Source organism: Actinomadura sp. 3N508 (assembly GCF_044326375.1).
Taxonomy (GTDB): domain Bacteria; phylum Actinomycetota; class Actinomycetes; order Streptosporangiales; family Streptosporangiaceae; genus Spirillospora.
On sequence record NZ_JBIRAX010000011.1, the window covers coordinates 1 to 115,343 of the forward strand.

The window sequence follows — 115,343 nt, forward strand, 5'->3', positions numbered from 1 at the left end:
TCTGCCTACGCCGACCCTGCCGGCGCCTTCGGTTCCCGAACCTGAGGGCTTAAGCTCACCCACCAGGGGTCACCCCCCTTGGGTTCGCGCCAGATGACCCTTCAGAATTCGTGAACCCACGGGGATCCGTGGTGAAACGTTCCCGAGGGCCGCGCACGGTCCTGGAGACCGTGATGTTGACGCCTGGCAGCAGCGACGGCGCGTGTCCGGTGACCCGCACGGTGATGGTGATGGTGCCGGAGATGGTGACGGCGGGCGTCTCCAGGACGGGCTCGGCGCGGGCGAAGGATGCTGCGGCGGTGCTTCCTTCCGCGAAGGTGCCGTGGCGGGCGCGGGCGACACGGAGTCCCTCTTCAGCGGCCGACTGCGCCACGTCACGGGCCACTGACACCATCACCGCCTGCACGAGCGCCAGGAAGAGTAGTCCCACGACGGGGAAGGTGATGGCCGTCGCGACGGTCGCCGATCCCTGGTCCCTTCGCTCCCGCGCTCGTTCGAGCGTGTTCACCGGCTGGTGGCGCCGGGGATCTCGTTGATCCAGCCGTGCACCTTGCTGGACACGGCCAGGTAGACGGCGAACGCCAGCCCGGCGAAGCCCGCCACGAGGATGATGGTCTCGACCACCCCGGAGCCGCGGTCACCACGGTCTCGCACGTCGGCGGCGAGTCGTCGGCCTCGGTGCTGGACGGCGAGTGCGACGCGGAGCGCCACAGCGTTGAGCAGGTTCATGGTCCCCCGATGTGTTGGTGTGGAAGTCCGGGCGTTCAGCCGGATGCCAGGAGTTTGGAGAAGAACGGGAAGCCGACCAGGATCACGAAGCCGAGCATGAGCAGGCTGGTGGGCACCCACATGGCGGTGGTCCGGGAGTTGGCCTCGGCGCGCGCGGCGGCGGACGCCTCGTGCCGCATTGAGGTGATCTTGGCGACCAGGACGTCATGCATCTTGGCGCCCTCGCTCCCGGCGATCTCGGCGGTGTGCGCCAGGTCGATCAGGTCACGGACGTCGATCTCCTCGCCGAGCTGGGCGAGGGCGCGCCAGGGTTGCTGCTGGGCATGCCGGGCGCGTGTCAGCGCCTGGTGAACGCGCCGGAACGGCCACCCTTCGGTGATCTTCGCGGGGTTCTCCAGCGCGGCGTTCAACGCGGCACCGGCTTCGCGCTCCAGGACAACGAGCTGGAGGTAGGCGGTGAAGGCGTACCGGAAGTCGCGGCGGCGCTGACGAGCCTGTGACCGCACGTTCCAATCCGGGACCAGCCACAGGACCGCCGCCAGGGCGAGCCCGGCAATAACCGGGAACGACCAAGCCGGTGAGCCGCCCGCCAACATCATCAGGCCGCTGAAGATGGGTGGCACGACGAGCCCGGTGATGAACAGGACCAGCTTGTCGAGCATGAATCGCTCGATGGGACGTCCGAGCAATGCCAGGTCTGCCCGGGGCAGGGCGAGCAGCCCGGCAGGACGTGCGATGCGATCTGCCAGCCAGCGTCCGATGCCTTCGCGGGTGCTCAGGCCGTTGACGGGCAGCGGGTTGTTCGGGACGGGCTGGATGCGCGCCAGCGCGGCGTCCAGGCGAGGAGGTGCAGGCCATAGCTCGCGGATGAGCAGGATGAGGCCGACGGCGCCCAGGCACCCGGCAAGAGCAGCGGCAACGGTCACAGCTCTGCTCCCTGCTCGACGGCCCGGTGACGGTTGGTCTGCAGAAAACGAGCGCCGGTCGACAGGACAGCCAGCCGCCGCATCCACCAAAGACCGCACCCGTAGATCGCCGCGACGACGGCCAGCACCGTCTGCCCTAGCGCGGTGCCGTAGGGAGCGGCGAACGTCTGAGACGAGGCGAACAGCACGCTCAACACGACGACGGACGCCACGATGACGATCAGCGTCGTACGCAACCCAGCACGCTCAGCCTCGACATCCCGGCGGACGAGGACCTCTTGTTCCACTGCGTCCGCAAGTAGCCTCAGCGCTTCTCGCGTCCCAGGGCCACGCCGACGGGAGGCCAGCACCAACGCGCAGGCGATCAGATCGGCGATCGGGTCGTCCAGCTCGTCGGCGAATCGCCGGAGTGCCTGCTCAGTGTTGGCGTGATTATTCAGCCGCTCCGCCAGCACAGACACCTCGGCGCGGATGGCCTCGGGTGCGATGCGGGCACTGTCGGCCAGGGCCTGTTCCAGGCCGCGGCTCGCGCCCATCATCTCGGCCAGCCGCCGGGACCATTGCGCCAGCGCCTCCAGCCGCGCGATCCGGCGCTGCGGTGCCCGTCCCGACAACATCGGCGGAACCGCGTACGCCCCGGCCGCCATCGCAAGGGCAGCAACCGGCCATCCCGACAACAGGAACACCACAAGAGCCACCACGGCACCGGCAAACAACCGGTTACGGCGTCCAGGCCAGGCCGTCGAACGCAGGAGCGCCTGCAACCGTGATGGCGGACGCACTCGCCGTTCAGCGGGTTCGGTACCCCGCAAGCCAGCCACAATCGCGAAGACGGCCCCGGCGGCGCACAGGCCCGCCAGGGCGGCAAGCACGCTCATCGCAACCAGCCTCCCGCGTCCGAGCTGGGCTTCAGCAGCTCGGGATCGAGGCCCTGGGCCGCGAGTTCGTCGAGGAGGGCGGCACTGATGTGCCCGCCAGCAGGGGTGGCTCGCCGGTCAGGTCCGGGGCTGAAGACCAGGTTGCGGGTCGGTTCCACCGAGTCGGCCGGTGGCCCGATCTCCATCACCTGCGACACGAACCGTTCATTGCTCGCCTGGTCCCGTTCCAGGTAGACGATCAGGGGCTCGGCCAGCCCGAACATCAAATGCACATCATCGGCTCCGAGGCCGAGATCGGCACGGCGGCCGAGCTGGACGACGCGGCTGAACACGTGCTCAGGCCGGTGGACGTGCAGGGTGCACATCGAGCCACGCGCCCCGGAGTACATCACCTCCAACATCGGAGCCAGCTCCCCGTGCCGCGCCTCACCGACGATCACCCGGTCCGGATTCAGGCGCAGACACGCCGGCACCAGATCCTGCAACCGGATCTCGCCCGCGCCCTCGGCATTGGCTTGCCTGGCCTCCAAGGCGACGACGTCATGGTGCCGATGCGCCAGCCGCGGGTCGTCCAGGAACAGCTCGAAGTCGCTCTCCAGCGTGATGACCCGCTCCTCGGGCGGGATCTCGTTGGCCAACGCACGCACCAGCGTCGTCTTACCGGTGTTGACCTCCCCGCACACGATGATGTTGCGGCGAGCCCGGATCGCCGCCTTCAGGAACGCCTCCAGCGGCCTGGTCAGAGTTCCGAGCTCGGTGAGCTGCCCCAGGGTGACATCGACCAGCCGATGTATCCGGATCGCCAGATGCGGGCGCCTGGACACCCAGCCCACCACGGCCAGCCGCACTCCGTCGGCGAGCGCGACATCCAGCAGCGGCGAAGCATGGGAGAACTCCCGGCCGGTGTTCCCCCGGCGCGCCAGCAGCTGAACCCACTCGACGAGGTCGTCATCGGTCTCGGCAACCGGCGGCCCCGGTTGCTTGGTGCCGTCGGTGTAGCTGATCCAGGTCTGCCGACACCCATTGACGACGATGTTCTCCACATCGGAGCGGTCCAGGTACGGCTGCAGCGGCCCGAGCCCGAACCGCCGATCGAAAACCAGCCGAGCGACCTTACGCAGCGCCTCCGCCGACATCACCCGACCGGACGCCAGCAGCCCATGTGACCACGCCTGAACCTGCGCATCGATCAACTGCCGCGCCCGTACCCGATCGACGCCATCCCCCAGGACGTCAACGAGCTGCGCAGAAACCTCTCGAACCGCCGCCCACACGCTCGCATCGTCCGTCTCATCGGGTGTTGCCGCTCCGGAGGACGTGGCGCCGGCGTAGCGGACTCCGTCCTGCCTGGCGAACGTCCATCCCGGCGCATTCACCGGTCGCCCCCAGCACTGGCGCCGCACAGAACCGCGTCGCTCTCGCTTCCGATGTCCGTCGGCAACGCCCCGGCGGTCGCGCGGATGCGCCGACCAAGACATTTGAACGACCGCAGCAGCAGCGAAGTCTTGAAGGTCCGTCGAGGCCGAGCACCATCTGAGAGGACTCGGGCGTCGGCGGGCGAGTACGGCAGCTCAGCCATCACCGGCGTCCCGAGAACGCGTTCGACCTCCGCCGCGCTGTACGGCCCTTCCGCGACCAGGCACAGCCCGGCGGTCGCGCCGTCGCTGATCTGTTCTCTGAGAGCGTCGAGTCGTGGTCCGGCGACATCGACCTGTGTCAACGTCGGCTTCAAAACCATGATCACGGTCTGCGCGGCCCGCAGCAAGGCGTCTGGTGTGTCCCGTCCACCAATGCGCCCGAGGTCGGCGATCACATCGCCCTCCCTAGAGGTCAACGCCTCGGCCAGTCGGCCCCACAAGGCCTCCAGGCGCACCCCGTGCCGAGGATCGCGAACACCGTGTAGCAATGTCACCGAGTCCGCGCCCGGAATGGGAGCCACATAGTCCTCCAACGCGAGCTGAGCGTTCGGACCGGTCTCGGCGGCCATCGCCAAGCCGAGCAGCCCCGGGCCAGCCGACTCTCGGAGCCGGTCGGCCAGGAAACCCGGTAGTACACGGCGCCCCATGGGGTCGCACTCGGCCAGCAGCACCTCGCTCGACCAGGTCATGGCCAGCCCCAGCGCGGTGGTGGTGACGCCCGGCGATCCGCCCGGCGAGACCAAGCAATGCAATGCCATGATCAGCCACGCCTTTCCGTCACAACGAGAACGACCATCCCGGCCGCCGCCTGCCGCGCCACCACACTGCTGTCGGCATCGGGCACCATCAAGGACACCGTCATCGCGCCCTCGCCATCCGGGCCGTCCACCTCATCGACCACCGCGACGACATCCCGCAGGGCGGTGGTCTGCACGCGGCCCTGCGAAGCGCCGGCCACGGGCTCCTGGCCCTGAGTGCCGAAGGTGAACACCACCCGGACACCCCAGCCGGGAGCCAGCCCGGGCGGCATCGCGCCAGCCTTCAACGGCACGGCGACCAGCGCCCGTCCCGCCGGAGGGCTCTGCTGCGTCGTCAACTGCGAAGCCGCGAGGAGCGTTCCCTTCCGCAGCCCAACGGCAGCACGCTGCCCGACGACCTGCCCGAGCTGCCGACCCGGGATCACCGTCACACTCGGCGCCACCGCGACACTGGCCCGGTCAAGATCAGCCTGCGTGATCTGGTGGCCCGCTGCGACATCACGCGCCACCCTGACGACCGAGACCCGGTCCCCCGACGAGCGGAACAGATACATATTGGTCGCCACGGCCAGTATCGACAGCAGCACCGCGGCCGCGATCACCCCTGGACGCCGCTGCCGCGCCAGTCGCCTGGACGATGGGGCACCCCCGCCGCTCACGGTCGTGGCAGCGGTAGGTCCTGGCAACACTTGGCCACTCGATTTCATACCGACCCTCATCCGTACAGTGCTTGCGCCTCGGCCACCCGCAACCGGAACGTCGTCGACCGGTCCAACGGCGGAAGCGCACCACCAGACCCGTCAGAACCGCGCCACGTGCCGCCCCACACCACGCTCACTCGCACCCGATGCGCCCCGCCAGGCTCATGCAGCGAAGACCGCGCAAAGGTGTGGGAGCAATCGGTGCGCTGCGACGCGGCCGGCCGCGACTTGTCATAGGCCGTCCCAGGTCCCGAGCACCGGACGACCGGCTCCCCAGCCCCCGGCGCGATCGTCATGCTCCGCGGCCGAGCGGTCACCTCAACCCACACGTTCCGCGCCGTGACACGACCGCTCAGCGGGTGCCAGTTGGTCACCCAGAACCATTCCGGCAGACCCACCAGCCCGCCCCTCCGGCGCGGCGGCGCCGTCCGCACCACCGGAGCCGGAATCGGCATCCGCGCCCACTCGGTCAGCGCAAGCGCGGCCGGCGAGACAGCGTCGCCACCCTCAGGCGCATCCGGGCAGACCACCTGCACGTACTCGCTCATCTCCTGACAAGTGCGGGGTCTTGGTTCCTGAAGCGCGTCCGTGCTGTTGTCTGTCGGCGGGGTGGCTGGGGCTTGCCCGCCGCTGGCTGGCGTCCCGCCGTCCTGGGCGCCGTATTTGTAGCCGTAGGAGTTCAAGCCTGGGGGAAGAGGATCCACCGGTGTCGTCGCGACACCGGAAACGAGGATCCCGGCTCCGAGTATGGGAGCAACGATTTCCATTCGTCAGCACCCTTCACCGAGCGTGGTCGACCTACTGACCCGCCACTGCCCATCAGAGCCCTTCACCAGCAGCGCTTGGGTGCGCTCCTGTTGAATTCCACGGTTTATCTTCTTTCGTGTGACCGAGTTCAGGAGCCCCGAATTGCGGGTGTCCTGGCAGTCGTCGACCGTGGCACCGCTCGCAGTGAGTTGAACGTTCTTCACGTGGACGATGATGTGACCGTAAGTCGCAATGCGCCGGCTCTTCATTTCGTCGATACGTCGCAGCACACGCGAAAGCTGGGGATCCACCATGACCGTAGCAAGTTCATGCTTGCGCGAGTCGGCAGGCAGCGAATCTGCGCGATCAAGCATGGCAACGAACTTCGTGTAGGCCGCCGCCACAGCCTTCTCTTCCGCCCCAGCCGACAACGGCGGTGGAGCACCGGATCCAGTCAACGACGGAAAGGCAACAGCATCAGGCCCTCCGCCACAGCCCGAACAAATCAATACAGCCACCATGACGGCCGGCTGCCAGAGTCGGCCCACCCGGCGACCACCCTTGAACAAGTCCCTACCTCACTTACTTGATCAATTCCGCGCCCTGTCGCAGCGACAATGTTGAGCGATCGTAGGCGCAAGCTGGACACTTTGCCTACGTCTCGCGCCGGAAAGGAGGTAAAGCTCTCTCAAATGGGCGCAGACGATCTGCCGATAAGGGGGACAATGCTCGTTATGTGGACATCATCACCGTGCATGCAGAGCCAAGGTGGAAGCCATGCACCGGTCCTGGGTACGGGCCCAGCAAGAACTCGAGGAGTGGTTCGAGACCGCCCGCAGCGATCCCGCCGCCGGTCAGATCTTCGGCGTCCTCACCCACTACTGCCGGACTCGGGAGGCCTACGAGCGGGAACGCGACTTCATGGTCCGCCAGGGCATTCCCGCATCATTCCTTCCCGATCCCCGGCCCGGTCGTTTCGCCTGCTCCAGTGGTGTCCGTTAGCCACCCGTGGTGGGGCAAGAACTCGTCCTTGGGATCAACCATCGCGGAACCGCAGTATAGGTAGACGGTCGTCTTGGACGTCGGGATTGCTGGTCACGTCCACACCGAACAGCGCGTAGATCCGGCGGAGTGCCTCGAAGGCGTCCCGTTCGGGGTCCCCGATTGCGGTCCAGGCTTGAACCCAGGTGTCCGCGCTGGCCAGCGAGGCATCACTCAGGAAGGAAGTCGGTCCGGTGCTACCAGGTCCGAGAGCACGTGGCTGGTCGCCCTGAAAGCGGCGCGCGACGATTCGGTGACCCCAGGGCCCGGGCGCTCGGGGCGCGACCACCTCGTCAGCGATCCGGAAGTACTCCAGCGTCATCTCCGTCAGCACGTAGGCGTTGATGCGCTGGGCGTATCCGCGCTGGTCCATGGCCCAGCACAGCATGTCGGGGGTAGCGATCGCGCCGGCCGTGGTGAGGCCGTCGGGGCGTACCCACAGGGCGCATCGGGTGCGGCCCAGGAACAGGCCTCCCTCGTGGGTGCGCAGCCGCCCGGTGCTGTCTTGGAAGTTGAAGCCTGTGGGCCGCAGGACGTCCTGGTTGCGTAGCGCCCCTCGGATGCCGTCGTTGCTGTGCAGGTCAGGCAGGATCTGCGCCGGATGGGGTGGGATGCTCTGCCACAGCAGCACCGGTGTGTCGTCCCAGTCCTGCAGGCGCTCCAGCGTGTCCAGGCTCTGTTCGGCTTCTTCTTCCAGGCCCCCAGGCGGCGGGCCGACGAAACTGACGGGAGCATCGCGTCCGCGTAGGCCGTCGTTGATAAGCCGGTAGGCGTCCTCGGACGGCAGATAGACGGTGCGGTCGCCATGCCGCAGGGGGATCGCGAGCCCGTCAGCGAACATCCCCCTGTCGTTCAGCATCCGGCGCACGATGACATAACGGTCTGGTTCCGGCACCGGCTCGACTTCGATCACCAGGTAGTACAGGGCGGCCTCGGTGGTACTCCTGGTCGGGTCGCGGTACCAGAAGTGGCTGATGATGACGCGTGGGCGCAGGTACTCGTTCAGTGTGTCGATGTACCGGTCGACGTCCGCCCTGTCCTGGGGAAAGGGCTGAAGTCTGGTTGCGACCTCCACCGCCCGGTCGCTTTGCTTCTCCGCCGCAACACCGCACACCAACAGCCCGCCCAGGGCATTGGCAAAGGCAGCCACGTCCTTGCACAGCTCGAACTTGAGTCTGTCGGTGTTCAGCGCGTACGGAGCGCCCTTGAAGTCCAGCCATGAACTCTCGGCCGTGCCGAGCAGGTCCTCTGGCTTACCCGAGGCCAATGCCTCTATCAACGCCGAACGGCTGGTGAGGGTCACAAGCGATGACCCTATTTCGGAAATGCCCCGATGCGGGGCCGATAACGCGCCATAGACCGCCAGTTCCTGCGGTCCAACCGATTCAACCAGGTACAGCACAAGGTGTCCGGATCAGCGCGGCCAGCCTCAACGACCGGCTCCGCGCCCCGGTCGACGCCGGGCTCGTGCTCCGGTGCGCCTACCCCTATCCGCCGATGAGCAGTCCCTACGAGGTGACGCCAGCCGAACGTCGGATCGGCGAGCCCCTGATCCGCATGGTGGCCGACACCGGAAGCGTTCGTTAGGGGAACGCGTACCGAGACACGCCGCGCTATGTGTCGGTGCGTGGGTATGGCAGCACGAGAGAGTGGATGGACAGGCCACGGATCAGCGAGCCAGCGAGTTTCTCGGTGAGGGCCGCTGGTGTCAGCAGGTCGGACGTTTCGCAGACGGCGATGCGCTCGTAGTGCGAGCCGTTATAGGGCGGGACTACGTCCTGATCTCCTCGCTTGACGACTTCGTAGGCCCAGGCACCGCCGCTCAATCCGGTCACCCGTAGGCCGACCAGCCAGTCTCCCTGGTAGCTGGCATGCGTGTCGGCCAGAGTTCCGGCGAGCGCGAGCGCTCCGTAGGTCAGGCCGAGGACCAGCCAGGGACTCACCACGCGGTACTGCGGCGCCTCGTTGATCACGTCGGAGACATGCCGCCATCCCGATACCGTCGAGATGCTCCCGGCCCCGCACAGAAGGGTGACCGACCCGTCCTCGTGGACAGAGGTCTCCAGGAAGCGCTCTTCGCGGATCGCGCCGGTCTCTCGGTCGACGCCGTTGACGAGAGCGCAGCCGGTGCTGCGCCGTTCCCACACGCCACGATCCAGATCCGGCGAGAACTCCGCATGGCCGCGGTCACGCACGATACTCCGGATGATCGGGTCGAGTTGGTACTCAGGACGTTGGGTGAACAGGTCGACCAGCGCGTCCTCGGCTCCGGTAGCGGGATGAACGACCAGGTACAGATGGCCGTTCTGCGGGTCGATGAGGGGGTCCTGGGCAGCGAACTGCTCCAGCCTCTGACGGGCGTGAGACTTGAGGATCTGTTCGGGTGTGCCGCCGTTTAGGTGGAGTGCCGCCTTGGCACGCCGGATCTGCGCTCGGGCGTCCGCCAACTGCTCCTGCAGGTCGGCGACGGAGGGTTTGGCGGACCCGCGGTTCTTCACCGCCCGGTCGCGAGCCCGCAGCCACGGCGCCGCGGGCTGCTTGCATGCGGCCACGAACGCCTCCAGCGTCCTGGCCTGAGGAACGCCCGGTCCGTTGATCATCTTCTGGATTGTGGCCGGGCTCAGCCCCGAGGCCTCGGCTAGGCGGTGCATGCTCCAGCCGCCCTCGCCGTACAGCGCGCTCAGCTGCTCGGCCAGGTCTTGGCCGGACTGAATCTGGTCCGGGTCGATCACGGTCAACGAAGCCACCACCGTTCAGTTTTGTTCAGTTTCATGTCGACGGTACTCGCTCCCATCAGGGCGAACACGCGAAAACCCAGAATGCGTCGAAGGTGAACGCAGTGGCCTCGCATCCTGCTGGTCGATGATCCGCATCGACGAAAGGAACACCGTGAGCGGGACCCTGCGCCCCACCGAGCCGAACATGGCTGTCGCCGCTGTCCAGGCGATCGCCACCCTGGTGTCCACCGCGATGACCAGCTGGCCGATCCTGCTGCGCTTCCTGGTCGTCTGCATCGCGATCTCCATGCCCACCGCGAGCCCCCTCGCCCTCTACCTGCTCATCCGGTGACACCCTCGTCGAGCGCGGGCCACGCCCGCCCTCCTTCGCGGCGGAAAGCCAATGGCCAACTGGAAGCCGGGCTGCCGGGGCGTTGTCAGGGCAGCTCGCGTGACTGGAGGGTCGTCGGTCGACTTCCTCAGTCGGCTCTACGACCTCGAGTTCAAGACTGTGGTCACGCTAACGCGACCACCAGCACGGATCAACGCAAACAAACCGATTGAATCCGCATCGCCAAATCACGGCGGCAAACCTCAGGACACCAGCGTCTGTCATCGCCATGTCGTCGCACACGACAACGGACTCGGCCGCCAAGCAGCCCACGAGCTCATCCTCATCCCAGATGACTCAATGCCTGGTTACGTCCTCATCCTGAGTGGCAGGCAACGATCTATTTCGGGAATCCGACGTCGGCGCCGGTATCCACACCACCAGCGTCAACGTGCTCGGCAGGTCCCCAGACCACACAGGGCCATCCTCATCTCCCCAACGAACTCACCCAAGGCAGTCCGGCCCCCTGGGCTGATCCTAGGCGAGGCTCACCTGCTCACCCACGATTAGGCCCGAATCGGGCAACCGCGAAATGGATTCCACCAGCCCGTTCGCCTGCCTACGAAGTCACATTCCTGCTCCAGGCAGGATGTCCTCTGCAGAGACACGGCCGTTCTTGACCGCAGCGGCGAGTTTAGCTTCGGCGGCCTGCCGAGCCGTGTACAGGCGCCACGCTGCCATGTCCCGGGCCTGCGCAAGGTCCTTAACGGTTTGGCCGTTTAGCCGCGTGGCGATGATCAGGTCGGCATCCTCGGATGTGATGACGTCCTGGCGTGCCGCGTTCCGCACCAGGGCGGCTGGGTCGATGTCCCGCGAGTATCTGTGTTCGCCCAACTCGTAGGGGTCGGTCGGCAGTTCACGGGTCGCGCGGCAACGTGCGCGGAAGGCGCCTTTGCGCGCCCACTGCATCAGCCGCGCGGCGATGTGCTGGCCATCGAGGTCAACGCGGGCCAACTGTGCGATGAACTCGGTGAGCAGTTCGGACACGATGTCGTCGATGAGCCCGTGCGGACTCATTCGGATGACCTGGGCGGCCGTGCTTTTCAGACCCGGCATCGCGACCCCGACGCACCCGACCACCCATGCCGGATCGCCCAGTCGAGCGCGGACGATGAGATCGCGCCAGGCGGCGTCCTTTAGGTCGTCGGATGCGGTAGGGGCGAGCAGGTGCATCCGCAGCTCGCCCAAGTTCACGGACCTGGCGGGGAGCCCGTGCCCTATCGCGCGTCCGTCCACAGCCAGTGGCTGTGGGCCCGTGATGAGGAGCTGGAAGGTCCGCTCAGCGACGTTCAGCGCGCGGCCGGGGCGCTCGTCTGTGGTGGTGCCGGACAGACGCTGGTCGTGGTTGTTGCGGTTGGTCATGACGCCCCCGAAGGTCGTGACGATTCGATGGCGTCAGGTCTCCGATGAGGCATGTGCAGTTTGTGAGCACTTCGTGAGCAGCAGGTGCTGCTCACGAAGTGCTCATGAACTGCCTAGAATCGCGCTGACCTGCGGGAACATGGATGGCGGCGCGTGCTTACGCGCAGCGGGTAAAGTCGCGTCCCTGCTCAAAAAGCCGTCTACCAGGGCGTTCGTGGGACAGAGGATCGCTCAGTAAAGGATCGGCGGCGGGCCCTTGCGTGCGCCAGAACCGCGGGACGGCGGAAGCCTCGCCTCAGGCAGGTGGGGGCCTTTCGGGCGGCGGCTCAGGAGCGCGGCGAGGTTGTTGATCGCGGGTTGGGTCCTCGGTCAGCGGCGGACGATGGGCGCCGGGGACCATTCAGGGGCTGCTGGATGCGGTGTGGGAGCGGGCGAGCGGCAGCGCGGTTTCGGGCAGCCGGGACGGAGGCTGCGGCATGTGGTCCTGGGCCCGCGCGTCGGGCCCAGTGGGGGGCCGGCCTGTTGACGGCGTGAACGCCGAGCACGGTCTGTGTCGGTGCCAGGCCTTGCTGCGGCTGATTCACGGTCTCGTCGGCCTGACCGATGTCACTGGACCTGCCACTGTGCCCGCTCGTCCTTGTCGTCAGCGCAGGTTGCCCGGCAGGCGCTTGCCGATCAGATAGAGGAGATCCGCAGCGATGCCGGACTTGGCCGCCAGGGCCCTCGCCGCCGAAGCGAGATGGGATCGGGCAGAGGCCCTTTTCCACTGAAGCTGTCCCCTGGAACCGTGGGGTAGTTGACACTTGACCCGGCGTAAGAGGCGTTCATTAATGGGCGCTGTCAATTGCGTCGTTCGGTTGCGCCACGACACTCGGTGTAATCGAAGAAGGGAACGGGGAAAGTGAACAACGAAGCCTGGGGCTTGGGTTCTCCTGGTGAATGGCTGTGGGGTTCGGCGCCGATGCGGTGGCGTCGGGTCTACCCCGGCCGAGCCGATCAGGTGGGTGTGGCGCGGGTGTTCGCGGCTACGCTGTTCGAGGGGACCGGGCGCGAAGAGGACGTGGCGGTGGTGGTGGCGGAGCTGGCCACCAACGCGGTCCGGCACTCGCGTTCGGGTAAGGAGCGGGGCTGGTTCGGACTGGAGGTGACGCTGGCCGACATCGCCTACATCGCGGTGACGGACCTGGGCGGGGGCTGTGTGCCAACGATCCGGTCGGAGATGCCGGGGTGTGAGCCCCGGGTGGGCGGCTATGGCCTGCTCACGGTGTCCAAGCTGGCCCTGAAGATGGGGATGCACGGCAGCGCAGCGAACGGCTTCACCGTGTGGGCCGACATGGACCTGCGCCGCCCGGCCCATCATCGCCCGGAGCGGCAGGTCACGCTGGCGTCGTAGGGAGGGCCCAGCCTGGGGTCAGCAGGCTGGGACCTCATAGGACAGCGTAGAAGAGCGCTGCCTGCGGCGGGAGGGCCCCGTCCGCGGACCCGCATCAACGGGCCCGTGGACGGGGCCGACACGTTTCTGTGTGCGGTGGGGCCTCGGCGTCCAGAGGCGTCGCCTTTTCGGGGTTCTTATCGGGCTTCTTTTCGGGCTTCTTTTCGGGGTTCTGCCTATGAACAGAAGGTGCCGCTTGCGGCATCCTGGCAGGTCATGGGACTGGTGCGTATTCTGTTCGTGGCCCCGACTCGTCACCAGGACGACCCCTGGTAATAGCTCGCGTGCTGGGAGTGGAACTGTTCTGTCCCCCGTTCTCCGCTGACCGCTCCCTATATCGCCCCGCATTGGCTAATTCCTTGGACAGGCTGACCGCCGGCCCCGCGTGCCCCAAGCGAGGTCGCGTGCCGCTGAGTCGCTTTGCCGCCACCGCTCTATCGCCTGCAGCGAGGCACGAAACGCCTTCTGAGAAGTGTTACCGGGTCCGGAGCCCGCGCCTTCTCCGCAGCGGGTCTCTGAAAAGATGTACGGCCGAACGAGGGTGCGGTTATGAATCAGTGCAATTCTGCTTTGCCGCTGGGTGGGTTTAGTGGCGCGGGATGTAGTTGGTTAGGTGGTTCAGCCGTTGAGGTGAATAAAAAGCGGCCGAAGATGCTTGCCTGGTGGTGCGGCATCGAGAAATGGTCGAGCTCCCGATGAAGGGGAACGGCGCCGGAAATCCTGGTCGCCAGACGCATCGAATGGGAGTCGAAATGGCCGCGAAGAACATCACCACCAATGGCGACACCGGGAACGGCGTCACGGGCACCGAGAACGCCGGAAACGGCACCGCAGCAATCACGGGCGGGGCGCGTCCGTCCGGGGCGGCTGGGGACGTGTGGGACGCGCTGACGGCCAAGCCCGGCGCCAGTGTGACCGCGATCGCGGAGGCGTCGGGCGTCAGCCGCGCGACGGTGGCGCGGACACTGACCGCCCTGGAACAGGACGGGCGCGCCACCCGCACGCGCGGTGGACACGACGGCGGCAAGCGCCAGCCCGACACCTGGCACCCGGTCACGGCCGCCACCGGAGCCGCTGACACCGCGACCGCCGACACCGCACTGGAGACGTCCGGCGCAGACGCGCCGACGGCTGACGTCCCCGCTACCGGCACGCCGACCGGTGCGGACACCGCCACCACGACCCAGGACGCCAACGCCGGTGATGCCGACGCCGGGGACGCAGAAGCGGGCGCGGGGATGGATGCGGCGGCGGTGGCCGAGGCACGTGACGCGCTGACGGCGCTGCGGGAGGCGGTCGGGGCGGCGCTGTCCGGTCTGGACGCCGGTGATGGTTCGGCGGCGCTGACGGCGGTGGAGGCCGCCTACGGCGGGTCGGGGAAGGCGCGGCGGCTGGTGCGTGCCGCTGCGAACGGGCGTCCGCGTACGGCGTCGGGTGCGCCGCGTTCGGGGCCGGGTGAGATGCGCGCGAAGGTGGCCGGGCACCTGACCGCCCACCCTGGGGCGGAGTTCACCCCGCACGAGATCGCCAAGGTGATCGGGCACTCGGCGGGCGCGGTGTCCAACGCCCTGGACCGCCTCACCGAGGCCGGTGAGGCCGAGTTGGTGTGTGACCGGCCGCGCCGCTTCACCGCCCCCGCCGCGAACTGACCTCACGCCCACGGGGCGGGCGCGCCACCCGCCCGCCCCTGCCGTCCCGAAAACCACGACATCTCAAGGAGCCGTGTCATGACCACCGTGCCGACCGCCTCGACCACCGCCCCGACGAGCGCCTCGACGAGCGCCTCGACGAGTGCCACTGCGCCACCCGCCGCACCCGCGTCTGCTGGTGCCGGTCGCCTCGGGCAAGGCGAACTGCGCCGCAAGGTCGCCGCCATCCTCGCCGACCACCCCGGGGCCTCGTTCAGCCCAGGGGAGATCGCCCGGATGCTGGACCGGTCCGCCGGGGCGGTCGGGAACGCGCTGACGACGCTGGCAGACCGTAAGCAGGCCAAGCTGGTGTCGACCGGGCCGCGCCGCTACCGCGCCACCTTCACCACCGCCGACGCCGTCAAGGGCGGGTCCAGCAGCCGGACGGCGCGCCGTGCCGCCGCACCCGCCCCGAAGACCCAACCCGCCCCGAAGGCCGAGCCCGCGCCCACCCCGAGCACGTCAGGGAAGGACGGGAACGCCGCCGATGGCCCGGTGGTGCGTCCGAACGGGCAGACCTATCACCCGCGCCGGTTGGCGGACCTGCCGGACGTGGCGGCGCTGCGGCGGCTGCGGGAGGCGTCCATCCCGGCGATGTTGTACGGGCCGCCCGGGACCGGGAAGACGTCCCTGGTCGAGGCCGCGTTCGGTGACCTGATCACGGTGGCGGGGGACGGTGACACCGCCGTGGCCGATTTCGTCGGCGAGTACACCCAGGCCCCGGGCGGCGGGTACGAGTTCGTCTACGGGCCGCTGGTGACGGCGATGACCGAGGGCCGCGCGCTGCTCATCGATGACGCCACCCTCATCTCGCCGAAGGTGCTGGCGGTGGTGTACCCGGCGATGGACGGGCGCAGGCAGATCACCGTCAAGGCCCACAAGGGCGAGACGATCACCGCCAAAGATGGCTTCTACGTGGTGGCCGGGCACAATCCCGGCGTGCACGGTGCCGTGCTCACCGAGGCCCTGGCGTCCCGGTTCGCCGCGCAGATCCAGGTGTCGACCGATTACGAACTGGCCAGCAAGCTCGACATCCACCCGCGCGCGGTGCGCGTCGCGCGGAACCTGGCCCGCCGTCAATCCTCCGGCGAGATCGGCTGGTCTCCGCAACTGCGGGAGCTGATCAACTTCCAGAAGATCGCCGGTGTTCTCGGCCCTGAGGCGGCGGTGGCCAATCTTCTGGGCGTCGCGCCCGAAGAAGACCGCGACGTGGTCGCCGAGGTCGTGTCCGCCGTCTACGGACGCGCCGTCACTCCGCTCGCCCTCGGCCAGCAGATCTGACCCGTACCCGCCCGCCCGCACATCCCCGCGTCTCAGCACGCGCTCAACGCACGGAGGCGCCATGGCAACCCACGTCATCCCGGCACCCACCGCACCGACCACCGAACCGACCGGCACCGGAACGGGCACAGCGCCCGCTGCCTCGGCACCCGCCCACGGGCCCGCGCCGGTGACCGGGCTGAGCGGGGCGTGGTTGCCGCTGTCAGCCGCGTTCACCGACGCGGTGACCGATCTGACCGACCGGGAAGACCTCACCGTGCAGTGTGCGCCCGGGCTGGGGCGCGGCGCGCCCGGTTGCTACGTCCCGTCGCTGGCCACCATCGAACTCGACGGCACCCACCTCGGCCAGCAACCCAGCACCTGTGACCCGACCCGCCCGACCGACCGGGAACGCTATCCAGCCCTGTGGGGCGTGCTGACGCATGAGGCCGCGCACGCCACCCACACCCGCTGGAGCATCCCGGGCGATCCGTCCGCCGCCGCAGCTCAGGCCGCACTCGCGCTGGAAGAGTCACGGATCGAGGTGGCCCAGATTCGCCGCCGCCCGGCCGACCGCCGTTGGATTCGGGCCTGCGTGACGCGCCTGGTATTCGCCGAGTTCATCTCACCCACCACCGCACCTCCGGTCATGCCGCCCGCCGCCTCGTCCGGCACTCCGCCGGTCACGACACCGAACACGGCGATGACGCCATGGAACGCCGGGTACGCCGCCGCGCTGCTGCTGGCCCGCACCGACGCAGGCATCCTCGAACCAGCCGAAACCAAGAAGCTGGCCGCCACGGTCCTCGGCGTGCTCGGACCGACCCGGTTGAGTGCCCTGGCCGCGCTATGGCATCTCGCGCACGCCACCCGAGACGACGACGCCGACACCATGATGGACCTGGGTCGCCGGTGGTGCCGCATCCTGGACGTCAACCCCGACCGCCCCACCCCACCGCCCGAGTCCGGGACGCCCGGCGCGTCCGGTGACCCGTCGCCGCTCGCGGAGGCGGTCGGCGCGACCATGGCCGCCGTCGATGCCGCCCAGCCCGTGCCGCCCGCCGCAGGGCCGGAGCCGAGCGCGTCGCAGAAGCGCCGCCAGGAGAAGGACGCCCGGGACGCCGCCGACCGCGCCGCCCGCCGCGTGTTCAGCGCCAGCACCACAGGCACCGGACGCCGGGGCCAGACCGAGATCACCGGGACCCGCCAGCCCCGGCCCGGCGAGCAAGCCGCCGCGCGCCGCCTGGCCCGGCAGCTGCGCGCAGCATCGCACCGCGACCGCGTCACCACCGCCCACACCTCACCCACCCCGCCCGGACGGCTCAGCATGCGCGGCGCGCTGGCCGCCGACGCCCAGCGTGCCGCCGGGACCATCCCGACCGCCGAGCCCTTCACCCAGACCATCCGCCGCCACGTGCCCGCGCCGCCGCTGCGGCTCGGCATCGCCTGCGATGTGTCCGGGTCCATGAACGCCATGGCCGAGCCAGTCGCGTCCGCCGCCTGGATCATGGCCCGCGCCGCCGGGCACCTGCCCGACGCCGTCTCGGCCACCGTCATCTTCGGCTCCCGCGTCCGTCCGGTCACCCACCCCGGGCGCACCCCGGTCGCCGTGACCGAGTTCGCCGCCCGCGATTCCCGCGAAGACTTCGTCCAGGCCGTCGACGCCCTCACATCGGCCCTGGATCTGACCCGCCCCGGTGCCGCCCGGCTGCTGGTCATCGTGTCCGACGGCCTCTTCAAAGACGACCAGCCCACCGAAGGGCAGCAGCGCATCGACCGGCTGACCGCCGCCGGATGCGCCGTCCTGTGGCTGTCGCTGTCCGCCCGCACCAGGCCCATGAACGGCGCGCACCTGGTCACCCTTACCAATCCCGCCACCGCCGCCGACACGATCGGCGCCGCCGCCGTCCGCGCCCTGCGCACCGCCTGACAAGCCCGCCGCCAGGTACGTCGCTGGAACGGGCGCACCGGGGCGGCCCAACCCTGCACCACCAGCCCGTGCATCTGCGAACCCACCACCCGAACGGAGACCCTGTGGCCGACGAGATGTTCGTCCTGCTCGGCTGGGCATGGAACATCGACACCGCCACCCGCCTAGCCACCCGGCACCGCGCCCGCCGCGTCGACATCCGGCCGCTGGCCTGGGCCCGCGCCGTGATCGGCATCGACCCGGACCACGCCGCCACGGTCGACCTGGCCCGCCCGCTGCTGACCGTCACGATCCCGGGCACCTGCACGCCCCTGGTGATCGACGGGTGGCACCGCGTCCACCGCGCCCTGGCCACCGGTATCCACCAACTCCCGGTCATCCACCTCGACGCAGATGACGAACGTGCCTGCCGCGTCCGGGGCGGCGAACTATGACCGGGCCGCTCCACCGCCCGAGGAACGAGGCAATGACCGGGCGGCGCCTTGACGCCGGTGAAAGGGCGAGCCTGAAACCACGCGCCAGGCCTCAGAACCCGCGCGCTGGACCGTCCCGCGCAGCAGCGCCAGCCAGGCGCTAGGCCCTGTTGACTGCACCGTCCTGAGCCACGCCGACCAATCGCCCAAAGGCCGAGCCCCAGCTCATTGTCGGGGAAGCTAACGCCCTGTGACCACGACACCGCCCACCCGGGCGCACTCACAACCTGCACTGAAAGGGACAAGTTCGTGAATCAGCATCGATCACCCGCCGCCCAGCCGGAGGCGATCGACTCCTGCCTGATCTTTGAGCTGTGTGACCTCATCACCGCCACCGCTCGACTCGATGAGAAACCCCGCAATCGCCACCAGGCCACACAAGAACTGATCGCGGTCGCCTACCGCGTCGCCGCCGCTGCCGGACCGATCCTGGACCGCGAGGCCGCGCTCATCACCGCCCTGCGCGATGCCGCCGCCGCACGCCCGAACATTCCCCGCTCCTGCCCCGACTGCCAGAAGCTGGACGGTGGCCGCTGCGGACGCCACGCCACGAGCACCGCCGTCGCCGAGACCTACCACGATCTCGGCCGCGCGCTCAGCGGCCCCAGCTACACCGCGCTGGACACCGCCCCGGCTCACCCTGCGCCGCTCCCGGCCGATACCCGACACGCAGCCTCGACCAGCCCGGCACAGGGGGCATGACGTCCCGGACCGTTCATATTGTCGACGAGGTCCGCGACTCTCCTGAGGCCCGCAAGAACTCAGACGGGGACCCCTAACCGCATCCTGCGTTCTTGGTCGTGCTCGACTCCGACGCTCAAATGGAGCTGAACCATCGCCTCACGCGTGCCGTGCGTGCCAGTTCCGAACGAGTAGGACTGGCCCAACCGTCGCGGTGTCGACGGCCCGTTGATCACCGACGGCATGCCGAATGGTGCCGCGCTCACAGGGCTGAGCGGTGAACCTTCGCCGCAGGTGGGGAAGGTCTGCAGGCTCTTGACTCAACGCTCGGCCGAGTTCTCGCCAGTGATGATCTGCTTGACCCTGCGGCGGTCGATGCCGTGCTTGTCGGCGAGATAGCGCTGGGAGAGGGGTCGGCCCGGCCCGTTGAGGCTGGCGCGGTACTCGTTCAGCACGGCCTGCTCCGGTGTCTGCTCCATTTCGGTGCATGCTGGCTCGGACCGGTGTGCTCCGGTGCGCTCGCCCGGCGCGGGTGGTGACGGCGAGGGCGCGTTGCGGGTCAGGATCATCAGCAGCTCGAACGAGCCGACCAGGGCCAGGGCGGGCCAGGCGCTGACGAGGGCGCCGATGGGCCCGTGAGCGGCGCCGTGCGCCAGGTTGGCGCCGATGGTGGCGCAGATGCCCGAGGTCAGGCTCCACCGGGCCAGCGCCGGTACGGGGCGGTGGTGGCGGTGGGCATCCAGGATGACCATGGACGCCGCCCAGATCAGGCCGTCCACGGTGAAGGGGACCAGCCGCGCCGTCAGACCGGTCTCGCCGTGGGAGCGCACGAGGTCGAGGGCGTGGGAGTAAGAGATAAGCGCGGCGACGGCGGCGACCGTGACCACCGCGAGCGCCGTGGTCGCTTTGATGAGCCGGTCGGTCACCGTGTGGCTCCTTGTGCGCCTCTTTTCGTGCCTTGGTGCGCGGTGGGGCGGGTGAAGCCAAGCAGGGTTCGGCGGCGGTAGGACTGGACTTGCACCACGGTGCCGGTGTGCGGAGCTGCGATCATCTTTCCTCTGTCGATGACCAGGCCGACGTGTCCGGGGTTGCGGGTGGAGGTGCCGGGGCCGTTGTTGAAGAACACCAGGTCGCCTGGTTGCTCGTGGCCGTTGGGGACGCGGGGGCCGTGTCGCCATTGGTCGCCGGACACGCGCGGGATGCTGATCGCGGCGGCGCGGTAGGCGGCGTAGGTGAGCCCGGAGCAGTCGAAGGCGTGCGGGCCTGTGGCGCCCCATTTGTAGGGTTTGCCGAGCTGGGCGCGTGCGAACGCGATCGCCGTCGCGGCGGCCTTGCCGGGAGGCGCCATGGATGAGAAGGCGTCGGCGCAGCCTGCGCTCTGTGCGCCGAACTTGGCCGGTCCTTGGTGAGCGTAGGCGCGGGCCTGCCGCAGCACCTTGTCCACGTAGTGGCGCGAGTGGTTGTACTGGTACAGCGCGGTGCGGACGCGTTCGGGTGCGCCGTTGTGTTTGAGGTAGCGGGCGGCGGCGGGGATGGCGTCGGCCGGGTCGTAGATGTCGGTGCGGCCGTCGCGGTTGCCGTCGACGCCGAACGCGGCCCAGGTGCCGGGCATGAACTGCATCGGCCCGGCGGCTCCGGCGTGGTTGCGTCCCGTCGAGACTCCCGGGCCGGGTCCGCGTCCGTGGTCGGATTCGACCTTTCCGACTGCGGCCAGTATGTGCCAGCCGATCCCGTAGGCCCGTCCAGCCTGGCGGTAGAGGGCCAGGTAGGAGGTCGGGATACCGGTAGATGACCGTCCTGGGGCGGGCTGGCATGTGGTGGCTTCGGTACCCGAGCCGGGGAGGATCGCGCCGAGCGCGGCGACGATGACCGCGACCAGGCCGAGCGCGGCCACCATGGCCCCGATCACCAGCGGCATCAGGCGGGCTCTGATTCACGCCGCGGGGTGGTGTGCCAGAGCGCGGCGAGGTCGGTGAGTCGGTGCCGTGGGCCGGCGGCCCCGGCTGGTTGCCAGACTCGTCCGGCGGGGCCGTCGGGTGCCGTGGCGGGGGTGTGGACGGCGGTGGCGACCGGGACCTCCGGGACGCCGAGTAGAGCCCGCAGGTTGGTCTCGCGTCTGGCGCTTGGGAGCCAGAAGAGGACGGGGGTGGTGGTGCCGGTGGCTTCGGCGAGGTCGGCGTAGCCGCCGAGTTTGCGGGCGACGCGGGCGAGGGTTTCGGTGCCGGTGTCGTGTTCGAGGAAGAAGTCCAGGGTGCGCGATCGGCCGTCGGGGCCGGGTTGGGTCCAGCGTCCGAAGGCGTCCGGGCGGGCCAGGTCGCCCCACAGGGCGGTGCAGCGGCGTTCCGGCCACCATCGCTCCAGGACGGTTCCGTCGTTCTGGCGGCGGGCGTGGGCGTGGAGCTGGGCGAAGAAATCGTTGACGCCGATCTGGTGGCCCAGCCGCGGGGACACCGAGATGGCGGTGGCGGTGTCGGCCCGGTACCCGAAGGCGCTGGGGGTTTGGCCGTGTTCGATGGCTAGGACGTGCGCGCCGGTGGGGCCGAGTACCCAGTGCCATGGTTTGGAGCCGACCGGCGTCCAGGGCCGGAACCGCAGTAGGGCGTGCAGGCGGTGCAGGTGGTTGAGGCGTTGGCGGGCGCGTTCGGGGCTGGGGAACAGCAGCGCGGTGAGCTGCGCGGTGGTCAGAACGCGGTGCTCCCACACCAGCGCGAGCAGGTCCCGGTCCCGGTGGGTGAGCCGGTAGGCGAGCTCGGCGATGTGCTCGGGCGCCAATCGCGGCGGCCGTACCACAGTGCCGCGCAGCCGATGGGTGGGCTTGGCCGGTTGGGTCACAGCGAGTCCTTCCTAGATGGCGGCTGCTGGGCGGAGTCCGCCGAGTCGTCCGTCGCGGCGGTCCAAGCGGGGGGTGACGGTTCGCCGTCCAGGTCTCGGAGCCCGACGGCGGGGATGGAGCGTTTGCCGCGCCCGGTGACGAACTGTTCGCGGGAGGCTCGGCGGACGGCGGTGGCGCGGCCGGTGGTCTTCTCGGGCAGGGGCCGGGTGCGGAAGGTGAAGGGCGGAGTGGGGGTGTTGCCGTCCATGAGGCGGGCGGCGGCTTGGTAGGCGCCCAGGTGGGACAGGTCGTGCGGGCCGAGTAGGGGTGCGGTGTGGCGGGCGAGGTCGGTGGCGTCTTCGGGTGAGGCGGCGAAGTAGATCTTGTTGCGGGCGTCGGCGGAGACCGCGTCGCGGAGATCTTTGGGGAGTTGGGACAGGTGCTGGTGGGCCAGGGTGAGGCTGAAGCGGTAGGCGCGGGCTTCGGCGAGGATGTCGGAGATGGAGCCGGGCAGGTTGAGGAAGTTGTGGGCTTCGTCGATGTAGGCGGCCGCGTCGCGGCGTTCATCTTCGGCTTGGGTGGCGCGTGGGGTGATGGCCTGCCAGGTGTGAGCGAGGAGCAGCGAGCCGAGCAGCCGGACGGCGTCCTCGCCGAGCACGCCCTTGGGGAGGCGGGCCAGGATGAGGCTGCCGCTGCCGAGCATGCCGCCCAGGTCGATGGTGGACGTGCCGCCGGAGAGGGTGTCGCGAACGAAGGGCCGCAGCAGGACGGCGCGGAGCTTGTTCATCACCGGGCCGATCACCGAGGCGCGGGCTGCGGGGGTGAGTTCGTCGTAGGACGCCCAGAACCCGCGCAGGAGCTCGTCCTCCAGCCGTGCGGTGACGCGGGCGCGATAAGGGGTGTCGACCAGCAGGCGGGGGATGTCGGCCAGGGTGGCGCGGGTGCCGTTGACGCGGGTGAGGGTGAGGCAGGCCGAGCGGAGCAGGTCGTCCAGGCGTGGCCCCCAAGAGGAGGAGAAACAGCGGCGGAAGGTGGTGACGATCGACTCGGCCGCGAACGCAGGGTCCGCTCCGGCCAACACGTTCAGGCAGGGTGGGCGGCCCCGGTCGGCCGGGTCGAATAGCACGGTCCGGTCGATGGCGCGGTCGGGGAGGCGGTCCAGCACGTCGGTGATCAGGTCGCCTTTGGGGTCGATGACCAGTGCGCCGCGTCCCGCAGCGGCGTCGGACAGGATGAGGTTGGCCAGGAAGGTTGATTTGCCGACGCCGGTCTGGCCGAGGACGTGCAGGTGCTGGCGGGCGCCCGCGACGGTCAGCCCAACCGGTCGCGGTGCCCCGGCCTCGGAGTCCCCGAGCACACGGACACCGGGGCCGGAGACCGGGACGGCGGGCGAGGGCGCGACGGGGCGGGCGCCGGCACGGGTGACACCTGGCGCGGCCAGGTCGTAGGGCAAGTGCGCCAGCGCCGCCAACTCGCGCACCGACAGCAGGAAGCCGCGGTGCAGGCGGCGGTCGGCGAGCCGGACGGCGGGGCGGCGGAGGCGTTGGCGGCGGAGGTGTTGGTGGCCGGAGGTGAACAGCGCGAAGGTGGACGCCACTTCGTGCGCGTGCGCGCGCAGCCACCCGGCCTCGGCCTGATCGGGGTGGCGGGTGGCGACGCCGTAGCGGATCGCGGCCTCGAACCGCGGCTGGGCGGCCTTGCCGAGGATCGCGCGGACCTGCTCGGCCCGCTCGGGGAACTGCCGCGCCAGGTCGGCCGGTTCCGGACGGCCGGTCATGCCGGGGGTGAGCAGGTCGAACAGGGCGGCTTGGGGTGCGGTGGAGCGGGCTCCGCGCAGTGCGGCAGCGGCCCGGTGCGCGCGCCGCAACCGGCGCCCGGTCGCGGGGCGGGCCAGGATCTGCACGGCCAGGTGCTCGCCGTCGGCGAGTCCGGACGCCGTGCCCAGCAGCCCTCGCAGTGGGTCGGAGTCGTGGGTGTGGGTGAGCGGGAAGTGCTCGGCACGGCCGAGGACCAGCCGTCCCCCAGCGGCCTGGGCGTCAACGGGGAGCGGTGCCGTTGCGGCGCGGGTGGTGAGGGTGGCGCCGGGCCAGGCCGACCGGATCGTCTTCTCAACCAGCCCGGGCGGGATGGTGCCGGGCACCCAGACCTGGAAACGGACACCGGTGTGGTCGGCCAAGTACTCAAATGCCAGATGCGGCTGCCCGAACAGCACGCGTTTCCACGCGGGCAGGGTGAGACCGATCAGGTGCGCCCACCAGGCGGCGGCGCTGCCGTCCTCGACCTTCGGCGGGACCGCGATCTCGATGATCCGCGCGCCGGGCCCAAGCCGGGTGTTGCGCCACCGCCACACCGTCCACCGAGCGACCGCCACCACCGAAGCACCGGCAAGGACCCCGATCGTGACACCCGGCCCGTAGTGCGGGAGCAGCTCAAGGAGTTGGCCAGGATCCTGCGGCAGTCCTGGGATCAGATCCGTGGTGCCCTGCAGCGGCACGTTCACGGCAGAGTCTCCCTTCGCACGTCGGTGGTGTCATCACGGTCGATGGCGGCGAGTTCGGCGGGATCTGTCGTGGTCAGCCGGTGCTCATGCGGGCTGGCGATGCCGCTGAAGGCGGCCCGGTCGGCACCGGTCGCGGTCCCGCACAGCAGCCCCTGCCCGCGGTCGGCGGTGAGCAGGAACGCCTTCTCCCCGGCGGTGAGGTCGAACGCTGCTCCGATGCGGTCGATGGCCTGGGGTGCTTGGCGGAGCAGGATCTGGGTGGCGGAGTTGGCGATCACCGCCTGGCCCAGATCGGAGCCGAGCAGGTCGGCGGCGTCCTGGGTGACCACCGCGAGCCCGGCCCAGTGCTTGCGGGCGGACTTGGCCAGCCGGTACAGAAACCGGGCGCCCTCGTCCTCGCGCATCAGCGTCCACGCCTCATCGACCACCACCAGCCGCCGGCGCCGATCGGAAGGGTCGGTGACCTGCCGCCAGATCGCGTCCAAGGCGAGGAGCATCCCGGCGGTGCGGGTCTCCTCGGGCAGGTCTCGCAGCGAGAACACGATCAGGTGACCCTCGGGGCGGGTGGTGGTCGGCCCGGCGAACAGGCCGCGATAGGACCCGGTCACGTACGGGGCCAGCCGCCCGGCCAGCTCCGCCGCGCTGCCCTCGCCCATGCGTTCCAACTCGAGGGCCAGATCGGCCAGCACCGGTGCGCGGCGTTTCCAACTGCGCGGGTCGGCGGTGATGCCACACGCCTGGTAAGCGGCGATTATCGCCCGGTCCAGCGCCGCCCGTGCCGCAGGTTTGAGGGGTTCGCCGAGCATCGCGGCGATCAGCGTCTGTACGAACAGCGCCCGCCGGATGAGCGTGTCCTCACCTTGTCCGAGCGGGAGGTCGAAGGGATTGAAGCGCACCTCTGGCGCGCCGAGCGGGATGTGGGTGCCGCCGACCGCGCCAGCCAGGCGCCGGTACTCATCTTCAGGGTCGATGACGGCGACGTGCACGCCCTGGTAGAGCAGCCGCAGGGTTTCGAGTTTGGTGAAGTAGGACTTGCCCGCGCCCGAGCGGGCGAGGGTGACCGAGTTGTAGTTGTCCTGGGCGAACCGGTCCCACACGACCACTCCGGAGGAGTAGGCGTTCAGCCCGTACAGCACCGGAGTATCGCCGAGCCGCGGTTGCAGATCCGGGGAGGTGAACGGGAACGCCGCCGCCAGCGCCGCGGTGTCGAACACCCGCCGCGCCTTCACACTGTCGTGCGCGAGGGGCAGAGTAGTGGTCCAGCCTTGCAGGGCACGGAAGGTGGTGGGCTGGGCGTCCAGCAGGAGCGAGGCCGCTAGTGCCCGCACCCGTTGCACTTCGCCGTCGAGGCTCGCGTCGTCGGCGGCGTGCACGGCCAGGTACAGGCCGACCCGAAACAGCCGGCCGTGCCCGCGCGCGAGTGAGGCGGCGAGTTCGGCTGCGTCGTCGGCGGCGACTTCGGCGGCGAAGTCGGCCAGCCGCCCATGCTGGGCGTTGGTACGGGAGACCGATTCGAGGCGGGCGAGCTGCTTGCGCAGCCGCTGCGCCGCGATCAGCGGCGGCACCGGCTCCACGTGCAGGGACACGTCCAGGCGGCCCGGGTAGGTCAGCAGCGGCTCCAGCCAACCCGCGCCTACCTCCCGCGGATACCCGGCCACCGCGAATGAGGCACACACCCCGTCCGGCAAATCCACTGACCGCGGCCTCACCCGCAGCGCGCCGGGTCCGACCATGCCCGACAAATCACCATCGCCGCCCTCACTGGGGCCAGCGCCAGACCTGAACCGGTGCAGGACTCCGAGACGGCCGCCGGGCCCGTGCATCATGCCGTGCCTTCCTGCTTGACGCTGATCAGCTCATCTGGAGCGGCGTTATCCACAGGACGAGGCCCGCCTGGGGATAGCGACTCGGCCAGCACCGCCACGCACGCATCGGCATCCAGGACCTCGGCCGCCACGCCGAGCGCTGCCAGCGACTGCACGGCCTCGGCGGCGCGTCGCAACACCACCTGCGCCCCCGTTTCCCGGTTGGTTCGCTGCCGCCGGGCCTTCGCCCACGGCATGGAGGCAGAAACAGGCGGGCCGTCGCTGATCACGATGAGGACCTGCCGGACGAGCAGATCGTGTGCGGCACTGATCTCGGCCAGGAACGCCGCATGCTCACCCGCCGCCTGCTCCAGCGCGGGATCCGGCAGCTCCGGCGCCTGAGCGGTGATGTGGTCGGCCAGACCGGACAGGTCGACCGGACGGGCTTGGACCAGCAACTGCACCGGGGAGTCCAGCGAGTTGAGCCACCGCCCGAACCCGGCGACCAGACTCCCTTGCTCACCCGCCGTGCGCAGGCTGAACGCCACCGTGCCTGCCCGCACGATCACCGCGACACCATCACCATCGGCCAGTTCCATCACCCCGTCCTGGCGAACGGCCCGGACCGGGAGCCGCAACGGCGCAGGCAACCGGCCGCGCATCCGGCACCACGACGGCGGCGGCTGCACCGGCTCACCCGCCGTAATCCGCGCCTTCGGGCCCCGCAGGAACGCCAGGGCGGCGACCGCGTAGCGGTCCAGGCCCATCCCGTCGCGGCGGGCGACCGCCAGCACGATCCCGCCCGCCGCGACCGGCGTCGCCACCGCGATCAGGACCGGGAACGGCACCACCGCTTGAAGGGTGAGCCACAGCCACAGCACCACCGCAGCCGTCCCGCCCAAGATCGCCAGCTGCCGGGCAGTGAGCCCGTAAAGGATCTTGTCGGGCTGATCGACGTCAGCCGGAATCTTCACAGCCATCGGCCGCTGATCGTGCTCGTTGCTCACATGCTCCCCCGGCGCTTGGGCTGGTCGATCCACAAGGTCAGCTGCCGGTGCGGCACCGGCCGTCTGGGCATTCCGGGCAACATCAGCTGCCGCGACCGTGCCCGAGGCTGCGCCGGAGCGGTGACTGGCGGCGGTGCAGACGGCTGGCGGACACGGGTGACCGGGATCGGCAACGCCAGCTGCACCGGCCGCTTGGTCCCCGCCTTGGCGGGTGCAGGCGGGTGAGGGATCGGGAGCGCGAGTTGCATCGGTCGTGGGTCTCCTTCAGATCCGGTCGCGGGATCGCATGGCTCATCCGGCGGTGGTGGCGCCGCAGGTCCCGCAGATCCTGCGGGACCTGCGGGAAGGGCAAGCGGAGGACGAGGGCCGGGCAGCTGTGGTCGGCGCGGCGGCACCGGCGGTGGTTGGACAGGCGGCGTGTTCTTCGCCGGCGCGGGTACGGCGGTGCGGCGTCGGCCACCGAGCAAGGCACCCAGGCCCCGGTAGAGGATCAGGCTGCGCAGCAAGCCACCGAGCATCCGCGGTTGCGCGGGACGCCAGACGGTGCGCGCCACCCAGGACGGGATCCGCAGCAGCACCCACAGCAGGCACCCCGCCACCAGCAGATCGGTGAAGTCGTTGTCGGAGGGCATCCCGAGGAGCTGGTCGCTGGTGTCGTCGGTCTCGGTGAACAGCAGCCGGTACGCGGTCGCCAGCGCCAGCGCCTGGCACACCTGGATCGCCAGCAGCCCGCTCATCCCGCGCCACCACAGCCGCGCCAGCCCATCGGTGAGCGGCAGCGCGTGGAACATCAACGCCACCGGCGCCGCCGAGATCAGCACCATCGTCAGCGCCAGCCGGACGGCGTAGATGAACACCACGCCCAACGCCAGCACCACCACGCCCAGCGCGATCAGTGCGCCGAACGGTGAACCCGGGATGAGGCTCGCGGCCACGAATCCCGCGACAATGTCGGCGACCGCACTTGGATCGGTCGACTCCGCGCCCGCGTGGAGGAACGCTCCGGCGAGGCCGTTGGCGAAACTGATCCCGTATCCGATCAGGATCAGGCTGAGGTTGGAGGCCAGGAACGCCCCGACGATCCGGACGGCCAACTGGGCGGGGGTGAGTTCGGCGCCGGGCAGGTTGTGCCCGGCCATCAGCCATACCCCGCCCGCGGTGATCAGCAGCACGAAGCAGGTGTTGGCGATCGTCTGCGACACGCCCCACAAGTCACGCGCCCGCGTCATCTGCGGTGAGTCCATCTCGGGGGTGCCCAGCACGGACTGATGCAGGGTGCCGAAGATCGGCTTGGCCGCAGACGACACCAGATCGGAGAACCAGCCGTTCACCGCCCGCTTGGCCATACAGCTCACATCGGCGAACCCGCACCCTTCTTCCGCACCGCCCTCACCCGGCCCGCCCGGGCCAGGCCCCCCGGTGCCCTGCGGACCGGTGCCGGGGCCGACGGGGTTCGCCGGTGTCGGCGAGGACCCGGTCGATGGCGACGGGCTTGGAGACGAAGCTGGCGGCGGGGGTGGCGGTGATGGGGAGGCTGGAGGTGCGACGGATGGGGTCTGCGCAGGTGCCGCTGGGGCCGGGCTCGGTACGGGGTCGGCACCAGCCTGCAAAGGCTGTGCGAACATCCACATACACGCGCCTGCCACCAGCGCTATGAGGACGGCGACCCTGCAAGCGGCGGTCGGCGGTACCCCGCCCCCGACCGGTTCGGGTGGTGGGTGCGAGGCCTTGGCGGGTGTCACGAGGGCCCGCCAACGATGCTCTGCAACAGCTTGACCAGCACCGGAGCCAGCACCGCCACCGAGTACCCCATCGCGGCGTACCGCAGCGTTCTCTTGCCGGCTTCCACCTCGCCTGGATCGCCGCCGGCCAGCATGAGGCGGATCCCGCCGATCGTGGCGAACAACGTCGCCAACCCCACCAGCAGCCCCACGATCACGTTCCGTAGATTGCGGATCACCTCATCCAGCGACCCGGCCGCCGCCAGACCCGTGCCGGCCTCGGCCACCCCGGGGACCAGCAGCGCACTCAGCCCGCACCCCGCCGTCCACACCAGTGACGCGGCTGCCAGACGCCGTCGGGACGGTCGTGGCCGGCGCGGTACTCGATCGCGTGTGGACCTCTGAGATGCGGTGGAGGCGATCCCGAGTCGGCTGGCGCCGGTGTTGTGGCGGGCCTCACCGCGGTTTCGCTGAGGGCTAGGCCCATTTGCGATGAGCTGACGGGTACTGCGGTGCCTGTACTTGCGGGTGCGCATGGCAGCGTCTCCGGAATCTCGAATGGCGGAAGCGGTTGCCAGCCGTGCGATCACCGGCGAACGGTGCGGCCCTCGGACTGCGGGCGTCCTCCTTGACGGGACACATGGGACGGATGATTGCGGCGGGGACCGGGCTCTGGGCCGTCCGTCCGAGAACCGCACCGTTCGCCGGTGATCTCGACTGGCACCCATGAAGCACCGCCGAACAGGCCCGAATTCACGGTTCAGCCGTCATCCTTGATCAAGTCTTGGGGCGCTCAGCGGAACATCCGCCTGCCCGCCAGCCCCCGCGAGACCTGAGCCGGTAGCCGTTCTCGGCTTCTGCGATATCCGATGCGAGGAGAGCGCCAAGTCATCGGACGGTCGGCCCTTCTTGACCGAATCATGGGACGGCTGGACATGAAAATCGGGCCGCTCGGCGGTGCTTCATCAATGCACGGGGATCGGGTGGCCGTCTCGGGTCACCCAGCAGATGAACCACACACCGTCAAACCCGAACCACTCACCCACCGGACCCGACGCCGCCGGTACCGCCCGGCGCCGGATGGTGCCGCTGACCGTCTGGCTGTGCTCGGACACCACCGACTCGCTGCCGCCTCGCACCCGCCACCACGGCGCCGCCGGCTGCGCGCATGACGCTGACCCGGCGGTCGTTACGCCCAAGCAGATCTGCCTGGCGCACCGCCAAACGGTCGGTCACCAACTGGCCCGGCACCTGATCGGCACCTGCACCCGCGAGGGTGAGTTGGTCGCCGAAGGCTTCACCACCAGCGAAGCCACCCTGACCGCCGCCGCCGGTCTCAACCGGCGCGGCATCGCGCTGGTGCCGTATTTCCCGCTCGCTCAGCACATCGGAACCCGGCTGCGGGCCACCCTCACCCAGGAGCAGTTGGCGAGGGTGCAGATGCGTCCGACCCGCCCGGATCAGATGGCCCGCGGCCTGGCCGACCACCTCGGCGAAGTCGCCCTGTTGATCGCTGCCCCGCCGGCGTATGAAACTGGTGGGCGTACGCCCCGCCGGGGCGGGGACCACGGCTGCCCGGCGTGCCGGGCCGACCTGTGGATGCTCAGCAGCGAACAGTTGGGCCTGTTCCTGGCGGCGGCGTGGAAGGTGCTGCGCCCCGGCGGTGTCCTGGCGATCATCACCACAGCCCGCTACCAGGCCGGACGGCTTATTGACCCCGCACCGCGCATCATCCGCCAAGCCCAGGGGCTGGGGTTCCGCTACGCCCAGCACATCATCGCGTTGCGCGTCCCGATCGACGGCGACGCTCTGGTCGTTCAGGCCGGGCCCGCCGACCTGGCTGAACTGCGCGACACCCGCTCCGGTGCGTTGTCGCCGCCCGTCAGCGTGCACGCCGACGTGTGCCTGTTCACCAAACCGCGAGGTCGGACGGACGGCGGTGCCCGATGAACCAGGACACTCCCAACTCCTCGAGGCTGATGTCGGTCCTGGCCACCGGGCAGCGGCCGTCGCGGCTACAACGCCAGGGCCGCTATACGCCTGAGTCGATGCGGCATCCCGGCAAGATGCTGCCGGCGATCGCCGCCACCGTCATCGAGGCCTTCACCCGCCCTGGCGACCTGGTGGTCGACCCTATGTGCGGCATCGGCACAACCCTGGTCGAGGCGATCCACCTCGGCCGCGACGCTGCCGGGCTGGAGTACGAATCCGACTTCGTGCACCTCACGCTGGGCAACCTGCGTCACGCCCGCGCTTTTGGAGGCACCGGTCGACCGCGGGTGGCGTGTGGCGACGCCCGCAACATCGCCGCCATCTACCGCGAACTGCACGGGAAAGCGGCCTTGGTGCTCACCTCGCCGCCGTACGGGTCTCGTACCCACGGCCATATCCGCTCCGGACGTGACAACGGCGGCGGCAAAGTCGTCAAACGTCACCACCGCTACTCCACCGATCGCGGCAACCTCGCCCACCAGCCGTTGCCCGGTCTGCTGGAGGGCTTTGGCCGCATCCTTGCGGGCAGTGCCATCCTCCTGCGTCCCGGCGGGGTGATCGCCGTGACCGTCCGTCCCATCCGGTTCAACGGTGAGCTGATCGATCTGCCCGGCCAGGTCATCAACATCGCCCGCCGACACGGCTTGGCTCTCACCGGCAGATGTGCCGCACTGCTCGCCGGGCTCCGGGACGGCGGCCTGGTCAACCGGGCGTCGTTCTTCCAGATGCTCGAAACCCGCCGCGCCCGCGACCGTGGCATCCCCGCTTGCGCCACCGCCCACGAAGACCTGCTGCTCTTTCAGCGCGTCGCCGATCTGTCGGAGACCACCCGATGACCCCGCGCATGCGACTCCGAAACGACAGAGCGATCGAACTGCTGGCGGTTCTCCAGCTGGGGCTGTGCGGGCGTTGCGGGCGCGCCCGCTACGCCACCCGCCGCCGTGCTCGGCACGCCGCCCGCATCGGCGCACCGGGGACCCGGCTGCGTGCCTACCGGTGCGACGAGGCCTGGCACCTGACGACGCCGCCGGGGCGGTCCCAGTTCATCGCACCGCCCGTCACGCCTGTCCCGGGACCTGACGGGGCCTGCGGCGGCCTTGACCGGCGGGGACGAGGCGAGCGTCGATACTGCCGCTCCGGCCCGGACGCACCCGCCCACCCAAGCGGTGGCGCGTGGACGTCCGGCCGCCGGAGCCGTCATGACCCGTTGGAGGATGCCCGTGCCACCCCTACCGCCGCCTCCCGCTCTCGGCAGCAGGCCGACGGCCGCCGCCGGGCGGGCCGACCTGCCGGGGGCGCAAAGTGAAGCCCGGGCTGACTCCGGCGGAGCTTCGTTCGCTGCCGGTCACCGTCGACCTGGTCACCGCAGGACGCGTGTTCGGGGTCGGACGCACCAAGGCCTACCAGCTCGCCCGCACTGGAGGGTTCCCCTGCCGGGTGCTGCGGATCGGCCACAACTACCGCGTCTCGACCGCCGACCTGCTCGCCGCCCTCGGCCATGCCACGCCCGAGGACGCCCCGACGAACGCCGACCGGCAGCCTGCCACCAAGGAAGAGAACTGAATGACCGCGCAAGGAAGCACGTTCAAAGTCTGCGGATGCCGTGGCCACGACGGCAAGCTCCTGGGCAGCAAATGCCCGAAGTTGCGCCGCGGCAACGGACGCTGGAGCAGCACTCACGGCACCTGGAAATACCAGCTGGAACTCCCGTCCACCGCGGCGGGAACTCGGCGCAGCCCGCTGCGCCGGACCGGGTTCGCCACCCAGGACGCCGCCGAAGCCGACATGGGCACCGCCAAGGAACTCCTGGCCATCGCCACCGACGAGCCCACGCGAATCCAGATCGCCGACCTGATCGTCACCACCGTCCGGACCACCAAGACCCTTCCCGACCCAGAGGAGGTACGCCGCAAGGTGCGCGGCCAGCATGACCTTTCGCGGGCGATCACCGTGGGCGAGTACCTGGACGACTGGCTGAACGGACGCAAGGGCTTGCGGGAGGGCACCCGCCGGTCCTACGCCGGTCACATCGCTCTCTACTTCAAACCCCACCTCGGCCACATCCTGCTGGAAAAGCTCGGCGTCACCCACGTAGACCGGGTCTTCGATGCCATCGACGAGCTCAACGAAGTCATCACCCAGGCCCGCGAATCCGCCGACCCCAAGCTGCGCGCCAAAGTCAAAGGACGCCGCGTGGTCGGCCCGGCCACCAAGCAACGGATCCGCGCAACGCTGCGGGCGGCGTTGAACAAGGCCATCAAGCAGCGCCTCATCGACATCAACGTCGCCTCCCTGGTCGAGCTGCCCTCCGGCAAGGCGCCCAAGGCACTGGTGTGGACCGACGAACGCATCGCGCAATGGGAGAGCGACTTCGCGACACACATCCAGACGATGAACGCCCGCCGCAAGAGGCAGGCCAAACTCGAACCGCGCAAACGGATCGGAGAGAAGATCAACCGGCTGGACGCCTACATCGGGGCCCCGCGCCCGTCCCGCGTGATGGTCTGGACCCCGGCTCTCACCAAACGGTTCCTGGACCGGGCACGCCGCCACCGGCTGTACGCCCAGTATCACCTGATCGCCTTTCGCGGCCTGCGGCGCGGCGAGTCTTGCGGGCTGCGGTGGGCCGACCTCGACCTGGCCCAGGGGACGGCGGCGATCCGGTGGCAGATCACTCAGATCGGCACCGACACCTTCGAAGGCAAACCCAAAACCGCGGCTGGCGAAGCCACCATCAGTCTGGACTCGGCCACCATCAAGGAACTGCGCGCGCATAAGGCCCGGCAGAACGCCGAACGCCTCGCCGCCGGGGACGCCTGGACCGAGACCGGATACGTGTTCACCACACCTAGCGGCGAACCCGTCGACCCGAACGACGTCACCGAACAATTCGAGCAGTTGTCCATGGAAGCCGGACTACCACCGGTCCGGCTGCACGACCTGCGGCACGGAGCAGCCACCTTCCTCCTCGCCGCCGGGTACGACATGAAAGTCGTGCAGGAGACGCTGCGGCTCTCTTCGATCGCCATCGCCTCCGACATCTACACCAGCGTCCTGCCCCAACTCGCCCGCCAATCCGCCGAAGACGCCGCCGCCATCGTCCTCAACGCCGTCCCTCACCCATCCCGGCAGGCCGCTGGGAACGCCACTGGGCGGCCAAAACGTGACCGCCCTCGCTGCTCAGCCAGTTCAGGCACCAAAGCTGAGGAGCACCGTCGCCACAGTGCAGACGCCGCCGACCCCGGCAATTCGGTCGAGGCGTCGTAATGGACTAGCCAGGCCGAAGGTAGCCGGTCACCAGGAGAGGTAGCCGCGTCGGGACGGCGTGCTGATCGAGCGCGCCGTCCTGCGGTCCCTTGGCCGAATGTGATCGGGAATATTCGTCCAGCACGGTCGGACTGGAAAGACGTGAGTGAGCAGCCACGTGGTCTCCGATGAGCGGCCAGCGTGTGGGTGGGCAGCGGTGTGGTGTCGGAGCGGTGGGGGCTAGACGCCGGCGTAGGAGTGCAGGCCGGAGCCCCAGATGTTGATGCCGATGAGGTTGAACAGGAGGCAGCCGTAGCCGGCGATGGCGATCACTGGGGCTTTGCGGCCGCTCCATCCGCTGGTGCGCTGGGCGTGCAGGTAGGCGGCGTAGACGACCCAGGTGATGAACGCCCAGATCTCCTTGGGGTCCCAGCCCCAGTAGCGGCCCCAGGCGTTGTCGGCCCAGATGGCGCCGGCGATGATCGCGAACGTTCAGACCGGGAAGGCGAACGTGATCGTCTGGCGTGCCAGCCGCTCCAGCGCGATCCCGGACGGCAGGCGGGCGGCGACGGCGCCGAGGGTGGGACTCCGTGGATGCTCTCGGGCGGTGGCGTCGCGGCTGCGGTGGAGGTGGAGTGCGGTGAGGGCGGTCGCGACGGTGAAACCGCCCGTGGCGATGATCGCCGCGAGGACGTGGACGGCCAGCCAGTAGGAGTCCAGGGACGGCTGGAGCGGGCTGATCGCGGTGTAGAGGGTGCCCCGCATCACCGGATCTCTCGATCAGCACCGTGCCGCTACGCGGGAGCGCATCCTCGTCGCGGTCCGGGAGATCATGACTGCCGACGGTGTGGACAAGCTGTCCATGGCCGAGGTCGCCGGACGGTCGGGGGTCAATCGCAGCGTCGTCTACAACTACTTCGCCGACGTCCGCGCACTTCTCATCGCGCACGCCGAGCACGAGACGGTCCGCTTCACCGAAGAGCTGCACCGCGCCCTGGAGAACGCGACCGCGCCGACCGAACGGATCACCGTCTACGTCCGGCGGCAGCTCGCCGACTTCGCCACCCACCCCCAGCCCGCCGGGCCCGAGCTGGCCACCCTGCTCGGCCCGGACGGCTACAAGGAGATGCACGCCCACGTCGGCCCGCTCGGACGCCTCCTCACCGAGATCATTCAAGAGGGCGTGGACGCCGGCGAGTTCGCTCCGTGCGACCCGGCCGGCACCGCCCACCTCGTCCACGCCTGCCTCGGCGCCGAGCGGTATCCGCTCGGCCAGGGCACCCGCGACCTGGACGAGACCATCGACCGCGTGAGCACATTCGTCCTGCGAAGCCTCGGCGCCACCGAACCCGCCACCTGACACCGCTGGTTGGACGGGCCTCGGTCGTCCGCCGATGCGTGCGGGACGACAAGGGTAGCCCGTTGCCCCTCATGGACTGTTGGTTCGGGCACGGTCAGTGGTGGTGCCGTGGGCGAGGGCCGCGGCCTTGCCTGGGGTGCGGGAGCCGGTCTTGGTGGTCAGGTTGCTGACCCGGGTCTTGATGGTGTGCTCGGACAGGAAGGAAGTTCGGAGGCAAAGGTCCGGAATATCAGGCCGGTGCAGGGCTTGGGGCCGAACGAGGTTGATTTGCGCGGAAGAAACTCGCCACCTGCTGCGACGTCGAGGACGTCGGGGACGTTCAGCGGGTTGAGGATGACGGCTGTTCCCGCACGGCGCCGGGCTTGTTCGATCGCGGTGTCGACATCATGGTGGACCATCGCCACGGTGTTCTCCGGACAGTTCCAGATGTGGTCGATTAGCAAGTGATGGAGGACCGAGGTGTCGAGTCGGCGCCACCGTGCTGATCGGCTCGGTGGCATTGCCTGATTGAGCGCGGCGGGATCGGGTCCGGTGAGTATGTGGTAGCGGCCATCGCCTGCGATGAGGAACGCCGGACCGAGTCGACTGGCGGAGGCGAGCTCGTCCAGGGCATCGTCGGCGAGGACCTGCCTGACCTGGAAGATCGGCTTTGCCGCGTTGATCGCGTCGTCTGGGGTGAGGCGTGCGATGACGCGGTGGATCGCGCCCAGTCGGGGTGGGTGCCGCAACGAGTCCACGAGAAGTGCGAGGCCGCGATTCCACGGGGCGCCGACTCCGGACGGCCGGCGAGATCGCAGCATCTGGTAGGCCCTGTACCGGTGGTGGCCGTCAGCGATGAGCATTCGCTGTCCGGCGAGATCGTCGGCGATGGTTGAGAGCCGCGTCCGGTCGGTGAGACGCCATACGCGGTGAGCGACCCGGTGCGCGACCTTGGCGGTGAACAATGGCTCGCTGTTGTCGGCGATATCGTCGACGACCTGTGAAGCGCAGCCATCCCCCTGATAAAGCAGCAGGATGGGTTCCAGATTCGCCTGTATGGCTTCCACGAAGGCCAGCCGGTCATGAACGAGGTCTGGGAAGACGTCTTCATGAGGGCAGATGATTCGAGTGCTGTCCTCTTGGAGGGCAAGCGCGCCGATGAGCCCTCGCTGCAGGACGCCTTGCGCCGTTCGTTGCTCATAGACGTACAAGGCCGGTTCGGTGTCGGTGATCAGCGTCCGGTCGGTCAGCCACTGCCGCAGAGTGAGCGCGGCGTGCTGATATCGGTCTGGCGCGCCCGGTCCGGCGTTGGGGAGAAGTAGTTGCACGGCATTGCGCGGTTCGGCGGCCAGCAGTCGTGCCGAGGCTCCGGCCTCCAGCAGATCCAAGGGCGGGCAGGTCACCGCCCCCAGGTCAGGTACCGCAGTCGGGCAATAGCGCACCCCGCGAAATGGAGCCAGGGCCATGCGCTGATCATCGATTGGGTTGAACATGGGCTTGTCGCCTGCCAGAGGATCGGCACCGGAGGAGCGGCGAAGGTGAGGACCCCGGGGATCTCACCTGCTTTGTCTCGACGCCGATGGCGCGAGGGTCGGGGCTGAAGGAGGCCGGTACGGCGGCACGTCCCGCCGGTTGCATCCCGCCGCCCATCAAGACGACCGGGGCGTCCAGTTCGCCGGCTCGATCGAGGAACCTGATCGCGACGCCTCTCTGCCCGGCGATCACATCCGAGTGATCGTACGGCGGGGCGGGGGACAGACCGCGTTCGACGGCGATCGCGTCGGTGATCGCGAAACCGTCCTCCGTATGTTGATCGAAGGTCACGATCTCAGCCCCATAGGGAGGGCGGCCGCGCGTTGGTGCGCTGGGCGCTCATCGGGGTTGCTGCTCCTTGACTGCTGGGGTGGGCGCTGACGGGTGGACGGCGCGGTTCGCTTCGCCCTGGGGTGCGAGTGTCGGGCCGAGGGCGGCCAGTGCCGCGGCGCAGGCGGCTCCGGTTGCGGCCAGTGCGATCCAGGGGAGCAGGGGCATGCCCCATGCCTCCCCGAGGTCCCAGACCGCGCCGGTGCCCAGGTTGCCCAACGTGATGCCGATGCCGGACAGGGTGCTGTAGAGCCCGTAGTGGGTGGCGACGAGGCGGTCGCGGGCGAGCGTGACGATGGTGTCCATCTCGAAGGGGTAGGTCAGGATGGTGCCGCCGGTCAGCAGGATCGTGGAGACCAGGGTCGGCAGCATCCAGGCGAGCCCGTCGCCGATCCCGGCCGGTCCGGCGGGACGCAGGTGCGCGGTGAGTATCAATGGGACGAAGGCCGCGCTCATCAGTGCCAGGCCGATGACGATGGCCCTGTGCGCGCTCCACCGGTTCTTCGCCCAGGCCGTCAGGCGGACCTGTCCGATGACGGCGACGATCGCGGAGATGGCGAACAGCGCGGTGCTGCCGGCCTGTCCCGCGTCGTCGCCGAGGACGCGTGCGGCCTGCAGGGGCAGCGCCAGATAGACCTGGAACGACAGGACGTAGGAGCCGATCATCGCCACCGAGAACAGCATGAAACTCCGGTTGCCGAACACCTGGCGCCAGTCCGCCGCGATTCCGCTGAACGTTCCGGTCCGATTCCCGGACTCGCTTGCCTGGGCGGGTGGTGCGGATGGCAGCCACAGGGTCTGGATGATCGTCAGCGCCGCGAACACCGTGGCCGCGACGAGGCAGACGGCGCGGAAGTTCACGGACAGCAGCAGCAGGCCGACCAGCGGGCCGGTGAAGATTCCGGCCTGGTAGAAGACGTTGAAGATCGCGAACGCCTCGACGCGCCGTTCGCCCGCCTGGCTGGCGACGTAGGCGCGGACGGCCGGGTTGAAGAACGCCCCGGCCAGCCCGGTCGCCGCGGACGCGACCACCAGGCCCGGCAGGTCGTCCACCAGGCCCAGCATCGCGAAACCCGCGAAGCGCAGCGCGCAGCCGGCGATGATCATCGGCTTGCAGCCGAGCCGGTCGGCCAGGGTGCCGCCGACCAGGAACATTCCCTGCTGGCTGAGGGTGCGCACGCCCAGCACCAGACCGACCGTCCACGCGGCCATGCCCAGCCCGGACGACAGGTGGTTGGCCAGGTACGGCATCAGCATGTAGAAGCCGAGGTTGATGCCGAACTGGTTGATCAGCAGCAGCCGGACACAGCCGTTGAACGAGGTGAACTGCCGGAGGGTGGCCTTCATCGCGTCCCCTCGCCGCGGGCGGCGGATACCTCGATGCGGCGGTGCTGGACGGTGAGGGGGTCCACGACGGTCCGGCAGCGGGTCCAGCGGGTCGCCTGGTCACGGGTGGGGTCTGTGATCAGTTCGGGGTTGGGGGTGGGCGGCCGGTCGAGCAAGTGGTGCTCGTGGCAGTAGGCGTCATCGAAGACGGTGTGCCAGTAACGGTGGGGCCCGTCGGGGAAGACCGTCACGATCCGGGTGCCCCGCGGGTGGGTGCGGGCTAGCCATGAGGAGACCAGGGCGACGGCGCCCACGCTCCAGCCGCCGGTGGCGTAGCGCGCGGCCGCCAGGCGGCGGCAGGTCCACACCGCCTCGTGGGCCGCGACCCAGTGGACCTCGTCGAAGGCCGCGTAGTCGACGTTGCGGGGGTAGATGCTGCTGCCCAGCCCGCGCATCAGCCGGGGCTCGGCGGCCTGGCCGAAGATCGTCGATCCGACGGTGTCGACGCCCACCAGCTGCAGGTCGGGGAACACGGCCCGCAGGACGCGGCTGATCCCGGCGCTGTGGCCGCCGGTTCCGACGCTGCACACCAGGACGTCGATGTGGTCGAGCTGCCCGGCCAGTTCCACGGCCAGGCCCTTGTAGGCCTCGACGTTGTCGGGGTTGTTGTACTGGTCGGGGCACCAGGCTCCGGGCGCGTCGGCCATGAGTTCTTCGACGCGGGCTCGGCGCGCCTCCTGCCAGCCGCCCTCCGGGTGCGGTTCGGGCACCACCTCGACGCGGGCGCCGTAGGCGCGCAGCAGGTTGCCCATCAGCGGTTCCATCCCCGGGTCGGTGACCAGCGTGACCGGGTGCCCGTACACCAGCCCGGCCAGCGCCAGGCCGAGGCCGAGGGTGCCGCTGGTCGACTCGATGATCGGCTTGCCGGGACGGAGCAGCCCGCGCTGCCGGGCCTTGGCGACCATGAACAGGGCCGGCCGGTCTTTGATCCCGCCCGGGTTCGCGCCTTCCAGTTTCGCCCAGAATCCGCGTTCCGATCCGGTGAGCACATCGGGTACCCACAGCAGGGGAGTGTTGCCGACCAGACGCGAGAGTGAATCACGTTCCGTTCCGTTGATCGTCCGCTGAGACGGTGGTGCGTGCGTTGCTGTTCCATCCATGACCATGGGAGCGGTCGTCATGGTTGTCCCTTCCGGCCGCCATCAGGGCAGCGCGAATGGCATCAGTGACAAGCTGATTCGGAATCCGTGCACACTGAACGCAATGGGCCACCTGTGCTAACGGCGAGCACGGCCCTATTGGTAGCTGCCCCCTGGTGGCAGAGCCTCGACGGCGATGACGAACGCGTCATTCAGCGAGGATGCCGTGCTGTAAGACAGCGCCGTCCGCAATGGCGGGTATGAAGAGGCGCAGCACGCAGCCGAGCGAAAGAAGCCGGATGCGTCCCGATCCGGAGACGTCGGCGCGGGCAGGTCGCCGGCTGAGATCAAGATCCTTGGTCTGGAGCGGTCCGCCGCCGGTGAGCCCAGGTGGCACCATCCCGATCAGGACGAGCGCAGGCGGTGCGAGCGTGGCCGCGCGAACCGAGCCCGCTGCCCAGTCGCCGCAGCCCGCATGATGTTCCAATGCAGGCCAGGGGTCTGTCTCGCGGAGGTGAACGCGATATTTCTGCGGTGTCCCGTCCGGCGCGGCGAGACCTGCGGACTCCCCGGCGTGCGCCAGCGAGGTATGTGTGGCGCTATGGGTCGCGTGGATCATGCTGCCATGCGAATGCTCGCCCGCTTCGTGCAGACCAGGGGCGCACACCGCGACGTACAACACGATAATCACGCCGAGAAGCAGCCCGACAAGGCTCAGGCAGCAATGTGCCGAGCGTCGGTTCTGCGCAACAGGCGTGATCACGAGATCAAAACCTACAGCAACACACTGTGATTGCGCACCGGTATTGAAAATCCATTGCGGTATCACATGGTCAGCAGTCGACAACCAGGCGTGATTGCTATTTCACACCGTATTGAACGCTCCTGTTGAATAAAGGTAATCGCCCATCGCCCCATGGGGCCTGACGAACCTCGGCTGGAATTCTCAATGAGAATCTCATGATCATCTATTGTGGCTTCTGGCGGCATCGCCGGTGCGGGAACGTCACTGGCTGACCAGGTAGTGCTGCAAAATTCCGTCTGGCCGCGAATAGCTTGCCGATCCCCATGTACGGCCGCTCGGCGTCTTTCTGAAGGTGTTCCACCGCGCCGACCGGGAGGTCGGGAATGGTCAGCTCGCGGACTCGTTGCTGAGGTGGGGTTCGGGGTCGTGGATGCCCAGGCGCAGGTGCTCGCTGTGGTAGACGGCCTCGTCCAGCAGCATGGCGACGTGGTTGTCGTGCAACCGGTAGACGATGCGCTGGCCGGAGCGTTCGCCGATGACCAAGCCGAGGTTGCGTAGCAGCCGGAGCTGGTGGGAGACGGCCGACTGCTTCATGTTCACCGCCTCCACCAGTTCGGACACCGAGCACGGACCGTGGCGGAGCCGTCCGAGGATCAGCAGGCGGGACGGGGTGGCGAGCGCCTGGAGGGTGGCGGCCACGGTGGCGGCGGTGGCGGCGTCCAGCGTTGCCGGCGGGGTGTCGCGCCCCTCGACTCCATGGCCCATGACACCGATGCTAGCAATCCCGTATAAATGAATACGTCTTCACATGTTTGTGAACCGGAATAGAAGGGGCCGGGGCGTGACGATGCGGACCGATGTCCGGGACGTCCGGCGATCCATCGCCCCGCCTGGGACGGACGCCGGCGGTCCGGAAGGGGCCGGTACCGCCCAACGGCGGGCGTCCACGACCTGGAGGAGGGCGTGGGCCCTGCTCGAGGTGCGCTGGGCGGTCGTCGCGACCGGGCTGTTCGCCGCCGGGGCGGCGATGTGGCTGGCGGGCGCGCCGTCCTGGCTGTCCTGGGGGCTGCTGCTGGCCTGCTATGCCGCCGGGGGCTGGGAGCCGGGGCTGGCAGGGCTGAAGGCGCTGCGCGAGCGGATCCTGGACGTGGACCTGCTGATGGTTGTCGCGGCGGCCGGCGCCGCAGTGATCGGGCAGGTCCTGGACGGCGCCCTGCTGATCGTCATCTTCGCCACGTCCGGTGCGCTGGAGGCGGTGGCGACCGCCCGCACCGCCGACGCGGTCCGCGGGCTGCTGGACCTGGCCCCCGAGACGGCCACTCGCCTGACCTCGCAAGACCTGCAGGACGACGACGTCGAAGAGACCGTTCCAGCCGCCGAGCTGACGGTCGGGGACGTGATCCTGGTGCGCCCTGGCGAGCGGATCGCCGCCGACGGTGATGTCGTCGCAGGGTCCAGCGACGTGGACGAGGCCACCATCACCGGCGAACCGCTGCCCGCCGTCAAACGCAGCGGAGACGAGGTGTTCGCCGGAACCGGAAACGGGACGGGCGCCCTGCGCGTCCGGGTGTCCCGCCCGTCCGGCGACACCGTCGTCGCGCGGATCGTGGCGATGGTGGACGAGGCGTCGCGCACCAAGGCCCGCACCCAGCTGTTCATCGAGAAGGTCGAGCAGCGCTACTCGGTCGTCATGGTCGCCGCCACGCTGGCCCTGTTCATCGTGCCGCTGCTCTTCGGCGCCGAGCTCAGGCCGACCCTGCTGCGGGCGATGACGTTCATGATCGTCGCCTCGCCGTGCGCCGTGGTGCTGGCGACCATGCCGCCGCTGCTGGCCGCCATGGCGAACGCGGGCAGGCACGGCGTGCTGGTCAAGTCCGCCGTGGTGATGGAACGCCTCGGCCGGACGACGCGGGTCGCCTTCGACAAGACCGGCACCCTCACCCGGGGCGTCCCACGGCTGGAGCGGATTCATCTGCTTCCCGGCGCGGCGTCGGCGCTCGGCCCGGCGGATGGTGTCAGCGAAGCGCAGGTGCTGGCGCTGGCCGCCGCCGCAGAGCGTCCATCCCAGCATCCGCTAGGCCACGCGATCGTGCGGGCCGCCCGCGACGCCGGCCTGCACCCACCCGAGGCCGAGGACTTCGTCTCCATTCCCGGCCAGGGCGTCTCGGCTCGGGTCGGCGGGCATCGGGTGCGGATCGGCCGTCCCGGGCACGCCCTCGACGGTCACGACTGGGCACCGGACGTCGCATCACTGGAGGACGGCGGGCTGACCGCCGTGGTGATGGACATCGACGGGCGGCCGGCCGCCGTTCTCGGGCTGGCGGACCAGACACGTCCCGACGCCCTGGCCGCGGTCGCCGCGCTGGAGACGCTGACGGGCTCGGCTCCGGCTCTGCTCACCGGCGACAACGCGCGTGCCGCCGCCGCGCTGGCCGGGAGGCTCGGCATCACCGACGTCCGGGCGGGCCTCCTGCCCCAGGACAAGGTGCGGGCCGTGCGGGACATCGAGGGTGGCGGGCAGCGCGTGCTGCTGGTCGGCGACGGCGTCAACGACGCGCCCGCCCTGGCCGCCGCCGACACCGGGATCGCCATGGGCCAAGCCGGATCGGACCTCGCGCTGGACACCGCCGACGCCGTCATCATCCGCGACGACCTGACCGCGGTCCCGGCCGTCATCGCGCTGTCCCGCCGTGCCCGCCGCCTGATCGTCGCCAACCTGATCGTCGCCGCGTGCTTCATCACCGGGTTGGTGGCCTGGGACCTGTTCGGGCATCTGCCGCTGCCGCTCGGCGTCCTCGGGCACGAGGGCTCCACCGTCATCGTCGGGCTCAACGGCCTGCGCCTGCTCCGGGCAGCCGCCTGGAACCGCGCCGCCCACCAGCCCGCCCGAGACTGAAGGTCACGACGGCTAGGTGCTCCTCGGCTGCCATCGCTACAGTCATGCACCGGACACGGCCCGGCACGCCACTACGACTCTTGTAGAAGGTTCAGGTGGAATCTGACCAGCAGACCGGCCCGTCCGGAACGCCCGCACCGCATTGCGGGCATGGCCGCCCTGGCGGGTCGGCCTCCCGCCGCACCGTCCGAGCGGTCCTCACCGCGATCGTTCTGCTCGCCGTCGCGACGGTGGCCGCGCTGGCGTTGATGTGGCCGGACGGCTCCGGAACGGAGGGACGGACGTCGGCGCAGCAGACCAGGGTCAGCGGCACGGTGCTCCGGATCGAGCTCAAGCCCTGCCCCAAGCAGGCGCTGCCGGAAGGGGCGCCGCAGGACCGGGGGAGAGGAGCGGGCGCATCGCCGATCGACCCGAGGAGATGCGGTGACGCCGTCGTCGAGCTCACCGCGGGCCCGATGGACGGGCGCGCCGTTCGCACGGAGCTGCCCAGCGGCCCCGGCAACAGGGTGTTCAGCGTCGGGGACGACGTGGTCCTCACCGGCCTTCCCGACGGCGGCGGCGGTCCGGCGGTGTACCAGCTGGCCGATCACGACCGGTCGAGTGCGCTGTGGATGGTCGCGGCGGCCTTCGTGCTGGCGGTGGTGGCCTTCGGGCGCTGGCGCGGGCTGGCCGCCCTGGTCGGGTTGGCGGTCACTTTCGCGCTGCTCCTGCTGTTCCTGATCCCGGCGATCGTCGACGGCCGCCCGCCGCTGCTCGCGGCGATCGTCTGCGCGGCGGCGATCATGCTGGCGGTGCTCTATCTCACCCACGGGTTCAGCGTGGCGACCTCGGTTGCCGTCATGGGGACGCTCGGCTCGCTCACGCTGACCGGGGTGCTCGCCGTGGTGGCGATCGACCTGACGCGGCTGACCGGGATCATCGACGACAGCTCGCTGTTCCTGGATATCGACTACGGCATCAACACGCAGGGCTTGCTGCTGGCCAGCATCATCATCGGCTCTCTCGGGGTCCTCGACGACGTCACCGTCACCCAGTCGGTGACCGTCCAGGAACTCGCCCGGGCCAACCCCGGTTACTCGTTCCTTCAGCTGTACCGCGCCGCGGCCCGCGTCGGGCGCGCGCACATCGCATCGGTGATCAACACGATCGTCCTCGCCTATGCGGGGGCGTCCCTGCCACTGCTGCTGCTGTTCAGCCTCGGCGGCCGGACGGCCGGCGACGTGATCGCCAACCCGGCGGTGGCCCAGGAGATCGTCCGCAGCGTCGCGGGCACGATCGGCCTCATCGCGGCCGTCCCCCTCACCACGGCCCTGGCCGCGGTCGCCGCCGCGCGCCGCGAGCCGGAGGACGTCCCGGCCGAGGCGGACCCGCGCCCATCACCGCACGTCGACGACGTGGTCCAAGGGGCCTGAACGCCTCCCGCTAGGAGAGCCAGGGGACGTCAGCCCGCCGCCGCCGACCGAGTGGAGGATGGTGCTCCACCCGATCAGCTCGGTCGCCCAACGCGACGCGTTCCAACAGCTCGGCGGCTCGCTGTCGCGGCTGGCCCACGGTCCCGACTGGCCCCCCGGCGACGTCCCGCGGTGAGGAGAGGCAGGCGTTGGGCGACCAGGCTGACCCGTCGGCGCAGCGCCCGGACGTCATAGACGGGCAACGGGGCGTCGTCCAGCACCACCCCGGCCCTCGTCCGTCCGGCCCTTCCAGCCGGTTCGGCAGGCGCGGCAGAGTGGATTCCCCCGCCCCGCTCGGGCCCCACCACCGCGATGCACATCCCCACCGGGATCTGCGCGGACACCCCGGTCAGAGGCGGGACGTCACCTCTATGGACGCCGACCGATCCAGGACGCATCCCCTCCTCTGCGATCACCTGATTCCCGCGAACCCACCTCGTTGTGTAACCATGGTTACATGGTCGAGTGAGAGCAGGGCGTAGTCAGGGATGTGCGATGAGCGATCCGGTTGATGGGCCCGGCACTTGGGTGCTGCTCTCCTACCGCGTGCCCCGCGAACCGTCGACGCCGCGGATCGCGGTTTGGCGCAAGCTCAAGCGGCTCGGCGTGGCCCAGCTGGGCGACGGGCTGGTGGGCCTGCCGGCCGACGCGCGGACGCGCGAGCAACTGGAATGGATCGCCGAAGACGTCGCCGACGCCGGCGGAACCGCCGGAGTGTGGCTGGCCCGCCCCACCACCCAGGCGCAAGAACGGCAGCTGGCGGCGTCGATGGCCGCGGCCAGGGCCGCCGAGTACACAGCCGTGCACGACGAGGCACTCGCCGCTGGCGCTCTGCCACCGTCCCAGCGGTCTTCGGCACTGCGCCGGTTGCGCTCCGAACTGAGACGCGTCAACCGCCGCGACTACTTCCCACCGCCCGAGCGCGACCGTGCGCGCGCAGCAGTGGAAGCCCTCGCCCGGCAACCCGACATTCGACCCGACACTCGTCGTCCCGACGTCGATCCGCATACCGCCGTCACCAAGGAATCGTCATGAAATGGGCCACCAGGCAGAGCATCCACATCGACCGGGCCGCCTGCGCCTGGCTGATCCGCCGCGAGATCGACCCCGACGCCGAATTCGTCTTCGTCAGCGACCCCGCCAAAGTTCCCGCCGACGCGACCGCCTTCGACATGCGCGGCGCCGAACTCGGTCACCATGGCGATCACTGCAGCTTCGAGACGATCCTGCGCCGCTACGACCTGGCCGACCCGGTGCTGTGGCGCATCGGCGAGATCGTGCACGAGGCCGACCTGGACGACGAACGCTACGACGCCCCCGAGGCGCCCGGGTTCGACGTCGCGCTACGCGGCCTGTCGATGGTGTGCGACGACGACCGGGTCCTGGAGATCACCCTGCCGCTGTTCGACGGCCTGTACGAGTACCTGCACCGCGCCACCCTGCTGGGACGGGACCCCGCATGACCACCGAGCCGCCCTCGACCAGTGCCCAAGCCACCAACAGTGCGGCGGCGCCCTCACAGGGCGGGGATCTCATCCCGTTCCGTCAAGCGGTGCGGGTCTGGTTCGGCATCTCGCTGCAGACCTTCGGCGGACCGGCCGGGCAGATCGCCGTCATGCAACGCACCCTGGTCGAAGAACGCCGCTGGATCGGGCAGCGGCGCTTCAACCACGCACTGTCCTACTGCATGCTCTTGCCCGGCCCCGAGGCCCAGCAACTCGCCATCTACATCGGCTGGCTGCTCAACGGCACCCGCGGCGGCCTCGCGGCGGGCACCCTGTTCGTTCTGCCCGGAGTGCTTGCCTTGCTGGCGCTGTCCGCAATCTACGTGGGCTGGGGTTCCACGACGCTGATCACCGGGTTGTTCGCGGGGCTGGCCCCGGCGGTGCTGGCCATCGTCGCCCAGGCCGTCCTGCGCGTCGGCAAACGTTCCCTCACCCATCCCGCGATGATCGCGCTGGCCGTCGCCTCGTTCGCCGCGCTCGCGGTCTTCGCCGTCCCGTTCCCGATCGTGATCCTGGCGGCGGCCGCCGCCGGGTGGCTCCTGGCCCGGGTACGCCCCCACGTCTTCGCCGCCAAGGCGAAAGGCGGTGACGACGACGGCCCGGCGCCGCTGATCGCCGACGACGCCCTGCACCACGAACCGCCGAGCCGGCGGCGGGTGGTCAAGGTGCTCGGCGTCGGGCTGGCCGCCTGGGGGATTCCGTTGGGCGTCGTCGCCCTCCTCACCGGCGGCGGCAGCGTGTTCACCACCCAAGGGCTGTACTTCTCCGGCGCCGCCCTGGTCACCTTCGGTGGCGCGTACGCCGTCCTGGCCTACGTCGCCCAGAGCGCCGTGCAGACCTACGGCTGGCTCAATCCCGGTGAGATGGTCCGCGGGCTGGCCCTGGCCGAGACCACCCCCGGACCGCTCATCATGGTCGTCCAGTTCGTGGCGTTCGTCGGCGCCTACCGCGACCCCGGCGGCCTCAACCCGTGGGCCGCTGCCCTGCTCGGCGCGCTGCTGACCACCTGGGTCACCTTCACGCCGTGCTTCCTCTTCATCTTCCTCGGCGCCCCCTACGTCGAACGGCTGCGCGGCAACCGCGCCATCTCGGCCGCCCTCACCGGCATCACCGCGGCCGTCGTCGGCGTCATCGCCAACCTGGCCGTCTACTTCGCCGTCCACACCCTCTTCCGCACCGTCCACGATCGGGACTGGGGGCCCGTCCACCTGCGGATTCCCGAACTCGCCACCTGGCGCCCCACCGCGCTGGCCATCACCGTGGTCGCCTTCGTCATCATCTTCGGGCTCCGCTGGAGCGTCCTGCGCACCCTCGGTGTCTGCGCAATGCTGGGCCTGGCCGCCGCCCTCATCTGGTGACGGCCGCCATCGCCCTGGGGCCGGTCATCCGGCGGGTGATCGGAGGTGTCCGGCGATGTCCTCGCGCGCGTTTCGCGCAGCCATCCTCCCCGAAGGGACGAGAAGGGGCTGGAAGCCTCGCTGGCCGCTCTGACCCCGCGGACCCTCACCAACTGACACCGCATACAGCCTGATGGCTGCCCACCGTGGGCGGTAAGGATCTGGCCGGGCTTGTCTCCTGGTTATGGGTTGGCCGGAACGTCCCTGAACTTTCAGTACCGTGTGGGACGGTGCGGCAAGTTCGGCTCGTCGATCGGGTCGGTGCGGTGGAGGTGTGGTGTTCGGGTCGTTGCCCCGGTCGGCGAAGGCGTTGCTGTGCGTCCGGGTTCTCAACCAGCTCGGCGCATACGCGCTGGCGTTCTTGGCCGTGCTGGCCGGTCCTGATCTAGCGGCGGTGACGCTGGCGGTGTTCGGAGCGGCGGCGCTGATCTCGCGCTGGGCCGGGGGCCTGCTGCTGGACCGGCTGCCGCCCAGGACGATCATCGCCGTCGGGCTGGCCTCGACCGGGGCCGCGTTGTTCGTCCTGGCGGCGGCGCGGAGCCCCGCGGAGACGGTGGTCGCGGTCGCGCTGGTCGGGCTGGCCTTCGAGCTCTACGAACCGGCGTCGCAGGAGTTGCTAGCCCGCGTCACCGGCGGCGAGCAGCGCCAGGACGCCTACGCCCTGCTCGGAACGTCCCTGGTGGCGGCAGGTGCCGCCGGCGGGCTGCTCGCGGCGGTGCTGCTCCCGCTGGGCGTCCGGTGGTTGATGGCCGTGGACGGCCTGACCTGCGTGGCGGCGGGAGTGGTCGCGCTGGTGTTCCTCAACCCGGACGGGGCGGCGCATCGACCGAAGCTGAGGGAAGGGCGCTGGCGGCCTCCGGCGCGGCTGATGAGACTGACCGTGGCGGGCACGGCCTTCGCCTACGGCTACCTCGCCGTCCTGATGTTCATGCCTTTCCTGCTCCTGCAGCGGGGCGCGCCACCCTGGCTGCCCGGCCTGGCCCTGACCGGCTCGGCGCTGCTGACCCCGCTGGCCGCCCGCCTGACGCGCAGGCCCGTGAACGCCCTGTCGCACACGACGGTCCTGGCCGCCGGGACGGCGCTGCTCGGCGGACTGGCCCTCGTGATGGTGCTCTGTGAAGGCGTCGCGATCACTGTCGCCGCCTACCTGGCCTGGGTGGCCGTCAACAGCGTGCTGCTGGGCCGCTGGCAGGCGATGATCGCCGATAGCGCCCCGCCGGCCGACCGTCCCCGGTGGTTCGCCTTCCACGGCTCGTCCTGGGGCGTGGCCCAACCCGCCGTCCCCGCCGTCGTGGCCGTGGCCGCCGGAGGCGCGGGCGGCACCGGACCCGCCGCGTTCCTGACCGCCGCCCTCGCCTTCTTGGCCGTGCCGCTCCTGCTCACCGTCGCCCCCGGACACACCAGGCGTTGATCAGCGCCCGGCCGTCACCGCCAGTGGACACAATCTGCACAGCCGTCTTTCCCGTCGGCCGGACTGAGACCGAATCCAATGCGCCCGAATAACGATCACCGGCCATAGCCGCGCCTTGGGCTCATATGAGCCATCCGGATTCCCGGCATTGCCCGCCATCGTGTCCCAAAGGCGGGTGTCACCGGCGAAGCGCCTGCGGTGCCGTCCGCAGGCTGGCATGGTGAATGCCTGGCAAACCAGGCAGGGGGTTGGCGGTACATGAGCCGATACGCCTACGACATGGCACAGCGCACCTTGATCGTGACCTGGGGCACTGGGCTGGGCGACGTCGCCACCGTGGTCGCTGAACTGTCCCCTGAGATTGATGACGTCCGGGTTCAACGCCTTACCCAGGCGCTGACCGACTTCTCAGCTGCAGCGTGGCGGACCTACACCCACCCGGCGTCCGCCGCCGAGAGCCTGGAGATCAATAGCGAAGGTTGGCGCCGTCAGGGGGATCGGGACGCGCTTTCCAAGGCCGCTGATGCGCTGATCAATCCGAACCTGCCGCACGCCGGGACGATGATCCAGTCTTATGTCCCTACCGAGGAGGCCGCGCACTGTGTCGGCCGGGCCCTGCATGCCATCGATGACGCTGCTCTGCGCGACGTCATCGTCAACGAGGTTGAGTCTGAGCTGGACGCGCTCGAACGCGCAGAACTCGGTGATCTGACCGGCCGGGCTCGCCAGGCGGTTCTGCTCAGCCGCGAGGGCGCGTCCCCTGTCCAGGTGGAAGCCGCCGACAGGTTGCTGCAGCGGAATCCTCTCAACGGCGAAGCGCTGTTCATTGAGGTCGACCCGGTCGCTGCGGGAGTGGCGGCAGCGCATTGGCTTCAGGCCGCCGCGGACGTCACCGCCCGTCGGTCGGGTTTGGTCCCCACGGTGGTCGTGATGGAGGCCGACAATATCGAGGCGCTTCCACATCGCACGCCGACCACCGTGCTGGAGATGATGTCGGCCGGGCTGAGCCCCTACGCCACGGTCACCGCGTTGGTCCGCGGTGCCATGGCCGCGGCCGAGGGGAGAGTCCCCGATCTGGACGCGCTCCTCGAACAAATCGACGAGATCAACGAACTCACCCACGAGCTGGGCAGTTCCTCCCATGCGAATGAGGCGCTGCGCGACGAGGTCCGAACCACCCCTCTCGATCCGTCGCGTCCCGCACGGGATCTATTGGAAGATCTGCTCTTGGGCATTCACGGATGCTGGCTGCTTTACCAGGAGTACGCCGATACCGCGGACGAGGAGGAGATCGGCGAGAACGTTGAGGAGGTCTACGAAAGGTCGACGGCCGCCTTCATCGAGGAGCTTCGCGTTGAAGCCAAGGCGCACCGTAGCCGGGTGCTCTAGCTGGCGCCGACCGGATCCGGCACCTGCGATCTTTCCCTCCGAGTGATTTCGCCGCCAGGTCTCTCAACTTCAGATATTCGCTGTTCGTGTCAATCTCGTAGGGGTGTTCCTATGGTGTCTGATCTCTCGCCGGGTTCCGAATGCTGGATGAGCGACGAGCAGGTGGATCAGATTCTCGCGGACATCGAAATGGCGGTCGAATCACTCCGGTCCGACTACGCGGCGGTGGTGTCACTCGCCGATCAGTTGGATGACGAGGTGGAGAGTCTGCTGGAGCACCGAGCAGCTGAGGGCCCCGCATCAACGTCCGCCACCCCCAGACCACGGCAAACGCACCTCTCGTTGCGGTTGAGGCTTGCCGAGGCCGCCGCTCGTCAACATCGCGAGGCGCTGTGCGGTCTTGTGGCCTGGTGGGCGGATGCGGCAGTCGTGACCGTCATGGTCACCGCCCAGGGGCGGAAGCCCGATCCAGTCCGCATCGCCGCCCCTGACCCATATTCGCTCATGACCGCGGAAGACCTGGAACACCTTCCGCCCATTCCGGAGAACGACCGCCAGCTCGCCGAGCTGGCTCTGTTCATGGCTGGCGGCCCTGCCCTGCCCGGCGACCCACCCGACTTCGCAGACAAGGCAAAGCAGCATATTCAAAGCGTGGGGTTGACAGTGAAACCGGGCCCGGGCGGGGCGCCCATGCTGGTCGAGGACGTTTGGCCGGAGCCACGCCGGTGCCGGCTCTGGGGCGCCGTGTGGCAGGAACACCAAATGCCACTGTTGCCGTCGACCGCACAACTCACCGAGGCTCTAACCGTGCGAGGCATCGCTACCGAAACCATCGACGCGATCCGCGAGGCGTCCAGCGCAGTGGAAACCCAACTGGCCGCCAAACAAAGATTCGCCGAGCTTGAGCGCCAGCTCAACGGTGGCGAGCTTAGCGACGACGACGAGAAGGCTGCCGAAGCAGAAATACTCGCGACTCCGGACCTGACCGAAAAGACCGACGAACTCCTCATCGCCTACGCTCGCACGTTGACCCAGAGCCTCCCCGCCATGCGGGCGGCGGCGACTTAGCCGTCGAAGCGGACCCGCTGGCCCGCCGGGGCGGTGAGGAGCGGTTCACCAACGGGGCACCTGGTACTGACCTGGTTGAGGACTCGTCTGACGCGTCCGGGAGCCGCAGCCGGACGTGTATCTTCCTTCTGTGACGGAGAGTAGCCGATCAGGTGCGAGGCGTGTGGGCCTGTTCTGGCTCTCCTTGCTCGGCCTGCTCTTCGTCGTCCATGTACTGCTGTGCATGCCGAACGCCCACTCGTCGACGACCCCGCACGCTGGGGGGCACACCGCGCTCCTCTCTCCGTCCGGTTTCGCTCCCGAACTCGCGTTCGGAGTCCGGCCGAAGCTGAGCCTGGCGCCTGGGCCGGTCAGCGCAACCAGCTGCAAGGGCGGAGCCGCCGAGCATGGCGAGACGGGCCACGGCTCGCGCCACGACGCGTCCCATGGCGCGTCCCATGATCACCACGACCATCACGACCACGACGACCATCACGGCGCCGAGTGCCACAGCATGGCGGCCCCGTCCGGCGCGGCCGCTCAAGCGATCGATGCTCCATTGCCGGTCTCGGTGACGTTGGCGAGTTGGGCGTCCTGGTCGGCGCCACTGAAGCTCTTCACGCCGTCGACACGGTCAGGCGGTGAACGAGGCCCACCGCCTCGATGGCACTCCTGTCGGCTCCACCTCGCAGTGTGCGTGACACGGACCTGAGAACCGCCACGGCCTTGCCGGCTGCGGCATGGCCGCGTTCCTGATCCGTCCTGCACAACACACGTTGTTCAGCCATGCGCTGTTCAGCCATGCCTTGGAGAGCCCGATGAAGGAGAGCATCGGCCTGCGCACACGCGGGCCCCTCGTCACCCAGCACGCACCGAGCCCCACGCCGGCACGCGGCATCTGCTGCTCGCCGCACGCCCTGGTGGGCGACACACCGGTGCTGTGGGTGCCGGAACTGGTCGGCGGCGACGGCGGGTTCTGGGCCAAGCTGGAAGGCCACAATCCCGGCGGGATCAAGGACCGCGCGGCCCAGTACATGGTCGCGAACGCCCGGCGCCGCGGGGAACTGGCGCCGGGGGCCCCGATCGTCGAGTCCACCAGCGGCACCCTGGGGCTGGGTCTGGCTCTGGCCGGCATCATCTACCGGCATCCGGTGGTGCTGGTCACCGACCCGGAAATCGAGCCGCTGATGTGCCGGCTCCTCCGTGCCTACGGCGCCCGGCTGGAGGTGGTTCACGAGCCGCATCCGTCCGGCGGCTGGCAGCAGGCGCGGCTGCGCCGCGTCACCGAAGTGCTGGCCACGCTCCCCGGCGCGCTCAACCTGGACCAGTACAACAACCCCGACAACGTCGCCGCCTACGAGGGACTCGCGCTGGAACTGGCCGCCCAGCTGGGCCGGGTCGACGTGCTGGTGTGCAGTGTCGGCACCGGTGGACACAGCGCCGGTGTCGCGCGCGTGCTGCGGGCGCTGTATCCGGAGATGCGGCTGGTCGGGGTCGACGCGACCGGCTCGACGATCTTCGGGCAGCCCGCCCGGCCGAGGCTGATGCGGGGCCTGGGCAGCAGCATCCATCCGCGCAACGTCGCCTACCAGGCGCTGGACGAGGTGCACTGGGTCGCTCCGGCCGAGGCGGTGTGGTCCTGCCGCCGCCTGGCCGCCGCGCAGTACGCCACCGGCGGCTGGAGCGTGGGCGCCGTCGCGCTGGTCGCATCCTGGCTGGCCCGGACCGGGCCGCGTGCCGCCCGCATCGCGGCCATCTTCCCGGACGGCCCGCAGCGCTACTTCGACACCGTCTACAACGACGCCTACTGCGCCGAACACGGCCTGCTGGACACCGTCCCGGCGCCCGCGCCCGACGAGATCGACCGTCCCGACCAGGCCGAGGTCACCCGCTGGACCCGATGCACGACCGTGATCGATCCCGTCAGGGAGGGTCGGCGATGAGGGCCACCCTCCACCAGGCGCGGTCGTTCGACCGGCCCGTCTGCCTGCTGCTGATCAACCAGCTCACCATCAACATCGGCTTCTACATGCTGATGCCCTACCTGGCCGGTCACCTCTCCCAAAATCTAGGGCTGGCGGCCTGGCTGGTGGGGCTCGTCCTGGGCGTGCGCAACCTCAGCCAGCAGGGGATGTTCCTGGTCGGCGGCAGCCTCGCCGACCGGCTCGGGTACAAGCCGATGATCCTGACCGGCCTCGTCCTGCGCACCGTGGGGTTCGCTCTGCTGGGGCTGGCCGGGTCGCTGCCGGTGCTCCTGCTCGCCTCCGCGCTGACCGGCCTGGCCGGCGCCTTGTTCAACCCGGCCGTCCGCGCCTACCTCGCGCTGGAGGCGGGCGAGCGGAAAACGGAGGCGTTCGCGGTCTTCAACGTCTTCTACCAGCTCGGCATCCTCATCGGGCCGCTGGTGGGCCTGCTGCTCGGCGGCATCGCCTTCCGGGTCACCTGCCTGACCGCTGCGGCGGTGTTCGCCGTCCTCACCCTCGCCCAGGCGCGAGCGCTGCCCGCACGGCGCGGCGCCCGCGCACAGGCCGGACAGACGCTGCTGAGCGACTGGGGCCGGGTGCTGCGCGACCGCGCCTTCCTGCTGTTCTCTCTGGCCATGATCGGCTCGTACGTGCTCAACTTCCAGATCTACCTCGGCCTGCCCATCCAGGTGCAGCAGGTCACCAGCGGCCGGCTCGGGATCACCCTGCTGTTCGCGGTGTCGGCCCTGCTGGCCATCGTGGGGCAGGTTCACATCACCGCCTGGGCCAAGTCCCGCTGGAGCCCCGGCCAGGCCATGACGCGCGGGCTGGCGCTGATGGGCGCCTCCTTCGTCCCGATGGCCGTCACCGCTACAGCCGCGCCACCGGCCACGTCCTGGCAGAGCGCCGCGCTGGCGCTCGCGCCCGTGCTGCTGACCACCGCGCTGCTGTCCCTGGCCACGATGATCGTCTACCCGTTCGAGATGGCCACCGTCGCCAGCCTCGGTGGCGAGAGCATGATCGGCACCTACTACGGCCTCTACAACAGCGTCACCGGAGTCGGCATCGCCGCCGGCAACCTGCTCACCGGCGCCGCCCTGGACCTCGGCCGCCGGATCGGCCTGCCGTCCCTGCCCTGGTGGACGCTCGCAGCCCTGGGTGCGGCTTGCGCCCTGGCCGTCCACGCCCTCAGCCGGACCGGACGGCTCAGCCCCGCCGAGCCGCCACGCCGACCGGAGAAGGCGATGACGTCAACGGGCTGAGGCTGGCCCGTCCCCGGAGGGCAGGCATCGCCGGGCCGAGCGGGCCAGAAGGAGGCCGAGCGCTACGGACAGCGCTGTGGCGAGGGAAACGGCAGGCGTGAGCAGCAGCCGCCAGGAGACGAGCGCGGTGATCGACATGATGGTGAGGACGGTGATGCCGTAGGCGGCCAGCACGGTCAGGACGAACCCACCCAACCGCGCACGCTCTCGTCCTGGACGAGAATGCCGCCTGCGACCCGTCGCGTAGCGGGCGTGCCAGACGCCCGCGATCGCGGCGAGGTTGATGACGGTGGCCGCGATGCCGAGCGCGCCGACGAGGCCTTGCCAGTCCGGGGCGAAGTGCGTCCAGGGCCTTGCCCAGTGAACGGAGCTCCAGAGCAGGAGCAGAACGGGCAGCGTCACCGAGGCGTGCAGCGCGATCGCGCGGCTTTGCGCGATGTCGAGTTCGTCCTGGAAGTCCGGTGAGATCCGAGCTGGTCATCGATTGCGGGTGCGCGGCAGTGCGGAGCTGGTCCCTCGTGCCGGGACATGCGGTGGACGCCGTCGAGCGCGTGGCGCTTAATTACTCTCAATCCATCACGAACGTCACGCTGTACTGTGCGCGTGTCACGGCGACATAGAACTTCGCGGGGTCTTTGATCTGGGCCAGATCGCGGGTGGCGAGGTACTTCTTCATCGGTGCTGTGGGGAAGATGAGGACCCGCTTGTAAGTCCGGCCTTTGGATTGGCCGATGTTAATCGCTTCGAGCCCGTGCGTGTTGGTCCTTATGTCCCATCGAAGCACGGCAGGATGCCACTGTTGCACATAAGAGTCGAGCTGGCTTCGCTTGATGTAAAAGATGCCATCATGGCCGGTGATGGCACCGTTCTTCGATTCGGTACGGGGCATGCCAGGATAGAGCGCATCGGCGAAGTCGCAGATCTCCTGATTGCAGCGATAACTCCCCGTCCGGTTCTCGATCGTGCACCGGTCGTGCATCTTGCCGAGCCAGTCGACCACGCCGCCGCGCTTGAACCTGTGGTTCTTCCTGGAGTCGTTCGTCGAATAGGTACCCTGGCGAGGGTCGCCGACCATGGTCACGCCGACGGCCGAGCTTAGGAGTAGATCGAGCAATTGCAGATCATAGCCGGCGAGGTCCTGCAGCTCGTCGACGTAGATGTGGTCGTAGATCGCTGCGAGCCGGTCGATGACCATGCCGCCCGACTTGTCATTCGCTTCGCAGACCAGGGCCGAGAGTTCGTCACGATAGACGTCATCGCGGGAGTTCAAATAATACCGTCGAGCGTTGATTTTTGGGACGTAGCGGTTGGCCTTCTTCTCGAAGTGAAGGCCGCGTATCACTCCCACCTCGCCGAACACAGTGTCCTGGTACGGCCTGGCGCACTCGTTGAGAAGAAACGTCAGCCAGCCTTTGGTGTCGATGTGCGCGGGGACAGTGCCTCGTCCGGCGCACAGGCGGGTCCGCAGTTCGTACAAGTTCTCATTGGTGTAGGTGGTGACCAGAGCGCTCTGATCTGGCCGCGACAGCGCCTGCTCGGCGATGTAGCCGGTCTTGCCCGACCCGGCCGCGGCTATGACCGCGCGGTTGTCATGCGACGGCGTCACGGATGTACTCCGGCATGACGACCGGCTGCTCAGTGCTGAAGATCGCCAGTGCGCACGTTGTCTTGTTTCTCTTCATGTACTTGGCCAGTTTTTCCTCGGTCGTGTGTCCGCTGCGGCCGAAAATCTCATTCATTCGGGCAAGGCCATTGGCCTTGACCAACTGAGGCTCCAGCGTCGGATATCCGGTGTCGTCGCCCACACAGATTCTGATGCGATCAGATGTGGTGTAGGACTCGTAGCGAGCGCGAACGGTTTCAGCGTCCTCGCCGTCATTGTCCGTCACGACAGTGACTTCCGTGTTCTCCAGCAGGACGGCGATATCGAGCCACCGCTTGAACGACAACCCACCCGTGTCGATGACGTCAACGCCATCCTCGATGGGCAACCGGCCATGCGCGTCCAGGTAGGCGCGCTGAACCACCAGTTCGTCGGAAGGGCCCTCGACGAGGATGGCCTTACGGGCTAGGACGAGGCGAAGCGTGTCGTAGCCAGACAATTTGCGGAAGAACTCTCGCGTGTCGACCGGCAGACTGTTGAAGTCGATCGGACTTTCACCGCCGAGGAGCACGAGCCGTTGCAGTCCGAGCTTGTTGAGGACGAAAGAGCTGTGCGTCGTGATGAATACCTGTTTGTCAACGCACCTGTCGCCGACCTTCCTGAGCAACTTGCCAAGGTTGGTGAAAGAGAGGTGGTTCTCGGGCTCCTCCACCAAGACGACATGCGACTCTTCGGCGTCCTTGTTGAGCGAAAGCAGGATCTTCAAGTTGCTCTGCTCGCCCTTGCCGACGTACTGGTACGGCAGATCATCGAGGTGGGGCACGATCCCGTTCTCCCAACGCGACTTCTGCGACACGTCGATACCCAACGTCAACTGTTTGTCGCTGACCTCGCTCGGAGCGCCACGGAGCTTCTCATTGATCGTCACAATGGATGGATCGTTGGAGAACTCCTCGCGAAGAGTCCGGTAGGCGCGGGCGAGCCGTATCCTCTCCTCGGGTTTCAGATGCGATTGAAGGATTCCGTCGAGGTAGTAGTCCACACCGCTCTGGAGATGAATGGTCGAGGCATCGATGAGCGAAGAGGTCGCCGGGATGCTCCTGGACGTGATGCGGTTCCCACCGAAATCCAGCCACTCGACCTCATAGTACTCGGTCGGCACCGTCCGGACGCTTTCCGGGTCTTGAACGAACTCCTCGTACTCCGGCAGATAGTCCCGGTTCAGCGATACGCGGACGCGCACACCCGGCGCGTCCTCTTTGAGGACGTTATTCCTCCCTCGCAACCTGTTGAGGTCGGTTTCGTCGCTCTTGGCGAAGAACAGATCAATGACGATCTCCGGCGGCGGGGCCTCCCCGCCGCTGCGCAGGGCGCTCAGGTAGGCGTTGACGGTTGCCTGGTTGAACAGGTATGGGGAAAGCGCCTGGGCCAGCGGCCGGCCGTGCAGCCGCCCGGTCATCGCAAGCCCGATGGCCTCAATAATGGTGCTCTTCCCAGTCGCGTTGTCGCCGACCAAGATGTTGACGTCGGTATTGAACGTCAGCCCGAAGTCCTGGAAGATCCGATAGTTCTTGATCGCAATCTGAGAAAGCATGCCCATCCCCGGGGAGGAACTGAATGATCGTTTCAGTTCGCGCTCGATGGGAGCTCGTCCACGTGCGACCATAGCCGTGATCGTTTGGCGGGGAGTACGACAAGTATCGCAGCAATGCCCCGCTTCACTCGCTCACAACCACGAAACCCCCCGAACGGACTAGTCAACACGCGATTAAGGCGCTGAGCGGGACCCGAAAGCGTTCTTTCGGCCGCCACGAGTAGCTTTCCTCTCCTGGCGGGCTATGGAGGGATGGCCCAGAAGACTCTCTGGCATGGCCACCGTCGAGGATCCGTATAGCCCGCGAAGCGCAGGTCGCCACGACGGCGCGGCAGAGCCATGGGCCCATCGACAACGATCCATCGGTGCTCGAACGGGAAGGGTTGACGACGCTGACCTCGGAGTCTTGGCTTCGAAGGACTGGGTGGTCGATCTAGTTTGGTGTGCGGACTGTCCTCGGCGACAGCCACACGGAGCCAGTTCGTCGCCTGCGCTCTGTGCGACCTGCACCCCGGAGACCCCGGTATCGGCAGGACGTTGCCGGGAACACTTAACTCGGGGATTGAGCCAGGACTGACCGCGGTCCCGCGTCGGGTGTTCAGGACATGGGCAACGTCCGACCCGCCAGCCTGCTGGCAGTCATGAAGCACGCCCCCGGCTCCTTCTCGGCGCTGATCCAGTGGATGTCTCTGTGAGAGCTGTCTGCACCTTTGCATGCCGCCCCACGTCGGATACCACTCTGCGCTGCACACGCCAGGCTGGGGCCAGAGCGGGCCCGGATCGAGCCGCCGAGCCAACATCGAGCCAACACGGGAACGAAGCGGGGCATAGGGGGCGGGAGGCGAACCGGGGCATTCTCGCGTTTGCCCTGGTCAGGGGTGGTGGGTCGCGTGGGACTCGAACCCACAACCTACGGATTAAAAGTCCGGAGCTCTGCCAATTGAGCTAGCGACCCGTCCCGCAAGCGTACCGAGATCGATGGGGGGTTTGCGACGGGGTTACGGGGCGGGGGTCAGGTGGACGGGGAGGTGCTTCAGTCCGTTCTGGAAGTTGGAGGCCAGGCGGACGGGGGTGCCGGTGCGGGTGATGCGGTGGGGGAGGAGCTCGCGGAAGACGGCGCGCATCTGGGTTCTGGCCAGGTGGGCGCCCAGGCAGAAGTGGGGGCCGAAGCCGAAGCTGACGTGGTCGTTCGGGGCGCGGGTGATGTCGAAGCGGTCGGGGTCGGGGAAGACGGTCTCGTCGCGGTTGGCTGAGGCGTGGTAGACGACGACCTTGTCGCCGGCCTGGATTTCCTGGTCGCCGAGGGTGGTGTTCTGCGTGGCGGTGCGGCGGAAGTCCATGACCGGGGGCCAGTAGCGGAGCATCTCCTCGATGGCGGACGGGAGGAGGGACGGGTCGGCGCGGAGGCGGGTCAGTTCGGACGGGTTGTCCAGGAGGGTCAGGAGGCCGCCGGGGATGCCGTTGCGGAGGGTCTCGTTCCCCGCTACGGCGAAGAGGAAGAACATGTTCTCGAACTCTTGGGTGGTGAGGCCACCCTCGAGCATGCGGGACATGATGTCGGCTGAGGGGCGGCGTCGTTTCTCGGCGGCCAGAGCGTGGGCGTAGGCGAACATGTCGGCCAGGGCCGTGTAGGAGCGCGGGTTGATGGGGCGGCCGTCGGGGTGGGTCAGGGTTGTGGGGCGGTACTGGAGGGCCTTGCGGGCCATGGGGGTCATCGAGGCGGGGTCGGAGGAGATGCCCGCGTACTCGTCGTCCTGGTAGCCGATGACGCGGGACGCCCAGTCGTAGAGGAGGCGGCGGTCGGCGTCGGGGACGCCCATGATGTGGGCGAGCGTCCAGACGGGGAGGTCCGCGGCGAGTTCGACGAAGTCGGTTTCCTCGTTGAGGGCTGAGGTTATGAGGGTCCGGGCCCTGGTGTTGATGGTCTCTTCCAGGGCGCGGACGGCGCGGGGGGTGAACGCGGCGGCGACGATGCGGCGGAGGCGGGAGTGGTCGGGCGGGTCCTGGTTGAGCATCATCGCGCGGACGAACGCGAGGTCTTCGGGCGTGTCGGGGTCGCGGATCTGGGTGGCGCCGAGGTTCGAGGAGAAGAGGTCCGGGGAGCGCAGGACGTGTTTGACGTCGGCGTGCCGGAAGACCGCCCAGTAGCCGGGACCCGCGGGCCAGGGGCCGACGGGTGGTTCGGAGATCCGGGTGACTGGGGAGTCGCTGCGCAGCTTCTTGAACGTGTCGTAGGGGACCCCGGACGCGTAGGTGGACGGCAGGAAGATCTCCTCGTGCATGCCCTCAGCGTGCATCATGTCGGGTGTGACGGTGAAGCCCGAAGAAATTCTGCGCGACAACTTCGCGCCCTGGGTCCTTGAGCTGGGGCTGGTGCCCGAGGAGGTGGGGGAGGACGGCGCCGTGCTGCGGCTGCCGTGGTCGGACAGGCTGGCGCGGGAAGGCGGTGCCCTGTCGGGGCAGGCGCTGATGGCGGCGGCCGACACGGCCGTGGTGATCGCGGTGTCGGCGGCGAAGGGCGGGTTCGTGCCGATGACGACGGTGCAGCTCAGCACGTCGTTCCAGCGGCCGGTGGTGGGGCAGGACGTGCTCGTCCATGCGCGGTTGACGAAGCTGGGGCGGACGCTGGCGTTCGCGGAGATCGACATGACCGCTGACTCCAGGGTGGTTGCGCACGCGACCGCCGTATACGCGATCATCGGGTGACATGACGCGAATTGAGAGGGTCGAGGTTCCGGACGGCGAGTTCGACCTGCATGTGTGGGGTCAGGACGGGCCCGGAATCTTGCTGGTCCAGGAGATCTTCGGGGTTGGCGAGTATCTGCAGGCGGTCGCCGAGGATCTGGTCGCTCTGGGCTATGTGGTCGGTGCGCCCGACATGTTCTGGCGGATCGAGCCGGGCTGGACGGTCGTCCACGACGAGGAGGCGCTCCCCAAGGGGATGTCGATGGTGTCCCAGTTCGACTGGGAGAAGGGCGTCGACGATGCGGCGGCGGCGCTGGCCGTCCTGAAGGGGCTGCCCGGTGTGGGCAAGGTGGGGGGCCTCGGGTTCTGCTTCGGCGGGACGCTCGCGTACCTGCTGGCCGCCAGGTCGGACATCGATTCCCTGGTGTCGTTCTACGGGTCGGGCGTGCCCGATGCGCTGGATCAGCTTGGCAACATAGGGGCACCTGCCCAGTTCCACTTCGGTGGCGACGACGCGTACATCCCGAGGGAGGACGTCGCCAAGGTGGAGCGGGCCGTTCAGGGACGGGATCGCATGGAAATCCACGTCCAGGAGGATGGCGGGCACGCGTTCCACAACCGGAAGGCGCCGATGTTCTACCAGCCGGAGCCTGCGGAGCGGGCGTGGCGGCTCACCGAGGAATTCCTTGCCCGGACGCTGTCGTGACGTCTGCGAGGCGTGACAGTTCCTTGCGGGACGAGATGCCGAGCTTCGGATAGGCCTTGTAGAGGTGGTATTCGACCGTCCGCGGGCTGAGGAAGAGCTGTGCGGCTATCTCACGGCTGCTCGTCCCGGAGGCTGCGAGCCTGACCACCTGTAGCTCTTGTGGGGTGAGGCGGTCGAGAACGTCGGGGGCGGTGGGGGCGGACGTCCCCGATTCGCCGGTGGCGCGGAGTTCGGCGCGCGCGCGTTCCAGCCATGGTGTGGCGCGTAGGCGCTCGAAGATTTCCATGGCCGAGCGGAGAGGGACGCGGGCGTCGGAGCGGCGGCGGGCCCGTCGCAGCCACTCGCCGTAGAGAAGTTCTGTGCGGGCCCGCTCGAACGGCCGCGTCGACTGTTCGTGTAGGCGGACGGCTCGTTCGTACGGTTCTTCGCTGTCGTCCAGTAGGGCTTCGCAGTGGAGCGCTACTGCGAGGGCCCAGGGCTGCCCTCCTGCCTCGGCCCAGGCGCGGAACCGTGCGAAGGCGGGGCGCGCCAGGTCGGGCTGCCCGGACCGCACGGCCGCCTCGACCTGGTCGGCCGCGGACAGCAGGCTGCCCGTGCTGTACCGGCGGGGGCCGTTGGCGATCTCGTCCAGGCGGCGGAGGGCGTCGTCGTAGCGGCCGAGCCCGAGGTCGAGGAGGGCGAGCGCGTTGTCGGCGAGGCTGCCGTGCGGTGCCGGGGCCTTGGCGACCAGCGAACGGAGCCGGGGCTCGTCGCCCTCGATCGCCGCGATCCGGGACAGGACCGCGCTGAGGCAGTCCTCCCGGTGGGGGCGGCCGGTGTCGCGGGCCAGCGCGATCGCCTCGGCGACGGTGGCCTCCGCGTCCGCGTGCAGCCCGGCGGCGATCTGCGCCTGGGCCAGCGACTGCAGGACGTTCGGCAGCGCGCCGATGAGGCCGTGCCGGCGGCAGTGCGCGACCTCGGCGGCGGCCAGCTCCAGGGCGGCCTCGTCCGCGCCGATGTCCAGCGCGAGCTGCGCGCCCAGCACGCGGTCGCCGCGGGCGTTCTCGCTGCTCTCGCGGGGAGTGGGCAGCATGCCGCCGCCCGCCGGGCCACGAGTCTCGGCGACCAGTTCCGCCAGCAGCGGGACGCCTGCCGCGTGGTCGCCGCCCGCCAGTGCGGCGAGGCCCTGGAGCGCACGGTCGCCGGGGAGCAGTTCCGCGGCGCGCAGGACGGCGGGCAGCTCGCCGGACATCCATCCGTAGACCGCGCCGGTCCGGAGCATCGCGGCGTGCTCGTCGGGCGCGGCGTCGGCGGCGTGGTCGACCAGCATGCGCGCGGCGGCGCGCGGCTCGCCGCGCTCGTACTCGACCATGGCGTGGACGCGGGCGAGCCGTGCCCGTTCGGCCGGGTCCTGGGTGAGCTTCTCCGCCTGGACGGCCAGGTCGTCGGCCTCGTCGAGCCGTCCCGCCTGGAGGGTCAGGGACGCGGCCGCGCCGAGCCGCGTCGCGCGGACCTCCGGGCCGGGGGTCAGGTCGGCCGCCTGCCGGTACAGCGCCGCCGCGGTCGCGTAGCCCATCCGGCAGCGGGCGCGTTCCGCCGCGTCCCGGAGCTCGGCGGCGACGTCCTCGTCGGGCCCCAGGGCGGCGGCCGCGCGGTGCCGGGCGCGGCAGTCCGGGTCGTCGGCCGAGTCGGCGAGCGCCTGGTGGACGGCGATGCGCCGCGCCGCGGCCGCCCCGTGGTACGACGCCGCCCTGATCAGCGGATGGCGGAACGCGATGGTGCGCCCGGTGACCTCCACCAGCCGGGCGCGTTCGGCCGCCTCCAGGTCGGCGAGGCTCACGCCGAGGGAGCCGGCCGCGCGGAGCTGGCTCGGCATGTGCCCGCGCCCCTCCGCCGCCGCGATCAGCAGCATCAGCCGGGTGCCCTCGGGGAGGCGGCCGATCTGGTCGCGGAACGAGCCGAGCACCCGGTCGGCGACCGGCAGCGGATCAGGGCCCTCCGGACGGAAGACGCCGCTCGCGCCCAGCTCTTGCAGGGCGAGCGGGTTGCCCGCCGCTTCCCGGACGATCCGGGCGCGGACGGCGGGCGCCAGATCACGGGACGCGACGAGCCGTTCGGCGTCGTGGCGGTGCAGCCGTTCGAGGCGCAGCTCGGGCAGGCCCGTGCCGGTGAACGTGTCGTCCCGCGCGGCGAACAGCATCACGACGCCCTCGGCCGCGAGCCGCCGCGCCGCGAACAGCAGCACCTCGGCGGTCGCCCTGTCGAGCCATTGCGCGTCGTCCACGACGCACACGAGCGGGTCGCCGTCGTCGGAGAGGTCGGCGAGCAGGGTCAGGACGGCGAGGCCGGTCGTGAACGGGTCCCGGTTCGACGTGGCGCGGGAGCCCTCGTCGAGCGGTTCGAGGGCGGCACGGAGCGCGGCTGCCTGCGGGGGCGGGAGGCCGTCCAGCCGGTCCCGGACGGGCCACAGCAGCTGGGTGAGGCCCGCGAACGCGATCCCTGACTCGGCCTCGATCCCCGTCACCCGCAGGACGCGCCCGCCCGGCTCAAGCGGCGCGGCGATCTCGCCGAGCAGCGCCGACTTGCCGATGCCCGCCTCGCCGCGCAGCACGAGCGCGCCGCTGCGGCGATGGTCGCGCGCCTCCGAGAGCAGCGAGGTGAGCCGCGCCTGTTCGTCCTTCCGCCCGTAGAGCACGCCTCCAAACTACGGGGCCAACTACCGAAACCGTACGGATTCGCCCCGTAGCCGGCGGCTCCTACGTTCTTGATCAGCGATAACGCGCCCAAGGACTAGGAGAACGTCATGCAAGAGCTGTTCGAGCCGCTGTCGGCAGGAAAGCTGGAACTGCCCAACCGTCTGGTGATGGCGCCGATGACCCGCAGCCGGGCCGTCGAGGACGGCAAGGTGACCGAGTTGACCGCCGAGTACTACCGGCAGCGCGCCACCGCCGGGTTGATCATCACGGAGGCGGTGCAGCCCAGCGTGAAGGGCCAGGGGTACATCTGGACGCCCGGCCTGCACACCGCCGACCAGGTGGCGGCGTGGCAGCCGGTGACCGACGCCGTGCACGCCGAAGGTGGACGGATCTTCGCGCAGCTGATGCACGCCGGACGTGTCGGCCATCCCGTCCTGTACGCGGACGGCGGGCTGCCGCACGGGCCGTCCCCGATCGCGTCCGGCGAGCGGCTCTTCACCCCGGACGGGATGCTCGACCACCCCGTGCCCCGCGAGATGACCGTGGACGACATCGCCCAGGCCGTGGCCGACTTCGCCATCGCGGCACGCAACGCGATCGACGCCGGGTTCGACGGCATCGAGATCCACGGCGCGAACGGCTACCTGATCCAGCAGTTCCTCGGCGACGGCAGCAACACCCGCACCGACGCCTACGGCGGGCCGCCCGAGAACCGCATCAGGTTCGGCGTCGAGGTCGCCCGCGCGGTCTCCGACGCGATCGGGCCCGACCGGGTCGGGTTCCGCGTGTCGCCTGGCGGCAACGCCAACGGCGTCACCGAGAGCGACGTCCCCGAGCTGTATTCGGCGCTGGTCGCGGCGCTCGCCCCGCTCGGGCTCGCCTACCTGCACATCATGGAGGCCGGCGACCGCGCCACGACCCGGCGCGTCCGCGCCGAATGGCCCGGCACGCTGATCCTCAACCCGCACCCGACCCCCGAGTCCTTCCCGTCCAGGCCCGAGTACGGTGTCGAGGCCCTGCGGGACGGCGTCGCGGACGCGGTCGCGTTCGGCGAGATATGGCTGGCCAACCCCGACCTGCCCGCCCGCATCCGCGCGGGCGGCCCCTACAACGAGGCGAACCCGGCGACCTTCTACGGCGGCGACCACCGCGGGTACACCGACTACCCGGCACTCGACTGAACGCGGCCGCCGATCGAACCGATCGAGGGCATGACCCGCGCGTCCCCGGGTACCGCCAACCGGAACGGCTGTCGACCAGGGGACGCGTGGGGGCTGTGCAGACGGAACCCGAGCTCAGGGGCCGCGGGTCCGGCAACCCGGGCCCTGGCCCCGGCTCGGGCCCGGGTTCGGACCGCGCGGCGGACGGCCTGCTGCTCAGCCTGAAGCGCGCGGCCGCCGCCCTCCGCGACGCCGGCATCGGATACGCGCTCGCCGGCGGGTTCGCCGCCTACGCCCGCGGCGCCGCCGTCTCGACGCACGACGTCGACTTCGTCGTCCGGGAACGGGACGTCAAGGCGGCGCTGGACGCCCTCGCCGCGGCGGGCATGACGCATCTGGAGAGCCCGGAGAACTGGCTGGAGAAGGCGTGCGACGGCGAGCATCTGGTCGACCTGATCCACACGCCGTCCGGCCGTCCGGTGGACGGGAACCTGCTCGGCCGGGCCGAGGTGATGCCGGTCGGGGCGGTGCGGATGCCGGTGCTGCCCGCGACCGACCTGGTGGTCATGCGGCTGCTGGCGTTCGCCGAGACCGCCTGCGACTTCAGCGGGTTCCTGCACGTGAGCCGGGCGCTGCGGGAGCAGGTCGACTGGCGGCTGGTCGCCGACGAGACCGCGGAGTCCCCGTACGCCTACGCCTTCCTGACGCTCCTCGCCCGGCTCGGCGTCATCGGAGAGGACGTCCTGTGACGGCGCATCCCAGCACGGAAAGGCGACGAGACATGGCGGAGCGGCCGGAGTACCTGTCCGCGCACATCCAGGAGAAGGTCGCGGCGGAGGCGCATGAGCTGGGCATCCGCGTGGACGTCCGCGGCGACGTCGTGCATCTGCGCGGCGAGGTGGTGAGCGAGGAGCGGAGCCGGGACGTCGAGCGGACCGCCCGGGACGCCGCCGAGGGCCGCGAGATCCGCAACGAGCTGCACGTCGTCGCGGTCGCGGAGCCGGACCACGAGGAGCGGCTCTCATGATCCGCGTGGCCGGGGCGGGGGACCTGCACGTCGGGCCCGAGACGGCGGGGGCGTACCGGGAGCACCTGTCCGGGCTCGCCGACCACGCGGACGTGTTCCTCGTCGCCGGTGACCTGACCCGGCACGGGACGGTCGAGGAGGGCCGCGTCGCGGCGGGCGAGCTGCGCGACGTGGGGGTCCCGGTGGTCGCCGTCCTCGGCAACCACGACTACCACTCCGATGCCGAGACCGAGATCACCGGCGTGCTGCGCGAGGCGGGCGTGACCGTCCTGGAGGGCGACGGTACGGTCCTGGACTGCGGCGGGACGAGCCTCGGCATCGCCGGCGGCAAGGGCTTCGGCGGCGGGTTCGAGGGCAGGTGCGCCAGCGATTTCGGTGAGCCGGAGATGAAGGCGTTCGTCGGGCACACGAAGGACTTCGCCGGACGGCTCCGCACCGCCCTCCTGGACCTGGACGCCGACGTCGTGGTCAGCCTGACGCACTACGCGCCCGCCGCGGACACCCTCGAAGGGGAGCCGCCGGAGATCTATCCGTTCCTCGGCAGCTACCTGCTGGGGGAGGCGATCGACGCGGCGGGCGCGGACCTCGCGGTCCACGGGCACGCGCACAAGGGCACCGAGAAGGGCCTCACATCCGGCGGGGTGCGGGTGCGGAACGTGGCACTGCCGGTGATCCAGCACGCCTACGCCCTTTACAGCCTGGACGCGCCGGACGCCGAAGACCGGCGCCGCGTCCGGAGGCGGGAACGCGTCTCCGCGTGGTAGCGCCGCGCGGCAGCGCCCGATGCTCAGTCCACGGAGCGGAGCAGGTCCAGGACGGCCTGCTCGACCGGGCCCTGCGTCGCCAGTTCGCCCTCCGACGTCTCCGTGCCGAGCGTGCCGAGGGCGGACGCGATCGTGCGGCCCTCCTCGTACAGGTCGATGATCCGCGGGTCGATGTAGGAGGCCCGCGCCACGACGGGGGTGTTGCCGAGGTAGGCGGCGACCTCCTTGACGACGCGGACGACGGCGCGCTTCCGGGCGGCGTCGCCGCCGCCCGCGCCCGCGCCTTCGCCACCGCCCGCGCCCTCGCCTGCGCGCACAGACACGGCGAGGCCGACGGCGGCGAGGACGGTGGCGTGCCAGGTGCGGAAGTCCTTGGCGGTGAAGTCGCCGCCGGTGACCTCCCGGACGAAGTCGTTGATGTCGGTGGTCGTGACGTCGTGCCAGCCGTCCCGCGTCCGGTAGGCGAGCAGTTCGGGGGAGTCGTCGCGGCGGCGCTTGAGGCCGCTGACGACCTTGCACACGTCCTCCTCCGCGACGGACTGGTACCGCTCCTTCGCCCCCTTCGCCGGATACTCGAAGGCGACCTCGCCGCGCCGGCACGTGACGTGCTGGCGCAGGACGGTGGCCAGCCCGAACGTGCCGTTCTCCGCCGCGTACGCCTCCCCGCCGATCCGGAAGAACCCGAGGTCGATGAGGCGGACGGCGGCGGCGAGAACCCGTTCGCGGGAGTATCCGCGGCCGGAGAGATGCCCGGCGAGCGTGGCACGCACCTTGGGGAGCCGGTCGGCGAGTTCCAGGACGTGGTCGTGCTTCTCTTGGTCGCGTTGTTCCCGCCATGCCTCGTGGTAGATGTACTGACGCCGTCCGGCCGCGTCGGTGCCGATCGCTTGGATGTGGCCGTCTGCGTCAGGGCAGATCCAGACGTCTTTCCATGCAGGCGGTATGACCAGAGCCTTGATTCGTTCCTTCTCGGACGGGTCGTCCAAGGGACGGCCGTCGAGCCCGAGATACTCGAAGCCCTTGCCGCGCGTTCGCCGTCTGTAGCCGGGCTCGCCGGGGTCGCTGCGCTGCAACTCCATCCGCGCGCCTCCATCAGCCGGGGGGCGGGCGCCAGTTCGCTCGCTGGGGAGCGGGCGCCGGTCCGCTCACGCAGGAGCGGGTGCCCGGGGCGGTGGAAAGCAAACGCGCCCGGCTGGGTACCATCATCCCGAACCACATTCGGTCCGACACGTGAGGTGCTGCTTATGGACCTGAACGGAGTTTCCGCCGTCGTATCCGGTGGCGCGAGCGGCCTCGGTGAGGCCACCGTCCGCGCGCTGGCCGCCGAGGGCGCCAAGGTGGTCGTCGCCGACCTGAACGAGGACCGGGGCAAGGCGATCGCCGACGAGGTCGGCGGCGTCTTCGTCAAGACGGACGTGTCCAGCGAGGAGCAGGTGCAGGCCGCCGTCCAGGCCGCGGTCGACACCGGCGCGCCGCTGCGCGTGATCGTCAACAGCGCCGGCATCGGCTGGGCGTCCCGGACGGTGAACCGCGACGGCAGCCCGCACGACCTCGGCCAGTACGAGACCGTCATCCGGGTCAACCTGATCGGCACCTTCAACCTAATGCGGATCGGCGCCGCCGCCATCGCCAAGACCGAGCCCGCCGACGCGGACGGCGCCCGCGGCGTGGTCATCAACACCGCGTCGGTCGCCGGGATCGAGGGCCAGACCGGGCAGGTCGCCTACTCGGCGTCCAAGGGCGGCATCATCGGGATGACGCTGCCCGCCGCCCGCGACCTCGCCGCGATCGGCGTCCGGGTCAACACGATCTGCCCCGGCATCATCGACACCCCGATCTACGGGCAGGGCGAGGCGGCGGAGGAGTTCAAGGCCAAGCTGGCGGCGCCGGTCCCGTTCCCGAAGCGGATGGGCCGGGCGTCGGAGTTCGCGCACCTCGTCAAGTCGCTCATCGAGAACGACTACATGAACGGCGAGACCATCCGCTTTGACGGCGGCATCCGCTTCCAGCCCAAGTGAGGTCTTGAATGTCCGATGCTGTTCTGACCGAAGAGGACGGCGGCGTCCTGGTCATCACCATCAACCGCCCGGAGGCGCGCAACGCGCTGAACGGCGCGGCGGGGCACGGGATCGCGGCCGCCGTGGACGAGCTCGACGCCCGCAAGGACCTCTCCGTCGGCATCCTGACCGGCGCGGGCGGCACGTTCTGCTCCGGCATGGACCTCAAGGCGTTCCTCGCCGGCGAGACCCCGGTCGTGGAGGGACGCGGGATGGCCGGCATCACCGAGCGCGCGCCGGCCAAGCCGCTGATCGCCGCGATCGAGGGCTACGCGCTGGCGGGCGGCTGCGAGCTGGCGCTGGCCTGCGACATGATCGTCTCGGCCCGGGACGCGCAGTTCGGGCTGCCCGAGCCGAAGCGCGGGCTGGTCGCGGCGGGCGGCGGGCTGCTGCGGCTGCCGCAGCGCATCCCCTTCCACATCGCCATGGAGATCGCCCTGACCGGCGACAAGTATCCGGCGGAGCGGATGGCGGAGCTCGGTCTCGTCAACCGGGTCACCGAGCCGGGCGGCGCGCTCGCCGGGGCGAAGGAGCTGGCCCGGCGGATCGCCGAGAACGCGCCGCTGGCGCTCATGGCGACGAAGAAGGTGGTCCTCCAGTCCGGCGACTGGACGTCCGAGGAGATGTGGCAGAAGCAGCAGGACATCACGCTGCCCGTCTTCATGTCCAAGGACGCCCAGGAGGGCCCGACCGCCTTCGCCGAGAAGCGCAAGCCGAACTGGACGGGCGAATAGCGTCCATCCCCGCGCGTGACGCCCGGAACCCGACCGGTTCCGGGCGTCTTCGCGTCCCCGCAACCCGGTCGTTTGTGGCCGCCCCCGCACGGTGGTTATTGTCGAGGCGGCGTCCGAATCCTCCGGAAGGGAGTGAGTCATGGACGTCGGTGCCGCGCCGTCGGCAGCTCGGAAGGGTGCACCTCCTTCGCTGGTGGGGCGCTCGGCACTGCTCGCCTCGATCGAGGCCCGGCTCGCCGCGAACGGTAGCGTCGTGCTGACCGGACCCAGCGGCATCGGCAAGACGGCGCTGCTCGAAGCCGTCGGCGATGCGGCGGCAGCGCGCGGTGAACTGGTCCTGCGGGTCGCCGGGACCGAGACCGAGCGATGGGTGCCCTGTTCAGGGCTGGCCGAGCTGCTCGACCAGCTTCCCGACACCCTCACCGCCGACCTTCCCCGGGAGCGGCTGACGGGCCTCCCCGCACCGCATCCGGCGATGCCGACGACGGCGGCCGCGGCGAAGGCGGCAGGCGAGCGGGCCCTCGGCCGGTCGTTCGCGGACCGGTCCGGCATGGACCACGTCGCCTGCCGGCTGTCGTTCCGCGGGCTGCTCGCGAGGTGCGCGGGGGACCGTCCCGTGCTGCTGCTCGTGGACGACGCCCAGTGGGTGGACGCGGAGTCCGTCCACGCCGTCCGGTACGCGGTCAGCCGCCTCGGGTCCCGTGGCGTGCGCGCCGTCGTCGCCGGGCCGTGGCCGGACGGTCTCGCCGCAGGTGACGGAGGCAGCACGCCCTGGGCTCCCGCCCCCGACGCGCTGCACCTGCCCGTCCCGCCGCTCGGGCCGGACGAGCTGGCCGAGATGTTCGACAGCTACGGGCTTCCCGTCCGGGTCGTGAACACGCTGCATTCCGACTCCGGCGGCAACCCCTACCTCGCGCTCGCGCTCGGCGGCGCGTTCACCGATCGCATCCCGCGGCACTGGCGGCCCGCGCCGCTGCCGCAGCGCGTCCAGGCCGTGATCGCCGAGCGGCTGGCACGGCTCCCGGCGCAGGCGCACGAGACGCTGCTGATGGCCGCGCTGGCGATCCGCCCGACCACCGACCTGCTCTGCCGCGCCGGGCGCGCCGAGGCCGCGCGGGACATCCGCCGCGCCGCCGTGCTGGGTCTGCTGATCACCGAGGGCGGCGGCATCCGGTTCACGCCGCCCGCGGTCGGCACCGTCCTCGCCGAGGCCGCCGACGCGCAGCACCTGGCGCGGGTGCACCGGGCGCTCGCCGCCGTCGTGCCGGACGCCGCCGGACGCGCCCGCCACCGCGCCCTCGCCGACCCCGGCCCGAACGCCGAGCTCGCGCACTCGCTCGTCACGGCGGCGGAGCAGGCCGTCCGCCAGGGGTCGCACCGGATGGCCGCCGAGCTGTACCGGCTCGCCGCCGACCGGTCACCCGCCGACCCGGCCGCCGAACGGCTGGAGTGGCTGGTCGCGGCGGCGGAGACCGGCGCGAACGGCGGGCTGCCCGACCTGGTGCACCGGGCCGCCGAGGCCGTCCTCGCGTCCGACGCGACCCATGCCCAGCGGGTGCGGGTCAGGCTCGCGCTGCTCGACCTGTCCGGGCAGGGGCTCGCCGAGATGGGCGAGGTGTTCGCCGCCGCGCTCGTCGACGCGGACGGCGACCCGGCGCTGCTCGGCCCGCTGCGGGTGCGGATGGCGCTGGGCGCCCTGCTGAACGGCGCGCCCGACCTCGCCGAGCAGGAGGCCGACGGCGCGATCGCGCACGCGCGGGAGGCGGGCGACACGGCGACGGAGGCCAAGGCGCTGGCGCTGCGCGCGAACATCTCGCTGATCGAGGGCCGGGACGACTACGTCCGCGACCTGGAACTCGCCGGACGCCTGCCCGAGCCGCCGCTGGACGGCCAGATGCACACCACGCCCCGCTACATCGCCGCCTACTGCGCCATCGCCGAGGACCGGCTGCCCGAAGCGCGCGCGGAACTGCTGCGGATGCTCGCGCTGGTGGAGCGCGGCTCCGGCGAGGAGGTCGTGCACGTCCTGCGCAACCTGTCCGAGGTCGCCGCCCGGACGGGCCGGTGCCGGGAGGCCCTGGACTTCGCCGACCGCGCCATGCGCATCGCCGAGCAGGCCGCGCTCAGCCCCGGCCCGGCCTGGTATCCGGGCGCGCTCGCGGAGCTGGCGGGCGGCAGCATCCACCGCGCCGTCGCGCTGGCCGAGCGGGGGCTGCGCGCGTCCGAGCAGGAGAACGACGTCATCTTCCAGAGCCGCCTGCTGCACGTGCTGGGCGTCGCCCGCATGCGCCTCGGCGACGTCCGCGCGGGCGTCGACACGCTGTGGCGCATCGAGGCGCTCGGCTCGGCCCCGGACGGGCGCGGGCGCGCCATGCGCTGCCCGATGGTCCTGCGCTGGCACGGCGACCTCGCCCAGGGGCTGGTGGCGCTCGGCGAGGTCGACCGCGCCGAGGAGGTGGTCCGCACGGCCCGCGCCGCGATCGGCGACCGGGCCCGCGGCGCCGCCGTCACCGGCCTCCTCGACCGCGCGGAAGCGTGCGTCCTCGCCGCCCGCGGCGAACCGGAGGAAGCCCTCGCCCTCCTGCGCCAGGCCGCGACCCTCTTCGAGCAGCTCGGCCAGCCTCTCGAAGTGGGCCACTGCCTGCTCGAACAGGCCAGGATCGAACGCCGCAGACGCCGTGCCGGGCCGGCCCGGAAGGCGGCGGCCGACGCCCTGGAGATCTTCCTGCGCTGCGGCGCGCGGCCGTGGGCCGAGCAGGCACGGCACCGCCTCGCCCGCCTGGACATGGGCTTGCAGGACGGCCCCGCCCCCTTCGGCGCCGTCGCCCAGGTGACCCTGACGGAGGGCGAGCAGCGGATCGCGGTGCTCGTCGGCCAGGGCGCCACCAACCAGCAGGTCGCGAACCGGCTGTTCCTCAGCGTGAAGACCGTCGAGGCGTCCCTCACCCGCATCTACCGGAAGCTCGGCATCCGCTCCCGGGCCCAGCTCGGTTCCCTCCTGGGCGGCGCGCCTCCGGAAAAAGGCGTCACCCTGCACCCTTAGCAGGCTCTTTGTCCACCCTGGGCGGTGTAGGGATTTCCCTTGCACCGGCTCCCGAATCTCCCTATGGACGTGTCCCGGCGCGAACTTAGCGGTGACATGCACACAAATGCATGCGATCGTTCCGGCGTCAACCATTTCTCCGGCTCCGGAGCTCCGGCGGGCGCCACGGGCGCCTGATGGAGCGAGCCCCCCTTCGGCCGTCTCCAGTACGGCCGGCAGACAAGGAGCACCGCGTGAGATCCACACCCCCGAGGCGTGCCCGCAGGCGCGTCACGACGAGCACCGCGCTGATCGGCGTCGCCGCCATCGCGGTGCTCGGCATGCAGGCGGTACCCGCCACCGCCCAGTCCCCCGCCAAGCCCCCCGCCAAGGGCGACCCCGGCCAGCTGCCCGCCAAGGTCAGCCCCACCGAGTACAAGGCGCTCGTCGGCAAGGCCAAGGCGCAGCAGGACGAGACCGCGTCCGCGCTGAACGTCGGCGACAAGGTCGAGCTGAAGGCGAAGAGCGTCCTGAAGAACCAGGACGGCACCACCCACACCCGCTACACCCAGACCTACGACGGGCTGCCCGTCATCGGCGGCGACATCATCGTCCACCGCGCCCCGTCCGGCGCCATCACGCGCGTCACCCAGTCGGCGTCGAAGCCGATGAAGGTGAACACCGCGCCGGCGACGCTGGTGTCGACCAAGCCGAACACGCCGAAGGCGGCGGGCAGCGTCGCGCCGCGCAAGGTCGTCTGGATGGACGAGGCCGGCGACACCGTCCTCGCCTGGGAGACCGTCGTCGGCGGGACGCAGAAGGACGGCACCCCCAACCGCCTGCACGTCCTCACCGACGCCACCACCGGCAAGAAGATCATCGAGTGGCAGGGCGTCCAGACCGGCACCGGCCGCAGCATGTACTCGGGCACCGTCGAGCTGGGCACGTCCCAGTCGGGCGGCTCCTACACCATGCGCGACACCGGCCGCGGCAACCACGAGACGACCGACCTCCGCGGCGCCCAGTCGGGCAAGGGCACCCTGTTCACCGACACCGACGACCAGTGGGGCAACGGCGCCGCCAGCGACCGCCAGACCGCCGGTGTCGACGCCGCCTACGGCGCGGGCCAGACCTGGGACTACTACAAGACCGTCTTCGGCCGCGCGGGCATCCGCGGCGACGGCGTCGGCGCGTACTCGCGCGTCCACTATGGCCAGTCGTACGTGAACGCCTTCTGGGAAGACGGCTGCTTCTGCATGACGTACGGCGACGGCCAGGGCAACAGCAGCCCGCTGACCGAGCTGGACGTGGCCGGGCACGAGATGACCCACGGCGTCACGTCGAACACGGCCGGGCTGATCTACCAGGGCGAGTCCGGCGGGCTGAACGAGGCCACGTCCGACATCCTGGCCACCGCCATGGAGTTCTGGTCGAACAACCCCGCCGACGTCGGCGACTACCACATCGGCGAGAAGATCGACATCTTCGGCACCGGCGCCCCGCTGCGCTACATGGCGCAGCCCAGCAAGGACGGCAACTCGCTGGACAACTGGAAGCCCGGCGCCGGGAACGTGGACGTCCACTACTCCTCGGGCATCGCGAACCACTTCTTCTACCTGCTGTCCGAGGGCAGCGGGCAGAAGGTCATCAACGGCGTCACCTACAACTCGCCGACCTACGACAGCAAGCCGGTCACGGGCATCGGCCGGGACAAGGCCGCGGCGATCTGGTACAAGGCGCTCACCGAGGAGATGCGCCCGACGACCAACTTCGCCGACGCCCGCCGCGCGACCCTCGCGGCCGCCGCCGCCCTGTACGGCGGCGAGAACAGCACCGAGTGGAAGACGACCGCCAACGCGTGGGCCGCCGTCAACGTCGGCGCCCGCGTGGACGACAACGACCCGCCGGACGACAACGAGCCCCCCGGCGACACCACCTGGGCCGACGGCAAGACCTACAACGCCGGTGACGTGGTGACCTACGAGGGCGTGCAGTACCGCTGCCTGCAGTCGCACACGTCCATGCCCGGCTGGACGCCGCCGAACGTCCCGGCCCTGTGGGAGGCGATCTGACGGTAACGATGTAGGGGATTCCCTTTCCGGGGGCCGCGGTGCTCGTGTTCTGCCCACGAGCACCGCGGCTTTTCCTATACCGCCGCGTCTATCGCTGCGTCGGCGAGCGCGTTCATGCGGCGGACGTGGAAATCGGTGCCGGTGAGCTCCTGCCATCGCGTGGCGAAGAGGGTCAGCTGGGTGCGGTAGCCGTCTTCGAGCTTGCGGTAGCTCCAGCCGTCCTCGGCCGGGCAGCAGGAGTGCTGCGGCCACGTCCAGGTCTCGTCGAGGCCGCGGTCGGCGATCAGGCGGCAGGCCAGCACGTTCGCCGCGCATGTGCGGAGCATGTCGAAGGTGAACTCGGTGTCGTCGTAGTTGACGTGGAGCAGGTCCAGGGTGCGGAGGACGATCTCCTTGGCGCGGACGAGGTCGCCGGTCCGGACACAGAACTCCAGGTGGGCGGCGACCTGGTGGGGGTCCTCCGCGCTCGCGAAGGTGCGCTCATGGATCTCGCGCGCCTTGCCGTCCTCGCCCGCCCGCAGGTACGGGACGATCAGGCGCTCCTCCCCGTCCCTGCCGGACAGCTCCGGCCCCATCGTCGCGAGCACCTCCTCGTCGAGACCGAGATCCAGCCACCAGCTCGTCCGGCGCAGGACGTTCGGCCAGGCGGCGTACTCCTCGCGGGCCGGCAGCGCCTCGAACGCCGCCCAGGCCGCGCGGGCCGCGTCCACGTCGCCGCACCGGACCTCCAGCTCGACCGCGAACCAGCGCAGATGGTGCAGGTCATCGGCGTCCGGACGGCAGTGCCGCCCGAGCATGCCGATCAGCTCGCGGATCTGCGCGGCCTGGACGGTCGCGCGGGTGAGCACGCGGTCCAGGACGACGGGCGCCGCCGTCCACAGCCGGTCGACGCGTTCGGCGCCGAGCAGGGCCGGGTCCGCGTCGTGCAGGCGGACGAGGGCCGTGAGCGCGGCGAACAGGTCGGGCCGCATTGCCGCGGGCTTGTAGGCGAGCAGCTCGTCCAGGTGGTCGAAGCGGATGTCGAGCAGCGCGTCCTGCTCACCGGTCGCGAACGCGTTCTGCATGAGCCGCTGCAGATGGACGACCCGGTCCCACCGTTGCTCCAGCTTGCGGGTACGGGCGAGTTCGTCCCGGAGTTCGTCCGTCGTGGCCGCCGCCAGATGGGGCGAGAGCCGCGGCCTGCGCCGGTGGGCGGGTTCGCTCACGGCGGCCGGGAGGTCGAGCCGCCGGACGATCGGCTCGGCGTGCAACCGCCTCATGATCGTTTCGCTGCTGAACGTCGTGCCGTCCATCTCGTCGAGATCCAGCGCGAAGTTCAGCGCGCCCCAGCGGCGTTCGGCGCCCAGTTCGGCGTAGGTGCGGATGGGGGCGGCCGTGCAGTCGCAGCCGTCGTCGTCGCAGGACCAGGCCCACTCCTCGTCGAGGCCCAGGTCGGTGGCCCGGCGGCACAGCAGCGCCACCGCGGCCGCCGTCCACATGGACTCGATGGTGGTGACCGTGCCGCTCAGCCGTCCGAGGTTGCGGCGCAGGACGTCGAGGCCGCGCTCCTCGTTGCCGGTCAGGGCGCAGAACTCCAGGTGGGCGGCGAGGTCCTCCAGCTTCATGCCGGTCCGCGCGTATGTGCTCTGATGTGCCGCGACGGCCTCGTCCGTCCGGCCGGTGCGCAGGTACGGCATGAGCAGGCCGTCCACGTACACGTGGCCCTCGCGCCCCGGGATCTGGCCGGTCAGCACGGGCGTGAGCGACTCGATGGCGCGGTCGGGCCGGCCGAGGCGTTCCCACATCGTCGCGCCCACCTCGGCAACGCCGTCAGGCAGGACGTGCCCGAGCGGCGTCTCCGCGAGGTAGAACTCCTGCCAGAGCCGCTCCACCTCGGCCGTGTTCCCCCGGCGCGCCTCGATCTCCATGCGGTAGCGGCCGAGGACGGTGAAGACCATCGGCCGGGACGGAAGGCACTGGCGCTCCAGCTCGTCGATCAGCCGGTGGACGCGATCGGCGGGCTCCGGATAGATGCGGATGAACGCGTCGAGGATGTTGAAGAACTGGTTCCACATCGCGGTGACGTTGCCCTCGGAGAGACCGCCCGGATCGGCCCGCCACATCGTGAGGCACGCGCGGAGGAGACCGAGCCATTCGGAGAAGATCTCCCGCGAGTCCTTCTTCCACGTCTTGCCGCGCAGCGACCAGCCGTACGCGAGCCGGGCCTCGAAGAGCAGAGGCGTGTCGCCGAGCACCTCGGCGTCCCCGAGGATCGCCTGCATCGTCCGCCAGTAGGTCTCCTTGCCGACGCCGCCGTTGTCGTCGGGATCGAGCTTGTACGCGGCGTCGAGCCTGCGGCGCAGTTCGTCCCGCATCAGAGGTCCGGCTCCTGGTGGATCGCGTGCTCAACGAGGCCGAGGAAGGCGCGGTTGACGCCCGCCGCGTCGCCGGGCCGCACCGCCCGCTGCCCCGCGAGCAGCGCGTACCCGTACAGCGCCTCGACCGAGAGCCGGACGAGCCGCGCGTTGGCCGTGCTGGTCAGGCGCGCGATCAGCGGGTTGCGGTGGTTGAGGACGAGGACCGGCCCGGACCGCCCGGCCTCCTCCCGCTCCTCGCCGCCGCCGTCGGCGAACTCCGCCCAGACGTCCCCCGCCTCCTCCAGCACGGCCCGCAGGTCGGCGGCACGCCGCGCCTCCCGCCCCTCCAGATAGAGGACGGGCAGTTCCGCAGGCGAGAACGTCCGCAGCACCGGCTCGCACCCGTGCGCCGCGACGGCCTCCCGCGCGATGCCGAGGAACTCGCGCGCCGCGAACTCGGCGGCGGGATCGAGCGGATCGAACCGGGTCGCCAGCTCCGCCTGGTCGAGCCGCCGCACCTCCAGATCGGGGTCGAGCAGGCGCAGCCGCTGCAGGATCTCCGCGTGGTAGGTGTAGCCGCCGTTGACCAGCGCGAGGCCCTGCGCGGCGGCGATCCCCGCGAGCTGCGCGAACTCGTCGGACGCGGCCGTGAAGTGAATGGTGCGGTGCCGGTGGCGGAACTCGTGGAGCGTGATCCGGCCCTCGCTGGTCTCGAACTCGATCCACTCGTCCACGATCCGGAGCATCGCGACGTCGTGCAGCGCGAGCGCCATCACGCCCCGGTAGTGGACGGCGAGGAACGCCCGGAGCCGGTCGGGCTCGGTCGTCGCGAGCCGCACCAGCCAGGCGCGGAGCTGCTCGCCGAGCGCGGTCCTGGTCTCGTCGAGGAGGTCGTCGTCGTACAGCTGCTCGCGGCTCGCCGTCGGCCGCAGCTCGTCCGCGTTGATCACGCAGCGGACGAAGAACGCCCAGGCGGGCAGCAGTTTCTCCACCCGCTCGCCCATGAGCATCCGCTTGAGATAGACCTTGTGCGCCTCCGGCTCACCAGGATGCGACTCATACGGCAGCACGAACGCCACACCATCAAGACCTGCCTCCGGGACGGCAAGGTCGATCACGTCGAACGGCCGCCTCCCGAGAAGCTTTGCGCCGTGCCGCAGCAGCACGTCCCGCCGCTCCTCCGGATCGGGGTACCGGGCCCGCCACGGCAGGTCGGTGGCCGTGACCCGTTCCGCACCCACCCGCACCTCGTACGGAAGCAGCGAACCGAAGTGCCGCGCCAGCTCCGTCACGGTGGACGTGCCGAGCCAGTGCTCGAAGTCCCTCCGGGCGCGCAGCGTGACGGTGGTGCCCTGCTCCTCACGCGGGGGACCGTCCGACACCGTGTAGTGCCCGTCGGAGTGCCCGTGCCAGTAGACGGTCGCCGCGTCGCCCGGCCCGCGCGTCACGACCTCGATCTCGTCGGCGACGAGGAAGCAGGACAGCAGCCCGATCCCGAACTGCCCGAGGAAGTCGTGCCGGGCGAGCCCGAGCGCGTCGCGCTTGGACGATCCGCCGATCGTGGCGAGCAGCTCGTGCACCTGCGGCTCGGTCAGCCCGATGCCGGAGTCATGGATGCGCAGCGTCCCGTCCCCGGTCGCCTCGCATGGCTCGATCCAGATAGGTCCGGGCGGGGTCGCGTCCGCCTGGACGCGGGCCGTGGTCGCGTCGACGGCGTTCTGCAGCAGTTCACGCACGTACACGCGCGGGCTGCTGTAGAGGTGACGGCTCAGGAGATCGACGATCCCCCGCAGGTCGACGTTGAAGCTGTGGCGCATTCGAGCAACCGTAACCGACCCTGATCAACCGGGCGGACGACCGCGAAAACGCCTAACGGTGGTCGTTCTCCTTCAACTCGACGACCCAGGCCCGGCGCTCAGCGATCTTCCCGTCCCGCATGACGAACACCTCCGCCATGGACATCCGCATCTCACCACCCGCGGCCCGCCGCGCCACACCCGTGAGCTCCGCCAGACGACGTCGCCCTGCTCGACCATGCGCACGACATAGGTGCCTGGGGCTCGCGTCACCGTCCCACCAGCCCGGTACTCCGCGCAGGCGCGCAGTACATGGAAGAAGCAGGCCCCGACCTCTGGAACGACCTAATGGCCGAACTACGCGAACGCCACCTGGGCATTCCGCGCCCACCGACGCCTGGCCCCACCGCCACCGAACGCCTGGCCGCCGCCTACGCAACCATCACCGCCACCAAGGACTAGAGGGCGGAATCGCCCGCGTCGCCCTTAGGGAGGGGAGTGGCTGAGAACACGCCGTCCGGGTCCACCGCGGACTTGATCGCAAGCAGGCGGGCGGTGTTGGCGCCGTACGCGTGCGCGATCTGTTCGGCGTCGTCGGGCCCGAGGAGGTTGGCATAGCCGCCCGGAAGCGCATGTGAGGCAAGCGCGGCCGAAACAGACTCGGCCCAGGCCAGATGCGCCGCGCGGTCGTCCGCGCTGCCGGGCCAGATGGCGATGACCTCCGCCATCAGATGCGGCTCCCGCATCGCGAAGGCGGTGTCGGCGACGGGCACGCGCGCGGCGGCACCGTGAAAGTGGTGCACGGAGAGCCCCGACATGGCCGACGGCAACGCGCTCCCGGCCTCGACCAGCGCCGCGCCGACCGGCGGCGTCAGCCCGGACACCGAGCGGGTGCGCATGATGACATGCCGTCCGGGCGGGAACATGGCGTCGCGCCCCGCGACGACGGTAGCCAGCGGCACCGCGTCCAATTGAACGGCAAGCGGATCACCGAGCCGAGTAAGCGCCCCCAACGGCCCATCGTCGAGCCCACCAAGCTCAGGAGCCCCACACCACGTGGGCAACAGCATCACGGCCGGACTGCCGTCCGGGCCTGCGGCCACGGCGCTCTGCACGGTCAACTCGTCAGGACCGGTGAACAGCAGCTCGCGGAGCCCGTCGAACACCTGCCCCGCCTGCGCCCACGGGTAGACCACCACGCCCGTCACCACCGACGGGATCGCGTGCAACCGGATCCGGGCCGACGTCACGACGCCGAAATTGCCCCCGCCGCCACGCAGCGCCCAGAAGAGGTCGGGCTCGTTCTCGGCGTCGACCTGCACGACCGACCCGTCGGCGAGCACCACCTCGGCCCCGGCCAGGTTGTCGGCGGCGAGACCGGCATGCCCGGCCAGCGGCCCGTACCCGCCGCCCAGCGTCAGGCCGACGACGCCGACCGTGCCGATGGTGCCGGTCGCGGCGACCAGCCCGAACGGCTCGGCCGCCGCCAGGAGATCGTTCGCCGTGGCCCCGCCGCCCACCTGGGCGCAGCGCTCGCCGGCATCGATCCGGACGTCGCGCATACCGGTCATGTCCAGGGTCAGCCCACCGTCGCGCAGTGCACGTCCGGCCCAGTCGTGACCGCCTCCTCGCACCGACAGGGACAGCCCGTACTCGCGTGCCGCCCGGACGCCCGCCTGGACATCACCCGTCCCGGCGCATCGGACCATCACGGCCGGACGATGCGAAACCGCCCCGTTCCACAGCGCCGTCGCCGCCGCGTACTCGGGTCCCTCGGTCACCACCCGCTCGGCGGGGATCTGACGGCGCAGCGCGTCGGCGGCGTCCGCCGCGGCCCGTCCGGATGTGCTCTGCGTCGTCATACAGCCATCCCAATCTTCTTGAGGGGAACCCGACGGGAAGGCTACTCGCGCACTCCCCAGAGCATCGCGATCCCGGTCGAGCAGTAAGGGCATGGCCGCCCCTGGACGCTGGCATGGCCGCCGCGTCCCGGCCGCTTTACGATCATGGACATGATGCGCCGCTGGCTCGCCGCCCCGGTCGTGTTCTGCACGTTGACGGCGGGTTGCGGGGGCGGCGGCGTCGACCCCATCACGCGCAGCACCCTGTCGGACGCGGTGCCGCCGGTGTCCCCGCTGCGCCTGGTGGACGCCCTTCCCGAGCCCGCCGACTTCGGTGGCGGCTGGCGCCTCGAACCCGGGTCCCTCGGCAAGCAGGACTACTACGTCGCGTTCTCCCGGCAGGTGCTCGTCCACACCTGCGAGGGGGCCAACCCGAAGAAGGCCGGAATCCCGACCGATTCCAAGCACACGGCATCCGTTCTGATGGTGGGGGAGAACGACGGCTCACGCGGCGTCTCGATCACGGTCGCGGTGGACAGCCCCGCCGCGTCCGCCGACCGGATCTCATTCCTGCGGGCGGCCTACAAAGGCTGCTCCGAGGCCCATATCGAAAAGGACGGCGAGGTCCACGACGAGAAGTACGAACTGCTGGAGGTCTCCGGCGTCAAGGCGGACCAGACCCTGGCGGTAAAGGTGACGGAGACGACGGAACTGCCCGGCGAAGAACCCGACACCGAGGTGGACACCACGGCCTATGCCCGAGCCGGCGGCCTGGTCGTCGCCCTGACCGGCCGCCACGGCACCGACCCGCGCCCGCTGCTCGCCGCCGCACTAGCCGAAGCCCGCCAGGAACTGGGCCTCTGAGCAGAATTCACGCCTTGCCAGCCCGATGCCGGTACGCGCCCCAGGCGAGCCTGAGGAAGAAGAAGGGCAGCCCGACCAGCAGTGCGAGACCGGCGACGATGCCGGCCACAATGCCCACTCTGCCCTGAGCCGTTGAATTGATGTACCGGCCGTGCTCGGCGAGCCTGCTGGGGTAGCTCCACTTCTCGGACGCGCTGACCAGTATGTGGTCGCCCGCGATGGCCAGCGCCACGACCACGGCGAAACCGGCGCTCCAGGCCAGACCCCTGGCCGCGACGCGTCCGGTCACAGGATCTTCATCACGGCCGCCATCAGGCCCGCGCGGTCGTCATCGTCGAGAGCGTCGACCCTGGTCAACCTGCCCGGGTCGAGATTGATCGCCCGGTCCAGACCGGCCTCGTCCTGGGCCACCAGACCCACGGCCCACACCACGTCACCGCCCGGGGCCGAGTTGAGCGCCGCCCCGGAGATGACGATGGCCGTCTGGCGGCCGTCGGTCACGACATCGCCCTGCCGAAGATGACCGCCCGCCCGCAGCGCCTCCAGGTGGGCCTGCCGAAACTCAGCCGACGTATGCCGCCACGGCTGGTCGCCGGTGATGCCCCCACCGAACCCATTCGAGCGCGTCGTCCACGTACTCCTGGGATGTGGTCTCTTCTTCACGCGGATCGGCCTGCCGGAGATGGTCCAGGGCGGCCAGCGCGAGTCCTCCACCGTCCGTCCGCGTGTGAAGGACCCACACGTGCTCGTTCCCGGGAGTGTCGTTGAACCTGTCATTGGACACCACCAGGCACAGCCGCTCCTTGGCGTAGCCGATCAGGCCGCCCAGGCTCCTCCGCCGAACCGTCGCGTAATGAAACGACCCCTGCCGCATTTCGCAATCATCAGGCCGAAGACTCGCGAATGTCCATTTTGGACGGCATAAAGACCGGGCCATTTATTCCGATCGGCGCCGTCTCTTATCTCTCACCTACACACGGCACAACGAAGCCCCCGGGAATGGATTCCCGGGGGCAGAGTGCAGACCCGCTACTGCGTCACACCTTCGGACTTGGCGACCAGCCGCGCCAGGATCCGGCCCGTCTCTTCCTGGCGCGCCGCCAGTTTGCCGATCTCACCCATGATCAGGTTGACGGCCGACCCGAGTTCCTGCCTGAACTCCTGCCTGACCAAGCCGGTCTCGCGGCTGAGGTCGTCCTTGGTGGCAAGGTGCTTGAGGTCGTCCTTGGTGACCAGGTCGGCGAGGGTGACCTGTTCGAGGGGCTTCGACGCCATGACGGTGATGCTACCTCTCCTCAATCTCCCCGGCGCGGGTGCCGGGCGGGGGGGGAGTCACATCCTCTCATAGCTTGATACTCTCTGTGCCCATTTGATCACTCAGAGGGACGACGGCGGTGCGGCTCTCGCGTATCGGGTGAGGACGGTGGCGCTGGCCTGCTCGGCTGCCAGGCACTCCAGGTAGGTGGGTGATCCGCCGTCCGGGAAGAGCCTGTCGCCGGTGCCCAGGATCGTGGGGAACGTCAGCAATCGGTACTCATCGATCAGGTCTTCGGCCATCAGCGTCCGCACGACGCTCAGGCTCCCGACAACGACCACATCGCGGTCCTCGCGCTTGACGGCCTCTACGAGGTCGCCATCGATGACCTTCGAGTTCGCCCAGGCCGAGGTGTCGGCCAGTGTGCGGGAGGCGACCAGTTTCGGCGCAGCGTTCATCCGCCTGGAGAACGGGTCGTCGCGGCTGGGCCAGAGCTGCGAGAACAGCTGCCAGGTCGCCCGTCCCAGCAGCATGACGCCCTTGTTGAGGACGGGGCCGAGCCGGAACTTGTCCCCGGCGACGGTTTTCGGGGCCGTGCCGGAACGGCCAGCCGCCGCTCCCCGTCCCGCCGGACCCGTCCGGGTCGGACACGATCCCGTCCAAGGTGATGAACTCCACGACGATGACGCTCACGATGATGTCCTTTCGTTCGATGCTCGCCGGTACATACCGGCGGCACCGGACCGACTCATCGCGCCCGGCGGAACTCGTCCTAAGAAATCTGCTGTGGCAGGTCGAAGGCCGCGAGCACCTGCGGATCGGCGAACACGACGTTGTCCAGGGCATCCATCGCGCGTCCGGTGGTGGGGTGAAGGTGCAGCTCGCGCGGTCGTATTCCTGTCCCGGCATCTCGCGAACGTAGGCCCGATTGCTGCGGCACCCAACCGATTTCTGGCCCCGGGCCTTGGTCACGCTGAGCAAGGCGAGCGGTGAGGCGGCTACGGAATCGTTTGGACGCGCCGGGCGAGGACCTGAAGATGGACAGGCCTATCAGCATTGGGGTGGGCGGCGATCTGGCACAGCAGAGGGACCCACGGTGATATTGAGAGTGGTGTGCGTCGCCATGGCGTTATGGTCCGCTCTCGCCGCCGGGAAGTGGCCCCTTCCCGAGCGATCTCACTTTAAGCTATTTCATGAATGCTTACCGTAATGATCGTGAAGAGGGTGGATGCCGGAGGCGCCGAGGTGCTCCGCCTTCGGGATGGGGGGCAGGGTGGAGCGGATACAGATCAGGGTCGCCGCGGACGATGAGGGCGGTGAGCTCGCGGCGTTGCTGTCCTGGCTGCGGGCCGATCGCACGCTCCGGGGCCGCGTGCGGCCAGGCAAGCGCCCGCCGCTCCCGGGGGAGCTCGGCGGGGTTCTGGAGACGGTCGACGCCGTGATCGAGACCGCGGCCGCCTCGATGGCGTTGGCGCAGGCGTTGTCGGCATGGCTCCAGGCCCGCCGCCGTCCGGCGGTGAGGCTCTCCATCACGACCCGCGACGGCAGGACACTGGAGCTGGAGACGGACGACTCGGCCGAAGCGTGCCGCCTCGTGGCCGAGCTGCTGGGTCACACCGGAGATGGCGATGGCTGAGCCGCGCGCCGAGCTCGCCGATTCCCGGGCCGTCCTGATCAGTACCGCCCGTTACCGGGACGAGAGGTTCCTCCCGCTCCCGGCGGCCGCCAACAGCCTGAACGGCATGTTGGCGATGCTGCTCGATCCCGGCCTGGGCGGATGGCCTGGGGAATGCGTCACCGAGTTACTCGACCCCGAGGATGCCCAGGATCTCATCCTCCGGATTCGCGATATCGCCATGCGCACGTCTGGGACGTTGCTGCTCTACTACGTCGGCCATGGTGAGCTGACACCGAAAACGGAGCTGGCGCTGACCGTTGTCAACACCGTGTTCGGCCATGAGGACGTCACCGGTGTCGAGTACTCCCGGATCCGTGATGCGCTGCTGGACAGCCCGGCCCGCGTCAAGATCGTTATTCTGGACTGCTGCTATTCCGGCAAGGCCCCACCGTCGCTGTCCACCGCGTCCGTCGCCGGCCTCACCGAGATCAGCGGCGCGTACACGCTGACCGCCGCCGAGTATGCCGCCCATGTCGCTCCGCTTGAAGAGCAGGAGCACACCTCCACCTCGTTCACCGGGGAACTGCTCACCCTGGTTCGCGACGGCCTTCCCGGCGGAGCATCGTGGCTCACCCTCGGCGACCTTTATCCAGAACTGCGCCGCAGGCTCCACATCCGGGGGTTGCCCGAACCCAGCCAGCATGGCAGCGACACCGCCCACCAGTTCCCCTTCGTCCGGAACGCCGCCGGGCGCCCGGGGGGCTCCGCAGACCGGGGCGACCGTTCTCCGGCGGCGTTGAAGCGGCCGGCCGGTTCCAGCGAGCGCGAAGGAGACCGGCCCGGGAGGCCCCGATCGCTTGGCCGGACGCTCAGGCGCCGCCTTCCCGTCCGCCAGACGCTCGTCGCGATCTCGGCCCTCGCCGCGGTGAGCGCGACTGTGGCTGCCACCACGGTGATCGTCCAAGGCTGGCGGGACGTGCCGCCTCGGACGCACGTGTCCGACACCACTCCACCGGAGAACTGCCCGCAGTACAGGATGTGTTTCTATACCGGTCCCAACTACGACGGCCGTCTCGAACACCTTGAGATCGACTACGCCAGAACCCCGTACTGTCACAACACACCCGGTGTCTTCCGGTCGGTCTTCAACAACGCAGACCAGAATCAGCAGTTCTGGCAGGGCAGCGGTTGCCCGAGCCCGCACGGGTGGCTCGTGCGGTACGGAACCGGCGAGCGTAACGTCACCATCAGGTCCTACAGGCACACCTGAAGTAGGGTGCGCTGTTCCCGGTCGTGGTCAGTCCCAGCGGTTGGTGCGTTGGCGTTTTACGGCGCTGCGGCGTTTTTTGTTCTCCAGGCGGCGTTCGTTGATGCCGCGGGGGATCTTCTTGGGGATGCGCTTCTTCGGGGGTGGGGCCGTCGCGTCCGCCAGGAGGGTGGCCAGGCGGGTGCGGGCGGCGTCGCGGTTGCGTTGCTGGGAGCGGTACTCCTCGGCGCGGATCGTCAGGACGCCGCGGACCAGGCGGGTCGCGAGGCGTTCCAGGGCGCGGGCCTTGAGGTGGTCCGGGAGGGACGGGGAGTTCGCGACGTCGAAGGAGAGTTCGGCGGCCGTGGCGCTGGTGTTGACGTGCTGGCCGCCGGGACCCGAGGAACGGGAGAAACGCCAGCTCAGCTCGGACTCCGGGATGGTGACCGAGCCGCGGACATGGATCTCGTCGGGCATGTCCCCATTGTCGCAGGGTAGAGGCGATCTTGTCGCCCGAGTAACCGGGGGACTGGCGGCGAATGCAAGTACTTACTTACACTATTCGGTATGACCGAAGGACTCTTCGAGGACGACGACCTCATCCGCGTCATCTCGCGGGAGGGCGCGCTCATCGCGGCGGGCGGTGCGGCGTCCTTGCTCCAGACCGCGCATCCCAAGGTGGCCCAGGGGGTGTACGACCACAGCTACACCGCCGACGATCCGCTGCGGCGGCTCCGGAACACCATGGGGTGGCTGTACGCGGTGCAGTTCGGGACGCGGGAGGAGGCCGAGGCCTTCAGCGCGCTCGTCCGGAAGGGGCACGAGTCCGTCACCGGGCCCGGTTATGAGGCGAACGATCCCGAGTTGCAGGTGTGGGTGGCGTCCACGCTGTTCGCGGTGGCCACGCAGTTCTACCAGGCCCTTTTCCGGCGGACGCTGGATGAGGGCGAGCTTGAGGAGTTCTACCAGCAGGCCAAGATCTACGCGACGATTCTGGGCTGTCCCGAGGAGCGGATGCCGGGGACGTATCCGCAGTTCCGCGAGTACTACGCCGACATGGTCCAGAACTTGAAGATCACGGAGGCGTCGCGGGCCATCGCGGAGCAGGTGCTGCATCCGCGGCTGCCGGGCGGGGTGGTGAACGCGCCGGGGCTGATGGCGATCCGGCTGATCACGGCGGGGCTGATGCCGGCGCCGATCCGGGAGCAGTACGGGTGGAAATGGGACGCGGGCCGGGAACGCCGGTTCCGGCTGCTCGTCGGGGCGCTGGCCGTGGTCTATCCGCGGCTTCCGCTGCGGGTCCGGACGCTGCCGCGCGAGTACTACCTGTTCACGACGCGGAAGATGCTGACGAAGATGAAACGGCCCCCAGCGATAGCGGTCAGGTCTGCTTGAACGGGTGCGGCGGCCGCGTGACCCCGTGTGGACAGGTCACGCGGCCGCTCTCCCCTTGCCCGGTCCCTACCGGCCCGGCCCGGCCAGAAGGGACCTCCCTGCCCCGGTCCGCCGCCCGTCCGCCCGCTCCCCCCAGAGCATGGCCGGACGGCGTCCCAGGTCAGACCTTGGAACCGGCGACGATCTCGTCGGCGGTCTTCTTGGCGGAATTGATCGGGATGGCGAAGCCGACGCCGATGTTCCCGTTGCCGTTCCCGGCCGTGGCGATGGCCGTGTTGACGCCGATCACCTGGCCTGCCGCGTTCACCAGCGCGCCGCCGGAGTTGCCGGGGTTGATGGCGGCGTCCGTCTGGATCGCGTTCTTGATCACGGTCTGCTGCTGCTCGGACAGCTGCCCGCGCAGGCCCGGCGGGAGCTGCGGCTCCTCGCCGCCCTCGCGGACCTCGCGGCCCAGGGCGCTGACGATGCCGGACGTCACCGAGCCGTCCAGGCCGAGCGGGCTGCCGACTGCCAGGACCGTGTCACCGACCGCGAGGGCTTCGCTGTTGCCGAGCGTCGCGGGCTTGAGGCCGGAGACGTTGTCCGCCTTGATCACGGCGACGTCCGTGGCGGAGTCGGCGCCGATGGTCTTCGCGGACGCGGTCCGTCCGTCGGAGAACTTCACCGCCACCTGACCGGCGTCCGCCACGACGTGCGCGTTGGTGAGGATCACGCCGTCCGAGCGCAGGACGACGCCGGACCCGCCGCTGGTCCCGTTCGGCGTCTGCGCCTGGATCGACACGACGCTGGGCTGCACGGCGGCGGCCACTTGCGCGGTGCCGCCCTTCGCGGACGTCCCCGTCACGGCGGTCGGGCTCGAGTAGACGGTGCTGTCGTGCGTGAAGGCGAGCGTGACCGCTGCGCCCGCGCCGCCCGCGCCCAGTGCGAGTGCCAGCGCGGCGCCTGCTGCGGCGATCTTCTGCCGGGTCGTGCCGAGCAGCGGCGGACGCCCCGCGGGCGGCGCGCTCCCCGGGCCCGCCGCGACGCCCCCCGGCCCCGCCGGCGGGACGCTCCCAGGCCCCGCCGACGGTGCTCCCCCCTGACCTGCAAGCGGGACGCCCCCCATGACCGTGTGAGGAGCGTTGCCCTGAGCCGCCTGCTGGTGCGGCGGGGGCCATTGGTGCGCTGCGTCCGGGCGACCGGGCCCGGGACCGGGTCCCGGCTCCCAAGGCTGCTGCTGCGGCCTGTCGGCGTTCATCTCGTCCCCCTGTCGTTGCTCACCATGGAGACTGCGCGGCAGGACTGGAGGCTGCCTGGAGCCAACCTGAAAGTGTGCTGAACGCCGATATCAAACGAAAAACCGCGGCCGAAGGGACGTGCGGCGTAACGTCCCCTCGGCCGCGGTGCCGGTGTGCCGCGCCGCCGTCGGCGCAGGCCGGGCCGGGAAGCTGGCCAGGGCGCGGGCTCCCGCTCTCCGTCGAGAGCGAGGCGCGCCCTGTACCGCCACTAAAGCGCAGATTCCTGAACATTCCCTGAACGCGCCCCTCAATGGACACTTTTCATCCTCAGCGGGCGCGCGAGGCCAGGTCGTCGTGGACAGGCCGGATGAAAAATGTTCACTCTTCGTCCAGAGGCAGGACGACCCTGAACGTGGCGCCCTCGCCGGGAGTGGAGTCGGCCTCCACCAGGCCCTCGTGCGCGGCGACCAGCGCGGCGACGATGGCGAGGCCGAGGCCCGTGCCGCCGCCCGCGCGGGAGCGGGCCTCGTCGGCGCGGTAGAAGCGTTCGAAGACCTTCTCCGCCTGTTCGGGGGAGAGGCCGGGGCCCGAGTCCACGACCTCGAGGATCACGGCCGGGGCCTTGCGGAGTGTGCCGGGTGACAGGCGCACTTCGACGGGTGTGCCCTCGGGGGTGTGGGTGACCGCGTTGCCCAGCAGGTTGCCGAGGACCTGGCGCAGGCGCGCCTCGTCCCCCCGCACCTGGTACGCCAGCCCGCCCTCCACCGCCAGCTCTATCTCGCGTTCCGGTGCGAGAACCCTGGCCTCCTGGACAGAGTCTGCGGCGACGGCGAGGAGATCCACCGGCCGCCGCTCGATCGGGCGCTGCCGGTCCAGCCGGGCGAGCAGCAGCAGGTCCTCGACCAGCAGGCCCATCCGGGCGGCGGTCTCCTCGATCCGGCCGAGCAGGCGGCCCAGCTCGTCGGGGGAGCGGGCCGCGCCCTGCCGGTAGAACTCGGCGAAGCCGCGGATCGCGGTCAGCGGGGTGCGCAGCTCGTGGCTCGCGTCCGCGATGAACCGCCGCATCCGCTCCTCCGACCGGCGCGCCGTCTCCTCCGACCGCCGCGCCGCGGCCTCCGACTCGGCACGCGCCCCGAACGCGGCCTCGATCTGCGCGAGCATCGTGTTCAGCGACCGGCCGAGCCGCCCCATCTCGGTGCGCGGATCCGCCTCCGGGACGCGCCGGGACAGATCCCCGGCCGCGATCGCGCCCGCCGTCTCCTCCACCGCCGACAGCGGGCGCAGGCTGGCCCGGACGACCCACACCCCGAGCCCGGTCAGCACGCCCAGCACCAGCAGCCCCACGATCGCGTCGATCGCCACCAGCCGCCGGACCGTCCGCTCGACCTCCTCCAGGCTGAACGCCAGGACGAGCACGCCGTCCGCGACCGGCGCGGCCAGGATCCTCCACTGCGACCCGCCCGTCCCGGACACGGTGAACGGGCGGTCCATGCGCTCGTCCATGTCGGCGGGCAGCCGCGGATGCCCGGACTCGCTCCAGGCCGCGTTCTGCCAGACGAGGGCGCCGCTCGTGGACCGGTACTGCGCGTACATCTCGCTCGGGATCCGGACGTTGATCTGCTGCTGCCCGCGCCGCATCCCGTCGACGACCTGGTCGACCGCCCGCCCGACCGAACCGCGCAGCTGGTCGTCGGCCCGCCCGACCAGGTACTGCCGCAGGACGGACGCGCCCGCCGCGCCCATCACCGTCATCCCGAGCGTGACCAGGACGAGCATCCCGGAGATCAGCTTCACCCGCAGCGGCGTCCGCCCCCACATCCGGGCCAGCCCGCGCCGCGACCGGGGGGCCGCGGTCGCCATTAGCCAGATCTCGAGGGCTCGCGCAGGACGTACCCCACCCCGCGCAACGTGTGGATCAGCCGCGGCTCGGCGTTGTCGACCTTGCGGCGCAGCGCCGACACGTACGACTCGACGATGCCCGCGTCGCCGCGGAAGTCGTAGTTCCACACGTGGTCGAGGATCTGCGCCTTCGACACGACCCGTCCGGCGTTGGCCATGAAGTAGCGCAGCAGCTTGAACTCGGTCGGCGACAGCTGGATCGCGCGCCCGCCGCGCCACACCTCGTGGCTGTCCTCGTCGAGCTCGATGTCCGCGAACACCATCCGCGGCGGCGGCTCGGTGTGGCCGCCGCGGAACCGCCGCAGGACGGCCCGGATGCGCGCGATGACCTCCTCCAGGCTGAACGGCTTGGTGACGTAGTCGTCCCCGCCGATCGTCAGGCCCTTGACCCGGTCCTGGACGCCGTCCCGCGCGGTCAGGAACAGCACGGGGGTGTGGTCGCCGCCGGAGCGCAGCCGCCGCGCGACGTCGAAACCGTCGATGTCGGGCAGCATCACGTCCAGCACGATGAGGTCCGGACGGTGCCGCCGCGCCGACTGGACCGCGTCGGCCCCGTTGGTCGCGGTGAACACGTCGAACCCGGTGAAACGCAGGCTGCCGGCGAGAAGCTCCAGGATGTTGGGCTCGTCCTCGACGACGAGCAGGGTCGCCTCCGCCGCCTTGCCGCCGTTCGCCGTCCGATCAACCAATGGTCGGTCCCCCTCCGCAATCAGTGCAGAGGTTCCCATCTCTACCTGAAAGTCACCTGAACGACCCCAGGGGATCGGGTGAAAGCGCCGTCCACGGCGCAAGCCGCAGGTCAGCGGCTCAGCGGTTCGGCGGTTCAGCGGCTGAGTGAGCGGATGGCGCGCATGGCCTGGCGGCGCGCGTCGCCCGACAGGACGTCGATGTAGACGTTGCCGTCCAGGTGACCGCACTCGTGCTGGAGGCAGCGGGCGAAGTATCCGGTGCCCTCGACGCGGACGGGCTTGCCCTTCACGTCCACGCCCTCGACGACGGCGTGCGCATGCCGGGCCGTCTCGAAATGCATGCCCGGCACGGACAGGCAGCCCTCCGGCTCGACGAGCAGTTCCCCGTCGGCGGCGACGAGTTCCGGGTTGACGACGTGGCCGATGTGCCTGCGCCCGTCGTCGTCCTTGCAGTCGTACACGAACACCCGCAGGCCCACGCCCACCTGGTTGGCGGCCACGCCCGCGCCGTCCTCCTCGTACATGGTGACGAACATGTCGTCGACGAGGCGCTGGAGGGAGGCGTCGAACGTGCGGACCGGGTCGCACTCGGTGCGCAGGACCGGATCGCCGAGCAGCCTGATCGGGCGGGCGGTTCCGCTACGCGTGTGGGTCCTCTTGCTCACGCAAGGATCCTATAAACGGCGCAAGGTCCTAGAAACGGCTGTGTCCGCCCAAGGGCGAACCCTGGGCGGACACAGCGCGATCGGTCTCGGCGACGCCGCCTACAGCTCGATCGGCCCGCGGGACTGCTGGGGCGGGACGACGGGGCCGGGCGGCGGCGGGGTCGGGCCCGCGTCTTCGGCCGGACGCGCGGGCTTGGCCGGGGCGACGGGCGGCTCGACGTCGTCGGCCGTCGGCTCGGGCTTCTTCATGGACGGGCCGCTCTGCTGCGCGGGCCCGGCCGCGGGCGCGGGGGAGGGCGGCGAGGCCGGCGCGGCCGGGGCCGGCTTGGACGCCGCCGGCGAGGACGGCATCGGCTTCGCGGGCGGCGGCGGGGAGGGCTGCGACGGCTGCTGCTTGCGCGGCGTGCTCTGCCGGACGGCGTCCTCCACCATCTTCTCCAGCGGGCCCGCTTCGTTCTCCGCCGTGAGCAGGCGGTGCAGGGTCTCGCTGATCTCCGTGAGCCGCTGCAGCGCCTGGGTGTGGTTCTTGGTGAGCGACGTCAGCCGCTGCGTCGCACCCTCGTTGATCACGCTGGCGCGGCGCTCGGACGCGGTGAGGGTGCGCTCGGCCTCGAGCCGCGCGCTGGTCACCGTCTGCTCGGCCTCCTGCTTGGCGGACCCGAGAACGCTCTCGGACTCCTTCTTCGCCGACGCGAGCACGTGCTCGGCCTTGTCCTGCGCCTGGGCGAGGTTCTTCTCGGCGTGCGAGCGGGCGTCGTCGATGATGCGCTTGGACTCCTGCTCGGCGTCCTTGCGGATCTCCGCGCCCTTGGCCTCGGCCTCGGCGACCTTGTCCTGGGCTTCGTCTTCGGCGAGGTTGATGATCTGGCGGAGCCGGTCGCTGAGGTCGTCGCCGGTCGGCTTGCGGGCCTCCCGGAGCTCGGCCATCTCGCGGCGGAGCCGCTCGGAGTCGTCGTGGGCGCGGGCGAGCCGCGCCTCGAGTTCGCGGTTCTTCTGGACGAAGCGGGCGATGTAGTCGTCGACCTGGCGGCGGTTGTAGCCGCGCATGACGATCTCGAACTCGTGCGAGTCTTCTTGGAGGAGGTTCGGCAGGATTTCGGCTTCGTTGCTCATGATGCCTTGGGGGTCGTTGGCGGGGTGACACCCCGTCAGGGTCGGTTGCTCTCCTCGCCCGCCGGTCAGCGGGTCCACATGTGGAAACGTCAGGACGACTCTCGTCCGGTCCACCCCATTCGCGCAACCGGAACGCGGTTCTCGTCGTGGTTTCTTCACCTGCTAAGAGCGACAAACTATCCAATCTCGGAAAATTCGCGCTATCCAGGGGTCCCGGGTGGGCGCAGGGCGCTGCGGGGCGGCTGGAGCGGCCGTCCTAGCATCGGCGGCATGGAGTATCTCGGAACGCTGGGCGAGCACCGGCCGGACATCGACCCCGAAGCGTGGATCGCGCCCGGCGCGGTCGTCGTCGGACGGGTCAGGCTGGGCCGCGCGTCCAGCGTCTGGTACGGCTCGGTGCTGCGCGGCGACGACGAGGAGATCGTCGTCGGCGAGGAGTGCAACATCCAGGACCTCTGCTGCCTGCACGCCGACCCGGGGACGCCCGCCGTCCTGGAAGACCGCGTCAGCCTCGGCCACAAGGCGATGGTGCACGGCGCCCACGTCGAGACGGGCTCGCTCATCGGCATCGGCGCGATCGTCCTCAACGGGGCCCGGATCGGCGCCGGGACGCTGATCGCCGCCGGTGCGCTAGTGCCGCCCGGGAAGAAGATCCCGTCCGGGGTGCTCGTCGCCGGGACGCCGGGACGGATCGTCCGCGAGCTGACCGACGACGACCGGCTCGTCCTGGCGCACACGCCCGAGGTGTACGTGGAGAAGGCCAGGCGGCACCGCGCCGACGTCCGGTGGGACTGACGTCAAGGTCGGAAAGATAACCCGCTGACCTGCGGGAACGCGGTGAATGCGCCGGTGGGCGGGACCCCTGCCGCGTTCTGCTGACTACCATGACCTTCGTGGTGTGGGGACCGGGCTATGGCAATGCTCCGCCGCCCAGCCCCCAGATGGGGCCGGATCCGTTCGCGGAGGCAGAGCGCGACACGCGGGCGATGGTGGCCGCCGCATGGTGGCCTTCGACGCCTCCGCAGCAGCGGCATCACGCGATCGCCGGCCGCATGCTCGTCCTGCCCGACGGCACCTGGTGGCTGTTCGGCGCATGGGCCCGCTGGTACCGGCTGCACCCGGCCGACGGGCAGTGGTACCTGTGCCCGCCGCCGCGCACGCCCGCCGTCCGGATGGCGGCGCGGCCCGCGCAGCAGGCCGGGGTGCAGGTCCCGGCGCTGCCGCCGCACGTGATCCCGGCCGGGCCCGACTTCTCCTACGACCCGCCGACCGGCCTGCCGTTCGTCGGGCACGGGTTCGCGACCGACCTGAGCTCGCGCGTCCGGTCGACGGTCGAGTCCGCGGCGACGCTGTCCGCGCCCGACTATCCGCACTGGTCACCGGAGTTCTCCAGCGACACGCCGTCCACCGTGGTCGTGGCGTGGGGCGTGATGCTGTGGTGCTCGTCCTCGCCCGCGTTCGACTCGCGGCTGGACGCGCAGATGCTCGACCTGTGGAAGCCATACCGCGCCAAGCCGCTCCCTCTCGTGGACGGCCCGCGCTGGCTCACCCCGCCGCCGCTGGAGACGCTGGTCGGGCTCTACGCCGAACGGCTCCGGGCCAGCCGGGTGGACGCGGCGGTCGTCGTCCTGCGGACGATGTGGGCCGTCGCCAGCGCGCTGCGCGACGACGTCCGGTTCCAGATCCGGGCGGACGCGCTCCTCGCCATCCTCGGCACCACCCTCGCCAACCCGACCGTCGACTATGGGGCGCTGCCGTACGGCGACCAGGCGATCGTCCAGCAGTGGCTGACGCGCTGCCCACCGAACCTGGTCCCATCGCTAAGGAACGAGAGCTCGCCCGGCGACAACTTCCGGCACGCCTTCTACACGCTCAGCGAATTGATAGCCGGGCTCTCGGGCGACCCTGCAGAACCCGCCTACATCGAGCCGCGCCTCGTGGCCGCGGCCCTTCTCGCCGCCGATCTGGACGTCGTCCGCAAGGACATGGTCGGCACCATCGTTCCCTGGCTCGACCCAGAGATCCGCTACACGGTGCAGGCGGTGTCGGAGCAGCAGGGCCATCCGCTGCGGCGCCTCTGGCCGCAGGACATGCGCCTCCCCGAGCCGCTGCGGTCCGCGGCCGGCTCGGGCACGGGCGCGGAGACGCTGCTGGCCGCGATGTACGAGGTCGACCTGGCCTGGTGCCGGCTCGGCGGGATGCCCGCCCGGCCGCGCGGCTTTCCCGTCCCGACCTCGATCATCGCCGGGATCATCGGCCGGAACCGGGCCCGCGCGACGGCCGCGTCCCCGACCGCCACACCACCGCCCAACCCCGCGCCACCGCAGCCGGTCCCGTTCAGCATGCAGAGCCAGCCCGGGATCGCTCCCGGTACGCCTCCGCATGCGCAGAGCGCGCCGTCGGAGCCTGACCGTCCGTTCGTCCAGCCGCCCGCTCAGCCGTACGGCCAGGCCGTGGCCAACCAGATGCCCGCCAATCCCATGGCCGGGCCTGGGCAACAGGCCGCTTTCGCGCCGCCGGACCCGCTGATCAGCGGCAGCCCCACCGAAGAGGACCGGGACGAGGGGAGCGTCGCGCCCCCTTACACGGAGCTCGGGTTCCAGCGCCCGGGTGTAGCGCCGCCTGTGTCCGCGCAGAACCAGAACCCGGCACCCATGCAGAACCGCGTGCCCATGCAGAGTGCGTCTCCGACCCCGCCTCCGCCTTCGACCCCGACTCCACCTCCGCCTGCCGTGCCCGAGCGGCAGCCGCAGCCCGGCGGCTTCTCGCCTCCGGAGGAGGAGAAGCAGGACGAGAACTTCGTGCCGCCGTACACGCACCTCGGCTACCAGCCGTCCGGTGCCGCCCCTCCGATGCAGGCGACGCCGCCACCGCCGTCGCCGAACGTCTCGCAGCCGCCGCCGCAACAGCAGCAGCAATATCAGCAGCAGCCGCCGCCTCCCGCGTTCGATCCGGAGTCCACTCGTGTGGAGGGGGGCCCGGTAGGGCCGAGCGTCCCTGCAGGCCCGCCCGGCACGCGGATTCTCGGGCCCGGTGACCTGGAGGACGACGCCGCCCAGTCGCCACCACCCCCGGTCCCTGGGGCCGGGCCGGGGACGAAGGTGATGTCCAAGACGATGGTCGGCGATTTCGACTTCCTGGACGACACACCCTCGCCGGACCAGCCCGTCCACGAGATCCCGCCGCCGAAGGACCGCAGCGAGCGCCGCGTCCTGGAACGCTTCGGATTCGGCTTCGTGTACGGCGACCATGACGCCAGCGAGCTGCTCGCCGCCGTCCGCCAGCAGGTCAAGGAGTGGGACGCGCCCGGCGGCGAGGGCGCCGAGGAGACCCGGGTGGACGGCGCGCCCAGCTCGATCAAGCCCGGGGTGCCGGGCGTGCTGCTGGTCGGCGGGCCGCACTCGGGGCAGCGCAGGCTGTCCAGGCTGATCGCGCTGACGCTCGCGAACGCGGGCCTCGGCGACGGGTCGATCCGCGCGCACGACGCGGAGGACGTCCGCGACGCGCCCCCCGAGCGGATCGGGCAGATCCTCGCCCAGCCGGGCCCGGTCGTCCTGTTCGAGCGGCTGGACGTGGCGATCGCCGGCGCGCCGGACCCGGGCGCGCTGGTCGGCGCGGTGCGCCGGGCCCGCCGCGACCCCGTCAACACGACGCCCGTGATCGCGACGTGCGAGCCGCAGGCGTACAAGAAGCTCCTGCGCGAGCACCCCAAGCTCGTCCAGGCGTTCCGCGTCCACCGGCTGCCCGACTTCAGCGACCTCGACAACCGCATGATGCTGCTGCACCTGCTGGCCGAGGAGCGGCGCGTGACGATCGGCGCGTCCGCGATGGAGGTCGCCCGCGAAGACCTGAACCGGCTCCGCGGGCCGGGCGACCTGGTCAACGCGCGGCTGGTCGAGGCGTACCTGGACCAGGCGGCGCAGCGGAACATGGAGCGGGCCGGGGCGTCCCACGACCGGCTCGTGCTGACCCCGGACGACCTCGCCGGCGTCGCGGAGGGCATCGAGCCCGCGCTGCGCCCGCCCGGCGACATCGACGGCTACCTGCGCCAGCTCGAGCAGCTCACCGGGCTGGAGGACGTCAAGGCCGCCGTGCACGAGCTGGCCGACGAGGCCGGGCTCGCCGCCGACCGGGCGCGCTACGGGGTGTCCGGCGGCGAGGGCCGGCACCTGATCTTCGTGGGGCCGCCCGGCACCGGGAAGACGACCGTGGCGGGGCTCGTCGGCGGGATCTACGCGGCGCTCGGGCTGCTTGAGTCGGGGCATGTGGTCGCGTGCCGTCCCGTCCACCTGGCCGGACGCGACCAGGCCGACACCCGGAACCGGGTCGCGGGCATGGTCGAGCAGGCGCTCGGCGGGGTCCTGCTCATCCAGGAGGCGTACCGGCTCGACCGGAGCCCGGCCGTCGTGGCCGAGCTGCTCCGCCGCATGAACGCGGGCGGCACCCGGTTCATGGTGATCTGCTCCAGCCCGGCGGCCGAGATGGAGGGCTTCGTCGCGGGCAATCCCGCGTTCCGTGCCGAGTTCGGCCGGACCCTGGAGTTCACCGGGATGGGCGACCGCGACATGGTGCAGCTCTTCCAGAGCTACGCCGAACGCGACCTCTACGTCCTCGACGAGGAGCTGCGCGTCGAGCTGCTGAACCGGTTCGCGCGGCTGCGCGGCGACCCGCGGTTCGCCTACGCCCGGACGGTCCGCGCCCTGTTCGAGCAGACGGTGGGGCGGCAGGCCGCCCGGCTCGCGGGCGCCGACGTCAACGCCGCCACCGTGGCGCGGCTGACGGCCCGTGACCTGCCCGAAACGGAGCTGGAGCAGATGCTCGGCGACTTCCGCCCCGGCCCCTGACCGGCGGCGTCCGGCCCCTGACCGGCCGCGGGACGCGCCCGGCCGCCGCCATGGCCAACTCTGGACGTTCGCGACATATGTATCAGACCGGCGTCTGGTGGGAAGGGTACGAGGAGTCACCCGGGCCGGTGCCTAGATCATTCAGGTGGGCGTCCTCCGGATTGACAGGGTCACAGGTGGCCCTCGAATGGCCCTCTTGGGTCATGTGCCCGTCCGGGCGGGGCGCGTAGCCTCGACCTGGGTGTGGGGAACGAACGGAGGTGGACGCGGTGCGCCAGAACCTCGATTTGCGCGTCCACGACCGTGTTGCGCTGGACGAGATCGAACTCTATGCCGAGATGCTCAGCGCGGTGGCGGCTGCCGAGCGGCCGCTGACCGTCGCGGAAATCGACATGGTGCTCGGAGTGCAGTCCGACGAAGCCGGTCGTCGCGAGCTGACGCCACGGGACTGAGCGGTCCCAGGGGGGTGGGAGGACGCGTCCACCCAGCTGAAGGGCAGGGCAGTCGCACGCAGCAGGCCGGGGACGCCGATCACGGCGTCCCCGGCCCGGCGCTGCCGCCCGTGTAACAAATCTCACTTATGATCTTGGCCGAAGGCTCCTCGCCCGGCCCCTCCGCACCGCCGAAACGGCGGCCGTCCCCGTAGATACGGGGCTGACGCGGGGTATGTACCTCATGATCCGGGGCAATCTTGGAAGTGAGAGGATGGAGGACACCAGCAGAAGCTGGGGCAAAGGTTCTTTTTACGGCTGGTAGCGCCTACGATCCTCTGCGGACTGTTCCGGCACATCAGGAGAACGACGTGCGCTTGCGTCTCACGCCGCGTGAGGACAGCTTCTACGACATGTTCGCCGACTCGGCGAACAACCTGGTCACCGGCGCCAGGCTGCTCGTGGAGCTCATCAGCGACGGTGCCGACCGGGCAGCGATCGCGGAGAAGATGCGCGCCTGCGAGCATGCGGGCGACGAATGCACCCATGCGATCATGCGCCGGCTGAACGAAACGTTCATCACCCCGTTCGACCGCGAGGACATCTACCGGCTGGCCTCGACGATCGACGACGTGATGGACGAGATGGAGGAGGCCGCCGACCTCGTCGACCTCTACGAGATCCAGGAGTTCCCCAAGGGCGTCGTCGCCATGGTCGAGGTGCTGGAGCGGGCGGCCGAGCTGACCGCCGAGGCGATGCCGAGGCTGCGGTCGATGAAGGAGCTCAACGAGTACTGGATCGAGATCAACCGGCTCGAGAACCAGGGCGACAAGGTCTACCGCAAGCTGCTCGCGAAGCTGTTCAGCGGCGAGTACGACACGCTCACCGTGCTGAAGCTGAAGCAGATCATCGACCGTCTCGAGGACGCGGCCGACGCGTTCGAGGCGATCGCCAACACGGTCGAGACCATCGCGGTCAAGGAGTCATGAGCGTGTCGGACGAGCCGCAAGGCCCGCGGCCGAGCGGCCCACCCGGCCACGACGTGGGCGGGCCGGTCGGCGCGACGCTGACCAAGGACGACCCGTCCACCACCGAGCCGACCCTCGGCGAACAGGTCCGGCGCGGGCCGGTCCGGTTCTGGCCCGTCCTGCTGCTGGGCTTCCTCGCGGTGATCCTCGCCGGGGCGCTCGGCCTGCGCTCGGACGCGCAGGCCGCCGTGCTCGTCCTCGTCGTCATCATCGCGCTGGCCTTCGACTACACCAACGGGTTCCACGACGCCGCCAACGCGATCGCGACCTCGGTGTCCACGCGGGCGCTGACGCCGCGGGCCGCGCTGCTGATGGCGGCGATCATGAACCTGATCGGCGCGCTGCTCGGCGTCGAGGTCGCCAAGACCGTCAGCGAGGTCATCACCCCGCCGACCGGGCTGCACGGCCTCACCGTGGTCGCCGCGGGCGTGCTCGGCGCGATCACGTGGAACCTCATCACCTGGTACTTCGGGCTGCCGTCGTCGTCCTCGCACGCCCTGATCGGCGGCATCGTCGGCGCCGGGTTCGCGTCGGCGTCCACGGTGAGCTGGAGCACCGTCGTCGAGAAGGTCGCCATCCCGATGGTGGTGTCGCCGGTCGTCGGGTTCTGCCTGGCCTACCTGGTGATGATCGCCATCCTGTGGATCTTCCGCCGCGCCAACCCCGGCCGGATCTCCCGGCGCTTTCGCATCGCGCAGTCGCTGTCGGCGGCGTCGATGGCACTGGGGCACGGCCTCCAGGACGCGCAGAAGACGATGGGCATCATCGTCCTGGCGCTCGTCACCACCGGCCACTCCGACGGCAAGAGCGTCCCGCTGTGGGTGATCATCGCCTGTGCGGGCGCCCTGTCCCTCGGCACGTACGCCGGCGGCTGGCGGATCATGCGGACGCTCGGCCGCAAGGTCATCGAGCTGGATCCGCCGAAGGGCTTCGCCGCAGAATCGACCGCCTCGATGATCCTGTACGCGACCGCCTACATCTGGCACGCTCCAATCTCCACCACGCACACGATCACGTCCTGCATCATGGGCGTCGGCGCCACCAAGCGGCTCTCCGCCGTACGCTGGGGCGTCGCGGGCAACATCATCACCGCCTGGGTCCTCACCATGCCCATGGCCGCCTCAGTAGCCGCCATCGTCTACTTCGTAGTCCACTTCTTCGGCGCGTGATCTATCGGGGGGCGACCCCCAGGCCCCCGGCCGCGCGGCACGGGTCTCTTTGTCTATCGGGGGGCGACCCCCCGAACCCCCCGGCTGCGCGGCACGGGTCTCCTCGCTCTGGTCGCTGGCGCTCCCGCCGCTGCGGGGACGCGGCGCGCCGGGCATGCCCGCTGCGCTCGCAGAGCTCGCTCCGCGTGCCTGCCCGTATCCGGGGGCTGGGCTTAGGGCCAAGTAAGCGGCCCGCCGCCCTCTGGGGCGGCGGGCCATCGCCGGGGTTACCTTCCGGAGATTCGGTTGAGGGGCGGGGGCGTGATGGTGCCCTGGGCGGTGAAGTAGGCGACGAAGGCGTCCAGGTCGATGGGACCCAGGACCGGGTCCTTGCCATCGGTGAAGACGGTGAAGCCGTCGCCGCCGCCCAGGAGGAAGTTGTTCGCCGCGACCTTGTAGGTGGCGGACGGGTCGACCGGTGCTCCGTCGATGGTGATCGCGGAGACGCGGTCGCCGACGGGCTTCGAGCGGTCGATCGTGAAGTTCAGGTTCGCCGACGGCTGGAGGATCTTCTCGCCCGCCGCCGTCCACTGCTGTTCGAGCAGCGCGTCGAGCTGCGCGCCGGTCAGCGACACCACGCCCATCACGTTGCTGAACGGCTGGACGGCGAACGCCTCGCCGTAGGTCACGACGCCGTCGCCTTCCGAACCGCTCGCCGTGTAGGTGAGGTCGGTGCGGACGCCGCCCGGATTCATCACCGCGACCTGCGCGCCGAAGCCCTTCATCGAGGCGAGCTGCGCGTCCGCGATGACGTCGCCGAGCGCGGTCTCGCCCGCCGGGGAGGGGGCGCGGGTGAGGTCGGCGCTGATCTTGCCGATGGGCTTGTCGGCGATCTCTGAGACGCGGTCCTTCCACGTCTGGACGAACCGCTCCGTCGCCGGGTCGGGCGCGATGTCGCGGGTGACGACATGGTTGTCGCCCTTCATGGAGGACCGGACGATGTCACCGGTCCGCCGGTTCACCTTCAAGTTCACCTCGGTGATGACCCGTCCGAAGGAGGAACCCGACGAGAACAGCCGCGGCTCGCCGTTCGGGTCCTCGACCGAGCAGACGTACTGCTGGTGGCTGTGCCCGGACAGGACGACGTCGATCTCCGGGTCGGCGTCCTTCGCGATGCGGGACCCGGCGCCGGGCACGACACCGCACTCGTCCGGCCGCGAATTCGCCTTGACCTGGTCGCCCTCGTGGACGAGCAGCACCATCGCGCGGACGTGGCGCCGCTTCAGCTCGCGGGCCGCGCGGTTAGCGGCGGCGACCTCGTCGACGAAGTCCAGGTCCTTGATGCCCTCGGCGGTGACGATGGTGGGCGTCGTCTTGGTGACGACGCCGATGAAGCCGACCCGGACGCCGTTGACATTGCGGATCGTCCACGGCTTCATGGCGGGCCGCTGGTTCCGCTTCTTCAGCACGTTCGCCGCGAGGTAGTCGAACTTGGCGCCGCGCCACGTCCCGGCGGGGGAGCAGCCGTCGACGGGATGGCACCCGCCGTTCTGGATGCGGAGCAGCTCCTCATACCCCTCGTCGAACTCGTGGTTGCCGACCGCGGAGGCCGTGACGCCGACGTCCCCGAGGAACTGCACGGACGGCTCGTCGTGGTAGGCGGCGGAGATCAGCGGCGTGGCCCCGATCAGGTCGCCCTGCGCGACGGTGAGGGTGTCGCGGTTCCGCAGCCTGTTGAGGTGGGCCGCCACATAGGCGGCACCGCCCGCGAGGACGGTGTCGCCGTTCTCGTCGATGGCCCTGCCGGAACTCCCGGACGGCGGCTCGAGGTTGCCGTGGAAGTCGTTGAGGGCCAGCAGCCGCACGGACGCTGTCGGGACGGGCCGCGCCGCCGCCGGTTGCGCGGCCAGGCCCACGACCGTCAGCGCCGCCGTGGCGCAGGCCAGGATGGTGCGTCGTCGAGTCATGCTGCGGACGGTAAGCGCGCCCGGCGTACGCTTCCAGGCGGCCCGATGACGTTTCTGTGACAACTTGATCAGGGGGTTCACGGCGTCCGTCACATAGGGTGGCGATCATGAGCGAAGTGCGCGTGCTGGACGCCGGTATCGAGGTCGCCGCCGTGCTGGCCCTGGTCGAAGCCGCGACGGACGCCGACGGAATCGGCCCGCTCTCCGAGCACGCACTGCTCGCGCTCCGCGGCGGCCGCGCGGGGACGGCGATCTCCGACGGCGGCGCGATCGTCGCGTACGGGCATCTCGACCCCGCGACCGATGAGGAGCCCGCGGCAGGGGAACTGGTCGTCCACCCGGAGCACCGCCGCCGCGGACACGGCCGCGCGCTGCTCCGTGCCCTGCGCGAGCAGGCAGGCGGTCCGCTGCGCGTGTGGGCCCACGGCGATCTGCCGGCCGCCGCCGCGCTGGCGAGTGCCGAGGGCATGGCGCGGGTCCGCGCGCTGTTCCAGTTGCGCCGCCCGGCGTCCGGCCCGCTGCCGGAGCCGCGCCTCGCGGACGGCGTCACCCTGCGCACCTTCGAGCCCGGCCGCGACGAGCAGGCCTGGCTGGACGTGAACGCCCGCGCCTTCGCCGACCACCCCGAACAGGGCGCCTGGACGATCGAGGACGTCCGCGACCGCGAGGCCGAAGACTGGTTCGACCCGGCCGGTTTCTTCCTCGCCGAACGCGACGGCCGCCTCGCCGGCTTCCACTGGACGAAGACCCACCCCGGCGATATCGGCGAGGTCTACGTCGTCGGCGTCGACCCGGACGCGCAGGGCCTCGGCCTGGGCCGCGCCCTGACACTCGCGGGCCTGCACCACCTCCGCGACACCGGCGCCGACCAGTTCATGCTCTACGTGGACGAGTCGAACGTCGCGGCCGTCCGCCTGTACGAGTCCCTGGGCTTCACCCGCTATGCGGTGGACGTCATGTACGCGACCTAGTGCCTGGGGATTCAACGACATGTTGACCGGACTACGGGTCCCGTCCGTGGCATGTCGAGCTGGCTGATACCGGTTCCGGTCGATAGTCATGCACTCCTCAGCGAGGAGGTTGCATGGATCTGGGCGAGGAATCAGAGCGTGATCTTGCTACGATCCGGCTCCCAGTGTGGGGGCGGGTCGTGGCGGTCGCCGGGGTCGTGCCCTGGCGGTTCGAGGACGACAGCGGTCGAGCGGTCGAGCCGGTCCAGCGGTATCTGCGGGATGTCACTGCTCAGGGGAAGGCCGCGGGGTCGGTACGTAGCTATGCGTACGCGCTCCAGCGGTGGTGGAGGTTCCTCATCGCGATCGAGGCGAGTTGGGACATGGTGACCTCGGCGGAGACCCGGGACTTCGTGCTCTGGCTCAGGCAGGCGTCCAAGCCGATCGCCGGGTGGCGGAAAGGCTCGGCAGCCACGGCCGGGACAACTAATCCGACCACCCGCAAGCGGTATCCCGGTGATCGGTACGACGTCGGCACGATCCGGCACGGTAACGCGGTCCTGCGATCGTTCTACGCCTTCTGGGGCGAGCAGGGCGTCGGCCCGATCATCAACCCGGTGCCGCTGGATCGGGCACGGGGCAGGCGACCCAATGCTCACCACAATCCGCTTGAGCCCTATCGAGCCGAGGGCAAGCTCCGCTACAACCCGCCCAGGCCCAAGCGCCGACGTCGTGCCATGCCGGATGAACTCTGGAACAGCCTGTTCTCGGCCATGACCTGCAATCGGGATCGAGCGATCTTGTCGTTGGATGTGAGTACGGGCGCGCGGGCGGCCGAACTGCTGGGGATCTGTGGCGCGGATATCGACTGGGGTGATCAGCTCATCCGGGTCCGGCATAAGGGCAGCGGCCTGTTGCAGTGGCTTCCGGCAGGTCCGGACGCGTTCGTCTGGCTCCGCCTCTATCTGGCCGAGTTGGGTGGCCACGGTGCCAACGATCCGGTCTGGCTGACCGTGCGGCGTCGCAGGCGCCACGGCGGCCCGCTCGAACGGCAACCGCTGTCTTATGACGCCTGGCGGGCGGTGCTGCGCCGGGCGAACGCCAAGCTCGGCACGAACTGGTCGATGCACGACCTGCGCCATACCTGCGCGATCCGGATGATCCGCGATCAGAAACTGTCGCTACGCGACATCCAGACCATCCTCGGCCACGCCCACCTCACCACAACCCAGCTTTACCTGGAGGAAGACGACTATGAGGTCATCCAACGCGTCCGTCAGCACCTGACCGAACGCGAAGAACGCCTCGCCAACTCGCCGCAGCAAGCCGCCGCCGGCTACAACGCCGCCGACCTAGCCATGCTGTTGGGCGGTGCCTTCGATGGCCGTTGACATCCGCACCCGCACCCCACGCCGCAACGCCACCTTCGCCGATCACCGGGAGCTGCAGCATCGCAAGCGCACCGGTTCCGCCGACCGGATGCCGATGCAGAAGATCATGAACCTTCTGCCCACGCTGCCGTTCTGGCCGGAGCCCACCCACGGTGGGCGAGGCACCCGCCTGCGCGGCGCCACCAGGATCTTGTCCTGGCTCCAGACGATGCCCGGGGACGGCTGGCAGGACCGATGGCAGAACTCGGGTGCCGACTACGGCACCGAATGGATCGACCAGCTCGTGGCCGATGATCCGCGGCCTTGCGGCCCCCAGCACGTCCGGGACGAGCTCAGAACCGCGCTGACCTGCCTGCTCGCCCTGCGGGTGATCCTGCCCAGCTACACCTTCCTGACCGCCTACGGAGCGGTCAACCTCTTCAAGATCATCCGCAGTGCGGTGAGCCCCGAGGCATTCGCCCGTGTCGAGCAGGCGGGGTTGCGCCGAGGTATGGAAGGCCGCCAGCTCGCCGAAGCCCTCACCTTGCTCACCAAGGTCGTGCTCCACACCGGCAAGGACCTTCCAGACTTGACCCCCGACGACCTGTTCGAGGTTCGCGCCTGGCAACTCGGCCACGCTGGCCGGATGACGCAAGGCGTCCACGGCGCGTGGGAACTGCTCGTCGATATCGGGGTCCTGCCGGAGCGCACCACCATGCGGTCGGCTCTACGGCAAGGCCAGCGACCCACCGCTGAACTCGTCGATCGCTATCAGATCAAGAACAAGCCGATCAGAGACCTGCTGATCCGCTACCTCGACGAGCGACGGCCCGGTATGGACTACAGCTCGTTTCGCACCTTCGTCTGCACCTTGGCCTCGACGTTCTGGGCCGACATCGAGCAGCACAACCCCGAGGTCCGGTCCTTGGACCTGCCCGAGGACGTCGTCGTCGCGTGGAAGGAACGCCTCCATCATGTCGTCAAAGCCGATGGAAGCAAACGTGTCCGCAAGAGTCGCCTGGCAGTGCTCACCCACGTCCGCAGCTTCTACCTCGACCTGCAGGAATGGGCACTGGAGGACCCGTCGTGGGCGCCTTGGGCAGTGCCCAGCCCGGTCCGCAAGGGCGACACCGACGGCATGGCCAAGGAACGAAGGGCCACCACCGCCGAAATGCACCAGCGCATCCGCGACCGGCTACCGCACCTCCAAGCGCTCGTCGAGGCCGCCGAACGCCATCGTCAAGACCAGGCCGACTTGCTCGCCAAGGCCACCGCCACCGAAGTTGGAGACACCTTCGATCACGACGCAACGCTCTACCGGCGGATCGTCTACAAGTCGTTCGCCCGCGGCGGCACCCAGAGGGGACGACCGACAATCCTCGTCCAGCACCGGGTAACCGGCGAACAGACCGACCTGACCCAAGCCGAAGACGAGGCGTTCTGGGCCTGGGCCATCATCGAAGTGCTGCGGCACACCGGAGTCCGCATCGAGGAACTCCTGGAGATCACCCACCTCGCGCTGATCTCCTACAAGCTCCCCGGCACCGGCGAGATCGTCCCGCTCCTGCAGATTGTCCCGTCCAAGAGCAACGAAGAACGCCTCCTCCTCGTCACCCCCGAACTCGCGAGCAGCCTGGCCACCGTCATCGCCCGCATCCGCGCCATCCACGGCACCGTTCCCCTGGTCAGCCGCTACGACGGCCAAGAAGCTGTCACCGGGCCGCCTCTGCCCCACCTCTTCCAACGCGCCCAAGGCGGCTGGCGCCAGGAAGTCATCAGCCCCCGCGTCGTCCAAAAGCTCCTCAACCACACCCTCCAACGCACCGGACTCCTCGACCGGGCCGGTCAGCCGCTGCGCTTCACACCGCACGACTTCCGCAGGATGTTCGTTACCGACGCCGTCACCGGCGGCCTGCCCGTCCATATCGCCGCCCGGCTACTCGGCCACAAGAACCTCACCACCACACAGGCGTACCTCGCCGTCTTCCAAGACGACCTGATCAGGACCTATCGGGCCTTCGTCGACGAACGCCGCGCGATGCGGCCCACCACCGAATACCGCGAGCCCACCCAAGAAGAATGGCGCGAGTTCCAGCAGCACTTCGAACTCCGCAAGGTCGAACTCGGTACCTGTGGCCGACCCTACGGAACACCCTGCAACCACGAACACGCCTGCTTCTCTGAACTAACTTGTGGATCTTCGAGGTCGGAGGTTGGACTAGCGTCGGTTTCGACGGACCTCGTGCTGCGGCACGAGGTCCTGGAGCTCATCTCGAACGACTGCTCGAAGTTGTTTGCGGAGTTCGGTGGTGACGTCGTGGAGTTCGGCATCGTGGGCGTCCATCCAATCCTCGGCGAGCTGGAACACCCGTTCGCTTCCGAAAGCCTGGACACCGATCAGCACATCTATCGTCCAGTCGATGCGCTTGCTCCAAGGCCACTGCTCGTCGAACTGTTGAAGCTCGTCGTGTGCGCCTCGCATCACGTATTCGGCTCGTTTGCTCACCAGTTCGATCCAGTGCAGGAAGGCGAGGTAGGCGTCCCTGCGTTCTTTGAGCAGGCGCGTCCGTTCCTCAGCTAGGTGGTTCTGCTCGACCATGCGTTCGGCATGTATGCGACTCTGGGCGCCGGCAAGCCAGGTGAAGCACACTCCTATGGCGCCAGCGGCGCCGGTGACGACAGGTGCGACCCACTCCCAAGCCATCTGAGAATCATCTCGTTCAGTGCGTCTATTGGGGAACTTCACTTGAAGATCATCCGGCCGATGTCCCCGTTAGCGGAGGGGTGAGTCGAGTTGTGCAGGTTCTATGGCGGTCCGTTCGGCCGTCAGCCTGAAGGCGGGCATGCCAAGGTCGGTCTTGGAGCGAGCGGGCCGGTTGATCTGGGCGAACTTGTCCTCGGCGCCGGCGAGGCTGACCTTGAGGCCCTCGATCTCGCCGAGCCAGCCTTTACGCTCGGCCTCGGCGATGCGGTCGGGCAGGTTGTCTCGGATCTCATCGAGCCGTCCCCGTTGGGCCGGTCCGGCCTAAGGATTGAGCATCTGATACATGCTTCTCTGAACTTGCGATTTGTCTCATGGTCTGAGGTGACCCGTGACTCAGCCGCTCGAATAACGAGGATTATCCCATCTGACAAATATCCTATTGTCTTGCAGCTGATATACGGATCCATCCCAGTGGTAGCATTCCTGACTCTCCCGCACAGACACAACTCGCGCCAAGCATTTTTTGTACTCTTTTGGACGACGGCTCTCGCTTGCAAATGAAAAAAGGTGCCGGTGACTGCCCACGGGGGCTGGGACTGTAGCGTCCGCGAACTCTTCAATTGCTTCGTCGAGGGGGAGGACGATGTTAGCGGGCCGCCCGTCGCTGCTGTCCATTCCGGAGAGCGGCCACTCTTCGGGCCAATACGGCGCCTTGGGAAGCCAGGACGAAAAATAGCGGACCGCTTCGGCTTTCTCGCGAACAAATTTCAAGTGCCGCGCCCGCTCGGCTTTTGCGACTTCTTCAGGACTGGGGGGAAGGCGCTGGTAGCAGCTTCCACAGATCAGTATCGTAGCCCCCATCGGCAGCTTTGCCCCGCATACTTCACAAACAGGGACAGCCCTCCTTTTCCACCACACCATCTAACCTCCTCAGCACCTTGCTGCATTCGTACCGATCCGCTGCCGAGTGCCTCCTCTTCAAGGATGCTCGGCAGTGGCGAGCGGCGCCCCCCGGTTTGGGGGAGTTGGCAGACGCTCGTGCCGTCAGGCTAACGGGCGTCAGGGCCCGCTCGGTAGCCTGGCCGATATCCCTGACCACGAGGGGTGGCGTTGCGACAGTTGAGGCCGGTGATGGGTGTCAACGGGCCGCTATCGGTGAGACTTGCCGTGATCTTCAGCATCCGTTGCTCGCCTCCAGAGCCGGGAAGGCTGACGCCCAGAGCGGCGACCGCGTCGGGCCAGTCGATGACGGCCGCCGACTGTCCGCCGCCGATGCCGGGATGGACGGTGATGAACCGGCTTTCTCTAAACTCTATTCTCATGGGCAGAGGCTCTTCCGGAGATTGATCCGAACGAGGGCATGCCGAGTTCGATCGCTGTCGCCCTTCGCTGGAGGGTGGCGTCGATCTGGGTCAGCTTGTCCTTGACGCTGCTGTAGCTGACTTGCAGGCCCTCGACCTCGCCCAGCCATCCTTCGCGTTTCGCCTCGATGATGCGGGCTTCAAGGTTGTCGCGGATCTCTTCGAGCCTGGCTCGCTGCGTGGGATCTGGTCGCAGGAGCGAGCATCTCACGCAAGCGTGTTCATGGACGCAGGGTGAGCCGAACGCTCGGGCGCAGGTTCCAACCGACACCTTTCTTTTCTCGAAGTGCGCGAGGAACGCATCCCATTCGGCGTCGGTCGGCGTTCGATATTCTTCGCTGGGCCTGGTTGCTCGGCGGCGGGCCATGAATGCTCGATGAGCCTCAATCGTCTCGACTGGGTAGACGGCTTTGTAACCCATGGTCGTGTCAATGGTCTTGTGCCCGCAGATGATCTGCGCGATGTGCGGCGGCAGACCGTTCATGATGGCATCTGTGACAAAAATTCTTCGGAAATCGTGCGCCTGGAATATCAACGGACCGCCGTTGGCGTCGGTGAGTTCGGTCGCGGCGAGCGCATTGATCAGCAGCTTGCGGATGGCCGAAGGCGTGAACGCGCGGCGCTCATTACCGATGCCGCGCTGAAAGAGCACTGGCAACGGCGGGTTCCAGATCTTCTCCCGGACGTCGTAGGAGACCACCAGGGGGATCGACCCATCGGAGTTTCGCAGGCGCTGGATGATGGCGCTCAGGACGTCGGCCAGTTCGGGGCTGACCAGCAGCAGTCGCTCCGTGTCGGTCTTGGACGGAGCAATCTGCAGGAGGGGCACCAACTCGCCCGTGGTGGGCAGCCGGTATTCAGTGATGCTGTGGTGGCTGAGCTCAAGTAGTTCCTCGCAACGGATACCGGTCAAACGGAGCACCTCGATGGTGGCGAACGCCCAAAACGCCTCCTCTTCTTCGTGAGACAGATTGCGCCGTTTGCCGGTGGCGACATCCTCGGCCCAGATAAGTCGTCCGATCGCCTTCGGTGCGATTGCCTTTCGCAGTGTCCCATCAGTGCCGTCGATCAACGCTCCCGGCTCGGTCGCCCGTGCCGCGGCCAGCAGGCGGGCGGCGGCGAGGCGCCGATCATTGGCAGTGCGCACGAGCACGGGCAGGACGGGCAGTCGTTCACGGGTGCGCTGGTCCATCCGGGCCTTGCGGTGCTTGCGTTCCTTGGCCTTCTGGACTTCGGCGTCGCTGATGGGGCAGGGCGCGACCCAAGGGCCCCAGCGGGCTGGATCCTCCACGGCCCAATGCGCGATGTCGAGGTAAAGCGCCCGGACTCGGATCAGCTCATCCTTGGCGTTGAGGCGCGGGGTCGAGACCTCGACTCGCTGACCAGCGGCGTTGGTGGTCGTGCGTTTGATCGTCCGCAGCTGCTCCTTCCAGGAGCGGGCGACTTCTGGCGGGAGTCGCAGGGTGTCGATGCCGGGAGCGAGGGCCTCGACGCGGGCCCAGAACAGCCCGGCCAGAGTTCTGGAGACGTTGTCCAGGCTGGCGAAGTCCAGTGAGGGCTGGCGTTCTCGCAGGTAGTCGATGAGCAGATCCCGAATCGGCCGACACTGGATGCGATATCGGTCGACCAGCTGCTCGATCGTCAGCCGCCCGCCGGCCAGACCGAACGCGCGGATACTGTGAGGAGCGTGCTCGGGGAGGACGCCCAGGGCACGCAACCGGAGATAGAAGTCGACCTTCTTCTGGCCGCCGCGGGTGTGGACCTGTCGCATGGTCTCGACCAATTCCACGCAGTCGCCGACCGCAATGTCGGCGATGACCCCGCCCTTGCAGGCCAGAATCGTGGCGATCCTGGTCGCCGCGATCTTGGCGTCCGCCTGGGAGCTGGCCGGTTCGGCGGGCGGCCAGCTCCCTCAGCTCCGCGAACCCGTTCGGATCCCTGACCTGCGCCATCACTGACGCCAGATACCGATGGGTGCGGGTGAGCATCCATGGCAAGCCGGGACGGATGACATCGCCGCAGATCAGCATCAGCAACCCGGACGACAGGTCCGTCGAGTCGTATGACGCCGCACCGCCGTGTGCTGTCAACCAGTCCATCGGCAGGTTGATCCAACCTGCCCCTGGGTGATTCTCCGCGCCGCTGGCCTGCCAACGGTCCTGCCAGGTGTCCCCGGGCAACGTCGACAGCCAGCGCAGCAGCTTGGACGCGCCACGCCGTCTCCCGGCCTGAGTGGCGGCAGCTGCAGCGACGAACGGCGGAGCGGTCAACCGTTTCAGCGTCTGCTCGGCCGAGGCTGCGGTGTGCGGCCACCATTCCTCGACAGCTCGCGGTGGGAACTCGTTGCGCAGCTGCTGGTTCCGGGACCTCTGCCCGGCAGCCGCCGCAGCGGTGGCGGGCAGAGGTTTGCGGGTGACGTGCTTGACGGTGGAGGTCACAGCGTCCTCCCGAACAGCACACTCAACGCCTGCGGGTCGTAGCCGGGCGCAGGCGGCGGAGGCGCCGCCTTCTCCCGCTGCTCGGCGACGCGGGCGTGACGGGCCAGGACGCCCGCGATCACCTCGTCCTTGTCCGGGGTCAGGTAGATCTCGGTCGTGGACAGGTGCGCATGGCCCATGACGAGCTGCACGTCGCTGAGCGTCAGCTGCGGGTCGCGAGCCATTCTGGCCACTGCACTGTGCCGCAGGTCGTGCAATGTCCAGTCCGACCCGAGTGCGGCGTTGGCGCGCTCGAACATCCGATGCGCCGCATGATAGTTCAACGGCCGCCGTGGCCGCCGCAACGTCCACCACACCGGCTGGCTCCGACCCCGGGGAATCTCGCCGTGCAGTTCCTCCTGATACAACCGCAGCCAGACGAACGCGTCCGCCGACGCCGGAACCTGCTGCACCGCGCGTGTCCCTTTGCGCACCACGGTGATCAGCTGCTGGCCGGGGTCGATGTCGCGTTGCCGTACTCCCAGTAGCTCCGACGCCCGTGCTCCGGTCGAAATCCAGAACGCCACCAGTGCCCGGTCTCGATTCGACGGCAGCGCAGCGAACAACTCATTGAACCGTTGATCGGGAATCGCTCGGGGAACTCGATGCGGAACTTTGGGCCGGTAACGCCCCACCCGCTCGCGCGCCCACCCGTCCATCGGATTGTGGTGCGCATGCGCCCGTCGCGACCGCCGGGAAGGATCGAGTGGAAACGGGTTCAGGATCGGGCCGGTACCCGCGTCCCGGTGGAAGTCGTAGAACCCACGCAGCACCGTTTCGGAATGAGCGACGGTAGCCGGGGCGTATCCGTCAGTGAGCGCGGGTTTGCCGGTGACTGGATTCGGCGCCTTCTCACTGAACAGACTCGCCGCCCTTCCAGCGCTACTGCGGCCTCTGACGAGACGACGTTGCTTCACCGTCAGCTGGATCCAGCAGCTGAAATCGCGGGCCTCCACACGGGTCGCGCGGTTCCAACCGACATCCACCGCGTGCAGGAACCGCCACCAGCGCAGCAGGTCCATCCCGTAGGAGCGGACCGTCGATGGCGCCTTCCCGGCCGCCAGCAGCTCCTGGAAAAAGACGGAGGTCGCCTCCACGATCGCACCGTCGGGCCCGACCATCCGGTAGGGCTCGTACCGGTCGTCGGTCTCCACCAGCCGGCCCCACCGAGGAACCACCAGCGCCGCCAGATCCCGTTGGGGTGCATCGTTCATCACGATTGGTGACCGTAGTGACCGGGGCCGCGATCTGCCCTCTGAACTGCGGAATCTCCGTGCCTAGTTCAGTCAACGGGGCATCCGCTGCCCCATGCTCCGCGTCGACCCACGACAGCAACGTCGGCTCGCCGAGATCATCGACAACCTCAAACGCCGAATCGACGAGGCCCGCGACCACCGCTGGCTCGGCGAAGTCCAAGGACTCCAAGTCAGCCTCGAGGCAGCGAAAACCAAGATGGCTGCCCTCGTTCGGGCGGAACGCACGCAACCCGCAAATGCCGTCCCCCTGGGCATGCCCGTCATCGCGGGAGACGCGACTTGAACTGTCATCCGGCCGTGCGGACACCGGCGCCGCACCAGGGCCTGTCCGGCGGATCATGGCGCGAAGCCAGCGCGGGCCAGGGGGTCACGGAGGAGGCGCTGTGTCGTCCTGGTCTTGCGCTGCTGCGGACGGCCATTGAGGAGTGGTGAAGAGCGGTCTCTATCTTGAAGGTAGGCGGTCACGCGAAGTGGCGGCGGGTGGCCAGAGTGCCGGAGGTGAGTGGCCAACCAGGCTGGCGGTGGACGGCAATCATGCGCACCGGAACCCCAGGACAGACTGACCTCGGGATGCCGACCGCGCCACCGCCGAGTCAATGACCCCACGAGACCCCGGAGGATCAGGTGAGGGAGATCGAATACGCCTCGCCAAAGCTCTTAAGGTGATGCGCTACTCGTCCCACGCCCCGTAGTAGTCGGGAGGCGGACTGGCCTCCGCCACGGGGTCATGGTCGTACCGCGCGCCGCGCCAGAGGAGCACTCTGATGTCCGGAGGAAGGCCCTCATTTGGCCGTACGCCGATGATCCGTTCGTTGAGGATACTCTCGGCGAGAACCTGGGGGCTGCCACTGAAGGGCTCCTCGCCAACGGAGTCGTCGTACTCGTCATCCCGCCAGGGCCCTCCGATGTAGTCGGCGACCTCGATGGCGTAGGTGTAGGTGGGCACGCCGACGAGCCGTACGTAGTGGCGGCCGTGCTTGGTGAAGACGATGTCCTCCCCATGGGCGGCTCGTTCAGCGAGAGCACCGAGTTGGGCGCGGGCCTCGCGGAGCGGGTATTCGAAGGTCATAGGCGGAGAGTACACAGTGTTCATTGTGTACACAACACGAGGTCACAGGAAAGCCTACTCGACTCAAACGCGACCATCAAGATTGCCTACAAGTGCAGAGAGCTGCCTGGCGAGTTCGGGTGTGCCTGGCCATTCGGAGTCTCCGAGGTCGGCGTGCACGACCACCAGACGACCCAGGGTCCCTGTATGGACGGCCAACTGGCCGTTACGTCCAAGCACGCTGCGAGACCTTTCCCGCGGAGCTGGATAGGACCTTATGGATGGGGATTTGGAGTGTTCACTGTTCGGTTAGCGCCGTGATCAAACAGAGGAGGAGCCCCTCCACCGACTGGTGAAAGGACTCCTCGTGATCACCTAGACGAGTAAGTAGGTGATGGTGATGATGGCAGCGACGGTGATGATGATCGCCATCTTGATGTTGATCCCCGCGGTGATGCGGAGGTCGATCCCGGCGTGCGCCTGGCTGGTGATTTCGGTCTTGCCGGCCTGGGCAGGGATGGCGGGGGCCGATTCCGCGGGCTGATTCTCGGCCGTATTCTGAAGGTCGTTCAACTTACTTCTCTCTGATTGAGCTGGAGCGGCGGCCCCAGGTGCCTCGGGGGCCGTTGCTGCTGATCTTGCTTGGCCGGCTTGGCTGGTGATCCTCGGTTGCGGGTCACGAGTTCCCTCCCGGCGTCGCGGAGGACGGGGCGGCCTCGGCTGGCGTGTCGTCCGTGACGGTCTCGGCCTGCTTCTTGAGAGGGCCGGTCAGGGAGTAGAAGCTGTCGTAGGTGAAGCCTTCAGGGGTTTCGGGGGCCGCCCTGCGGGCCCGGCGCCGTTCGAAGACCTTCTTGTCGACCAAGCCCTTGAGGCCGCGTTGGGCGGTCTCCGTGGAGACGCCATACCAGCGTTCGGCGTTCTCGGCGGTCAGGGTGAACTCCGTCTTGCCGACGAGCCTGGAGAGCCCGATCAGGAGCATGGCTTTCTCGGGCAGCGTCAGCTTCTCGTGCAGGGACTGCTCGTCGTCGAGCCAGTATTCGAACGGGATCTTGAAGTACCAGTCGTCCTTGCCCGCGGGCGCGGTGTAGGGCTCGTCTTCGGGAGCCTCGCCGCTCTCGGGCCGGGGCGTGATCGAGGCCAGTTTGCCCTTCCTGGCGCGGGTGATCAGGCCGCGGTCCTCCAGGCGGGCCCATGCCTTGGAGATCGCGCCGGTGTTGTAGTTGTCCTTCGCGTCCTTGAGGTCGAGGGCGCGGGCGAAGTAGCGGGAGTCCCGGGTGACGTCGTAGGGCAGCGCGGAGGCCAGGGCCATCAAGATCAGATAGAGGTCGAGCCCGGTTGCGTCGTGGCGCTTGACCAGCACCGAAAGCGGCCCGGGCTTCGTCCGGGGCCCCTTGTTCTCGCGCTCCTTGAGGGGGATGCCCACGAAGGTCGTGCGGATGGGCGCGCTGCGGGACTTGCGCCCGGAACCGTCCAGGAGGAACTTGAGAGTGCTTCGCGCGTCGGCGATCGGTTGCTGGTTCATGTCTCTAAAACTATCCCCAAACCCCCTCGTGGCTACCATAGCCGGGCGAATCTGGATTACTTCGGCAGACGGAACATATAGATAGCCAATCTATTACCTGTGAATGACCACAAGTAGAACCTCTGAAGAGCCAAGAGCCCGTTTGCAGAGGGAGCCGGGGATGGCGGGGTGGGTGGCGTGGGGCGTTGGCGGCGGCTGAGAAAGTGCAGGCTTTCTTGAGCGGCTCGGGGTCCCTCGGGGCTGGGGATGCGGCCT

At 69.6% G+C, this 115,343-nt stretch carries 103 protein-coding genes and 1 tRNA gene; 49 read left to right on the forward strand and 55 right to left on the reverse strand.

The features are described 5' to 3' along the window. Positions 1-55: 55 nt before the first annotated feature. From ACH34S_RS32275 to ACH34S_RS32315, 9 genes are all read right to left on the reverse strand, one after another. Entirely contained in the window at positions 56-508 is a 453-nt protein-coding gene (locus tag ACH34S_RS32275) for a TadE/TadG family type IV pilus assembly protein (RefSeq protein WP_395956641.1), read from the reverse strand. Then, complete coding sequence (locus ACH34S_RS32280; protein ID WP_395956642.1) at positions 505-729, reverse strand: hypothetical protein; 225 nt, start codon at positions 727-729, stop codon at positions 505-507. The genes ACH34S_RS32275 and ACH34S_RS32280 overlap by 4 nt, the downstream gene beginning before the upstream one ends. Before the next feature lie 35 nt (positions 730-764). Beyond that, positions 765-1,655, reverse strand: a complete 891-nt coding sequence (locus ACH34S_RS32285; protein ID WP_395956643.1) for a type II secretion system F family protein — start codon at positions 1,653-1,655, stop codon at positions 765-767. Beyond that, positions 1,652-2,533, reverse strand: a complete 882-nt coding sequence (locus ACH34S_RS32290) for a type II secretion system F family protein (protein ID WP_395956644.1) — start codon at positions 2,531-2,533, stop codon at positions 1,652-1,654. Before ACH34S_RS32290 ends, ACH34S_RS32285 begins: the two co-directional genes overlap by 4 nt. Continuing rightward, positions 2,530-3,807 carry a CpaF family protein gene (locus ACH34S_RS32295; protein WP_395956645.1) on the reverse strand — a complete coding sequence of 426 codons (1,278 nt, stop codon included), beginning with the start codon at positions 3,805-3,807 and terminating at the stop codon, positions 2,530-2,532. Before ACH34S_RS32295 ends, ACH34S_RS32290 begins: the two co-directional genes overlap by 4 nt. Before the next feature lie 98 nt (positions 3,808-3,905). Continuing rightward, positions 3,906-4,709, reverse strand: coding sequence for a hypothetical protein (locus ACH34S_RS32300; RefSeq protein ID WP_395956646.1), 804 nt, complete (start codon positions 4,707-4,709; stop codon positions 3,906-3,908). 2 nt (positions 4,710-4,711) lie between these two features. Then, positions 4,712-5,311, reverse strand: coding sequence for an SAF domain-containing protein (locus ACH34S_RS32305; RefSeq protein ID WP_395956647.1), 600 nt, complete (start codon positions 5,309-5,311; stop codon positions 4,712-4,714). A 113-nt stretch (positions 5,312-5,424) separates the two neighbouring features. Next, a complete protein-coding gene (locus tag ACH34S_RS32310) occupies positions 5,425-5,958 on the reverse strand; it encodes a hypothetical protein (RefSeq protein ID WP_395956648.1) in 534 nt (177 codons plus the stop codon). 222 nt (positions 5,959-6,180) lie between these two features. Further along, complete coding sequence (locus tag ACH34S_RS32315) at positions 6,181-6,561, reverse strand: hypothetical protein (RefSeq protein WP_395956649.1); 381 nt, start codon at positions 6,559-6,561, stop codon at positions 6,181-6,183. A gap of 373 nt (positions 6,562-6,934) precedes the next feature. Here ACH34S_RS32315 and ACH34S_RS32320 point away from each other — a divergent pair, with 373 nt between their 5' ends. Continuing rightward, positions 6,935-7,159: a hypothetical protein gene (locus ACH34S_RS32320; RefSeq protein WP_395956650.1), complete on the forward strand. Its 225-nt coding sequence runs from the start codon at positions 6,935-6,937 to the stop codon at positions 7,157-7,159. 34 nt (positions 7,160-7,193) lie between these two features. On the opposite strand, the gene ACH34S_RS32325 is transcribed toward ACH34S_RS32320, so the two are convergent. Next, entirely contained in the window at positions 7,194-8,501 is a 1,308-nt protein-coding gene (locus ACH34S_RS32325; protein WP_395956651.1) for a helix-turn-helix domain-containing protein, read from the reverse strand. 310 nt (positions 8,502-8,811) lie between these two features. After that, complete coding sequence (locus ACH34S_RS32330; RefSeq protein WP_395956928.1) at positions 8,812-9,930, reverse strand: helix-turn-helix domain-containing protein; 1,119 nt, start codon at positions 9,928-9,930, stop codon at positions 8,812-8,814. 157 nt (positions 9,931-10,087) lie between these two features. Here ACH34S_RS32330 and ACH34S_RS32335 point away from each other — a divergent pair, with 157 nt between their 5' ends. Next, complete coding sequence (locus ACH34S_RS32335) at positions 10,088-10,267, forward strand: hypothetical protein (RefSeq protein ID WP_395956652.1); 180 nt, start codon at positions 10,088-10,090, stop codon at positions 10,265-10,267. 606 nt (positions 10,268-10,873) lie between these two features. Here ACH34S_RS32335 and ACH34S_RS32340 read toward each other — a convergent pair. Beyond that, on the reverse strand, positions 10,874-11,668 hold the full coding sequence (locus tag ACH34S_RS32340; protein WP_395956653.1) for a hypothetical protein: 795 nt from the start codon (positions 11,666-11,668) through the stop codon (positions 10,874-10,876). Positions 11,669-12,569: 901 nt separating this feature from the next. Between ACH34S_RS32340 and ACH34S_RS32345 the strand changes: the two genes are divergently transcribed. From ACH34S_RS32345 to ACH34S_RS32370, 6 genes are all read left to right on the forward strand, one after another. Further along, a complete protein-coding gene (locus ACH34S_RS32345) occupies positions 12,570-13,061 on the forward strand; it encodes an ATP-binding protein (RefSeq protein WP_395956654.1) in 492 nt (163 codons plus the stop codon). Between the two features lie 791 nt (positions 13,062-13,852). Then, positions 13,853-14,749: a MarR family transcriptional regulator gene (locus ACH34S_RS32350; protein ID WP_395956655.1), complete on the forward strand. Its 897-nt coding sequence runs from the start codon at positions 13,853-13,855 to the stop codon at positions 14,747-14,749. Positions 14,750-14,827: 78 nt separating this feature from the next. Further along, complete coding sequence (locus ACH34S_RS32355) at positions 14,828-16,069, forward strand: AAA family ATPase (RefSeq protein WP_395956656.1); 1,242 nt, start codon at positions 14,828-14,830, stop codon at positions 16,067-16,069. A 61-nt stretch (positions 16,070-16,130) separates the two neighbouring features. Then, positions 16,131-17,978 (forward strand): hypothetical protein, encoded by a 1,848-nt coding sequence (locus tag ACH34S_RS32360; RefSeq protein ID WP_395956657.1) that lies wholly within the window; start codon positions 16,131-16,133, stop codon positions 17,976-17,978. Between the two features lie 104 nt (positions 17,979-18,082). Then, the gene (locus tag ACH34S_RS32365; RefSeq protein ID WP_395956658.1) at positions 18,083-18,412 is read left to right on the forward strand and encodes a hypothetical protein; all 330 of its coding nucleotides are present in this window, start codon (positions 18,083-18,085) and stop codon (positions 18,410-18,412) included. A 288-nt stretch (positions 18,413-18,700) separates the two neighbouring features. Next, entirely contained in the window at positions 18,701-19,153 is a 453-nt protein-coding gene (locus tag ACH34S_RS32370; RefSeq protein WP_395956659.1) for a hypothetical protein, read from the forward strand. A 299-nt stretch (positions 19,154-19,452) separates the two neighbouring features. Here ACH34S_RS32370 and ACH34S_RS32375 read toward each other — a convergent pair whose 3' ends face one another. The 8 genes from ACH34S_RS32375 to ACH34S_RS32410 all read right to left on the reverse strand — a co-directional run bounded on the left by ACH34S_RS32375 (position 19,453) and on the right by ACH34S_RS32410 (position 29,264). Beyond that, positions 19,453-20,058 (reverse strand): DUF2637 domain-containing protein, encoded by a 606-nt coding sequence (locus ACH34S_RS32375; RefSeq protein WP_395956660.1) that lies wholly within the window; start codon positions 20,056-20,058, stop codon positions 19,453-19,455. Continuing rightward, positions 20,055-21,050, reverse strand: coding sequence for an NlpC/P60 family protein (locus ACH34S_RS32380; RefSeq protein ID WP_395956661.1), 996 nt, complete (start codon positions 21,048-21,050; stop codon positions 20,055-20,057). Before ACH34S_RS32380 ends, ACH34S_RS32375 begins: the two co-directional genes overlap by 4 nt. Then, a complete protein-coding gene (locus ACH34S_RS32385; protein ID WP_395956662.1) occupies positions 21,050-21,964 on the reverse strand; it encodes a replication-relaxation family protein in 915 nt (304 codons plus the stop codon). The genes ACH34S_RS32380 and ACH34S_RS32385 overlap by 1 nt, the downstream gene beginning before the upstream one ends. Further along, positions 21,961-24,444, reverse strand: a complete 2,484-nt coding sequence (locus ACH34S_RS32390) for a type IV secretory system conjugative DNA transfer family protein (RefSeq protein WP_395956663.1) — start codon at positions 24,442-24,444, stop codon at positions 21,961-21,963. The genes ACH34S_RS32385 and ACH34S_RS32390 overlap by 4 nt, the downstream gene beginning before the upstream one ends. Beyond that, positions 24,441-26,120, reverse strand: a complete 1,680-nt coding sequence (locus ACH34S_RS32395; protein ID WP_395956664.1) for a VirB4 family type IV secretion system protein — start codon at positions 26,118-26,120, stop codon at positions 24,441-24,443. Before ACH34S_RS32395 ends, ACH34S_RS32390 begins: the two co-directional genes overlap by 4 nt. A gap of 146 nt (positions 26,121-26,266) precedes the next feature. Further along, positions 26,267-27,256, reverse strand: a complete 990-nt coding sequence (locus ACH34S_RS32400; RefSeq protein WP_395956665.1) for a PrgI family protein — start codon at positions 27,254-27,256, stop codon at positions 26,267-26,269. Continuing rightward, entirely contained in the window at positions 27,253-28,602 is a 1,350-nt protein-coding gene (locus ACH34S_RS32405) for a hypothetical protein (RefSeq protein WP_395956666.1), read from the reverse strand. Before ACH34S_RS32405 ends, ACH34S_RS32400 begins: the two co-directional genes overlap by 4 nt. A gap of 392 nt (positions 28,603-28,994) precedes the next feature. After that, entirely contained in the window at positions 28,995-29,264 is a 270-nt protein-coding gene (locus ACH34S_RS32410; protein ID WP_205718169.1) for a pilin, read from the reverse strand. A 793-nt stretch (positions 29,265-30,057) separates the two neighbouring features. Between ACH34S_RS32410 and ACH34S_RS32415 the strand changes: the two genes are divergently transcribed. The 4 genes from ACH34S_RS32415 to ACH34S_RS32430 all read left to right on the forward strand — a co-directional run bounded on the left by ACH34S_RS32415 (position 30,058) and on the right by ACH34S_RS32430 (position 34,236). Then, a complete protein-coding gene (locus tag ACH34S_RS32415; RefSeq protein WP_395956667.1) occupies positions 30,058-30,927 on the forward strand; it encodes a hypothetical protein in 870 nt (289 codons plus the stop codon). Then, positions 30,924-31,805 (forward strand): TRM11 family SAM-dependent methyltransferase, encoded by an 882-nt coding sequence (locus ACH34S_RS32420; RefSeq protein WP_395956668.1) that lies wholly within the window; start codon positions 30,924-30,926, stop codon positions 31,803-31,805. The genes ACH34S_RS32415 and ACH34S_RS32420 overlap by 4 nt, the downstream gene beginning before the upstream one ends. A gap of 466 nt (positions 31,806-32,271) precedes the next feature. Continuing rightward, positions 32,272-32,532, forward strand: a complete 261-nt coding sequence (locus ACH34S_RS32425) for a DNA-binding protein (RefSeq protein WP_395956669.1) — start codon at positions 32,272-32,274, stop codon at positions 32,530-32,532. Positions 32,533-32,754: 222 nt separating this feature from the next. Beyond that, the gene (locus tag ACH34S_RS32430) at positions 32,755-34,236 is read left to right on the forward strand and encodes a tyrosine-type recombinase/integrase (protein WP_395956670.1); all 1,482 of its coding nucleotides are present in this window, start codon (positions 32,755-32,757) and stop codon (positions 34,234-34,236) included. 219 nt (positions 34,237-34,455) lie between these two features. Here the strand turns inward: ACH34S_RS32430 and ccsA are convergent, their stop codons facing one another. Together ccsA and ACH34S_RS32440 are read right to left on the reverse strand one after the other, a co-directional pair. Continuing rightward, positions 34,456-34,698: a cytochrome c biogenesis protein CcsA gene (ccsA, locus tag ACH34S_RS32435; RefSeq protein ID WP_395956929.1), complete on the reverse strand. Its 243-nt coding sequence runs from the start codon at positions 34,696-34,698 to the stop codon at positions 34,456-34,458. Between the two features lie 9 nt (positions 34,699-34,707). Beyond that, entirely contained in the window at positions 34,708-34,980 is a 273-nt protein-coding gene (locus ACH34S_RS32440; protein WP_395956671.1) for a hypothetical protein, read from the reverse strand. Between ACH34S_RS32440 and ACH34S_RS32445 the strand changes: the two genes are divergently transcribed. Further along, positions 34,970-35,575, forward strand: coding sequence for a TetR/AcrR family transcriptional regulator (locus tag ACH34S_RS32445; protein WP_395956672.1), 606 nt, complete (start codon positions 34,970-34,972; stop codon positions 35,573-35,575). The two genes, ACH34S_RS32440 and ACH34S_RS32445, sit on opposite strands and share 11 nt — an antisense overlap. A gap of 158 nt (positions 35,576-35,733) precedes the next feature. On the opposite strand, the gene ACH34S_RS32450 is transcribed toward ACH34S_RS32445, so the two are convergent. From ACH34S_RS32450 to ACH34S_RS32475, 6 genes are all read right to left on the reverse strand, one after another. Further along, complete coding sequence (locus tag ACH34S_RS32450) at positions 35,734-37,047, reverse strand: DUF1015 family protein (RefSeq protein WP_395956674.1); 1,314 nt, start codon at positions 37,045-37,047, stop codon at positions 35,734-35,736. Further along, the gene (locus tag ACH34S_RS32455; RefSeq protein WP_395956930.1) at positions 37,028-37,381 is read right to left on the reverse strand and encodes a hypothetical protein; all 354 of its coding nucleotides are present in this window, start codon (positions 37,379-37,381) and stop codon (positions 37,028-37,030) included. Before ACH34S_RS32455 ends, ACH34S_RS32450 begins: the two co-directional genes overlap by 20 nt. Positions 37,382-37,426: 45 nt before the next feature. Then, positions 37,427-38,764, reverse strand: coding sequence for an MDR family MFS transporter (locus tag ACH34S_RS32460; protein ID WP_395956675.1), 1,338 nt, complete (start codon positions 38,762-38,764; stop codon positions 37,427-37,429). Then, on the reverse strand, positions 38,761-39,861 hold the full coding sequence (locus ACH34S_RS32465) for a PLP-dependent cysteine synthase family protein (protein WP_395956931.1): 1,101 nt from the start codon (positions 39,859-39,861) through the stop codon (positions 38,761-38,763). Before ACH34S_RS32465 ends, ACH34S_RS32460 begins: the two co-directional genes overlap by 4 nt. A 229-nt stretch (positions 39,862-40,090) precedes the next feature. Continuing rightward, complete coding sequence (locus ACH34S_RS32470; protein ID WP_395956676.1) at positions 40,091-40,729, reverse strand: hypothetical protein; 639 nt, start codon at positions 40,727-40,729, stop codon at positions 40,091-40,093. Positions 40,730-41,014: 285 nt separating this feature from the next. Further along, a complete protein-coding gene (locus tag ACH34S_RS32475) occupies positions 41,015-41,392 on the reverse strand; it encodes an ArsR/SmtB family transcription factor (protein WP_395956677.1) in 378 nt (125 codons plus the stop codon). A gap of 82 nt (positions 41,393-41,474) precedes the next feature. Here ACH34S_RS32475 and ACH34S_RS32480 point away from each other — a divergent pair, with 82 nt between their 5' ends. From ACH34S_RS32480 to ACH34S_RS32525, 10 genes are all read left to right on the forward strand, one after another. Then, positions 41,475-43,523 (forward strand): heavy metal translocating P-type ATPase, encoded by a 2,049-nt coding sequence (locus ACH34S_RS32480; RefSeq protein ID WP_395956932.1) that lies wholly within the window; start codon positions 41,475-41,477, stop codon positions 43,521-43,523. Positions 43,524-43,618: 95 nt separating this feature from the next. Further along, complete coding sequence (locus ACH34S_RS32485) at positions 43,619-44,935, forward strand: YibE/F family protein (RefSeq protein WP_395956678.1); 1,317 nt, start codon at positions 43,619-43,621, stop codon at positions 44,933-44,935. 534 nt (positions 44,936-45,469) lie between these two features. Further along, positions 45,470-46,009 (forward strand): Chromate resistance protein ChrB, encoded by a 540-nt coding sequence (locus ACH34S_RS32490; protein ID WP_395956679.1) that lies wholly within the window; start codon positions 45,470-45,472, stop codon positions 46,007-46,009. Continuing rightward, complete coding sequence (locus ACH34S_RS32495) at positions 46,006-46,437, forward strand: chromate resistance protein ChrB domain-containing protein (protein ID WP_395956680.1); 432 nt, start codon at positions 46,006-46,008, stop codon at positions 46,435-46,437. The genes ACH34S_RS32490 and ACH34S_RS32495 overlap by 4 nt, the downstream gene beginning before the upstream one ends. Next, a complete protein-coding gene (chrA, locus tag ACH34S_RS32500; RefSeq protein WP_395956681.1) occupies positions 46,434-47,837 on the forward strand; it encodes a chromate efflux transporter in 1,404 nt (467 codons plus the stop codon). The genes ACH34S_RS32495 and chrA overlap by 4 nt, the downstream gene beginning before the upstream one ends. Before the next feature lie 316 nt (positions 47,838-48,153). Beyond that, complete coding sequence (locus ACH34S_RS32505) at positions 48,154-49,287, forward strand: MFS transporter (protein WP_395956682.1); 1,134 nt, start codon at positions 48,154-48,156, stop codon at positions 49,285-49,287. Positions 49,288-49,566: 279 nt separating this feature from the next. Next, positions 49,567-50,676 carry a hypothetical protein gene (locus ACH34S_RS32510; protein WP_395956683.1) on the forward strand — a complete coding sequence of 370 codons (1,110 nt, stop codon included), beginning with the start codon at positions 49,567-49,569 and terminating at the stop codon, positions 50,674-50,676. A 147-nt stretch (positions 50,677-50,823) separates the two neighbouring features. After that, positions 50,824-51,744 (forward strand): hypothetical protein, encoded by a 921-nt coding sequence (locus tag ACH34S_RS32515; RefSeq protein WP_395956684.1) that lies wholly within the window; start codon positions 50,824-50,826, stop codon positions 51,742-51,744. A gap of 797 nt (positions 51,745-52,541) precedes the next feature. Beyond that, positions 52,542-53,666: a PLP-dependent cysteine synthase family protein gene (locus tag ACH34S_RS32520; RefSeq protein WP_395956685.1), complete on the forward strand. Its 1,125-nt coding sequence runs from the start codon at positions 52,542-52,544 to the stop codon at positions 53,664-53,666. Further along, entirely contained in the window at positions 53,663-54,949 is a 1,287-nt protein-coding gene (locus tag ACH34S_RS32525; RefSeq protein ID WP_395956686.1) for an MFS transporter, read from the forward strand. Before ACH34S_RS32520 ends, ACH34S_RS32525 begins: the two co-directional genes overlap by 4 nt. Here ACH34S_RS32525 and ACH34S_RS32530 read toward each other — a convergent pair. The 5 genes from ACH34S_RS32530 to ACH34S_RS32550 form a co-directional block, all read right to left on the reverse strand. Continuing rightward, positions 54,938-55,351: a hypothetical protein gene (locus tag ACH34S_RS32530; RefSeq protein WP_395956687.1), complete on the reverse strand. Its 414-nt coding sequence runs from the start codon at positions 55,349-55,351 to the stop codon at positions 54,938-54,940. The two genes, ACH34S_RS32525 and ACH34S_RS32530, sit on opposite strands and share 12 nt — an antisense overlap. A gap of 166 nt (positions 55,352-55,517) precedes the next feature. After that, positions 55,518-56,555 carry a UvrD-helicase domain-containing protein gene (locus tag ACH34S_RS32535; RefSeq protein ID WP_395956688.1) on the reverse strand — a complete coding sequence of 346 codons (1,038 nt, stop codon included), beginning with the start codon at positions 56,553-56,555 and terminating at the stop codon, positions 55,518-55,520. Beyond that, a complete protein-coding gene (locus ACH34S_RS32540) occupies positions 56,539-58,146 on the reverse strand; it encodes an ATP-dependent nuclease (RefSeq protein ID WP_395956689.1) in 1,608 nt (535 codons plus the stop codon). Before ACH34S_RS32540 ends, ACH34S_RS32535 begins: the two co-directional genes overlap by 17 nt. Before the next feature lie 879 nt (positions 58,147-59,025). Beyond that, positions 59,026-59,101, reverse strand: a tRNA-Lys gene (locus ACH34S_RS32545). Positions 59,102-59,144: 43 nt separating this feature from the next. After that, positions 59,145-60,428: a cytochrome P450 gene (locus ACH34S_RS32550; RefSeq protein WP_395956690.1), complete on the reverse strand. Its 1,284-nt coding sequence runs from the start codon at positions 60,426-60,428 to the stop codon at positions 59,145-59,147. Positions 60,429-60,453: 25 nt separating this feature from the next. Here ACH34S_RS32550 and ACH34S_RS32555 point away from each other — a divergent pair, with 25 nt between their 5' ends. Together ACH34S_RS32555 and ACH34S_RS32560 are read left to right on the forward strand one after the other, a co-directional pair. Further along, entirely contained in the window at positions 60,454-60,852 is a 399-nt protein-coding gene (locus ACH34S_RS32555; protein ID WP_395956691.1) for a PaaI family thioesterase, read from the forward strand. Position 60,853: 1 nt separating this feature from the next. Next, complete coding sequence (locus ACH34S_RS32560) at positions 60,854-61,537, forward strand: dienelactone hydrolase family protein (RefSeq protein WP_395956692.1); 684 nt, start codon at positions 60,854-60,856, stop codon at positions 61,535-61,537. On the opposite strand, the gene ACH34S_RS32565 is transcribed toward ACH34S_RS32560, so the two are convergent. Next, complete coding sequence (locus tag ACH34S_RS32565) at positions 61,503-64,211, reverse strand: AAA family ATPase (RefSeq protein WP_395956693.1); 2,709 nt, start codon at positions 64,209-64,211, stop codon at positions 61,503-61,505. The two genes, ACH34S_RS32560 and ACH34S_RS32565, sit on opposite strands and share 35 nt — an antisense overlap. Positions 64,212-64,319: 108 nt before the next feature. Between ACH34S_RS32565 and ACH34S_RS32570 the strand changes: the two genes are divergently transcribed. From ACH34S_RS32570 to ACH34S_RS32585, 4 genes are all read left to right on the forward strand, one after another. Beyond that, positions 64,320-65,393, forward strand: a complete 1,074-nt coding sequence (locus ACH34S_RS32570; protein ID WP_395956694.1) for an alkene reductase — start codon at positions 64,320-64,322, stop codon at positions 65,391-65,393. Between the two features lie 86 nt (positions 65,394-65,479). Continuing rightward, positions 65,480-66,121: a hypothetical protein gene (locus ACH34S_RS32575; protein WP_395956695.1), complete on the forward strand. Its 642-nt coding sequence runs from the start codon at positions 65,480-65,482 to the stop codon at positions 66,119-66,121. Positions 66,122-66,153: 32 nt separating this feature from the next. Next, the gene (locus ACH34S_RS32580) at positions 66,154-66,399 is read left to right on the forward strand and encodes a BON domain-containing protein (protein ID WP_395956696.1); all 246 of its coding nucleotides are present in this window, start codon (positions 66,154-66,156) and stop codon (positions 66,397-66,399) included. After that, complete coding sequence (locus ACH34S_RS32585) at positions 66,396-67,163, forward strand: metallophosphoesterase (protein ID WP_395956697.1); 768 nt, start codon at positions 66,396-66,398, stop codon at positions 67,161-67,163. Before ACH34S_RS32580 ends, ACH34S_RS32585 begins: the two co-directional genes overlap by 4 nt. A 23-nt stretch (positions 67,164-67,186) precedes the next feature. Here ACH34S_RS32585 and ACH34S_RS32590 read toward each other — a convergent pair whose 3' ends face one another. Beyond that, positions 67,187-68,242: a DNA topoisomerase IB gene (locus ACH34S_RS32590; protein WP_395956698.1), complete on the reverse strand. Its 1,056-nt coding sequence runs from the start codon at positions 68,240-68,242 to the stop codon at positions 67,187-67,189. A 165-nt stretch (positions 68,243-68,407) separates the two neighbouring features. Between ACH34S_RS32590 and ACH34S_RS32595 the strand changes: the two genes are divergently transcribed. From ACH34S_RS32595 to ACH34S_RS32610, 4 genes are all read left to right on the forward strand, one after another. Next, entirely contained in the window at positions 68,408-69,181 is a 774-nt protein-coding gene (locus ACH34S_RS32595) for an SDR family NAD(P)-dependent oxidoreductase (RefSeq protein WP_395956699.1), read from the forward strand. 8 nt (positions 69,182-69,189) lie between these two features. Further along, a complete protein-coding gene (locus tag ACH34S_RS32600; RefSeq protein ID WP_395956700.1) occupies positions 69,190-69,954 on the forward strand; it encodes a crotonase/enoyl-CoA hydratase family protein in 765 nt (254 codons plus the stop codon). Positions 69,955-70,147: 193 nt separating this feature from the next. Continuing rightward, positions 70,148-72,997, forward strand: coding sequence for an AAA family ATPase (locus ACH34S_RS32605; RefSeq protein WP_395956701.1), 2,850 nt, complete (start codon positions 70,148-70,150; stop codon positions 72,995-72,997). Between the two features lie 233 nt (positions 72,998-73,230). Further along, positions 73,231-75,048, forward strand: coding sequence for a M4 family metallopeptidase (locus ACH34S_RS32610; protein WP_395956702.1), 1,818 nt, complete (start codon positions 73,231-73,233; stop codon positions 75,046-75,048). A 74-nt stretch (positions 75,049-75,122) separates the two neighbouring features. Here the strand turns inward: ACH34S_RS32610 and ACH34S_RS32615 are convergent, their stop codons facing one another. Beyond that, positions 75,123-77,402 carry a hypothetical protein gene (locus ACH34S_RS32615; protein WP_395956703.1) on the reverse strand — a complete coding sequence of 760 codons (2,280 nt, stop codon included), beginning with the start codon at positions 77,400-77,402 and terminating at the stop codon, positions 75,123-75,125. Then, entirely contained in the window at positions 77,402-79,201 is a 1,800-nt protein-coding gene (locus ACH34S_RS32620; RefSeq protein WP_395956704.1) for an HSP90 family protein, read from the reverse strand. Before ACH34S_RS32620 ends, ACH34S_RS32615 begins: the two co-directional genes overlap by 1 nt. 291 nt (positions 79,202-79,492) lie before the next feature. Between ACH34S_RS32620 and ACH34S_RS32625 the strand changes: the two genes are divergently transcribed. Continuing rightward, a complete protein-coding gene (locus ACH34S_RS32625) occupies positions 79,493-79,642 on the forward strand; it encodes a hypothetical protein (RefSeq protein ID WP_395956705.1) in 150 nt (49 codons plus the stop codon). Here ACH34S_RS32625 and ACH34S_RS32630 read toward each other — a convergent pair. After that, positions 79,639-81,042, reverse strand: a complete 1,404-nt coding sequence (locus ACH34S_RS32630) for an FAD-binding oxidoreductase (protein WP_395956706.1) — start codon at positions 81,040-81,042, stop codon at positions 79,639-79,641. The two genes, ACH34S_RS32625 and ACH34S_RS32630, sit on opposite strands and share 4 nt — an antisense overlap. Positions 81,043-81,192: 150 nt before the next feature. On the opposite strand from ACH34S_RS32630, the gene ACH34S_RS32635 reads away from it, so the two are divergent. Further along, a complete protein-coding gene (locus tag ACH34S_RS32635; RefSeq protein WP_395956707.1) occupies positions 81,193-81,885 on the forward strand; it encodes a hypothetical protein in 693 nt (230 codons plus the stop codon). 7 nt (positions 81,886-81,892) lie between these two features. On the opposite strand, the gene ACH34S_RS32640 is transcribed toward ACH34S_RS32635, so the two are convergent. From ACH34S_RS32640 to ACH34S_RS32660, 5 genes are all read right to left on the reverse strand, one after another. Next, positions 81,893-82,174: a hypothetical protein gene (locus tag ACH34S_RS32640; RefSeq protein ID WP_395956708.1), complete on the reverse strand. Its 282-nt coding sequence runs from the start codon at positions 82,172-82,174 to the stop codon at positions 81,893-81,895. Continuing rightward, the gene (locus tag ACH34S_RS32645) at positions 82,171-82,386 is read right to left on the reverse strand and encodes a hypothetical protein (protein WP_395956709.1); all 216 of its coding nucleotides are present in this window, start codon (positions 82,384-82,386) and stop codon (positions 82,171-82,173) included. The genes ACH34S_RS32640 and ACH34S_RS32645 overlap by 4 nt, the downstream gene beginning before the upstream one ends. 61 nt (positions 82,387-82,447) lie before the next feature. Continuing rightward, on the reverse strand, positions 82,448-82,759 hold the full coding sequence (locus tag ACH34S_RS32650) for a hypothetical protein (RefSeq protein ID WP_395956710.1): 312 nt from the start codon (positions 82,757-82,759) through the stop codon (positions 82,448-82,450). A gap of 155 nt (positions 82,760-82,914) precedes the next feature. Continuing rightward, on the reverse strand, positions 82,915-83,160 hold the full coding sequence (locus tag ACH34S_RS32655) for a hypothetical protein (protein ID WP_395956711.1): 246 nt from the start codon (positions 83,158-83,160) through the stop codon (positions 82,915-82,917). A gap of 102 nt (positions 83,161-83,262) precedes the next feature. Then, entirely contained in the window at positions 83,263-83,673 is a 411-nt protein-coding gene (locus tag ACH34S_RS32660) for a dihydrofolate reductase family protein (RefSeq protein ID WP_395956712.1), read from the reverse strand. Between the two features lie 134 nt (positions 83,674-83,807). On the opposite strand from ACH34S_RS32660, the gene ACH34S_RS32665 reads away from it, so the two are divergent. From ACH34S_RS32665 to ACH34S_RS32675, 3 genes are all read left to right on the forward strand, one after another. Then, positions 83,808-84,062: a hypothetical protein gene (locus ACH34S_RS32665; protein WP_395956713.1), complete on the forward strand. Its 255-nt coding sequence runs from the start codon at positions 83,808-83,810 to the stop codon at positions 84,060-84,062. A gap of 339 nt (positions 84,063-84,401) precedes the next feature. Further along, positions 84,402-84,776, forward strand: coding sequence for a hypothetical protein (locus tag ACH34S_RS32670; RefSeq protein ID WP_395956714.1), 375 nt, complete (start codon positions 84,402-84,404; stop codon positions 84,774-84,776). Beyond that, positions 84,769-86,028, forward strand: coding sequence for a peptidase inhibitor family I36 protein (locus tag ACH34S_RS32675; RefSeq protein ID WP_395956715.1), 1,260 nt, complete (start codon positions 84,769-84,771; stop codon positions 86,026-86,028). Before ACH34S_RS32670 ends, ACH34S_RS32675 begins: the two co-directional genes overlap by 8 nt. Before the next feature lie 27 nt (positions 86,029-86,055). Here the strand turns inward: ACH34S_RS32675 and arfB are convergent, their stop codons facing one another. Further along, on the reverse strand, positions 86,056-86,481 hold the full coding sequence (gene arfB / locus ACH34S_RS32680; protein WP_395956716.1) for an alternative ribosome rescue aminoacyl-tRNA hydrolase ArfB: 426 nt from the start codon (positions 86,479-86,481) through the stop codon (positions 86,056-86,058). A gap of 90 nt (positions 86,482-86,571) precedes the next feature. On the opposite strand from arfB, the gene ACH34S_RS32685 reads away from it, so the two are divergent. Next, complete coding sequence (locus ACH34S_RS32685) at positions 86,572-87,399, forward strand: oxygenase MpaB family protein (protein ID WP_395956717.1); 828 nt, start codon at positions 86,572-86,574, stop codon at positions 87,397-87,399. 160 nt (positions 87,400-87,559) lie between these two features. On the opposite strand, the gene ACH34S_RS32690 is transcribed toward ACH34S_RS32685, so the two are convergent. The 5 genes from ACH34S_RS32690 to ACH34S_RS32710 all read right to left on the reverse strand — a co-directional run bounded on the left by ACH34S_RS32690 (position 87,560) and on the right by ACH34S_RS32710 (position 92,982). Beyond that, positions 87,560-88,504 carry a S1C family serine protease gene (locus ACH34S_RS32690; protein ID WP_395956718.1) on the reverse strand — a complete coding sequence of 315 codons (945 nt, stop codon included), beginning with the start codon at positions 88,502-88,504 and terminating at the stop codon, positions 87,560-87,562. A gap of 490 nt (positions 88,505-88,994) precedes the next feature. After that, on the reverse strand, positions 88,995-90,476 hold the full coding sequence (locus ACH34S_RS32695) for an ATP-binding protein (RefSeq protein WP_395956719.1): 1,482 nt from the start codon (positions 90,474-90,476) through the stop codon (positions 88,995-88,997). Further along, the gene (locus ACH34S_RS32700) at positions 90,476-91,204 is read right to left on the reverse strand and encodes a response regulator transcription factor (RefSeq protein ID WP_395956720.1); all 729 of its coding nucleotides are present in this window, start codon (positions 91,202-91,204) and stop codon (positions 90,476-90,478) included. Before ACH34S_RS32700 ends, ACH34S_RS32695 begins: the two co-directional genes overlap by 1 nt. Positions 91,205-91,338: 134 nt before the next feature. Further along, positions 91,339-91,869, reverse strand: a complete 531-nt coding sequence (gene def / locus ACH34S_RS32705) for a peptide deformylase (RefSeq protein ID WP_395956721.1) — start codon at positions 91,867-91,869, stop codon at positions 91,339-91,341. Positions 91,870-91,968: 99 nt separating this feature from the next. After that, complete coding sequence (locus ACH34S_RS32710) at positions 91,969-92,982, reverse strand: DivIVA domain-containing protein (protein ID WP_395956722.1); 1,014 nt, start codon at positions 92,980-92,982, stop codon at positions 91,969-91,971. Positions 92,983-93,252: 270 nt separating this feature from the next. Between ACH34S_RS32710 and ACH34S_RS32715 the strand changes: the two genes are divergently transcribed. From ACH34S_RS32715 to ACH34S_RS32735, 5 genes are all read left to right on the forward strand, one after another. Continuing rightward, positions 93,253-93,777, forward strand: coding sequence for a gamma carbonic anhydrase family protein (locus ACH34S_RS32715; RefSeq protein ID WP_395956723.1), 525 nt, complete (start codon positions 93,253-93,255; stop codon positions 93,775-93,777). Between the two features lie 89 nt (positions 93,778-93,866). Next, a complete protein-coding gene (locus tag ACH34S_RS32720; RefSeq protein ID WP_395956724.1) occupies positions 93,867-97,826 on the forward strand; it encodes an AAA family ATPase in 3,960 nt (1,319 codons plus the stop codon). A 260-nt stretch (positions 97,827-98,086) separates the two neighbouring features. After that, a complete protein-coding gene (locus ACH34S_RS32725) occupies positions 98,087-98,278 on the forward strand; it encodes a hypothetical protein (protein WP_347813412.1) in 192 nt (63 codons plus the stop codon). A gap of 350 nt (positions 98,279-98,628) precedes the next feature. Then, positions 98,629-99,246 (forward strand): DUF47 domain-containing protein, encoded by a 618-nt coding sequence (locus tag ACH34S_RS32730; RefSeq protein ID WP_395956725.1) that lies wholly within the window; start codon positions 98,629-98,631, stop codon positions 99,244-99,246. Next, entirely contained in the window at positions 99,243-100,454 is a 1,212-nt protein-coding gene (locus ACH34S_RS32735; protein WP_395956726.1) for an anion permease, read from the forward strand. Before ACH34S_RS32730 ends, ACH34S_RS32735 begins: the two co-directional genes overlap by 4 nt. 266 nt (positions 100,455-100,720) lie before the next feature. On the opposite strand, the gene ACH34S_RS32740 is transcribed toward ACH34S_RS32735, so the two are convergent. Further along, positions 100,721-102,400 (reverse strand): bifunctional metallophosphatase/5'-nucleotidase, encoded by a 1,680-nt coding sequence (locus ACH34S_RS32740; RefSeq protein WP_395956727.1) that lies wholly within the window; start codon positions 102,398-102,400, stop codon positions 100,721-100,723. A 107-nt stretch (positions 102,401-102,507) separates the two neighbouring features. Between ACH34S_RS32740 and mshD the strand changes: the two genes are divergently transcribed. From mshD to ACH34S_RS32755, 3 genes are all read left to right on the forward strand, one after another. Beyond that, positions 102,508-103,371 (forward strand): mycothiol synthase, encoded by an 864-nt coding sequence (gene mshD, locus ACH34S_RS32745; RefSeq protein WP_395956728.1) that lies wholly within the window; start codon positions 102,508-102,510, stop codon positions 103,369-103,371. A 113-nt stretch (positions 103,372-103,484) separates the two neighbouring features. Then, complete coding sequence (locus ACH34S_RS32750) at positions 103,485-104,741, forward strand: tyrosine-type recombinase/integrase (RefSeq protein ID WP_395956729.1); 1,257 nt, start codon at positions 103,485-103,487, stop codon at positions 104,739-104,741. Next, the gene (locus ACH34S_RS32755; protein WP_395956730.1) at positions 104,731-107,301 is read left to right on the forward strand and encodes a tyrosine-type recombinase/integrase; all 2,571 of its coding nucleotides are present in this window, start codon (positions 104,731-104,733) and stop codon (positions 107,299-107,301) included. The genes ACH34S_RS32750 and ACH34S_RS32755 overlap by 11 nt, the downstream gene beginning before the upstream one ends. Before the next feature lie 1,428 nt (positions 107,302-108,729). Here the strand turns inward: ACH34S_RS32755 and ACH34S_RS32760 are convergent. Then, positions 108,730-110,574, reverse strand: coding sequence for a tyrosine-type recombinase/integrase (locus ACH34S_RS32760; protein ID WP_395956731.1), 1,845 nt, complete (start codon positions 110,572-110,574; stop codon positions 108,730-108,732). A gap of 25 nt (positions 110,575-110,599) precedes the next feature. Here ACH34S_RS32760 and ACH34S_RS32765 point away from each other — a divergent pair, with 25 nt between their 5' ends. Then, positions 110,600-110,743, forward strand: a complete 144-nt coding sequence (locus ACH34S_RS32765; RefSeq protein ID WP_395956732.1) for a hypothetical protein — start codon at positions 110,600-110,602, stop codon at positions 110,741-110,743. A 476-nt stretch (positions 110,744-111,219) separates the two neighbouring features. Here ACH34S_RS32765 and ACH34S_RS32770 read toward each other — a convergent pair whose 3' ends face one another. Beyond that, positions 111,220-112,476: a tyrosine-type recombinase/integrase gene (locus ACH34S_RS32770; protein WP_395956733.1), complete on the reverse strand. Its 1,257-nt coding sequence runs from the start codon at positions 112,474-112,476 to the stop codon at positions 111,220-111,222. Positions 112,477-112,570: 94 nt separating this feature from the next. Here ACH34S_RS32770 and ACH34S_RS32775 point away from each other — a divergent pair, with 94 nt between their 5' ends. Further along, positions 112,571-112,801 (forward strand): hypothetical protein, encoded by a 231-nt coding sequence (locus ACH34S_RS32775; protein WP_395956734.1) that lies wholly within the window; start codon positions 112,571-112,573, stop codon positions 112,799-112,801. A gap of 387 nt (positions 112,802-113,188) precedes the next feature. Here the strand turns inward: ACH34S_RS32775 and ACH34S_RS32780 are convergent, their stop codons facing one another. From ACH34S_RS32780 to ACH34S_RS32790, 3 genes are all read right to left on the reverse strand, one after another. After that, positions 113,189-113,587, reverse strand: coding sequence for a type II toxin-antitoxin system Phd/YefM family antitoxin (locus ACH34S_RS32780; protein WP_395956735.1), 399 nt, complete (start codon positions 113,585-113,587; stop codon positions 113,189-113,191). Between the two features lie 354 nt (positions 113,588-113,941). Continuing rightward, complete coding sequence (locus tag ACH34S_RS32785; RefSeq protein ID WP_395956736.1) at positions 113,942-114,139, reverse strand: hypothetical protein; 198 nt, start codon at positions 114,137-114,139, stop codon at positions 113,942-113,944. Between the two features lie 103 nt (positions 114,140-114,242). Further along, positions 114,243-115,088: a hypothetical protein gene (locus tag ACH34S_RS32790; RefSeq protein WP_395956737.1), complete on the reverse strand. Its 846-nt coding sequence runs from the start codon at positions 115,086-115,088 to the stop codon at positions 114,243-114,245. Positions 115,089-115,343 lie beyond the last annotated feature (255 nt).

Coding starts and splice junctions, on each gene's coding strand:
- ACH34S_RS32360 (WP_395956657.1), top strand. CDS start 16,131: ATGGCAACCCACGTCATCCCGGCACCCACCGCACCGACCACCGAACCG.
- ACH34S_RS32775 (WP_395956734.1), top strand. CDS start 112,571: ATGCTCCGCGTCGACCCACGACAGCAACGTCGGCTCGCCGAGATCATC.
- ACH34S_RS32570 (WP_395956694.1), top strand. CDS start 64,320: ATGCAAGAGCTGTTCGAGCCGCTGTCGGCAGGAAAGCTGGAACTGCCC.
- ACH34S_RS32475 (WP_395956677.1), bottom strand. CDS start 41,392: ATGGGCCATGGAGTCGAGGGGCGCGACACCCCGCCGGCAACGCTGGAC.
- ACH34S_RS32420 (WP_395956668.1), top strand. CDS start 30,924: ATGAACCAGGACACTCCCAACTCCTCGAGGCTGATGTCGGTCCTGGCC.
- ACH34S_RS32710 (WP_395956722.1), bottom strand. CDS start 92,982: ATGAGCAACGAAGCCGAAATCCTGCCGAACCTCCTCCAAGAAGACTCG.
- ACH34S_RS32560 (WP_395956692.1), top strand. CDS start 60,854: ATGACGCGAATTGAGAGGGTCGAGGTTCCGGACGGCGAGTTCGACCTG.
- ACH34S_RS32450 (WP_395956674.1), bottom strand. CDS start 37,047: ATGTTCAACCCAATCGATGATCAGCGCATGGCCCTGGCTCCATTTCGC.
- ACH34S_RS32510 (WP_395956683.1), top strand. CDS start 49,567: ATGGCACAGCGCACCTTGATCGTGACCTGGGGCACTGGGCTGGGCGAC.
- ACH34S_RS32310 (WP_395956648.1), bottom strand. CDS start 5,958: ATGAGCGAGTACGTGCAGGTGGTCTGCCCGGATGCGCCTGAGGGTGGC.
- chrA (WP_395956681.1), top strand. CDS start 46,434: ATGACCACCGAGCCGCCCTCGACCAGTGCCCAAGCCACCAACAGTGCG.
- ACH34S_RS32430 (WP_395956670.1), top strand. CDS start 32,755: ATGGGCACCGCCAAGGAACTCCTGGCCATCGCCACCGACGAGCCCACG.
- ACH34S_RS32405 (WP_395956666.1), bottom strand. CDS start 28,602: ATGGCCAAGCGGGCGGTGAACGGCTGGTTCTCCGATCTGGTGTCGTCT.
- ACH34S_RS32480 (WP_395956932.1), top strand. CDS start 41,475: ATGCGGACCGATGTCCGGGACGTCCGGCGATCCATCGCCCCGCCTGGG.
- ACH34S_RS32615 (WP_395956703.1), bottom strand. CDS start 77,402: ATGCGGGACGAACTGCGCCGCAGGCTCGACGCCGCGTACAAGCTCGAT.
- ACH34S_RS32290 (WP_395956644.1), bottom strand. CDS start 2,533: ATGAGCGTGCTTGCCGCCCTGGCGGGCCTGTGCGCCGCCGGGGCCGTC.
- ACH34S_RS32670 (WP_395956714.1), top strand. CDS start 84,402: ATGGGGGGCAGGGTGGAGCGGATACAGATCAGGGTCGCCGCGGACGAT.
- ACH34S_RS32525 (WP_395956686.1), top strand. CDS start 53,663: ATGAGGGCCACCCTCCACCAGGCGCGGTCGTTCGACCGGCCCGTCTGC.
- ACH34S_RS32320 (WP_395956650.1), top strand. CDS start 6,935: ATGCACCGGTCCTGGGTACGGGCCCAGCAAGAACTCGAGGAGTGGTTC.
- ACH34S_RS32770 (WP_395956733.1), bottom strand. CDS start 112,476: ATGAACGATGCACCCCAACGGGATCTGGCGGCGCTGGTGGTTCCTCGG.
- ACH34S_RS32790 (WP_395956737.1), bottom strand. CDS start 115,088: ATGAACCAGCAACCGATCGCCGACGCGCGAAGCACTCTCAAGTTCCTC.
- ACH34S_RS32495 (WP_395956680.1), top strand. CDS start 46,006: ATGAAATGGGCCACCAGGCAGAGCATCCACATCGACCGGGCCGCCTGC.
- ACH34S_RS32350 (WP_395956655.1), top strand. CDS start 13,853: ATGGCCGCGAAGAACATCACCACCAATGGCGACACCGGGAACGGCGTC.
- ACH34S_RS32520 (WP_395956685.1), top strand. CDS start 52,542: ATGAAGGAGAGCATCGGCCTGCGCACACGCGGGCCCCTCGTCACCCAG.
- ACH34S_RS32780 (WP_395956735.1), bottom strand. CDS start 113,587: ATGACCTTCGAATACCCGCTCCGCGAGGCCCGCGCCCAACTCGGTGCT.
- ACH34S_RS32590 (WP_395956698.1), bottom strand. CDS start 68,242: ATGGAGTTGCAGCGCAGCGACCCCGGCGAGCCCGGCTACAGACGGCGA.
- ACH34S_RS32440 (WP_395956671.1), bottom strand. CDS start 34,980: ATGCGGGGCACCCTCTACACCGCGATCAGCCCGCTCCAGCCGTCCCTG.
- ACH34S_RS32750 (WP_395956729.1), top strand. CDS start 103,485: ATGGATCTGGGCGAGGAATCAGAGCGTGATCTTGCTACGATCCGGCTC.
- ACH34S_RS32660 (WP_395956712.1), bottom strand. CDS start 83,673: ATGCTGCTGGGACGGGCGACCTGGCAGCTGTTCTCGCAGCTCTGGCCC.
- ACH34S_RS32755 (WP_395956730.1), top strand. CDS start 104,731: ATGGCCGTTGACATCCGCACCCGCACCCCACGCCGCAACGCCACCTTC.
- ACH34S_RS32620 (WP_395956704.1), bottom strand. CDS start 79,201: ATGCGCCACAGCTTCAACGTCGACCTGCGGGGGATCGTCGATCTCCTG.
- ACH34S_RS32550 (WP_395956690.1), bottom strand. CDS start 60,428: ATGCACGAGGAGATCTTCCTGCCGTCCACCTACGCGTCCGGGGTCCCC.
- ACH34S_RS32635 (WP_395956707.1), top strand. CDS start 81,193: ATGATGCGCCGCTGGCTCGCCGCCCCGGTCGTGTTCTGCACGTTGACG.
- ACH34S_RS32715 (WP_395956723.1), top strand. CDS start 93,253: ATGGAGTATCTCGGAACGCTGGGCGAGCACCGGCCGGACATCGACCCC.
- ACH34S_RS32720 (WP_395956724.1), top strand. CDS start 93,867: ATGACCTTCGTGGTGTGGGGACCGGGCTATGGCAATGCTCCGCCGCCC.
- ACH34S_RS32675 (WP_395956715.1), top strand. CDS start 84,769: ATGGCTGAGCCGCGCGCCGAGCTCGCCGATTCCCGGGCCGTCCTGATC.
- ACH34S_RS32765 (WP_395956732.1), top strand. CDS start 110,600: ATGACCCCGCCCTTGCAGGCCAGAATCGTGGCGATCCTGGTCGCCGCG.
- arfB (WP_395956716.1), bottom strand. CDS start 86,481: ATGCCCGACGAGATCCATGTCCGCGGCTCGGTCACCATCCCGGAGTCC.
- ACH34S_RS32735 (WP_395956726.1), top strand. CDS start 99,243: ATGAGCGTGTCGGACGAGCCGCAAGGCCCGCGGCCGAGCGGCCCACCC.
- ACH34S_RS32655 (WP_395956711.1), bottom strand. CDS start 83,160: ATGGCGTCGAAGCCCCTCGAACAGGTCACCCTCGCCGACCTGGTCACC.
- ACH34S_RS32685 (WP_395956717.1), top strand. CDS start 86,572: ATGACCGAAGGACTCTTCGAGGACGACGACCTCATCCGCGTCATCTCG.
- ACH34S_RS32415 (WP_395956667.1), top strand. CDS start 30,058: ATGGTGCCGCTGACCGTCTGGCTGTGCTCGGACACCACCGACTCGCTG.
- ACH34S_RS32380 (WP_395956661.1), bottom strand. CDS start 21,050: ATGCCGCTGGTGATCGGGGCCATGGTGGCCGCGCTCGGCCTGGTCGCG.
- ACH34S_RS32300 (WP_395956646.1), bottom strand. CDS start 4,709: ATGGCATTGCATTGCTTGGTCTCGCCGGGCGGATCGCCGGGCGTCACC.
- ACH34S_RS32630 (WP_395956706.1), bottom strand. CDS start 81,042: ATGACGACGCAGAGCACATCCGGACGGGCCGCGGCGGACGCCGCCGAC.
- ACH34S_RS32740 (WP_395956727.1), bottom strand. CDS start 102,400: ATGACTCGACGACGCACCATCCTGGCCTGCGCCACGGCGGCGCTGACG.
- ACH34S_RS32695 (WP_395956719.1), bottom strand. CDS start 90,476: ATGGCGACCGCGGCCCCCCGGTCGCGGCGCGGGCTGGCCCGGATGTGG.
- ACH34S_RS32540 (WP_395956689.1), bottom strand. CDS start 58,146: ATGCTTTCTCAGATTGCGATCAAGAACTATCGGATCTTCCAGGACTTC.
- ACH34S_RS32595 (WP_395956699.1), top strand. CDS start 68,408: ATGGACCTGAACGGAGTTTCCGCCGTCGTATCCGGTGGCGCGAGCGGC.
- ACH34S_RS32625 (WP_395956705.1), top strand. CDS start 79,493: ATGGAAGAAGCAGGCCCCGACCTCTGGAACGACCTAATGGCCGAACTA.
- ACH34S_RS32665 (WP_395956713.1), top strand. CDS start 83,808: ATGAACTCCACGACGATGACGCTCACGATGATGTCCTTTCGTTCGATG.
- ACH34S_RS32280 (WP_395956642.1), bottom strand. CDS start 729: ATGAACCTGCTCAACGCTGTGGCGCTCCGCGTCGCACTCGCCGTCCAG.
- ACH34S_RS32340 (WP_395956653.1), bottom strand. CDS start 11,668: ATGACCAACCGCAACAACCACGACCAGCGTCTGTCCGGCACCACCACA.
- ACH34S_RS32580 (WP_395956696.1), top strand. CDS start 66,154: ATGGCGGAGCGGCCGGAGTACCTGTCCGCGCACATCCAGGAGAAGGTC.
- ACH34S_RS32650 (WP_395956710.1), bottom strand. CDS start 82,759: ATGCGGCAGGGGTCGTTTCATTACGCGACGGTTCGGCGGAGGAGCCTG.
- ACH34S_RS32355 (WP_395956656.1), top strand. CDS start 14,828: ATGACCACCGTGCCGACCGCCTCGACCACCGCCCCGACGAGCGCCTCG.
- ACH34S_RS32690 (WP_395956718.1), bottom strand. CDS start 88,504: ATGGGGGGCGTCCCGCTTGCAGGTCAGGGGGGAGCACCGTCGGCGGGG.
- ACH34S_RS32600 (WP_395956700.1), top strand. CDS start 69,190: ATGTCCGATGCTGTTCTGACCGAAGAGGACGGCGGCGTCCTGGTCATC.
- ACH34S_RS32460 (WP_395956675.1), bottom strand. CDS start 38,764: ATGAAGGCCACCCTCCGGCAGTTCACCTCGTTCAACGGCTGTGTCCGG.
- ACH34S_RS32515 (WP_395956684.1), top strand. CDS start 50,824: ATGAGCGACGAGCAGGTGGATCAGATTCTCGCGGACATCGAAATGGCG.
- mshD (WP_395956728.1), top strand. CDS start 102,508: ATGAGCGAAGTGCGCGTGCTGGACGCCGGTATCGAGGTCGCCGCCGTG.
- ACH34S_RS32585 (WP_395956697.1), top strand. CDS start 66,396: ATGATCCGCGTGGCCGGGGCGGGGGACCTGCACGTCGGGCCCGAGACG.
- ACH34S_RS32490 (WP_395956679.1), top strand. CDS start 45,470: ATGAGCGATCCGGTTGATGGGCCCGGCACTTGGGTGCTGCTCTCCTAC.